Consider the following 109768-nt stretch of genomic DNA (forward strand, 5'->3'; position numbering starts at 1 on the left):
CCCCGACCATCGTCTTTCACGGCAGCGCCGACCGCACCGTGCATCCGGCGAACGGGGACCGGATCGCCGCCGACGCGCTGGCCGCGGGGCCCGAACAGACTCTGTTCGACCGCACCGCCGGCAAGGCCGGTGCCCGCAGCTATGTGCGCGAAACCACCCGCACGCCCGAGGGCGACGCCCTGCTGGAACGCTGGGCGATCGACGGCCTGGGCCATGCCTGGTCGGGCGGGGACCCCGCCGGGTCCTATACCGACCCCCAGGGCCCCAAGGCCAGCGCCGAGATGGTGCGGTTCTTCCTGGAACTGAAGGGCGCCTAGGGCCCGGCCCCGGCCCGTGGAAAGGGGCGGCTCAGCCCGGCGGCGCCGGCAAGCCCGAAGCGCCAGGGCAGGTCCTGGGCCTTGCTGATGCCGATGCGCGGCCCGGCCACCATCTCGGGCGTCACCTCGGCCAGGGTGATCGCCAGCGCGTCCCCATCGAAGGGCGCGCCGTCGTCTTGGGGCGTGATCCCCAGCGCCTGGGTCAGCCGCCCCGGACCGTTGCACAGCAAAGGGCTTTGGCGGCGCTGCCGCATCAGGTCCAGCCCCCGCTGCGGGGCCAGAGCCCGGATCAGCACCGCCTCGCCCGGGCGGGCCACGACGTTCAGGCACAGATGGATCCCGTAGGAGCGATAGACATAGGCACGCCCCGCCGGGCCGAACATCGACGCATTGCGCGGGGTCGGGCCGCGAAAGCTGTGGGATGCGGGGTCGTCCCGGGCGTAAGCCTCGGTCTCGATGATGATGCCGCCGGTGCCCCGGACATCGAGGCTGGCCCCGATCAGGCGCCGCGCCAGATCGACCGCGCCCAGCCCGGCGATCCGGTCGGCAAGGGATGGGTGGGTCAGCTGGGCCTCCGGCATCGCATCAGGGTCATGCCCCCAAGATAGGCATGCCCACCGGGCCGCCAAGGGGGTGCCCCGCAAGCGATCCATGTTGATGGCCCAATCCGGCTGCGGTAAGCATCGCGTAACGATAACAAACACCATGAGCGGCAGGAAACCCGATGACGATCCCGCGTTCGACGTTGCGCATGGGCGCATCCCTTGCGGTTGCGCTGGCCCTGCTTGCGGGCTGCGGCCTTTCGCGCCGGCACAGCGAGCTTGAGTGCATGGAACGGGCCATGTATTTCGAGGCCAATCGGTCCAGCCGCGACGGGCTGATCGCCGTCGGCAGCGTGGTGATGAACCGGGTCGAATCCGGCCAGTATCCCCGCACGGTCTGCGGCGTCGTCGGGCAAAGGAACCAGTTCGCGCCGGGCATCATGACCCGGCGGATGGACAAGGCCCCGCCCCAGGTCCGCGAGGCGGCCCGCGCCGTCCTGCGCGGCGAACGCCATCCCATGATCGGGAACGCGATGTTCTTTCACGCCGCCAGCCACAGGTTTTCCTATGACAACATGCACTATGTCCTGGTGGCGGGGGGCAACGCCTTTTACGAAAAGCGCAAGAGCCACCTGGTGACTCAGCCCGTCCCCCCGGCGCCGATCGAAGCGATGTTCGCGCGCTAGGCGCGGGGTCCCCAGGACCCCGGCCCTTTCCCTTGCCCCTACAGGATCGACTGGCCGGTCGCGGCCCAGTCCTTGCTGAACTGCTCCAGCCCCTTGTCGGTCAGGACATGCTGGGCCAGCGCCTTGATGACCCCCGGCGGCACCGTCGCCACGTCGGCGCCAGCCAGGGCCGCCTCACGCACATGGTTCGGCGTGCGGATCGAGGCCGCCAGGATCTGCGTGTCGAAGCTGTAGTTGTCGAAGATGGTGCGGATGTCGTGGATCAGCTCCATCCCGTCCAGGTTGATGTCGTCGAGCCGCCCCACGAAGGGCGAGACATAGGTCGCCCCCGCCTTGGCCGCCAGCAGCGCCTGGTTGGCCGAAAAGCACAGGGTGACATTGGTGCGGATGCCCGCCTTGGCAAAGTGGCGGCAGGCCTTCAGCCCGTCCAGCGTCAGCGGCAGCTTGACCACGACATTCGGGGCGATGGCGGCCAGGTGCGTGCCCTCGGCGATCATGCCCTGGGCGTCCAGGGCCGCCACCTCGGCCGAGACGGGACCTTCGACCAGGGCGCAGATCTCGGCGATGACCTCCTTGAAGTCGCGCCCGGACTTGGCGATCAGCGAGGGGTTGGTCGTCACCCCGTCCAGCAGGCCATAGTCGTTCAACTCGCGGATGTCGGCGATGACGGCGGTATCGACAAAGAATTGCATGGGATTTCCTTTCAGACGGCCAGGAAGCCGCCGTCGACCGGCAGCACCGCGCCGGTGATCATGCGGCTCTGGTCGGACAGCAGCAGGGCGATGCTTTCGGCGACCTCGTCGGCCTCGGCAAAGCGGTTCAGGGGGTGGCGCACCATCATCGGCGCGCTCTTGGCGGGGTCCGACCAGGCCTCGGCGGCCAGTTCGGTCAGGGTGATGGTCGGGGCAACCGCGTTCACGCGGATGCCATGCGGGCCCAGTTCGCGGGCCATGACGCGGGTCGCGCCTTCGAGCCCCGCCTTGGAGGCGGCATAGCACAGATGGTCCTGAGAGCCGCGGTGCCCGGCGATCGAGGTGATGTTGACGATGGCCCCGCCGCCGCCCGCCGCGACGCGCGCGCGGGCAAATGCCGGCAGGTCAGCAGGGCGGCGCGCAGGTTGATGCCCAGGACGGCCTCATAGCCTGCCTCGGTCATGTCCAGGACGCTTTCCAGCGCGTTGATGCCGGCGCTGTTGATCAGGTAATCGGCCGGCCCCGCCTCGGCCATCGCGGCGCGGGTGGCGGCGGCATCGGCCAGATCGACCGGGATCGAGCGGCCGCCGATCTCGGCCCGCAGGCTGTCCAGGTCGGACCCGGTGCGCGACAGGGCCACGACCTCGGCGCCCTGGGCGGCCATCAGCCGGGCGCAGGCGCGGCCGATCCCCTTGCCCGCGCCGGTGATGATGACGGATTTTCCCGAAAACTGCATGATGACCTCGTCAGGTTAAGCCAGAAGGATCTTGGCGCGCGCCACGATGGCCGCGGCGGTGATGCCGAATTGTTCGTAAAGCACCGGCGCCGGAGCCGAGGCGCCAAAGCCGCGCATCCCGATCACATCGGCGTCGCTGGCGACATAGCGCGTCCAGCCGAAGGTGGAGGCGGCCTCGATGGCGATGCGGGGCGCGTCGCCCAGGACCGCGCGGCGATAGTCGCGGGACTGCTCCTCGAACAGCTCCCAGCTGGGCATCGAGACGACCGCGGCGCGGATGCCCTGCCCGGCAAGTTCGGTCGCCGCCTCGACCGCCAGCGCGACCTCGGTTCCGGTGGCCAGCAGCGTCAGGTCGCGGGCCTGCGCGTCGCCATGGATGACATAGGCGCCGCGCGCCGACAGGTTCCTGTCGCCCGACAGGCGCAACTGCGGCACGTTCTGGCGCGACAGCGCCAGCAGCGAGGGCCGGTTGCGGCTGCGGAGCGCCAGTTCCCAGCACTCCTGCGTCTCGACGGCATCGGCGGGGCGATCACGTTCAGGTTCGGCATGGCGCGCAGGGACGCCAGATGCTCGGCCGGCTGGTGGGTCGGGCCGTCCTCTCCCAGGCCGATGCTGTCGTGGGTCATCACATAGATCGTGCCCACCCCCATCAGCGCCGAAAGCCGGATCGCGTTGCGGGCGTAGTCGGAAAACACCAGGAAGGTTCCGCCATAGGGGATCAGCCCGCCGTGGCAGGACATGCCGTTCATCGCCGCGCACATGCCGAATTCGCGCACGCCCCAGGACACATAGCGCCCGTCGTAGCGGCCGGGCTGAAAGTCGCTGTCCACCGCCTTGACCCGCGTCAGGTTCGAGCCGGTCAGGTCGGCCGAGCCGCCGATCATCTCGGGCAGGGCGGCGGTCAGGCTGTCGAGCGCGATCTGGCTGGCCTTGCGCGTCGCGACGGCCTGGGGCGCGGCATAAAGGGCCGCGCGCGCCGAGGCCACGGCCTTGTCCAGCGCCTCGGGCAGGACGCCCGACATGCGCCGGGTGAATTCGGCCTGCGTCTCGGCATCGCGTACCGCCAGCCGGGCCTGCCAGGCGGCGCGTTCGGGCGCGCCGCGCCGGCCGGCCTCGCGCCAGCGTGCCAGCAGGTCGCCCGGGATGGCGAAATCGGCGTCGGGCAGACCCAGGGCGGTCCGGGCGGCGGCCCGCTCGGCCGGTCCCAGCGGCGCGCCATGCACGTCATGGGTGCCCGCCTTGGCCGGAGCGCCCAGGCCGATCACCGTCCTGAGCCGGATCAGCACGGGGCGGTCGGACCCTTTCGCGGCGGCGATGGCCGCGTCGATCCGGTCGACGCTGTGGCCGTCGCAGGCCAGCACCTGCCAGCCCGCCGCGACAAAGCGGCCGGTCACATCCTCGGTGAAGGCCTTGTCGGTCGGGCCGTCGATGGAAATGCCGTTGTCGTCGTAAAGCACCACCAGCCGGGACAGCTTCAGATGCCCGGCCAGCGAGATCGCCTCCTGGCTGATCCCCTCCATCAGGCAGCCGTCGCCGGCAAAGACCCAGGTGCGGTGATCGACCAGATCGTCGCCGACCGCGCGTTCAGCGCCCGTTCCGCCATCGCCAGGCCCACCGCCATCGCCAGCCCCTGCCCCAGCGGGCCGGTCGTGACCTCGACCCCCTTGGCATGGCCGTATTCGGGATGGCCCGCCGTGACCGCGCCCCATTGGCGGAAGTTGCGGATCTGGTCCAGCGTCATGTCGGCAAAGCCGGTCAGGTGCAGCAGGCTGTAAAGCAGCATCGAGCCATGGCCGTTCGACAGCACGAAACGGTCGCGGTCGGGCCAGTCGGGATCGGCGGCATCGAATTTCAGATGCCGCGTCCACAGCGCGGTCGCCGCCTCGGCCATGCCCATGGGCGCGCCGGGATGGCCGGAGCGGGCCGCCTCGACCGCGTCCATCGACAGGGCGCGGATGCAGTTGGCCATCGCAAAGCTGTCGCCCCCCGCACGGGCAGCGGCCAGGGCGTCGGTCAGGTCTTTCATGGGGAAACACGCTCCTCGGTGGACCGGCGGATCTCGCGCGCGGTCCGTTGCAGGGTCAGGAAGGCGGCATGGCGCGCGTCGTGCAGCGCCCGGGTGGCGGGGTCCGGGGTGCACCGCGTGGCGATGCGCGACATGGCGGGCATGGCGCGGCCCAGGTCGGGGAACAGCCCCGCCGCGACTGCGCCCAGCATGGCCGAGCCCAGCAGCACGGGTTCGGGCGACTGCGTCACCTCGACCGGCAGGCCGGTGGCGTCGGCCAGCAGCTGCCGGGTCAGGGGATGGGCCCCCGCCCCGCCGCTGACGGCGATGGTCTGGACCGGCGCGCCATGCCGCGCCTGCGTCTCGATGATCTGGCGCAGGCCGTAGCCCAGCCCGCAGATCCCCGCGACATAGAGCGCGACCAGCGCGTCCGGCTCGGTCTCCATCCCCAGGCCCATGATGACGGCGCGGGCATGGGGGTCGGCAAAGGGCGCGCGGTTGCCCAGGAATTCGGGCACGACATGCAGCTGGTCGGCCAGCCGCACCGCCTGGCTTGGCAAGGCCGCAAGCGCCAGCGCGCGGTCGGCCAGCCAGTGCGGCAGCGCCTTGCCCTGGGCCTCGGCCAGCGCGACCGCGCGGGCGGAGGCGGGGTGCATCCGCACCAGCTGGTCGATGGCGGCGCCGGCGGCGGACTGGCCGCCCTCGTTCAGCCACATGCCGGGCACCATGGCCGAGAAGTAGGGTCCCCAGACCCCTGGCACGAAGGCGGGGTCGCGCGTCGTGGTCATGGTGCAGGACGAGGTGCCGAAGACATAGCCCAGGCAATCGGTCGCTTCGCCCCCGGCGGCGACGGTGCCGACGCCACCGGCATGGGCGTCGATCAGCCCGGCGGCGACCGCCGTGCCGGGACGCAGGCCCATGGCCGCGGCCGCCTCGGGGGACAGGCCCCGGCCCAAGGCGGTCCCCGGGTCGACCACGCGGGCGCCGATCCGGGCAAAGCCGTCATCGGCCAGATCGCCCAGCCCGATCTGGCGGAAATAGCTGCCGTCCCAGCGGCCTTCATGCGCCAGATAGGTCCATTTGCAGGTGACGGTGCAGGCGGACCGCTCCAGCGCGCCGGTGGCCTTCCAGGTCAGGAAATCGGTCAGGTCCAGGAAATGCGCCGCCGTCCGATAGATCTCGGGCCGGTGCTCGCGCAGCCACACCAGCTTCGGTGTCTGCATCTCGGGCGAGATGCGCCCCCCGACATAGGCCAGTACGGCGTGGCCCTGGGCGTTGATGCGCGCGGCCTGTTCGACCGCGCGGTGGTCCATCCAGACGATGATGTCGCGTTCGGGATGGGCCGGGTCGCCGACCGGCAGGCCCTGCCCCGAAGGCCCGATCACCGCCAGCGAACAGGTGGCGTCGAAGCCCATGCCCGCGACCTGGGCCGGGTCGATCCCGGCCTGCGCCACGCTGTCGCGGACGCTGTCGCAGACCGCCTGCCAGACCTGTGCGCTGCATTGCTCGGCGATGCCGCCGTCCTCGCGGTGCAGGGCGATGGGGCGCCTGGCGCTGGCCAGCAGCGCCCCTGTCCGGTCGAACACCCCGGCCCGGGCCGAGCCGGTGCCCACGTCGATGCCGATCACACGCGGCCATGGCGGCTCGGCGGCTCGGCCCGTCGGTGTCAGCGCGGTCGAAGTTGGTCGGCAGGACCAGCATGTCGCGGATGGTCACCGTGCGCTTGCGCGTCAGCATGTAGACGACCGCATCGGCCACCTCGTCTTGCATCGATCAGGCTGCCCGATTCCTTGGCCTTGCGCAGGTTCTCCTCGGGCCAGTCGGCCAGCAGCGCCGTGACGACCGGCCCGGGCGAAACCTGCGCCACGCGCACGCCATGCTTGATCAACTGCCGGCGCATGCCCTGGACAAAGCTGGTGATCGCCCATTTCGACGCAGAATAAACCGGCTCCCATGGCACGGGGAAATGGCCAGCGACCGAACAGGTGACGATGATGTCGCCGCCGCCCTGTTCCGTCATGTGAGGGATGACGGCATGGACATTCTTCATCACCGCGTTGACGTTCAGGTTCAGCATCCGGTCGATGGCCTCGGGCGTCGTCTCCGTCAGGTCCCCGCCGATATAGGTGCCGGCGTTGCAATAGAGGATGTCGATGTGATCGACCTTTGCCAGGATCTCGGGGATCATGGCATTGCAGCTGTCGGTGTCCAGCAGGTTCGTGACCTGGGGAATGGCGCGGTCGCCCAGCCTGCCGGCCAGCTCGTCCAGCGCGGCTTCGTTCCAGTCCACCATGACGACGGTGGCGCCCTGGTCCAGCAGGGCCTCGGTCGTGGCCAAGCCGATCCCCGAGGCTGCGCCGGTGATGACCGCGACCTTGCCTTGCAGCGATTCAGACATGTTCTTCTCCTGTGTGAATGTCTTGGGCGGGCTCAGCGCCATTCGCGCCCGATGTAGATGGCCAGCAGGATGATCGCGCCCTTGATGACGTCCTGCAGGTAGGGGTTGATGCCCATCAGGTTCAGACCGTTGTTCAGGATGCCCAGCAGCACCGCGCCGATCAGCGTCCCCAGGATCAGCCCGCGCCCGCCGGCGATGGCGGTGCCGCCCAGCACGACGGCGGCGATGGCGTCCAGTTCGAAGCCGACGCCGGCGTTCGGCTGTCCGCTCATCAGCCGGCCGGTCAGGACCAGGGCCGCCAGGGCCGAGGTCAGGCCGGAAATCGCATAGACCGCCAGCTTGACGCGCCGGGTCTTGACGCCCGACAGCCGCGCGGCCGTTTCGTTGCCGCCCAAGGCATAGACATGGCGTCCGAACGGCGTGCGCTGCAGCAGCACCCAGGCCAGCGCATAGATCACCACCATGATGATGACGGGCACCGGAACGACGCCGACGCGCCCGACTCCGAACCAGGAAATCCAGCTGGGCAGGCCGCTGATCGGATAGCCGCCGGAATAGATCAGCCCCAGGCCGCGCGCCATGCCCATGGTCGCCAGCGTCACGATGATCGCGGGCATCCGGCCCCAGGCGACCAGGAACCCGTTCGCCAGCCCGATGCCCAGCCCGATCAGCAGCCCTGCCCCCAGCGCCAGGGGTGCGGGCAGGCCGTTGTTGACCATCAGACCCGCGGCCAGCGTGCCGACTAGCGCCATGACCGCGCCGACCGACAGGTCGATGCCGCCGGTCAGGATCACGAAGGTCATGCCCACGGCCAGGATGCCCACGACCGACACCTGGCGCAGCACGTTCATGATGTTGCCCAGGCTGAAGAAGCTGTCGCTGGCCAGACCCATCAGGCACGACACCACGATCAGCCCGATCAGCGGCAGCGCCAGCGGTGAATGCAGGAGCCCCCCGAACGAGAAGCCGGACTTGCCGGTCGCTGCGGTATTTGCGTCATGCGACATGTTCAACCCTTCCCGTGGTTGCATAGGTCATGATGGTTTCGGAATTGATCGCCTCGCCCTCGACGGTCGCGACGATCCCGCCCGAACGGAACACGCAGACCCGGTCGGACATGCCGATCACCTCGGGCAGTTCCGACGAGATCATGATGATCGCTGCCCCCGCCTCGGTCAAGGCGCGGATCAGGGCATAGATCTCGGCCTTGGCGCCGACGTCGATGCCGCGCGTCGGCTCGTCGAAGATCAGCACCTGCATGTCGTGGTTCAGCCAGCGCGCGATGACGACCTTCTGCTGGTTGCCGCCCGACAGCGTGTCGACGCGGGCCTGCGGGCCCTGCGCCTTGACCCGCACCTGGGCCATCGCGTTCGCGCGTCGCGGCCAGTTCCTTCTTCAGGTCGATGAACCAGTGGCCCTTGGCATATTTGCCGTAATTGTTCAGCGAGATGTTCTGCAGGATCGAAAAGCTGGTGATCAGCCCCTGTTCCTTGCGGCTTTCGGGCAGCAGGCCGATGCCATGCGCCAGCCCCTCGTCGGGCCCCGAGAAGCGTTTCTCGACCCCGTCCACCCTGACCTTGCAGCGCGTGGCGGGGCCGGCGCCCAGATGGCCAGCACGGTTTCGGTCCGGCCCGACCCGACCAGCCCGGCAAAGCCCAGGATCTCGCCCTTGCGCAGGGCGAAGCTGACGACACGAGGACCGCCCCGCGTCAGCTGAACCTCCTCGACCTCGACCACGACGGGCGCGGCGGGGTTCAGGGCGGGCTTCGGCGGAAAATTCGCTTCGATGCGGCGGCCGACCATCATCTCGACCAGCCGGTCGTTGTCGACCTCGCTGACCGCGCAGGAGGCGACGAACTGGCCGTCGCGCAGCACGGTGATGCGGTCGCGATCTCGAAGATCTCTTCCAGGTGGTGCGAGATGAAGACGATGGCCACGCCCTGCTTGCGCAAGTCGCGGATCATCTTGAACAGGTGCTCGACCTCCGACGGGGTCAGGGTCGCGGTCGGCTCGTCCATGATCAGGATGCGCGCCTGAAGCGACAGCGCCTTGGCGATCTCGACCATCTGCTGCTCGGCGACCGAAAGCCGGTTCACCGGCACGTCCAGCGCCACGTCGACCCCCAGCTGGCGCATGATCCCGGCCGCGCGCACGCGCATCGCCTTGCGGTCCAGAAGGCCCAGCCGGGTCCGCATCTCGCGCGCAAGGAACATGTTCTCGACCGCGTTCAGGTGCGGGATCAGGCTGAATTCCTGGAACACGATGCCGACGCCCGCGGCGATCGCCTGGTCGTAGTCGGCGAACTGGCGCTCGGTCCCGTCGATGCGGATCGTGCCGGCACTGGGCTGGATGATGCCGCACAGGATCTTCATCAGCGTGGACTTGCCGGCGCCGTTCTCGCCCATCAGGGCGTGAACCTCGCCCGCGCGGACTTCCAGATCGACGCCGTGCAGCGCCTCGATCTTGCCGAAGCTCTTTCTGATTCCGTTCAGTTCCAGCATCGCGCCCCCTTCCTGAACCTCGCCAATCCCGCCCCGGCGCAAAGGCCGGGGCGAGTCCGGGGAGGAACCGTTACCAGCTGAAGTCAGCCGCGTTTTCCTTGTCGACGACCATCACGTCAATCGGCACTTCCTTGGGCACCACGCGGGCACCCCATTTCTGCGCCAGCGCCATCGCCAGGCCGACGCGGACCTGGTCGCGCGGGAACTGCGCGGTGGTCTCGATGAAGGGGCCGCCTTCGGTGATGGCCTTGACCGCTTCCGGCGCGCCGTCGACCGAGGTCAGCTTGATGTCCTTGCCCGAGCCCTGGATCGCCGCCAGCGCGCCCATGGCGCCGCCGTCGTTGACCGAGAAGATGCCGGCGAGGTTCGGCTTGGACTGGATCATGTTTTCCACCACGCCCAGCGCGACGGAACGGTCCTGGCGGCCGTTCTGGGTGTCGACCAGCTGGATGTCCGGGAACTCGGCCAGCGCGGCCTTGCAGCCCTCGACGCGCTGCAGGATCGGCACGACCGGGATGCCGTCGAGGATCGCGACCTCGCCCTTGCCGCCCAGCGCGTCGCCCAGGTATTTGCAGGACATGTAGCCCGCGTCGCGGTTCTTCGAGCCGACGAAGGTGTCGACCGGGCCGTTTGCGTTGGCGTCGACCGCCACCACGACGGCGCCGGCGGCCTTGGCGGCATGGACGGCGGCCTCGATCCCGGCGCTGTCGGTCGGATTGAGCAGCAGGATGTCGATGTTTTGCTGCAGCATGTCCTCGACGTCGGAAATCTGCTTGGCCACGTCATGGCCGGCATCGGTCACCACCACCTCGGCGCCCAGCGAGGCGGCGGCTTCGTTCAGCGCCTCCTGCATGGACACGAAATAGGGGTTGTTCAGTTCCTGGAACGTCATGCCGATCTTCAGCTTGTCCTGGGCCAGGGCCGGGGCGGCCAGCAGCGCCAGCGCGGCCGTGGCGGTCAGAAAGGTCGATTTCATCTGAGGGTTCCTCCCGAGTGGATGAAAGCAGGCAAGCCCTGCGCGTCTCCGGGCGGCGCCGCGCCGCCCGAATTGGTGAAAAACCGGATTGGGGCCGTTCGTCAGTCCGCCATGACCAGCGCCTTCTGGGCCGCGAAGGTCGCGCGGAACTGCGAGGGCGACATTCCCTTGTGCTTCAGGAAATGCCGGTTGAAGTTGGACAGGTTCGAGAACCCGACCTCGTAGCAGATCTCGGCCACCTTGATGTCGGGATCGGTCAGCAGCATCTGGCAGGCCAGGTCCACCCGCAACTGGTTGCGATAGCGCACCAGCGTCGTGCCGGTGTGGCGCTTGAAGGCGCGGGAAAAGGCGCTTTGGCTTTGACCGACCATCTCGGCCAGTTCGCTTTCCTCGATCTGTTCGGTCAGATGCTCGCGCAGATAGGTCAGCGCGCGGTTGATGCCGCCGTCGTGCACCCGGCCAAGATCCAGGCCGAACCCCAGGCTGGCCAGGACCTCGGACTGGGGCGCGTTGGCCAGATGGTCCAGGATCTCCCAGAACAGCGCAAGCCGCCTGATCCCCTGCGCCTCGACCAGCCGGTCCATCAGCGGCCGGACCAGTCGGGTGGTTTCGTCGTCGAACAGGACGCCGCGGCGGCTGCGGTCCAGAAGCGGGCGCAGCGCCTCCATTTCCGGCATGGTGGCACAGGCGTTTTCGATGAAGGGCTCGGGAAACTGGATCACCAGAGAGCGGATGGGCACGATCTCGTCCGGCTGGATGTCGCTGATCCAGTTCTGCGGCAGGTTCGGGCCGGTCATGATCAGCTGGCCGGGCTGAAAGCGGCCCACGAAGTCGCCGATGTAGAAGGTGCCCGAGGTCGCGTTGACCAGATGGATTTCATATTCGGGGTGATAGTGCCAGCGCACCGTGCGGAACGGATAGCCATGCATCCACGCGGCGAAGGATTCGCCCTTGCGGATATGGACCAGTTCCAGATCGGGTTGCACGCCTTTCTCTCCCCCTTGATGCGCCGCGACCCCTTGCGGGGCGGCCTGCCGGCTCCTCTCCGGCGCGGCTTGTGCGCTGCCGAACCATAGGACTTTGGCATGGTGGGATTCCACATCACAGCACAGAAATTACCGATACTTTTTTGCGCAGATTGCCGCCCGATTTGACAAGTGCGGTGCGGTTGCCCTGCGGACGCAGGTCACCCATCCTGCCGCAGCGCAGAAAATTCCCGTTGAAAGCCCGTGAAAACGGGAATTTTCCAGCGGAAAGGCGGTCAGGCGGCGGGCTGACCCAAGCTCCTCAACTGCGGATAAGCGGCATGAAAGGCCACATACTTTTCCGCATATTGCGCGGCCAGTCCTGCATCGGGCGCAACCTCGGCGCGAACGGCGGGTTTGGGAAAGCCGGCGTCAGACAGGTCGCCCGTGACGCAGGCCGCTCCAAGCCGCGCCGCGCCGAAGGCGGCGCCGAAATCGCCATCCTCGGGTTCAAGCAGCGTAAGCCCGGTGGCCGAGGCCATGATCCGCAACCAGGCCCGCGACCGTGCGCCCCCGCCCACCGCATAGGCGGCCTCGATCGGGGTGCCGGCCTTGCGCAGCGCCTGGACGCAATCGGCAAAGGCCAGGGCAACGCCCTCCATCACGCCCTGCGCCAGATCGCCCAGGCCCGAGGCGCGGCGCAGGCCCAGGAACGCGCCGGTGGCACCGGGATCGTTCAGCGGCGTACGTTCGCCCGACAGATAGGGCAGGAACAGCGCGGGCGACGGCGTGGCGACCGTTTCGGGCACCAGCGCGGCCAGGTCCGGCACGGCTTTGCCGGTGATCTCGGACAGCCAGGTCATGCTGTCGGTCGCCGACAGGATCACCCCCATCTGGTGCCAGGTCTGCGGCACCGCGTGGCAGAAGGTATGGACCGCATCGCCGGTGTTGGGCGCATAGCGTTCCGTCGCCGCGAACAGCACGCCCGAGGTGCCCAGCGACAGGAACCCCGTGCCCGGCGTCATCACCCCCATGCCGCAGGCGGTCGCGGCATTGTCGCCGCCGCCGCCCGCCACGGGCACGCGCGCGATGCCCCAGCGTTCCGCCAGATCGGTGCGCAGATGGCCCGACACGTCGCTGCCCTCGACCAGCGCGGGCATCTGGGCGCGGGTCAGCCCGGTCGCGCCCAGCAGCGCGTCCGACCAGTCGCGCTTGGCCACGTCCAGCCACAGCGTGCCGGCCGCGTCCGACATCTCGGCGACATGCGCGCCCGTCAGCCACAGGCGCAGGTAGTCCTTGGGCAGCAGCACCTTGGCCACCGCTCGGAAGGTCTGAGGTTCGTTCTGCTGCACCCACAGCAGCTTCGGCGCAGTAAAGCCCGCCATGACCAGGTTGCCGGCGATGCCGTGGAAATCGGCCCGCGCGGTCAGTTCGGCGCATTGCGGCCCCGACCGGCCGTCGTTCCACAGGATGCAGGGCCGCAGCACCCGGTCCGATGCGTCCAGCAGCACCGCGCCGTGCATGTGGCCCGACAGGCCGATGGCCTGCAGCCGCGCCATGGCCGCCGGGTGGTCGCGCAGCAAGGCGGCGATCACCGCCTCGGCGCCCGCGATCCAGTCCGCCGGGTCCTGTTCGGACCAGCCGGGCTGGGGGCGGCTGACGCTCAGCGGCGCATGGGCGACGCCCACGGTGGCGAAACGGTCGTCGACCAGCATCGCCTTGATGCCCGAGGTGCCCAGATCCAGTCCCAGATACATTGCGGCCCCCTTACTGCGGCATCGTGATCTGCAGCTTCACGTCCGTCTCGCGCGCCTCGACGGCGCGGTCGAAGCCCGCGATGCTGTCCTCGAACGGGATCGTGGCCGAAATCAGCGGCTTCAGGTCCACCTTGCCCGAGGCGATCAGCGCAATGGCCCGGTCATAGACATTGGCATAGCGGAACACCGTCTCGATCCGCAGCTCCTTGGCCTGCAGCCCGACGATGTCGACCGGCACCGGATCGACCGGCATGCCGACCAGCACGATGGCCCCGCCCGGACGCGCGAGCGCCGGCAGGCCCAGGATCGCGGGTGCCGCGCCCGAACATTCGAAGACCACGTCCGCGCCCCAGCCATCGGTCGCCTCGGCCACGGCATCGGCCAGCGCGCGGTCGCGGATATTGACCGTCCGGATGCCCTGATAGGCGCCGATGATGTCCAGCTTGGGCTGGGCGAGGTCGGCGACGATCACGCGGGCGCAGCCCCCGGCCAGGGCGGCCAGCGCCACCATCATGCCGATGGGGCCGGCGCCGGTCACGACGGCAATGTCGCCGGGCTGGATGCGCGCCCGCAGTGCCGCCTGCATGCCGATGGCAAAGGGCTCGACCATCGCGCCCTCGGCAAAGCTTACGCTGTCGGGCAGCTTGTAGGTGAAGGCGGCAGGGTGGACGAGGTCGGGGGTCAGGAGCCGTGGACCGGCGGCGTCGCCCAGAAGCGCACGGCAGGGTCGATGTTGTACATGCCGAGCTTTGCCGCGCGCGAGGTTGGGTCGGGGATGCCCGGCTCCATGCAGACGCGGTCCCCGGGCTTCAGATGGTGACCTCGGGCCGACCTCGACGACGGTGCCCGAGGCCTCGTGCCCCAGGACCATGGGCGCGTCGACGACGAAATGGCCGATCTTGCCATGCGTGTAATAATGCACGTCCGAGCCGCAGATGCCGACCGTATGGATCTTGATGCGCACATCCCGGGGCCCAAGCGTCCTCGGCATGTCGAAATCCCGCAGCGAAAGCTTGCCCTTTTCTTCCAGAACCAGCGCTTTCATCCCATCCTCCTGACAATGGAGGGCGCTACCCGCGCCCGTCGGCCCGATCTGATGCGGCCGGATTCGCCGCGATGCAAACAAAACCCGCAGGCGGGCGCGCGGTTTGTGGGGCCCAGGCAAATTCGTATCGAAAGCCCGGGAAATTGCTATTCGGGACGGCCCGGCAAGGCGGTGTCCATGGCCGCCTGCCGCCCGCAGCGATTCGCAGACCCCGGCCATGAAAAAGGGGGCCGCATCGCGCGGCCCCCTTCCGGCTGACCCGAGGGGTCAGATGTCCTTGCGCGGCAGGCCGCGGTCCGCGTCGCGGTCGTCCTCGATCTCGACCTCGGTGCGGCGCACGGTGTCCGAGACCGTCTCGCGATGGGTTTCGCTGGTCTTGCGCAGCCCGATCTCCTCGACCACACGGGCTTCCTTCTGGACCACGGCTTCCTCGCGATACTCCTCGGCCTCGATGGTGCGGTCCTGGAAGGCGTCCGCGTCCGAGACCGGGCGGTCGACCGGCCGGCGCTCGATCTCGACCCGCTCCTCGCGCAGGTCGACGCTTTCGCTGACCGGCTCCTCGACCGTATAGGCGCGCACGCGCACCCGGCCGTGGCTGGTGTCACGCTTGCCGACGCGCAGGCGCTCCTCGACCACCGGGATGGTTTCCTCTCCGGCCAGCCTGTCGCCGCGCAGGTCGTCCGAGCCGAGGTCCGCGGCGCCCAGCCGCGCATCCGTTTCGGCCGCGCCCGCGACGCCCGCTCCGGTCACGCCGAAATCGGCGCCCGTCTCGCCCGCCATGGTGCCGCGCGCCGCATAGGAACTGGCCTCGTAGCCGCCCCAGCCCTCGGACCGCCAGCTCTGCTCGCGCTCCTCAAGATCGACGGTGCCTTCGTCGTCCAGGATGTCCAGGGCGGTGTCGTACTGTGCCGGCCTGCAGACCGGTGACCGTCACCAGATAGCCGCCGCGCGACAGGCCCTCGGCGTAGGTGTAGCGATCCTGTTCGGGAAAGAAGAAATCGCCCAGGCTGTCCCAGAACCCCTTGCTGCGGTCGGGGTCGGGGGTCGCGCCCGCCGTCTCGTCGCCCTCGACCATACTGATCTGCGAGGACGAGAAGCCCGCGTCCCGCAGCCGCGCGGTGGCACGTTCGGCATCGGCCCGGCTGTCGAACATGGCGGTGATGGTGGAATTGCCCGTGGTCTGCATGTCGCTGTAGGTCATGGTGCTATCCTTTTCGAGGGAACTGGTCAGGGTTTGTGGGCGGGATCGGGTTGTCCTCGTCCGCCGGGAGCCTTTCGATGGTCGCGACCTGCTTTCTGGTCTCGACCGGCACCTCGGCCGTCTCCCGGCGTTCGACGCGCCGGATGTGGATTTCTTCGCGAAGATACAGTTCCGCGTGACGACAAGCCGTTCTTCGACCACTGGAATGATCGTCAAATCGCCGCGGGTGACGACCTCGGGGGCTGTATCGACTGCGCGGTTGACGGGCACGCGCTCGACCGCGACATCCACCTGGGTCAGATCGACCGGAACCAGGCTTTCGTCGGTCTGGGTCCGGACGCTGACCCGGACCCGCCCGGCCAGGCGCCGCTCGACGCTGACGCCGACCTGTTCCTGGATCACGGGGATGCTGTCGTCAGGCTCGTCGGGCATCGCAACCTTCCTTGGCACAGGACAAGGCAACGAACGACGCCCGCCTCCGTTCCCCGTGAACACGGCGATGTGCAGAAGGTGCGAGGCGGGGATGGCGCGGGTGTGCCTGAGGGAGGCTGGCACTTTGTGGAGGGCGGGCCTTTTCGAGGGGAGGTGGGAACGGGGCGACCGGAGCGTCAGGCTCTGGGTTGCCCTGTGGTGCCGCCTCGATCCGCGCCCCCGTGAGGGGGCGACGATGTCGCTCAGCCCCAGCGCCCGCACGGTCAGGTTTCGATCCGCGCCCCCGTGAGGGGGCGACCGTTGCCGGGCACGCTGCAACTGGCCTTGGCCTCGTTTCGATCCGCGCCCCCGTGAGGGGGCGACTGTTCGTCGCGCTGGAAACCAAACAAAGCGACTGGTTTCGATCCGCGCCCCCGTGAGGGGGCGACCCACGCGGGGACTTGCGCATGCTCGGGCTAACGCTGTTTCGATCCGCGCCCCCGTGTATGGAATTCCAAAGATTATCCGGCGTTTTCCATGCCGCGCCGCATGGTCCAGCGCGAAGCCCAGCGAGGCGAGGGTCTTGCCCCCTCCGGTCGGCACGGTCAGGGTGAACAGGCCCGGCTCCAGTGCGGCACCTTGGCGGACATGCGCCAGCACCCGGGCGCGCAGCCCGTTGACCTCGCCCTCTGTCGAAAACGTCGCCATATGCGCGTCAAAGGCCGCGCGCCAGGCGGGCAGCAGCTCGGCCAAGGCGGGCCATTCGCGGTCCGGGCGGGTGCCGTCCAGCCGGGCGTAGAACGCCTCGGCGTCAGGGAAATCGGCATCGACCAGGCAGGAAAACACCATCCGCGCGGCCACCGAGATGTCAAATCCCGGCGTCCTGCCGTCCCGGAACGCGACCAGCTCGCGCAGGACGGGGCCAAGGTCGGGCAGCGCTGCCGCGTGATCGCGGGCGGGACGGGGTCGCGGAAACCGTCCAGCCGCCGCGCCATGCTGGCATCGGTGCGGTCCCGGTCGGGCAGGCCGGCATGGTGTCCCAGGATCGCATAGGCGACGATCTCGGCCACGCCGCGCAGTCCGGCGGGCGCACGGGAATACAGCAGGGCCGCCCCGGCGGTCGAATGATCCACCCGTTCGTTCCCACCCGACAGCACGCGGTCGAAGGCGGGGTCGTATTTGCCGAAGTCGTGGAACAGCCCCGCCATATGCGCCGTCGCCTGCAATTTCAGCGGCGCCGCCCGGTGCGCGGCCAGCGTTGCGGTGGCCTGCAGGTGATCGGGCAAAAGCTGCCAGTCGCTGCGGTCCGCGGCGCGCCCCGAATGGGCATAGTGTTTTCCGGACATCCTGCTGAATCGACCTTATCGCCAAGAAAATCGCCTTGCGTCCCTATCCTGATGGATCGGCCGCGACCCTGCCAGAGGGTTCGGCGGGACTGCGGCAGAGGGCCGCCATGACTGCAGGTACCCCGCGCTTCACAATTATTAATGCAACTTCGCGGTAACGGCGGCGGTTTGGGCTTGGCATTTTCGTCGGGGGCTCGAATGGCACGTTGGATCGTCGCGGTCTCGGACTATTGCACCCAGGTTCCCCCCGTCCAGCCCGCCTATCCGACAGCCGAAGCCCCGCCCCGCAGCCTGCCGCACAAGCGGCCCGACGCCATCCATGTGACCGGCGGCTATCTGGAACGCCTGCCCCTGGCTGCTGTGGCCAGCGGCCTTGCCGATCATGCCGAGATCTGGAGCTTCGCCGGCCGCGACGGCGAGGCCGATCGCGAAACGGGCCGTTTCCAGGGCAGCCCCGATCCGCAGCGGCCGGGACTGGTCCGGCGGGTGTTTCGCGCGGACACGGGCCCGCCCTATGCCTCGCGCGACGCCCTGGACTTCATCGCCCAGGTCGGGCCTCCCGACATCCTGTGCGTCTGGGGCCTGGGGGTCGACGCGGCGCTTCTGGATGCCTGCGCGGCATCGCTCAAGATCTACAACTCCATCGACGCGCCCGCGCTGCGGCTGGACGATGCGCTGGCCGCCCGCTTCGACCTGTTCATGACCGGCGCCGAATGGCAATCGCGCGAGATCGAGGCGCGGCTGCCCGGCGCGCGCACGCTGGTCCTGCCGATCGGGCCGGCCTTCGCCTCGGGCGAGACGTTCTTTCCGACCGGCGCAGCCAAGGACCGCGACGTGGTCTATGTCGCCTGCGCCCAGCCCTACAAGCGCCACGACATCCTGTTCGACGCGCTGGAGCGCCGCCCTGGCACGACCGCGCTGCTGATCGTGGGGTACGGCCATCTGACCGAAGCCCTGCGCGACCGTGCCGCCCGCGCGGGCCTCGACGTCGAGATCATCGGCCCGCCCGGCGTCCCCCATGACGAGGTCAACCGCCAGATCAACCGCGCGCGCCTGGGCGTGGTCTGCGGCCAGGACGACGGGGCGCCCGCGATCCTGACGGAATACCAGCTGGCCGGGCTGCCGGTGCTGGCGAATGCGAACCTGTGCTGCGGGCTGCAGTTCATCACCCCCGAGACTGGGCTTGCCGCCCCCGAGGGCGAGGCCTTCGTCCGCGCGCTGGATGATCTTCTGGCACGGCACGGCGATTACGACCCGCGTCCGGCGGCACTGGCGCGCTGGGGCTGGCAGGCCAGCATCCGCACGCTTTCGGACGAACTCGACACCATCAGAAAGGCAAGGACGCCGCAATGAACGATGTGAAACCCGTGCCGCTTGCCCTGTCCGCCCAACCGGCGCTGATCTGCTTTTCCCATCTGCGCTGGGATTTCGTGCTGCAGCGTCCCCAGCACCTGATGGCGCGCTTTGCCCAGCAGTACCGGCTGTTTTTCTGGGAAGAAGCGATCCCGACGGACCATCACCTGCCCTACCTGGAGTTCCATGCCTTCGAGGGCACCGACATCCAGTCGATCCGTCCCCGCGTTCCCGCCCGCTGGTCGCCCCAGGATCAGGCCCGCGCGCTGTCGGACCTGCTGGACCAGATGATCGGGCTGACCGGGCTGCGCCGGCCGGTCCTGTGGTTCTATACGCCGATGATGTGGTCGATCGCCCGCCATGTCGATGCGGCGGCCGTGGTCTATGACTGCATGGACGAGCTGTCGGCCTTTCGCTTCGCCCCGCCGGAACTGGCCGATGCCGAAGCCGAACTGCTCGCGGCGGCGGACGTGGTCTTTACCGGCGGCCATGCCATCTGGGAGGCCAAGGCCCACCGGCACCGCAACATCCACCCCTTTCCGTCCTCGGTCGACGTGGCGCATTTCAGCACCGCCCGCGCGCCAGAGGTCGGGGCCCCGGCGGATCAGGCCGGCCTGCCCCGCCCCCGGCTGGGCTATTACGGGGTCATCGACGAACGGCTGGACCTGGGGCTGATCGCGGCGCTGGCGGCGGCGCACCCCGACTGGTCCATCGTCATGCTGGGGCCGGTCGCCAAGATCTCGGACCACGATCTGCCGCGCGCGCCGAACATCCACTGGCTGGGGCAGAAATCCTATGCCGAGCTGCCCCGCTATCTGGCGGGCTGGGACGTGGCGCTGATGCCCTTCGCGATGAACGAGGCGACGCGCTTCATCTCTCCCACCAAGACGCCGGAATATCTGGCGGGGGGCGTGCCGGTGGTCTCGACCCCCGTGCGCGACGTGGTCCGCCACTACGGCGAGCTTGCGGCGGTACATATCGCCGAAGGGCCGCAGGACTTCCTGCGGGCCTGCGAAACGGCGCTGGCCCAGGCCGGGGCGCCCGGCGCGTGGCGGGACCGGGCCGACGCGCTGCTGGCAGAACTCAGTTGGGACCGCACCTTCCAGCAGATGGGGGCGCATCTGGACAAGGCCGTCCGCGCCCGGCTGGCCCCCGCCGTGCCGGTGCGGGTGCCGGTGGTGCCGATCCTGCGCGGCGCGCGCCGCCATGACGTGACGACTGCGGCGCGGGCTTTGCCGGCGCGGTGCTGGCCCGCCAGTTCGCCGAGCAATCGGGCCGCCGCGTCCTGCTGACGGACCGGCGCGACCATGTCGGGGGCAATGCCTATGACTGCCGCGACGCGGCGGGGCTGCTGATCCACCGCTACGGGCCCCACATCTTCCACACCAACAGCGACGAGGTATTCGCCTGGCTGGGCCGGTTCACCGAATGGCGGCCCTATGAACACCGCGTGCTGGCCCGGGTGCGCGACATGACCGTGCCCATGCCCATCAACCGCACCACGCTGAACCGGCTTTACGGTCTCGACATGCGGACGGATGCCGAGGCCGCCGCGCTGCTGGCCCGCCTGGCCGAGCCGGTCGCCGAGATCCGCAATTCGCGCGACGTGGTGGTCAATGCCGTGGGGCGCGAGCTGTATGAGCTGTTCTTCCAGGGCTATACCCGCAAGCAATGGGGGCTGGACCCCAGCGAACTGGACAAGTCCGTGACCGCCCGCGTGCCGACGCGGACCAGTGACGACGACCGCTATTTCACCGACAAGCATCAGGCGATGCCCAAGGAAGGCTTCACCCGCATGTTCGAGCGCATGCTGGACCATCCGGGGATCGAACTGGCGCTGGGAACCGATTTCCACGACCTCGGGGCCGGCGAACGGGGCGAGACCGTGGTCTATACCGGCCCGATCGACGCCTATTTCGGGCATCGCTTCGGCGAGTTGCCCTATCGCAGCCTGACCTTCCGGCATGAGACGCTGGACCGGCCCCAGTTCCAGCCGGTCGGCGTCGTGAACTACCCGGCCGAGGACGTGCCCCATACCCGGATCACCGAATACAAGCACCTGACCGGGCAGGTCCATGCCAAGACCTCGATCAGCTACGAATATCCCTCGGACCGGGGCGATCCCTATTACCCGATCCCGCGTCCCGAGAACCAGGCCCTGTTCCGCCGCTACGAGGCGCTGGCCGCGGCCGAGCCGGGCGTGATCTTTGCCGGCAGGCTGGGCAGCTATCGCTATTACAACATGGATCAGGTCGTCGGGCAGGCGCTGGCCATCCACCGCAGGCTGACCCAGCGCCGGTCGGTGCCGGCCGTCGGCGGCTGAGCGGGGGTCATGCGCAGCCTGCTGATAACGGACAGCCCCGATCCTTCGGGCGTGGGGGAACACATGCTGGCCCTGGCGGGCGCCCTGCCCCCCGGCATGGCGTCGCTGGCCTTTCCCGACCACCCGGCGGGCCGGGCCCTGGCCGGGCGGGCGCGGGCCATGGGCCTGGCCGCGCTGACCCATGATCCGGACGAGGTGGCCGCGGTCATCGCCGCATCGCCGGCCGAGATCGTCCACGTCCATGCCGGCATCGGATGGGAGGGGCTGGCCCTGGTCCATGCCGCCGCGGATGCCGGTGAAGGATCTGCGCACCGAACACCTGCCCTGGCTGTTGACCGCCCTGGCCAGATCCCGCCTATCGGCAGATGGCGGCGCGGCTCGACGGGGTGATCGCGGTGTCGCGGGCCGGCGCCGCGGGCTGGCGCCAGGCGCTGGCGCCCCTGGGCGATACCGCACCGCCGGTCCATGCCGTGCCGAACGGCATCGCCCCGCCGCCGGAACGCCATCAGGGCGGCGCGGGGCTGCTGTGCGTCGGCCGCCTGGCCCCGCAAAAGCGGCACCGGACCCTGCTGGCGGCGCTGGCCCGGCTGCGCCGCCAGGGGGTCGACGCACGGCTGCGGATCGTCGGCGACGGCCCGGGCGAGACACATGTGCGGCGCTGGCTGGACCGGCTGGGTCTGGACGGGGCCGTGACCCTGCTGGGCCGGCGCGACGACGTGCCCGCGCTGATGGCGCAAGCGGACCTGCTGGTTCTGCCCTCGGCCTTCGAGGGGCTGCCGCTGGTCCTGCTGGAAGCGATGGCCACCGGCCTGCCCGCCGTCGCGACGGCGATCCCCGGATCGGCCGAGGCGCTGGGGCCGGACCATCCCTGGCAGGTGCCGCCGGGACGGTCGCGCCCGCTGGCCGGGGCCATTGCGCAGGCCCTGACCGATCCGGCCAGCCGCACCCGCGTCGCCGCCCGGGCACGCGCCCGCTGGCAGCATCACTTCACCGCCGGGGCGATGGCCGGGGCGGTTCTGGACATCTACCGCAGCACCCTGCGGCAGCAACACGAGGACGGCATGACCAAGACCAGACTGGGTTTCATCGGCGCGGGCGGCATTGCCCAGCGCCATTTCGGCGTGCTGCGCACGATGGAGGACGTCCGGATCGCCGCCGTCTGCGACCCCGACCGCGACCGCGCGGCGCAGGCCGCGCGCGACACCGGCGCGGTGGCCTATGCCGACCACGACGCCATGCTGGCGGCCGAGGACCTGGATGCGGTCTATATCTGCGTGCCGCCCTTTGCGCCGGCGCGCCGGAACGGGCCTGCATCGCGCGCGGGCTGCCGTTCTTTGTCGAAAAGCCGGTCTCGCTGGACCTGGACACCGCCGAGGCCATCGCGGCCGAGGTCGAGGCCGCGGGGCTGATCACCGCCGTCGGCTATCACTGGCGATACCTCGACACGATGGACGAAGCGCGGGCCCATCTGGCCCAGAACCCAGCGCATCTGATGCAGGGCTTCTGGCTGGACCAGACGCCGCCGCCGCAATGGTGGTGGGACGAGGACCGCTGCGGCGGGCAGGTCGTCGAGCAGGCGACCCATGTGATCGACGCCGCGCGCTTTCTGGCCGGCGACGTGACCGAGGTGTTCGGCATGGCCGCGCGCCGCGATCGCGACGATTTCCAGGGCCTGACCGTGCCCACCGCGACGGCGGCGACGCTGCGCTTTGCCTCGGGCGCCATCGCCAACCTGGCCGCGACCTGCCTGCTGCGCTGGAACCATCGTGTCGGCCTGCATGTCTTCGCCGATGGCCTGGCGATGGAGATCAGCGACCATGACCTGATGGTGGACGTGGGCCGGGGCCGACCCGTCCGCCCCGCCGACGGCGACCCGGTCTGGCGCGAGGACCGCGACTTCATCGAGGCCGTGCAGGGCCACGAGAACCGCATCCGCTGCCCCTATGCCGAGGCGCTGGAGACCCACCGCGTCGCGCTGGCCGTCGCCCGTTCCGCCCGCGAGGGTGCGCTTGTGAAGATGGAGGGGCTGCGGGCTGACCCGCAGCCGATCTTTCGTCCGTCCGCTGCGCCGGGTCCCCACCATGCCGCATGAGCACCGCCATATCCGCTCGCTCGGGATCGAGCGGCAGGGCGAGCCCTATTTCTTCGGCTATGACGAAGGGCCCGCGGGGGACGGCCAGGTGCGGCTGGACCTGCTTTACACCGGCCTTTCCGCCGGGACCGAGCTGACCTTCCTCAAGGGTACCAACCCCTATCTGCACAGCCGCTGGGATGATGGCCAGGGGCTGTTCGTGCCGGGCGAGGCCTCTGCGCATTTTCCGGTCAACTTCCTGGGCTACATGGAGGTCGCCCGCGTCATCGACGCCCGCGCGCCGGGGTTCGCGAATGGCGACGTGGTGGCCACCACCTTCGGCCACAAGACCGGGCACACGGCGAACCCGGCGCATGACCTGCTGCTGAAACTGCCCGCGGGGATGGACCCGATGCTGGGCATCTTTGTCGCGCAGATGGGGCCGATCGCGGCGAACGGCATCCTGCATGCCGACGCCGACCAGTTCGGCGCAAGCGTTCTCGGCCCTTGGCGCCGGGGTCGAGGGGCGGCCGGTCTGGCTGGCGGCGGCGGCACCGTGGGGCTGATCTGCGCGCTGTTCGCCAAGGCGGGCGGGGCTTCGGAAATCGTCGTGGTGGATCCCTCGCCCTTCCGTCAGGACATCGCCCGGAAGATGGGCTTTCTGGCGCTGGACGAGGATCAGGCCGTGCGCCACGCCAAGGGCTGGCACCACAGGATCGGCGGGCGCGGCGCGGAATACGTGTTCCAGACCCGCGCCCGGTCCGACAGCCTGCACCGCTGCCTGCAGGCGCTTCGCCCGCAGGGGACGGTGATCGACCTGGCCTTTTACCAGGGCGGCATGGATGGTGCCCGGCTGGGCGAGGAATTCCACCACAACGGCCTGGCGATCCGCTGCGCCCAGATCAACCGGATGCCCCGGCAGGTCGCCCATGCCTGGGACCAGCGGCGGCTGGCGCAGGAAACCATCCGGCTTTTGCAGGCCGAGGGCGAGGCGATCCGCCAGCACATGATCACCCATGTCGTGCCCTATGGCGAGGCGCCGGATTTCCTGCGCCGGCTGGTCGCCGAGCGGCCCGAGTTCCTGCAGGTGGTGTTCGACGCCTCGTGAGTGGCGGGGACAGCCCGGGGGCGCTTCGCCCCCCGGACCCCCCGAGGGTATTTTGGAAACGGAGAAAGACGGATGGATGGCGACGACCGGACGGTCTGGGGGGCGGTGCCGCCCCAGCATTTCCCGCAGCCGGCCGAGGACCCGGCCCGCATCCGCATCCTGTTCGTCATGGCCTGGCTGGTCGTCGGCGGCGAGGAGACCGAGATCCGGCTGCTGGCCCGGACCCTGCCGCGCGACCGCTATCGGATCGACGTGATCCCCTGTTTCCGCAAGGAAGGGATGCCCGATCAGACCCATGAGCAACTGGCCGAACTGGGTGTGCATGTCGACACCACCGCCTATGGGCTGGGGTTCGAGGAGACGATCGACTATCTGCGCCGCAGGCTGGCGGGGGCGGATGTGGTGGTTTCCTGCCAGAACGTCGCCGACATCTATCCGGCGTTGGAGCGGCTGGCCCTGCGCCCTCCGCTGATCGAGCATGGCGGGCTGGTCAGCGAGGCCCTGGCCGGCCCGAAGCATTTCACCGCGCGCTATGTCGGCGTCTGCGACAGCATCCGGGCGGCGGCGGCCGGCAAGATGCCGGACCGGCCGCAGCATGCGGTAGAGATCCCCTCGATGGTGGATCTGGACGAGTTCCACCCCGAGCGGCGCGCGGCCACGCGCGCGGCGCTGGGGGTCGCTCCGGACGAGGTGCTGGTGGGTTGGGTCGGCCGGCTGGACCGCAAGAAGCGGGTCGAGGATTTCATCGCGGCCGCGCTGCGCATCGCGCCCGAGACCACCAGGATCCGGTTCCTGATCGTGGGCGGGCCCGACGCCTTCATGCCCGACTATGCCGAAGAGCTACATCGCATGGCCTCGCCCCTGGGCGCGCGCGTGTCCTTCACCGGCGACCGCAAGGACGTGCCCGACCTGCTGGCGGCGATGGACGTGTTCTGCTGGCTGTCGCGGGGCGAGGGGATGCCCCATGTCATCGCCGAGGCGGGCGCGGCCGGCCTGCCGGTCATCGCCACCCCCGACAATGGCGCGTTGCAGCAGATCCGCGACGGCGAAAGCGGGCTGTTCGTCCCGCACGAGAACCCCGGCGCCGTGGCCGCGGCGATCCTGCGGCTGGCGGGCGACCCCGGCCTGCGCCGCCGGCTGGGCGGCGCCCTGCAGGCCCATGTCCGCGCGACCTATTCGGCCGCGGTGGTGGTGCCGCAATGGCGGGCACTGATCGACGCCGTCCTGGCCGAACGCACGCCCGCGCCGCCGCCCGAAATCTTTGCCAGCACGGTGCTTGGGGGGTGGGAGGCCTCGACCCACCGGCTGGGCAATGGGCGCAGGCTGGACGTGATCGCCGCCGTCGGGCACGACCGCCAGCCGCGCAGGCTTACAGCAGGTTTACGGGGTCCGCATCAGGGATGGGCGGGGCGGCGCGGTCCGCAGTCTCGACTACGACTACAGCGAGGGGCGCTACGACTTCGTCAATCGCAAGCCGCTCGGCTTCAGGACGATAGGCACGCAATCGCTGGGCCGGCTACTATGGTGGCCGAGGGCCGAAAATTGTCACCACCTATCTCAACCGCTTTGCCGCCTATGCGCGGGCAGTGGCGCTGCACCATCGCGACCTGACCGATGCCGTCCCGTTCTGGTGCCCGGTGAACGAGATCAGCTTTTTCGCCTGGGCGGGGGGCGATGCGCGCTATCTGAACCCGTTCTGCGCAGGCCGGGGTTACGAGCTGAAATGCCAGCTTGCCCGCGCCGCCATCGCCGCCATGACCGAACTGCGGGCGGTCGATCCGCGGGCGCGCTTCGTCCACAGCGAGCCCTTGATCGCCATCCATCACGACCCCGCGACCGGCCGCCCTCTGTGGGAGGCGCAGGGCTGGCACGATGCGCAGTTCCAGGCCTTCGAGCTGGTCTCGGGCCGGATGTGGCCGCAGCTGGGGGGCGATCCGTCCTTTCTGGATATCGTCGGTCTGAACTATTACTGGAACAACCAGTGGATCCACGGCGGCCCGCCCATCGACATGGACCATCGGCTTTACCGCCCGCTGTCGGACCTTCTGGTCGAGGTCGCGGCCCGCTATGATCGCCCGCTGCTGATCGCCGAGACCGGGACCGAGGGGCCGCGCCGCGCATCCTGGTTCGCCTGGGTCATGGCCGAGGTCGACCGCGCCCGCGCACGCGGTGCCCCGGTCGAAGGGGTCTGCCTGTATCCCATCGCCAACCACCCGGGCTGGGACGACGACCGCCTGTGCCCGAACGGGCTGCTGGGCGCCGATCCCTCGGGGGGCGCGCGCACGGTCGAGCCTGCCCTTGCGCACGCGATCGCACGCCTGTCGGGCCCGGCGGCGGGGAACATCTTCGGCGCCGGCGCGTTTTCCAGGATGCTGCATCCTGTCAGGAGTTCATCATGATCCCCTTTCTGCGCATGTTCCTGATCCACCTCTGGGTCGCCTGCATCGCGGGCGCTGTCGCCATCGCCGGGCTGGCGATGGGTTACGTCTCTGTCTGGACCTTCGTCTGGGCGGCGGTGATCGGCGTCGTCCTGGGTGTGCCAGGCGGCCTGTTGAACTGGGCCTATCTGCGGCCGAACCGGTCGCGCCAGATCGGCTGGACCTGGAAGATCGCCGATCTGGTGCGCAGTGCGGGTCGTCCCCGCCGCGCCGACACCCAAGACCCCGCCTGAACCCAACGGAGACCGCCATGACCGACGATCCGTCGCATACTACCGATGACCTGCGCCACAAGGGCAATGTGATCGACCAGCGCCAGCAGCAGATCGATCCCGCCGGACACCATCGCGAGGATTCGAACGACCGGCCCGACGCCAACCGCAAGCAGCCTGGCGGCACCGACCCCGACCGTTACCCGCCCGCCTGAAGCCAGACGAAAGCCCCCGCGCCACGATGGGCGCGGGGGCTTTTCATGGCCATTACTCCCGATGGCGGTCAGTCCCGGTGCTCGGGCATGTCCTTCAGCTGATCCTTGGTCCAGGTGCTGACCGCGTGGACGGTGCCGGCCTCGTCGCGCATGAAGTCGAGCTGGCTGGCGGGCACGGCAACCGGCTTGCTGCCGATCCCCAGAAAGCCCCCGACCTCGACCACCACGCGGGCCTCGCGGCCCGAACCGTGGACATGGGCGACATGGCCCAGGTTGTCGTCATCGGGACCGTAGACCGTCGCGCCCGTCAGCACGGCATCGGTCAGTTCGTCGTCCTGCAGGCGAACGTGGTTGGAATGATCCATTGGTGTGCTCCTTGGCTTGGGGGTCTATTCGCCGCCGTTCGTGGCGCGGTCGTTCTGACGCGCCTTGCGGTCGCCCGCCTCGCGGTTCTGGCCGCCGGCATTGGGCTGGTTCGAGCCCTTCATCTGCTTGGGGTTCAGGACCGGATCGGCATTGCCCATCTTCAGGTCCTGGGCCTTCTGCTGGACATTGAACTTTTCGTTTTCCTCTTGCGGATCGAAGCTTTTGGCCATGAGGTCCTCCTTTTCTCCGACGTTCCGGGATCAACCCCCAGCGGGCGGGAATGTTCCGGGAAAGGAGCCCGCAGCAGACGGTGTCACGGACAAGGAAAGGCCCCCGCTCCGCCTGGGAACGAGGGCCTCGACCGTTCGGGTTCCCGGCGGCTTCAGGCCACCTTCTGATCGCCTTCCTGGTTCGCGGCGGCGTTCACCACCGCCTCGGCCAGGGCGGTCAGCTTTTCGTCGGTCGCGCTCTCTTCCTGCAGGGTCTGGTCCAGAAGCGTCACGGCCTCGTCCAGGCCAAGCTGCTGGGCCCAGCTCTTCAGCGTGCCATAGCGGCTGATCTCGTAATGTTCGACGGCCTGCGCGGCAGCCAGCAGGCCCGCGTCATGCGCCGGGCTGCCCTTGAATTCCTCCATGACCTCCTGGCCTTCCGAGATGATGCCCTCGATCGCGTCGCAGGTCTTGCCGCGGGGACGCTTGCCGATCAGTTCGAACACCTGGGTCAGCCGTTCGACATGGCCTTGGGATTCCTCTTCGTGCGCCTCGAAGGCGGCCTTCAGGTCGGGGTTCTGCGCCGCCCGGGCCATCTTGCGCAGGGCCTGCACGATCTTGCGTTCGGCGTAATAGATGTCCTTCAGGGTTTCGTGGAACAGGGTGTCAAGGGTCTTGTCGGCCATGATGGTCCTCCATTTCTGCCTCGCGATCGGCGGGCTGGGCGGGCAGCCGCTGCCGATCCCTCAGCTAATGCCTGTCCCGAAGCCACGTTCCCGCCCGCCAGAAGGAATAAACATTAATTAGGCCGTTCCTCCCGGCCCGTCAGGCGCAGGGCAAAAGCACCGCAATCCGCCGCAAGCCATCGCTTTTCCGAAGGTATTCGCGGTTTCCGCCAATCGCAGCCAGTTGCCAGCCGCCTTGGCTTGTGAAACATAGGGACCGATGGCCAACACCGGCAAGTGCTTGTTCTGCAAGCCTCAGGAGTCCGCCCGTGCTTTACAGCAAAAGCGAATGTGGGACATTGATGCGGGGGATGGATTGGTCGGCCAACCCGCTGGGCCTGCCCGAACGCTGGCCCGCCGAATTGCGCACCGTGGTCAGCATCGCGCTTGGCTCGACCCAGCCCATGCTGATCGTCTGGGGACCCGAACAGACGGTGCTGTACAACGACGGCTATGCCAGGATGTGCGGGCTGCGCCATCCGGCGGCCCTGGGCGGATCGTTCCGGGACCTGTGGTTCGACATCTGGGACCAGGTCGAGCCGATCATCGACGCGGCCTATGCCGGCATCAGCACCGCGATGGACGACATCGGCTTCATCATGCACCGCAACGGCTATCCCGAGGAGACGCATTTCTCGTTTTCCTATACCCCGGTCCGCAATGCGGCGGGCGAGGTGCTGGGCATGTTCTGCGCCTGCAACGAGACCACGACCGAGGTCATGCAGCGCCGGCGCCTGCAGCGCGAACAGGACCGCCTGCGCCACATCTTCGAAAACGCCATCGGCGCGGTCGCCGTCACCAGCGGGCCGGACCACCGCTTCACCTTCGCCAATGCGGAATACGAGCTTCTGACCGGCAATCGCGGCGTCACCGGCAAGCCGGTGGCCGAGGCCCTGCCCGAAGTGGACGACCAGGGCATCTTCCAGCTTCTGGACCAGGTCTATGCCAGCGGCAGGCCCTATCACGGCCGGTCCCATCAGATCGACCTGCAGCGCAGCCCGAACCAGCCGCTGGAGCACCGCATCCTGGATTTCGTCTATTACCCGATCCCGGGGGCCGAGGATGAGGTCAGCGGCATCTTCGTCCAGGCGCTGGACGTGACCGAACACCACCGGCTGCACCACGAACTGGCCCACCGGCTGAAGAACCAGCTGACCCTGGTCATGGCCATCGTGAACATGACCTTCCGCGCCGCCGAGGACCTGGACGAGGCGCGCGAGGCGGTGATGAACCGCATTGCCGTCCTCAGCCGCGCGCATGACGCCATCATCTCGGGCGAGGTGCAGGGCACCACGGTGGACGAGCTGATGCGCAGCGTGACGGCCTTGCAGGCCGGGCAGTCGGACAAGCGGCTGACCTGCGACGGCCCGTCGGTGCATATCGCGCCCAAGCCCTCGCTGTCGCTGTCGCTGATCCTGCACGAACTGATGACCAATGCCGTGAAATACGGCGCGCTTTCGGTCCCCGAGGGGCGGGTGCTGGTCCAATGGCAGGTCGAGGGGAACCGCTTTCGGCTGGTCTGGCAGGAATCGGGCGGCCCGCCCGTCTCTCAACCCGAACGCACCGGCTCGGGCACCGCGCTGATCGAGGCCGGGCTGAACGGAACGCGGAACTGCGCCGTCACCCTGACCTATGCGCCCGAAGGACTGTGCTGCGACATCCGCGCCGAACTGGTCGGCGTCGTCATGCCCGGCGGGGAACCGGCGACCACGCCCCCGGTGCGGCGGGCGGCAGGCGGCGGCGGGCACTGACCGGCGGGCTGGTCGATCCAATGTTCATCAGTGTCGATCAGCAAACATGCCGATGAACATTCCTCGGTCAGAGACGCACATTTTTCTTGGCCTGCCCTGCCACCCGGGTTAACCTTGGCGCATGGGCAAGGGTGCATCAGTCGAAACCGGGTGGCGCGGATCGCGCGAAGGCTGGCTTCAGGCCGGCTATCAGGCGCTGATCGACAGCGGCATCGACGCGGTCCGGATCCAGCCGCTGGCCAAGCAGCTCGCGCTGTCGCGCACCAGCTTCTACTGGTTCTTCGAGGACCGCGAGGCGCTTTTGCAGGCCCTGATCGACGGCTGGGAGGAGCGGACCACCGGCCCCCTGGTCGCCGCGACGCAGGAATACGCCGATTCCCAGGCCGAATCGATGCTGAACGTGCTGGCCTGCTTTCTGGGCGACGCCTTCGATTCGCGCCTGGAATTCGCGGTGCGCAGCTGGGCCCTGCAGGATCAGGAGGTGGCCCGCCGGGTCGCCGCCGCCGACGAAACCCGGCTCGAGGCGCTGCGCCGGATGCTGGCGCGCTGGGGCCATGCCGCCGTTGATGCGGATGTGCGCGCCCGTACAATCTACTTGACGCAAATCGGCTATATCTCGATGCGCGCACAAGAGAACATGGAAACCCGGATCGCACGGATTCCCACCTATGTCGGGATCTATACCGGAGAAGACCCCGAGCCGCGCGAAATGGCGCGGTTCGCTGCCCGGCTGCGGGCCAACCCGCCGACCTAAGAGCGGATCGTTACCGATGCAGGGGCACGCGCCCCGGCCAGCCACCCGGGTCCCGCGACGACCGGGCAGCAAGAACATATGTCGCGTCAGGGAGAACGAAACCATGAAACGCCTAGCCCTTTCCGCCGCAGTCGTCATGCCGCTTGCCGTCCTGGCCGGGCCGGCGCTGGCCGATTGCAGCGACCTGACCATCGCCAGCATGAACTGGCAAAGCGCCGAGCTGATGGCGAACCTCGACCAGTTCATCCTGAACGAGGGTTATGGCTGCGACGCCGAGATCGTCGTAGGCGACACCGTGCCCAGCATCACCTCGCTGGTGGAAAAGGGCAAACCCGAGATCGTGCCCGAGGCCTGGGTGGACCTGATGCCCGAGATCGTCGCGGCGGGCATCAAGGACGGCAAGATCGTCGAAATGGCGCGCTCTCTGTCGGACGGCGGCCAGCAGGGCTGGTTCATCCCCCGCTACATGCTGGACGAACATCCGAACCTGAACAAGATCAGCGAGATCCTGGCCCATCCCGAACTGTTCCCCGCCCCCGAGGACGCCAGCAAGGGTGCGGTCTTCAACGGCCCCGCGGGCTGGGGCGGCACCATCGTCACCACCCAGCTGGCCAAGGCCTTCGACATCGAGAGGCACGGCTTTACCCTGGTCGATACCGGGTCGGCGGCCGGGCTCGACGGGTCCATGGCCAAGGCCTATGAACAAAAGGCGCCGTGGCTGGGCTTCTACTGGGCGCCGACCTCGATGCTGGGCAAGTACGACATGGTGCCGGTCGACTTCGGCATGGCCAACGACATGGCCGAATGGAAGCGCTGCACCTCGGTCGCGGACTGCCCCGACCCCAAGCCGAACGCCTTCCCGGTCGACAACGTGTTCACGCTGATCGCCAGCGACTTCGCCAAGGACGCCGATCAGGGCGTTCTGGACTATCTGAAGAAACGCAGCTGGGGCAACGACACCGTCAACAAGATGATGGCCTGGATGACCGACAACCAGGCCACGGGCGAGGAAGGCGCGCGCGAGTTCCTGCGCACGCATGAAGAGATGTGGACCCAGTGGGTCAGCCCCGAGGCGGCGGAAAAGATCAAGTCCGCGCTTTGATCGCGCCCGGGCGGCCGCGCGGCCGCCCGACCCCTTCCCCACTCAGCCCACAGGCGGACGGCAGACCATGTCCTGGTTGACCTCATTTCCACAGCTTGACGACGGATTCCTGCGCGACCTCAAGAAGGTCATCGACGACGGCTTCCGCAGCTTTACCCGCAGTTACGGCGATGTGATCGAGGGGCTGTTCAGCCCGCTCCAGACGCTGCTCAGCTGGTCCGAACGGCTTCTGACACACACGCCCTGGCCGATCATCCTGGCGGTCGTCGCCGCCCTGGCCTGGGGCGCCAGCCGCAGCCTTCGCGTGGTGATCGGCAGCGTCGTGACGCTGGTGCTGATCGGCATGTTCGGCATGTGGGAGGACACGATGAAGACCGTGTCCATGATCTTTGCCTCGACCCTGCTGTCGATCCTGATCGGCCTGCCGCTGGGCATCCTGATGTCGCGTTCGGCCCGGGTGCAATCGGTGCTGAACCCGGTGCTGGACGTGATGCAGACCATGCCGAGCTTCGTCTATCTGATCCCGGTGGTCATGCTGCTGGGCATCGGCCGGGTGCCGGGGCTGATCGCGGTGGTGATCTATGCGCTGCCGCCGATGATCCGGCTGACGAACCTGGGCATCCGGCAGGTGGACCGCGAGGTGCTCGAGGCCGCCGACGCCTTCGGCTCGTCCCGCTGGCAAAAGCTCATCAAGGCGGAGCTGCCGCTGGCCCTGCCTACCATCATGGCCGGCATCAACCAGACCATCATGATGGCGCTGGCGATGGTCGTCATCGCGTCCATGATCGGCGTCCAGGGCCTGGGCCAGCCGGTGCTGAAGGCGATCTCGAACCAGTATTTCACGCTGGGGCTTTTCAACGGCTTCGCCATCGTCGGCATCGCCATCCTGTTCGACCGCATCAGCCAGGCCTGGGGCCAGCGCCTGCAGAAACACCGCGAGGCCAGCCATGTCTGAACCCATCGGAATCGAGATTCGCAACCTTTACAAGATCTTCGGCCCCCATGCCGCGGCCCATGTCGATGCCGTCCGCCGCGGCATGACCAAGGCCGAATTGCAGGCCCGCCATCACCACGTCCTGGGCCTGCGCGACATCAACATCTCGATCCCTGCGGGCAGCATCCAGGTCATCATGGGCCTGTCGGGTTCGGGCAAGTCGACGCTGATCCGCCACATCAACCGGCTGATCGAACCCACCGCCGGCCAGATCGTCATCGAGGGCCAGGATGTCGTGACCATGGCGCCCGAGGCGCTGCGCGCCTTCCGCCGGCACAAGACCGCGATGGTGTTCCAGAAATTCGCCCTGCTGCCGCATCGCACGGTGCTGGACAATGCCGCCTATGGGCTTGAGGTCCAGGGCATTTCCGAAGCCGAGCGTTACCGCACCGCGATGCGCTGGATCGAGCGGGTCGGCCTGAAGGGGTTCGAGAAAAGCTATCCCAGCCAGCTGTCGGGCGGCATGCAGCAGCGCGTGGGCTGGCCCGCGCGCTGGCCAACGACGCCCCGATCCTGCTGATGGACGAGGCCTATTCGGCGCTGGACCCCTTGATCCGCTACGACATGCAGACGGTCCTGCTGGACCTGCAAAAGGAAGTGCGCAAGACCATCGTCTTCATCACCCACGACCTTGACGAGGCGCTGCGCATCGGCGACCGCATCGCGCTTTTGCGCGACGGGAACGTGATCCAGCAGGGCACAGGTCAGGACATCGTTCTGAACCCGGCCGACGACTATGTGGCGAACTTCGTCCAGCATGTCGACCGCGGCAAGGTGCTTAGGGTCGAGGCGGTGATGGACGCCCCCGCCGGCAGTCCGATGGCCGGGATCACGATCCGCGCCGACGCCTCGCTGGCCGAGGCGCTGAAGCTGATGGCCGCGAACCAGACCCAGGGCCTGCTGGTCCAAGGCGGCGCGGGGCAGGTGGTGGGCTGGCTGCCCTTCCGCGCCGCGATCGAGGCCCAGGCTGGGCGCTAGGCACAAGGAGACGTGATGCGCATCGGAATCATCGGGGCGACCGGCTGGCTGGGCTCGGCCCTGGGCGGGCGGCTTCTGGCGCAGGGGATCGTGGCGCCGGAAAACCTGATCGCGCTGAACCGCACCGGGCCCCGGCCCGATTACCAGGGCCATCGCGGTGTGGGCTGGGCGCGCGACGTGGCCGATCTGGCGGGGCAAAGCGACGTGATCGTCGTCTCGGTGCGGCCGGTCGACTGGGCGGGCTTGGGCCTGCAGGCGCAGGGACGCCTGGTCGTGTCCTTCATGGCCGGGGTGCGGGGGGAACGGCTGGCCGCCTGCGGCGGGCGCATCGTCCGCGCCATGCCGAACGCGGCGGCGGAACTGGGCGCGTCCTATTCGCCGTTCTGGGCCGCGCCGGACGTCACCGCCGAGGATCGCGACACCGTCCGGCGGCTTCTGTCCGCCATCGGCACCACGGACGAACTGGCCGAGGAATCCCAGATCGACCTGATGACCGCCCTGCCCGGCTCGGGCGCGGCCTATCCGGCGCTGATGGCGGTGGCGATGGCCGGCTTCATGCGCGCCTGGGGGTCGAGGACGCTGTCGCCTGGCGCGCGGCCGAGGCGGCCGTGGTCGGCGGCGCGCAGATGCTGGCCGGCCGCATCGCCGAGGCGCCGCAGTTCCTGGCCGCCTATCGCGATTACCGCGGCACCACCGCCGCCGGGCTGGACGCCGCCGAGGCCGCGGGCTTCGACGACGCCCTGCGCCGGGCACTGGCCGCCGCGACCGAGGCGTCGCGCCGGCTGGGCCAGGACTAGGGCCGCGCCCGGCGGAAGGCGGCAGGACTATCAGGCAAGGGGATCATTCGATGACGGACGCAACATCCAGGCCGCAGCTGGTGTTCTATGAGGAGGCGGCGCCGCGCCTGACCTGGCCCGATGCCGTTCAGGCGATCCGGCAGGGCCACGCCCTGGCCCCGGCCGAGATCCGCGACAGTTTCCTTGGCCCGCCCGAAGGCACGATGATGAGCCGCTCGGCCTATATCCCGGGGCTGGGATACGGGGCGAAGTGCTTTACCGTGCTGGACGCCAATGCCGCGCGCGGCCTGCCCACCGTGCAGGGCGCGATGCTGGTCTTTGCGCCCGACACCGGCAGCCTTCAGGCCATCATCGACAGCCGCCTGGTGACCGAATTCAAGACGGCGGCGGATTCGGTTCTGGGCGCCAGCCTGCTGGCCCGCCCCGACAGCCGCCGCCTGCTGGTGGTGGGGGCGGGGACCGTGGCCGAAAGCCTGGTGCGCGCCTATACCGCCGCCCTGCCGGGGATCGACGAGGTGACCCTGTGGGCGCGCCGCCCGGAACAGGCCCAGGCGCTGGTCGCCCGGCTGGCGGATGTCCCGGCGCGGCTGGCCGTGGCCCAGGACCTGCCCGGTGCGCTGGCCCGGGCCGATATCGTCAGTTCGGCCACCATGGCGCGACAGCCGGTCATCCTGGGCCGGCATGTCCGGCCGGGGACGCATGTGGACCTGATCGGCGCCTACAAGGCCGACATGCGCGAGGCCGACGACGACCTGATCCGCAGGGGCGCGCTCTTCGTGGACAGCCGGGCCACCACTATCGGCCATATCGGCGAACTCGCCATCCCCATGGCAGCGGGTGTGATCGCGCCAGACCATGTCCTGGGCGACCTTTACGACCTGGTGCGGCCCGACGCGCGGCGCCGCGCAAGCCCCGACGAGATCACGATCTACAAGAACGGCGGCGGCGCCCATCTGGACCTGATGATCGCGGCCCATATCGCGCGGATCATGGCCTCTGCCTGACGGCCGCGCGGGCGGTTTTTGCCGCCTGCCGGAACATCTGCCCCGCCGCCGGGTTCACTCTGCGACCCAGTCATGCGGAGAGACCGATGTTCCGACCCCCGCTCGCCAGGCCCTGCACCCCTGTGACAGCCCTCGGGGTGCGCCATGTGTCCTGACCGTCCCCCGCTGCGCTACAGCGACGATCTGGAAACCGTCGACCCCGCCCGCGAGGCGGCGACGGTCGAGGATCTGATCCAGTCCTTTCGCCATATCCTGACCACGACCTTTCGCGACTATGGCCATGCCGTGCGCGGCGTCCATGCCAAGGCCCATGCCGTTCTGCGGGGCCGGCTGGTGGTCGACGCCACCCTGCCGCCGGAACTGGCGCAGGGGCTTTTTGCCCAGCCCGGCGAATACCCGGCCTGGCTGCGCATCTCGACCAATCCCGGCGACCTGATCAGCGACACGGTGGCGCTGCCGCGCGGCATCGCGCTCAAGGTCGAGAATGTCCCGGGTCCGCGCCTTGATGTGGATTCGGACGGCGCGCAGGACTTTTTGATGATCAACGGCCCGGTCTTTGCCGTGCCCCGAGCGCAGGATTTCGCCGGGCAGTTGAAACTGCTGGCGGCGACCACCGACCGCGCCGAAGGGGCCAAGATCGCCCTGTCGAAGACGCTGCAGACCGTGAATGCCGCCCTGGGCATGGTGGGGCTGGAAAGCACGGCCCTTGCGGGCATGGGCGGCGCCCCCCAGACCGACCCCCTGGGCGAGACCTATTTCAGCGCCACCCCGTTCCGCTATGGCGATCATGTCGCCAAGTTCCGCTTGCGGCCGCTGTCGCCGGCGCTGACGGCGCTGACCGGCAAGCCCATCGACATGGGCGCCGCCGAAAACCCGATCCGCGCGCAGATCAGGCGCGAGATGGCGGGGATCGACGGCGAATGGGCCTTCGAGGTGCAGCTGGCCCGCGACCCCGAGCGCCAGCCCATCGAGGATGCCTCGGCCCTTTGGGACGAGGCCGAGGCGCCCTTCGTCCAGGTGGCGACGCTGTATCTGCCCCGGCAGGACAGCTGGGACGCCGAGGCCGTCGAACAGGCCGACGACCGGATGCGTTTCAGCCCCTGGAACGGCATCGTGGCGCATCGTCCTTTGGGCAGCGTCAACCGCGCGCGCCGGGAAACCTATCGCTACTCGGCCCATTTCCGGGCCGAGGCGAACGGCTGCCCGATCCACGGATTACAGGAACGACCGATGACCGAGCACGACCGTCCGCAGCGCGAACAGGACCCGACCACGCCCCATTACGACCACCCGACCGGCGGCTGGGGTTCGGTCCGCAGCGTCCTGCGCCACCTGGGGGGCAAGCGGGTGCCGCTGGGCGTGCTGGACACGCTGTGGCGCCAGAACAAGCCGCGCGGGCATATGTGCACCTCCTGCGCCTGGGCCAAGCCCGCCTCGCCGCATCTGGCCGAATTCTGCGAGAACGGCGCCAAGGCTACCATCTGGGACCTGACCAAGGACCGCTGCGGCCCGGATTTCTTTGCCGCGCATCCGCTGTCCGAACTGCGCGGCTGGTCCGATCACGCGCTTGAGGCGCAGGGCCGGCTGACCCATCCGATGCGCTATGACGCCGCCAGCGACCGCTATGTGGAAACCACCTGGGACGAGGCCTTCGCCGCCATCGGCGCGGCGCTGCGGCGCCTGCCGCCCAGGTCCACGGTCTTTTACGCCTCGGGCCGCGCCAGCCTTGAGACATCGTTCCTGTACGCGCTGTTCGCCCGGCTTTACGGACACAACAACCTGCCCGACAGCTCCAACATGTGCCACGAGACGACCAGCGTCGGGCTGAAGAAGGTCATCGGCAGCCCGGTCGGCACCTGCATCCTGTCGGATTTCGACGAATGCGACATGCTGCTGTTCTTTGGCCAGAACACCGGCTCGAACAGCCCGCGGTTCCTGCATCCCTTGCAGGCGGCGGCCCGGCGGGGTTGTCGCATCGTCACCTTCAACCCGGTCCGGGAACGCGGGCTGCTGGAATTTGCCAACCCGCAGAACCCGGCCGAGTTGCTGAAGGGCTCGGGCACGCCGATTTCCGACATCTACCTGCAGCTGCGGGCGGGCAGCGACATCGCGGCGATCGCGGGGATCTGCAAGCACCTGTTCGCGCTGGACGACGAAAACCCCTCGGACCAGGATCCGGTGATCGACCGCGCCTTCATTGCCCGGCACGGCCATGATTTCGAGGCGTTCGAGGCCTGGGTCCGCGCCCTGGACTGGCGGAGATCGAGGCCGCCTGCGGCCTGCCCCGCGCCGACCTGGCCGAGGTCGCCGCGCTTTACGCCCGGTCGCAACGCTGCATCGGTGTCTATGGCATGGGTCTGACCCAGCATGTGCACGGCAGCGACAGTATCGCCATGCTGGTGAACCTGCTGCTGATGCGCGGCAACATCGGCCGGCCCGGGGCAGGCATCTGCCCGGTGCGCGGCCATTCAAACGTGCAGGGCCAGCGCACCGTCGGCATTTCGGAAAAGCCGGACCTGGTGCCCCTGGACAAGCTGGCCGAGGAATTTGGCTTCGATCCCCCACGCGACACCGGCCTGACCACGGTCGAGGTGGTGCAGGCGCTGCTGGACGGTGAGTTGCGCGGCTTTCTCGGCCTGGGGGGCAATTTCGCCCGAGCCATCCCCGACCAGGGCCGCGCCGACGACCTGTGGCAAAAACTTGAACTGAACGTGCAGGTCGCCACCAAGCTGAACCGCAGCCATGTGCTGGTGGGCAAAGGTGCCTGGCTGCTGCCCTGCCTGGTGCGGGCCGAGCGCGACGTTCAGGCGACCGGGCCCCAGGCCGTGACGATGGAGGACAGCCTGAGCCATATCCACGGCTCGCTGGGCCGTCGGAAACCCGCGTCCGAACACCTGCTGTCGGAACCGGCGATCATCGCCGGCATTGCCCAGGCCACGCTGGAGCCGAACCCCAAGGTGCGCTGGCAGGACTGGGTGGGCGACTATGGCCTGGTCCGGGATCTGATCGCGCGAATCTATCCCGACCAGTTCGCCGATTTCAACGACCGCCTGTTCACGCCCGGCGGGTTCTATCGCGGCAATGCGGCGCGCGAACGCGACTGGCAGACCGACAGCGGCAAGGCCGAGTTCACCGTGCCTCCGGCACTGTCCGCCCTGGGGGACGAACCTGAGCCGGGCAACTTTACCCTGATCACGCTGCGGTCGAACGACCAGTTCAACACGACGGTCTATGCCGACCGCGACCGGCTGCGGGGGCTGGAAGGACGGATGCGCCTGCTGATCGCCCCCGACCAGATGCGCGAGGCGGGGCTTGCCGAGGATCAGACCGTGGCCCTTGTGACCGTCAGCGACGACGGCATTTCCCGCCGGCTGGAAGGGCTGCGGGTCACGCCCTATGACCTGCCCGCCGGCTGCGTCGGGGCCTATTACCCCGAGGCGAATGTCCTGGTGCCGCTGGACCGGTACGACCGTGCGTCCAAGACCCCCGCCTATAAGGGCGCGACCGTGCGGATCGAGCCTATTCCGTAGGATCGCCGCTGGCCGGGGCGGGTGAATCGGTCCCGTCGTAGCGCGGCTGGCGCGCGGTGCTGGGCCCGGGAATGGGATCGCCGGGCTTGTGGTCCTTGCGCTGCGACGGCCGTGTGGTCTGGTCCTTGTCCGTCGCGTCCTCGGGCATGGTCTGTCCTTTCCTGAAAGAAAGGCAATGCGCCAGGTTGCGCGCGTTCCGTCAGATCCGCTCGATCACCAGCGCGATGCCCTGGCCGACGCCGATGCACATCGTCGACCAGCGCCCGGTGTCCGCCGCTCGGCGCAACTCTCCATCGCCTTCAGGGTGATGATGGCCCCGGTCGCGCCGACCGGATGACCCAGCGCGATGGCGCCGCCGTTCGGGTTCACCCGCGCGGGTCGCAGGCCAAGTTGCTGGTGCACGGCCAGCCCTGCGCGGCAAAGGCCTCGTTGACTCGATCACGTCGAAATCGCCCGCCGCCAGCCCTGTGCGCGCCAGCAGCGCCTGCACCGCCGGGACCGGGCCTATGACTATCACACCTTCCGTGCGACCGCCAGTTCAACCCACCGTCACCAGCAGCCGGAACGCGCGGCCGATCACCGCGGGGCTCCGGTTCCTCGCGGGTTCAGCAGGCCCGCAGGGTCCGTCGTTGATCCCCGAGGCATTGCCCGCCGTGACCGTGCCGTCGCGCTGGAACACCGCCTTGAACTAGCCAGCTTTTCCAGCGAGGTTTCCTTGGGGTGTTCGTCGGTGTCGAAGGCCACGACGCCCTTGCGGGTCTTGATCTCATGGGAACGATCTGGTCGCGGAACCGCCCCTCGGCGATGGCGGCGGCGGCCCGGCGCTGCGATTCCAGCGCGAATTCGTCCTGCGCCTGGCGCGAGATGCCATGCTCGCGGGCGACATTCTCTGCCGTCACCCCCATGTGGCCGGTGCCCATCGGGCAGGTCAGCGCGCCGGTCATCATGTCCAGCATCGGCGCGTCGCCCATCTTGACACCAAAGCGCGCCGCCGGAATGGCATAGGGCGCGCGGCTCATCGATTCGGCCCCGCCCGCCACGGCGAAATCGGCGTCCCCCAGCATCAGCGCCTGCGCGGCGGAAACGATGGCCTGCGCGCCCGATCCGCACAGCCGATTGACGTTCATGGCGGGCGTGGTGTCGGGCACGCCCGCGTCCAGCATGGCGACGCGGGACAGGTACATGTCGCGCGGCTCGGTGTTCAGGACATGGCCAAAGACCACGGTGCCGACCTGCGCGGGCGCGATGCCGGCGCGTTCGATGGCGGCGCGGGTGACGGTCGCGGCCAGCTGGATCGGCGGGATCCCCGCCAGGCTGCCGCCAAAGGTGCCGATGGCGGTCCGCGCCCCGGACAGGATGACGATTTCGGTCTCAGGCATGGTTCCCCCATTTGGCTGTTTTCCAAGGCTAGCGCGCGGACCCAGCCGCGCAAAGCCCCGGAGGTGCTTGCCTACGCCGCGTCCTCGGCCAAGAATGGCGGCATGGAAAACGATCCCCGTCTCAGCCTGCGCCTGCATTTCGACAGCCTGACCTTTGGCCGGGGCAAGGCCGACCTGCTGCAGGCCATCGCCGAGGAGGGCTCGATTTCCGCCGCCGGGCGACGGCTGGGGATGAGCTATCGCCGCGCCTGGGCCCTGGTCGAGGAGATGAACCGCCATTTCCGCGCCCCCCTGGTCGAAAGCGCGCGCGGCGGCGCGGGCGGCGGCGGGGCGGGGCTGTCCGACCTGGGGCGCGCCGTGCTGGGCGAATACCGCGCGCTGGAATCGCTGGTGCGCGGAGCGCCGCAGCTTGCGGCCCTGCGGGATATGCTGGCCGGGAAATAACGCTTGCCGCCCGCCGCCGCGGCTGGTTATGTCGGGCAAAACATAATGGAGCCCACCATGCGCCTGTTCCAATCCCTGATCGCCGCCGCCCTGGTCGCGCTGGCCCCCGCCGCCCAGGCCGACGAGATCACCGTCTTTGCCGCCGCCAGCCTCAAGGACGCCTTGGATCAGATCGCCGCCGACTGGCAGAAGTCGCACGCCGATACGGTGGTGATTTCCTATGCCGGCAGTTCGAAACTGGCCAAGCAGATCCAGGAGGGCGCGCCGGCCGATCTGTTCATCTCGGCCTCGAGCCAGTGGATGGACGCGGTCGAGACATCGGGCGATATCGACGCCGCGACCCGGCTGGACCTTCTGGGCAATACGCTGGTCCTGGTCGGCACCGGCCAGCCGGCCGCCGCGCCGGTCGAAGACCTGCCGACCCTGCTGGGCGAGCGCAAGCTGGCCTGGCTGATGGAACGGATGCTGGGGGCCGGAACTGGCGCTGACCCCATCTGGGCTATGAGGCCGGTGCGGTGCCGCCAGCCGAACAGAGCAACCGCCGGAACGGGGTTGCGGCGAAGCGCGTGAAGGGTTCGGACGGCGAGGTGCCGCTTGGCTTCGTCTATGGCAGCGACGCGGTGGCCGAAAAGGGCGTCGGCGTGGTCGCGACCTTCCCGGCCGACAGCCACGCGCCGATCACCTATCCCGCCGCCGTTACCAAGGCCGCCGACACGCCGCAGGCCAAGCTGTTCCTGGACAGCCTGAAGCAGGACCCGGCGCGGTCCATCTTTCAGGCGCAGGGCTTTACCGTCGCGGAATAAGGCCGGTGTGGGACTGGCTGGGACCGCAGGAATGGCAGGCCGTCGCGCTGTCCTTGCGGGTGTCGCTGGTGGCGGCGCTCGTCAGCCTGCCATTCGCCATCGCCATCGCCTGGCTGCTGGCGCGGCGCAGCTTTCCCGGCCATGACCTGCTCAGCGGGCTGGTGCATCTGCCCCTGATCCTGCCGCCGGTGGTCACCGGCTATCTGCTGCTGGTGACCATGGGCACGCGCGGGCCCATCGGCAGCCTGCTGGAGCCCCTGGGCATCGTCTTTGCCTTTCGCTGGACCGGGGCGGCGCTGGCCGCCGCCATCATGGCCTTTCCGCTGATGGTGCGCTCGATCCGGCTGGGGTTCGAGGCGGTGGACCCGCGCCTGGAACAGGCCGCCGCCACCCTGGGGGCGCCGCGGCCCTGGATCTTTCTGACCGTGACCCTGCCCCTGATCCTGCCGGCGTTGCTGGCCGGGGTCACGCTGGGCTTTGCCAAGGCGATGGGCGAATTCGGCGCCACCATCACCTTCGTGTCGAACATCCCCGGCCAGACCCAGACCATGCCTTCGGCCATCTATGCGCTGCTTTCGACCCCCTCGGGCGAGGGGCCGGCGATGCGGCTGGTGCTGATCTCGGTCGCGATCGCGCTGGCGGCGGTGCTGGTGTCGGAATTCCTGGCCCGGCGGATGGCGCGATGAGCCTGTCCGTCGCCTATCGCCACCGCTTTCCCGGCCTGTCGCCGGAGGGGCGTTCCAGGCGCCGCCCGGGATGACGGCGCTGCTCGGCCCCTCGGGCTGCGGCAAGACCACCACGATCGCATCCTGGGGCTTCTGCGCCCCGCCGCGGCCGCATCGCGCTGGGGGACCGGGTGCTGTTCGACGACCAGACCGACCTGTCGCCGCAGGCGCGCCGCATCGGCTGCGTGTTCCAGGACGCGCGGCTGTTTCCGCACATGACGGTGACAGCGAACCTGCGCTATTCCGCGCGCTGGCGGCGCGACGCCGCGCGGGATTTCGACCGCGTCGTGCAGATGCTGGGCCTGGGCGCTCTGCTGAACCGCCGCCCCGCGACGCTGTCGGGGGGCGAGCGCCAGCGCGTCGCCATCGGCCGGGCGCTGCTGTCGGACCCGGCGCTTTTGGTGCTGGACGAGCCCCTTGCCGCGCTGGACGAGGACCGCAAGGCCGAGATCATGCCCTGGCTGGAACGCCTGCGCGACGATGTCCGCCTGCCGATCCTTTACGTCAGCCATTCCGTCCCCGAGGTGCTGCGGCTGGCCAATACGGTGGTCCTGATGCAGGCCGGCCGCACCGTCCACAGCGGCCCGCTGGCCGATGTGCTGGCCGACCCCGACCTGGCCCCCGGCTGGGCGCGCGCGAGGCCGGGGCGCTGATCGCGGCGCGGGTCGAGGCGACCGAGCCCGACGGGCTGGTCCGCGTCGCCACCGCCGCCGGCCCGATGCTGCTGCCGGGGATCGAGGCGCGGCCCGGCCACGCGCTGCGGCTGCGCATCCTGGCGCATGAGGTGATCCTGTCGCGCGACCCGCCGCAGGGCCTGTCGGCGCTGAACACCCTACCCGCCACCGTGACGCGCATCGACGGCGGGCTTGTGCAACTGTCCCTGGGCCCCGAGCGGATGCTGGCCCAGGTTACGCCCCGCTCGGTCCAGGCCCTGGGCCTGAAACCGGGAAGCCCCTGCCACGCCATCGTGAAGTCGGTCTCGGTCCTGCCGAGCTGACCCGCGCCGGCTTCCGCGCAATTTGAGGCACTATGCCTTTGGCGGCAGGGCGATCTTACGTTACCACTGGTGGTTGTCCATAGTACCGCACAGCGTAGGTGTCCCGATGAATGTGTCCTCGGCCAATATCGCCCTGACGATCCTGAAGAATGACCAGGCCTCGCTGTCGACGCCGGCAAAGGCGGTGGACAAGGTGGTCGCCGCATCCAAGGTCGCCACGGTCCCGAGTGTGGACAGATATGTTCCAAACGATGCCGCCCCATCGGGCGAAACGTCGATGCTCGATACTCTAACGGCCAAGCTTGTCGAGGTAAGTAACGGCCTCAGTGATGGCTCGATCAGTCCCTTCGACCCCGAGGCCGTAGAAGTGACCGGGAGCGTGAAAGTCTTCAATCAATTCAACAAGGATCCGCGTCTGATCTTTGAGGGCACCTTCAGTGGGGGTATCATCGATGGCATTCCCAAGGGGGCCAAGGCAGAGCAAAGCGACGCGAACTTCCCGTCCCGTCGCGATGCAATGGTAATCGCCTATCATTATGCGAGCAAGGTGATCGACGCTGCAATGCCCACCGCGACGGCTGCCAAGCTCAAGCCCAGCCTGTTGTCGGGCAGTTGGGAATCGCTCAGGACGGCTCCCACAGGGGATTCCTTCGCTGGCTTTAATGCCTCCAAAATGGAAACCAATGCGGCCGTGCTGTCCAGCATGTTCAGCTTTGACAACACCACCGTGACCGCAGCCGTCTACACTGGGGAATTCAACGGCTTCAGCCTGACCCACGGCACGCTGGGCAAGATCATGGATGTCTCGGCCGAGGGCGAGATCACGCTTTACGGCTCGGACGGCACCGCCTATTCGGCGGACGAATACAACGCCGCCAATGTGGACGGGGGCATCCCCCAACTGCACAACGACATGATCCGAAAGGCCGACAAGGACGAGCGGCAAGCAAAACTGCAAGCCCTGATCGACGCGTCGAAGCAGGCCAGCATGTCCCGATCCGCAACGGCGTGAGGCCCCGCGCCTTCCCGCGCAAAATCGAGCCTTTGTCATTTGCGCCACCCCCCTTTGCCGGGCTAACATCCCCGGAAAAAGACAATGAGGGGCAGTCATGAACAGGTTTCTCAAGCTCGCGATCGTCGGGCTGGTCGCCTCGTGCGGCGGCGGCGGCAGCTACAAGGCGCCGCGCAATCTGGAAAACGCCTGCGCCATCGCGGCCGAACGCCCGGCCTATATGCGTGCGATGCGGCAGACCGAGCGGCGCTGGGGCGTGCCGATCCACGTCCAGATGGCCACCATCCACCAGGAATCGAAATTCATCGGCGACGCCCGCACCCCGCACCGCTATGCACTGGGGATCATCCCGATGGGACGGCAAAGCTCGGCCTATGGCTACAGCCAGGCCATCGACGGGACCTGGGACGACTATCGCCGTTCGACCGGCAATCGCGGCGCGCGGCGCGACAACATCCGCGACGCGACCGATTTCATGGGCTGGTACATGAACGATTCGACGCGCATCCTGGGCATTTCCAAGCGCGACGCCGCCTCGCAATACCTGGCCTATCACGAAGGTCGGGCGGGCTTTGCCAAGGGTTCGCATCGCGGCAAGCCCTGGCTGACGGATGTGGCCTACAAGGTCGGCGCCCGGGCCCAGCTTTACGAGATGCAGCTGGCGAGCTGCAGGCGCTGAGCCCTAGTTGATGACGAACTTCGAGGGCGGGATCGATGGATCGAAACCCCCGGGCTCTGATGTCCAGACCTTGCAGATGTATTCGTAGGGCGTGAGGCCGCCGAGGGTCTTGAGCCTGCGCGCGAAGTTGTAGGCGGACATGAAGTCCGCAAGATGCGTCCGCAGTTGATCATGGCTGTCGTAGTGGAAGCGTTTGACGGTGGCCTCCTTGATCGTGCGGTTCATCCGTTCGAGCCTGGCCTTATTGGTCCGGTTCATCCGTTCGACCTGGCCATTGGTCCAAGGGTGTTTCACCTTGGTCAGCCGGTGATCGATGTCGTGTTCACGCATACGCGCCCGAAGATGTGCTCGAAGGCGCTGGTATCGACGCCGTTGTCGGTCAGCACAGTATGCAGCCGGTAGGGAACAGCGGCGACCAGATCGCGCAGAAACTGGGCGGCAGCCATCTTGCCGGCCTTTTCGACCAGCCGGGTGAAGGCGAACTTGCTGGTGCGGTCGATGGCCACGAAGAGATAGAGCCTGCCCTCAGCGGTTTGGACCTCGGCGATGTCGATGTGGAAGAACCCGATGGGATAGCGTTTGAAGCGCTGCCGCTTCGGCTTGTCGCCCTCGACATCGGGCAGGCGGGAAATACCATGTCGCTGAAGGCAGCGGTGCAGCGCCGAGCGGGTCAGGTGCGGGATCGTCGGCTGCAGGGCGTAGAGGCAATCGTCCAGAGGCAACAGGGTGTGCCGCCGAAACGCGACCACCATCGCTTCCTCCTCATTCAGCACCGTTGAACGAGGCTTCTTGGGCCCGGTCTTCAGATCCTCCACTGTGGCCCGCTTACGCCATTTTGACACGGTCTTGGGGTTGATGCGCAACTCCCGGCTCAGCGTCGCGAGCGTAAGCTCCCGGTCGCGGCCGTGCTGCTCGGAAGGCGGGTAGTCGTGGCGCTCCCGTGACGAACTTGGCCCATAGAGCCATCCGCGCATCGTCTTTGAGGATATTAGGTTAATCTCAAGAAAAGACTAATCTTTCCAGGAATTTTTGCCGAACCGCCGGTCAGGCACCGGGTCGAACGGTGCGGGCGCCAAAGATCGCGCTGCCGACGCGCACATGGGTCGCGCCCTCGGCGATGGCGGTTTCGAAATCGGCGCCCATCCCCATGGAAAGCCGCTCAGCCCTTCGCTCAGCCATCTCGCGCAGGGCGCGGAAATGTGGCTGCGGGTCCTGGTCGTCGGGGGGGATGCACATCAGCCCGTCCAGGCGCAGGTCGAGGGCGCGGCAGGCAGCGACAAAGCCGTCCGCCTCGTCGGGCAGGATGCCGGCCTTTTGCGGCTCGCGCCCGGTGTTGACCTGCACGAACAGGCGCGGGCAGATGCCATGCGCCTGGACCTGACGGGCCAGCTTTTGCGCCAGAGAGGGGCGGTCCAGCGTGTGAATCGCATCGAACAGCGCCAGGGCGGGCTTCAGCTTGTTGGTCTGCAGGGGGCCGATCATGTGCAGTTCGACCCCCGGATAGCGGTCGCGCCAGGCGGGCCACTTGGCCCCGGCCTCCTGCACATAGTTTTCGCCAAAGACGCGATGGCCGGCGTCCAGCACGGCCTCGACCCGGTCGGGGGGCTGGATCTTGCTGACGGCGATCAGCGTCACCGTGCCCGGCGTGCGGTCGGCGGCCGCCTCGGCGGCACGGATGCGGGTGATGATCTTGGACAGTCCCATGCGGGCAGATTTCCAAAAGAAAAGAGCGGGCACAAGGCCCGCTCTTTCGCATTCCGGTTCCGAAGGATCAGAACGAGAACTTGATACCGGCGTCGACCACGGTGTCGTCCAGGTAGTCGGTGTCGATGATGCCACCGGCCAGGACAGCGCCGCCGCCCAGGTCGTATTCGACGCCAATACCGAACGAGTCGAAGTCCGCATCGACGGTGCCGTCCAGCGACTCCAGTTCGTCACGACGGTAGAAGCCTTCGACCAGGATGGCGTCCATCTGGTAGGCCATGCTCAGACCATAGGTCTTTTCCAGGGTCGCGGCGACGAAGATCGGGGCAGCGGTCGGGCCCTGCTCGATTTCGAAACCTTCGTTGTCGTCATAGTCAAGGTAGACACCCTTGACGCTGAAGTTGTTGAACGAGCCCTCGGCAGCCAGGCCGATTTCGCGGGCGTCGTCATGCTTCGAGTAGGACAGCGAGGCCCAGAAGTTCGAGCCTTCATATTTCGCAGCCAGGGCGTAAGCGGTCGAAGCGGTGTCGATGCCCTCCGCAGGCTCGGAGCCGACAGTGGTGTACCAGCCGCGGTTCACGCCGTCCGAAGCCGAAGCGTACAGCGAGATGTTGTTGATGGTGTATTCGTACAGGATGTTCGGACCCTGATCGATGTTCACACCATCGCCGGTCAGGAAGAACAGTTCTTCCGGATCGCCGGCGAATTCGCCGTCGGTGTAGCCGACTTCGGCCAAATCGCCGATCGCGGCTTCGGAAGCCGAAACGACGTCACCCATCGACAGCTTGCCGTAGGTGCCCGAAATCCAGACGGCGCCGGCGGTACCGCGGGCGGCCGAACGGCTGTTGTAGCCGTCGCTGTTCGAGAAGGTGTAGTTTTCCTGGTCGACGCGGAACGCACCGCCGAAGGACAGACCCGAGTCCGACTCACCCGTCAGGGTGAATTTCACGCGGGCGCGGCTGGAAAACTGCGCGTCGTTGCCGTCATAGATCACACCCATCCGGCCGTCGCCCGAGACGGCGACTTCGGCCGAGGCGAAGCCCGCCGAAAGCACCAGGGCGCTGGTGGCGAAAAGAACCTTTTTCATGGTTTTCCCTCTTGTCTCTCTCGTGTGCCCCATCCCGCATGACCGGGTTGGAGTATGGGAGTTGTGTCGCGCGTTCCCGAAAGCATTGCAACGAAATCAAATCTGGCCTTCGGGTTTAACAAATCCTGTGATGCACAAGGGCCACACCAGCCTGCGCAGACCCGGACGCCGCCCCCTTTGCCCGCGCCAAGTTCCTTGCGGGGCTCGAAATTTCCGGCCTCGCGCACGTCTCGCGCGAGTTCACGGCGCGTAAGACAGTCGTGAGTCGCATGCCCGCCCCAGACCGGGTCGGCGGCCTGGCGGCGGGGCGCGCGGACGGCGGGGAATCGCGGGGGCGGACGGGCTCTCTTGTCGCTTGGACCGGAATTGCGCTATGGCTCGGCCAAGGACGATCCGGGGGATGACAGATGACCAGATGCGCCGCACGGCTGACCGCCGCCCTGCTTCTGACCGCGGGGCTTGCCGCCTGCGCCGGCGGCGGCGCCCCCAGAAGCGCCGAGCCCCAGCGTCAGTCCACCCTGTGGGACCTGTTCGCGAATCGCCGCAATCCCAGCGACACGGTCGCGGTGAACAAGTATCTGTGGAACGCCAGCTTCGAGGTGCTGAACTTCCTGCCGATCCAATCCGTCGACCCCTTCACCGGGGTGATCGTCACCGGCTATGGCACGCCTCCCGGTGGCGGGCGGTCCTATCGCGCGACGATCCAGATCACCGACCCGGCGCTGGATGCGCGCTCGCTGAAGCTGTCGCTGCAGGGCGCGGGCGGTTCGGCGGTGGCGCCCGACACCGTGCGCGCGGTCGAGGATGCGATCCTGACCCGGGCGCGGCAGCTGCGGGTCGCCGACCGCAATCTCTGACCCGGCTGGACCTGCCTTCGCGCAGCGGCTAATACCCTGCGGGCAATCTGATGCCCGGAGGTTCCCATGCCCTATGATCCCGCACACAGCGAACCGCGCTGGCAACAGGCGTGGGACGGTGCCGGCACCTTCCGCGCCGTGCGGGACGAACGGCCCAAGTACTATGTGCTCGAGATGTTTCCCTATCCGTCTGGGCGCATCCACATGGGGCATGTGCGCAACTACACGATGGGCGACGTGGTGGCGCGCTTCAAGCGCGCGCAGGGCTTCTCGGTGCTGCACCCGATGGGCTGGGACGCCTTCGGCATGCCGGCCGAGAACGCCGCGATGGAACAGGGCGGCCATCCGCGCGACTGGACCTATGCCAATATCGCCACCATGCGCGAGCAGCTGAAGCCCCTGGGCCTGTCCATCGACTGGAGCCGCGAATTCGCCACCTGCGACGACGCCTATGTGCACCAGCAGCAGTCGATGTTCCTGGACATGCTGGAGGCCGGGCTGATCTATCGCAAGTCGGCGATGGTCAACTGGGACCCGGTCGACATGACGGTGCTGGCGAACGAGCAGGTCGAGGACGGGCGCGGCTGGCGCTCGGGCGCGCTGGTTGAGCGGCGCGAGCTGACGCAATGGTTCTTCCGCATCTCGGATTACTCGGACGAGTTGCTGTCGGCGCTGGACGGGCTGTCCGGCTGGCCGGAAAAGGTGCGACTGATGCAGGCCAACTGGATCGGCAAGTCGCGCGGGCTGCAGTTCCGCTTCGACACCGTGGATGTGGCCGGCTTTCCGCAGATCGAGGTCTATACCACCCGCCCCGACACGCTGATGGGGGCGTCCTTCGTCGCGATCTCGCCCGACCACCCGCTGGCCAAGGCGCTGGAATCCGATCCCAAGGTCGCCGCCTTCACCGCCGAGGCGCGCAAGATCGGCACCAGCGAGGAGGCGCTGGAAAAGGCCGAGAAGCTGGGCTTCGATACCGGCCTGACCGTGCGCCACCCGCTGGACCCCGATTGGCATCTGCCGATCTGGATCGCGAACTTCGTGCTGATGGATTACGGCACCGGGGCGATCTTCGGCTCGCCAGCGCATGACGAGCGCGACCACGAATTCGCCCTGAAATACGGCCTGCCGATCCGCGCCACCTTCGGGCCGAAAGGCTCGACGCTGGCCGAGGCCGACGCGCTGGTCGCGGATGCGCCCTATGTGCCCCTGAAATCCGAGGTGGTGAGCTATGTGCGCGGCTTTGCCGGCGCGCAGGACCAGTCGGGCGAGGCCGCGGTCGACGCCGCCATCGCCCATGCCGAGGCGCAGGGCTATGGCGAGGGCGTGACCAAGTTCCGCCTGCGCGACTGGGGCATCTCGCGCCAGCGCTATTGGGGATGCCCGATCCCGGTCGTGCATTGCGACGCCTGCGGCACCGTGCCCGAGGCCAAGGAAAACCTGCCGGTGCTGCTGCCGCAGGATGTCAGTTTCGATGTGCCGGGCAACCCCTTGGACCGGCACCCGACCTGGCGCCAGACCACCTGCCCGACCTGCGGCGCCCCGGCCCGGCGCGAGACGGACACGATGGACACCTTCGTCGATTCGTCCTGGTACTACGCGCGCTTCACCGCGCCCCATGCACCGACGCCGACCGTGGCCGAGGATGCGGATTACTGGATGAACGTCGACCAGTACATCGGCGGCATCGAACACGCGATCCTGCACCTGCTCTATTCCCGCTTCTTTGCCCGCGCCATGGTCAAGACCGGGCATCTGCCGGAAAAGTCGAAGGAACCCTTCGACGCGCTGTTCACACAAGGCATGGTCACGCATGAGATCTACCTGACCCGGGACGAGCGCGGCCGCCCGGTCTATCACCTGCCCGAGACGGTGCGGGACGGCCGGCTGGCCGACGGCACGCCGGTCGAGGTGATCCCCTCGGCCAAGATGTCCAAGTCCAAGAAGAACGTGGTCGATCCGGTGAACATCGTCGCCAGCTTCGGCGCCGACACCGCGCGCTGGTTCATGCTGTCCGACAGCCCGCCCGAGCGCGATGTGGAATGGACCGCGGCCGGGGCCGAGGCGGCGAACAAGTTCCTGGCCCGCGTCTGGCGGCTGGCCGACGAGGTTCCCGGAGGCGGCGACGACCCGGACCTGATCCGCGCCGCCCACCGCGCCATCGAGGACGTGACCCGGGCCATCGAGGGCTTTGCCTTCAACAAGGCCGTCGCCAAGCTTTACGAACTGGCCAATGCCATCGGCAAGTCGCCGGCGGGCGGCGAATGCCGCCGCGCGGCGCTGCGCATCCTGGCGCAGCTGCTGGCGCCGATGGTGCCGCACCTGGCCGAGGAGGTCTGGCAGAAGGCCGGCGGCCAGGGCATGGTCGTGGACGCCGCCTGGCCCAAGGCCGACCCGGCGCTGCTGGTCTCGGATTCGGTGGTGCTGCCGATCCAGATCAACGGCAAGCGCCGGGCCGAGATCGAAGTCCCCAAGGACATGCCCAAGGACCAGATCGAGGCGCTGGTGCTGGCCGACGAGACGGTGCAGCGCTTCATGGAGGGACTGTCGGTCAAGAAGCTGATCGTGGTGCCGGGGCGGATCGTCAATGTCGTGGTCTAGGCGCGGCGTCCTGCTGGCGGCGCTCGCGCTGGCGGCCTGCGGCTTTGCCCCGGTCTATGGGCCGGGCGGCACCGGCACGCGCCTGCAGGACAAGGTGCGCACCGCCGACCCCCGCACCCCCGACGATTTCGCCTTTGCCGGCCGCATCGCCGAGCGGCTGGGGCCGGACGGGACCCGCTATGAACTGGACTGGCGGCTGCGCATCGCGGTGGTGCCGCAGGCCATCACCCCGAACGAGATCACGACCCGCTATTCGCTGAACGGCACCGCCAGCTATGTGCTGACCGAGATCGCCAGCGGCCGGACCGTGGCGCGCGGGCAGGTCAGCAGCTTTACCTCCTACTCCACGACCGGGACGACCATCGCCACGCTGGCGGCGGAACAGGATGCCCACAAGCGGCTGGCGCGCCTGCTGGCCGATCAGGTGGTGACGCGGCTGCTGGCGCTCGACCCGGCCACGCTGCCATGATCCTGAAGGGCGCCGAGATCGGCCGCTATCTGGCGCGTCCCGATCCGACGCGCCCGGGCCTGCTGATCCACGGCCAGGACGCCATGCGCGTCGCCCTGAAGCGGGCCGAGGCGGTCGCCGCCCTGACCGGCCCCCATGCCGACGAAGAGATGCGGCTGACCCGCCTGCCCGGCGCCGACCTGAAGAAGGACCCTGCTGCGCTGCTGGACGCGGTCAAGGCGGTGGGCTTTTTCCCCGGCCAGCGCGTGGTGCTGGTCGATGACGCGATCGACGCGGCGGTACCCGCGATCGCGGGTGCGCTGGCCGAGTGGCGCGCGGGCGACGCGGTGATCGTGGTCGCGGCGGGGGCCCTGGGCAAGGGCTCGGCGCTGAGGAAGCTCTTCGAGCCGCATCCGCAGGCGGTCACGGCCCCGATCTATGACGACCCGCCCGGCGAGGACGAGATCGCCCGCTGGCTGGAGGCCGCCGGCCTGCGCGAGGTGCCGCGCGACGCCATGCGCGACCTGGTGGCGCTGTCCCGCGCGCTGGACCCCGGCGATTTCCGCCAGACGGTGGAAAAGATCGGGCTTTACAAGCACGGCGACGCCTTACCCCTGACGCCGGCCGAGATCGCGGCCCTGGCCCCCGCCACCATCGAGGCCGAGGTGGACGAGCTGATCGACTGCGTGGCCGAAGGACGCGCCCGCGACTTCGGGCCGCTGATGCGCCGGATCGAGGGACAGGGCACCAATCCCACGACGCTGTGCATCGCCGCCCTGCGCCATTTCCGGGCGCTGCATGCCGGCGCCTCGGACCCCGGGGGCCCGGGCGCCGGGTTTTCCCGGCTGCGCCCACCGGTCTTTGGCCCGCGCCGCGACCGCATGATCCGCCAGGCCCAGGACTGGGGCATGCGCGCGCTGGAGGACGCGATCCATCAGCTGATCGACACCGACCTGACGTTGCCGGGCTGATGAAAGAGCTGAAGGTCCGGCTGATGGAACGGATGCTGGGGGCCGAACTGACCGCCCATCTGGGCTATGAGGCCGGTGCGGTGCCGCCAGCCGAACAGAGCAACCGCCGGAACGGGGTTGCGGCGAAGCGCGTGAAGGCCGCCGAGGTGCTGGCCACCCAGGGGCATCGCGTGGTCGTCGCCGAGGCCATGCCGACGCCCGCGCGGAAGTTCCTGATGGCGGGGAAATCGGGGCTGAACCTGACCAAGGCCGAGGGCCTTGCGGATTTCACTGCGCATTATGGGGGCTCTGCCCCCGTCCTGCGGACTCCCCCGGGATATTTGGACAAGAAAGAACTTGGGCCAGACGAGGTCATGGCCTGGGCCGAGGGGCTGGGGATCGCGCTGTTCACCGGCTCGACGGGCCGGGTGTTTCCCGTCGGCATGAAGGCCTCGCCGCTGCTGCGGGCCTGGCTGGCGCGGCTGTCGGAGCTGGGGGTCGACCTGCGCACCCGCTGGCGCTGGGAGGGATTCCAGGGCGACGGCTGGCTGTTTCGGACGCCGGCGGGGCCTCAGGTGCTGCGGCCCGGCGCCGTAGTGCTGGCGCTTGGCGGCGCAAGCTGGCCTCGGCTGGGCTCGGACGCGGCCTGGGTGCCCTGGCTTTCGGCGCGGGGGGTCGGCATCGCGCCATTCCGGCCGGCGAACATGGGGTTCCGGGTCGGCTGGTCGCCCGCAATGGCGCGGCATTTCGGCCAGGCGGTCAAGGGCGTCGCGCTGAGTGCGGGCAGCCTGTCGAGCCGCGGCGAATGGGTCGTCACCGCGCAAGGGATCGAGGGCGGCGGCGTCTATGAGGTGGCGGCCGCGATCCGCGATGGGGCCGAGGCGGTCGTCGATCTGGCCCCCGATCTGGGCGCGGTGGAACTGGCGCGGCGGCTGGCCCTGGCCCCGGCGAAACTGTCGGTCGGCAACCGGCTGCGGCGGGTGCTGGGCGACCGCTGCGCGCCGCGCTGCTGCTGGAATGGGGCCAGCCCCTGCCTGCCGAGCCCGAGCGGCTGGCGATCCGCGCCAAGGCCCTGCGGCTGCGCCACGCCGGGCCGATGCCTCTGGAGCGGGCGATTTCCAGCGCCGGCGGCATCATCGGGGAGGGTCTGGCCGAGACGCTGGAGTTGCGCGCCCTGCCCGGCGTCTTTGCCGCGGGCGAGATGCTGGACTGGGAGGCGCCGACCGGCGGCTATCTGCTGACCGGCTGCCTGGCCACGGGGCGGCGGGCGGGCCTGGGCGCCGCGGCCTATCTGGCCTCGGCGCGCTGAAAGGCGGGCCGGGCGCGCATCCGGTCCAGATAGTCGGTCAGCCGGTGCTGGACGATCGGAAAGCGCGCCGCCAGCGCCCAGGTCAGGCAATGGGTCAGGATGATGTCGGGCACGGTCAGGCGGTCGCCCATCAGGAAGCCGTCCTCGGCCATGCGATGCACCAGTGTCTTCTGGCTGCGTTCGAATTCCCAGCGCAGCGTGTTCTTGATCGCCGAGGGCGCATTTCCTCGGGCAGGACGAAGCTGTGGCGCGCGGCCAGCCACAGGGCGGCGTCGAATTCGTCCAGGATGAACTGGGTCAGGCTGTCCTGGCGCGCCCGGTCGATGGTGCCGGCCGGATGGGTCAGCGCGCCGTGCCGGTCGGCCAGATAGGTCAGGATCGCCGTCGAGTCGGTGATCGGCGTGCCGTCCGCGATCAGCACCGGCACCTTGCCGGCCGGGTTGAACGAGGTGACGCCCTCGGCATGGGGGGCAAGCGGCACATGGTCGTAGGGCTGGCCCAGTTCCTCGAGCATCCACAGCACGCAGAAGGCCAGATTTCGACGTTCCGATCACCTGGTACATGGCGGACCCCTTTTGGCCAAGGCTAGCCGCCCCTGGGCACCAAGGCAATCCGCCGCCCATTGACGCGACGCCGGACCGGGCGCAGGAATGGCCGCGGAAGGAGAGTTCCATGACCCCATCGCGCGCGCGCCTGTTCACGCCGGTTCTGATCGGCGGGTCGATCATCCTGCTGATCAACTTCGCGCTGCGCGCCAGCTTCGGGGTGTTCCAGATTCCCATCGCCGCCGAATTCGGCTGGCCGCGGACCGAGTTCAGCCTGGCCATCGCGATCCAGAACCTGGCCTGGGGCATCGGCCAGCCGGTCTTTGGCGCCCTGGGTGAGCGGTTCGGCGACAAGCTGTCGATCATCCTGGGGGCATTCCTGTATTCGGCCGGGCTGATCCTGACCGCCCATGCGACCGACCCCGCCACCATGCAGATGCTCGAGGTGATGGTGGGCTTCGGCATCGCCGGCACCGGGTTTGGCGTGATCCTGGCGGTGATCGGCCGCGCGGCCAGCGACGAGAACCGCAGCATCGCGCTGGGGATCGCCACCGCGGCGGGCTCGGCCGGCCAGGTCTTTGGCGCGCCCCTGGCCGAGGGGCTGCTGGCCTTTTACCCCTGGCAGACGGTGTTCATCATCTTCGGCGTGATCGTCTTGGCCTGCCTGCTGTTCCTGCCCCTGCTGGGCGACACCCGGCCCGCCAGCCGCCACGAGCTTGAGGACAGCATGGGCGTGGTGCTGAAGCGCGCCTTTACCGATCCGTCCTATCTGATGATCTTTGCCGGGTTCTTCTCCTGCGGCTATCAGCTGGCCTTCATCACCGCGCATTTCCCGGCCATGATCACCGAGATGTGCGGCCCGATCGCGCCCGGCGGCGCCTTGGCGAGCCTGGGGATCACCACCACCTCGGCCCTGGGGGCGGTGGCGATCTCGCTGATCGGGCTGGCCAATATCGGCGGTGCCATCCTGGCCGGCTGGCTGGGCAAGCGCTATTCCAAGAAATACCTGCTGGCGGGCATCTACACGCTGCGCACCATCGCCGCGGCGATCTTCATCCTGACCCCCATCACGCCCACCACCGTCATCGTCTTTTCGCTGGCCATGGGCGCCCTGTGGCTGGCCACCGTGCCGCTGACCTCGGGGCTGGTCGCCTATATCTATGGGCTGCGCTACATGGGCACGCTTTACGGCTTCGTCTTCCTGTCCCACCAGCTGGGGTCCTTCCTGGGGGTCTGGCTGGGCGGCAGGCTGTATGACGCCTACGGCGACTATACCCTGGTCTGGTGGATCGGCGTGGGCGTCGGCGCCTTCAGCGCGCTGATCCACCTGCCGGTGCGCGAGGCGCCGGCGCGGCTGGCCGCCGCCTGAGGGGATTCCGTCTGGCGGGTCAACCAAGATACCGCAGCCTTTCCTGCGGGGGCAGCCCGCCCCCGCGCCCAACACGGAGGATCTCATGACCCGGCACCACATTTCCCGCCCCCTGCTGGGCCTCGCCCTGGCGGCGCTGATGGCCCCCGCCGCCCTGGCCGAAACGGCGGCCCAGATCCCGACCGCCCCCGCGGCGGCTGCGACCGAGGTTCCGGCGGCGCAATGCCCGGTCCGGGAATTCGCCATGGGCCTGCGCTATCAGCAGCAATCGGCCGAGGTGCGGGCGCTGCAGCTGCAGGGCTATGCGCTGGCCCGCGCCCGGCTGGAAGCCGCCATCGCCAAGGCCGGCGACGCCTCGAAACTGGCCGTGGTCACCGATCTGGACGAAACGGCCATCGACAACACCCCGCTGCTGGTCCGCGACATGCAGAACTGCCACGTCTATGACACCTGGGACACCTGGGGCGACTGGGAGCTGACGGGCAAGCCCACGCCGATTCCCGGCGCGCTGGACTTCTTCGATTTCGCCGACAAGTCCGGGGTCGCGATCTATTACATCTCGGACCGCTTCGGCGAGCCCGAGAACAAGGCCGCCACCATCGCCACCCTGAAGGAACTGGGCTTCCCGCAGGTGTCGGACGAGAACGTGCTGCTTTACGGAATCTCCAAGGCCGAGCGCCGCGCGGTGGCCGCCAAGGACCACCAGATCGTGCTGCTGCTGGGCGACACGCTGCATGACTTCGACGGCGTGTTCCGCAAGGCCGCGACCGACGTCAAGCGGACCGAGGTCGACAGGAACGCCGCGCATTTCGGCGCCGACTGGATCGTCTTCCCCAACGCCACCTATGGCGACTGGAGCACGGCGCCCCTGACCGCCTGGGACGCCCCGCTGAAGACCCAGTAAGGGCCGGCCGGCAGGGGTGGCTTGCACTTTCCGCCGGGGTGGCGCAGCTTCGCGCCGCCTGAAGGGGGGAACCATGCGCTGGATCATGTCGCCGGGACTGCTGTCCCTTGTCCTGGGCTACACGCTCAGCCAGTTCTACCGGGCGTTCCTGGCGGTGCTGTCGCCGACCCTGCATGCCGATCTGGGGGCGGGGCCGGCCGATCTCGCGCTGTCCTCGGGGCTTTGGTACATCGCCTTCGCGGCCATGCAGCTGCCGGTCGGCTGGGGCCTCGACCGCTATGGCCCGCGCGCGACGGTCGCAGCCTTGCTGGCGCTTGGCGGCGCGGGCGGCGCGGCGGTCTTTGCCCTGGCCAGCGCGCCCTGGCACATCCATGTGGCCATGGCGCTGCTGGGCGTGGGCTGCGCGCCGGTGATGGTGGGCAGCTTCTTCATCTTTGCCCGAACCCTGCCCCCCGCCTCGATGAGCGCGGCGGGCGGCGCGGTGGTGGGCCTCGGCTCGCTGGGCAACATGCTGGGCGCGGCGCCCCTGGTCTGGGTGGTCAACGCCATCGGCTGGCGCGAGGCGCTGGTGATCCTGGCGCTGGTCACGCTGGCGGTCGCGGCGACCATCCTGGCCTTCGTCCGAAACCCCCCGCACCCCGAGGGAAGCCAAGCCCGCGGCTCGCTGGGGGATCTTTTGCGGGTGCGCGCGCTGTGGCCGATCCTGCCGCTTCTGGGCGTGACCTATGCCGCCTCGGCCTGCATCCGGGGGCTGTGGGCCGGGCCCTATCTGGCCGAAACCTTCGGCGCCAGCGACTATGTGATCGGCTGGGTCACGCTGGGCATGGGGCTGGCGATGGTGACGGCGAACCTTTCGGTCGGCCGGGTGGTGCGGCTGATCGGGTCGGACAAGCGCACCTCGATCGCCAACAACCTGCTGCTGGGCGCGGTGCTGGCGGCGCTGTGGCTGACCTCGGGGATGAACCTCTGGGTTTCGGCGGTGCTCTTGGTGATGGTCTGCATCTCGGACAGTTCCTATTCGCTGATGATGTCGCACGGCCGGGCGTTCCTGCCCCATCATCTGGTCGGGCGCGGCATCACCTTCATGAACATGATCTCGATCGCCGGGGTCGGCGTGATGCAGTTCCTGTCGCGCCCGGTCTATCTGGCGGCCTCGGCCAACCATGCGGCGCCGGTCGCCTATGGTTACATCTTCCTGTTCTTCCTGCTACCTCTGACCATCGGATGGTTCATCTACCTGTTCAGTCCCGAGGATCGCCATGGCTGACATCGAGGTCGTCGCTCCGAACCTCAAGCGCCGCCTGTCGGGCGTGACGGCGACCGTCGTGCGCCTGATCCCGGTGCAGGCGCGCATGATCGGCATCGTCGCGACGGGGCCGGGGCTGCCGCCCGAGTTGCCCCATATCCCGCTGGCGCGCGCGGCCAGCCTGCCGCGCGACCGCTGGCGGGTCTGGCACGCGCGGCGCAACACGGAAATGGCGCTGGGGCTGATCCTGCGCCACCTGCTGCGGCGGCGCTATCGGCTGCTGTTCACCTCGGCCGCGCAGCGCCGGCACACGGGCTTCACCCGCTGGCTGATCCGTCAGCAGGACGCGCTGATCGCGACCTCGCCCCAGGCGGCCAGCTATCTGGAGCGTCCCGCGACGGTGATCCTGCACGGGGTCGACCTGTCCGTGTTCCACCCGGCGCCCGACCGCGCGGCATTGCGGGCGACCTTGGGCTTTGCGCCCGAGGACATCGTGATCGGCTGCTTCGGCCGGGTGCGGGCGCAAAAGGGCGTCGACCTGCTGGTCGAGGCGGCGCTGCGGCTGTTTCCCGACCGGCCGCGGGCCAGGCTGATCCTGTCCGGGCGCATCACATCCGACAACCAGGCCTTCGCCGACGATCTGAAGGCGCGGATCGCGCAGGCCGGCCTGTCGGACCGCATCCGTTTCCTGGGCGAGCTGCCGTGGGAGGATGTGGTGCGCAACTACCAGGCGCTCGATCTTTTCGCCGCCCCCGCCCGGTGGGAGGGCTTCGGGCTGACCCCGCTCGAGGCCGCGGCCTGCGGCGTTCCCACCGTCGCCGCCCGCGTCGGCGCCTATGAGACGCTGATCCGCGACGGCGAAACCGGCAGCCTGGTCCCGCGCGACGATGCCGACGCCCTGACCGCCGCGCTGGCGCGCTGGCTGGACGACGATGCCGGGCGCGTGGCTGCGGGCGCGGCCGCCCGCGCCCATGTCGCGCAGAACCATGCCATCGAAGGCGAGGCCCGCGCCATCGTCGCGGTCTATCGAAAGCTGCTGGCGTGACCCGCTGGGGCTTTCTGCTGGCCCGCAGCCTGCGCAATGAGCCGGCGCTGCAACGGCTGTCGGTCCCGCAGGCCGAATTGCTGGAAACCTTGCGCGGCAAGTCCGTGGCGCTGGTCGGCAACGCCCGCGCCCTGGCGCAGGGCGCGCAGGGCCCCGCCATCGACGCCGCCCAGGTGGTCATCCGCATCAATCGCGCGCCGATGCCCGGCCTGCAAAGCCATGGTACACGGCCCGTCTGGCTGGCGCTGGCGTTCCGGCTGGGCGCGGGAGCTGCCGGAACGGGGGAAGGCGGGTCCTGTGGATGTCGCCCAAGCGCAAGCGGCTGGACTGGCGGACGGCGACCAGCCCGGGTTTCTATCTGCACCCGCTGAAGGACTATGCGGCGCTGCGCGACCGGCTGGGCGCGCCGCCGACCACGGGGGCGATGATGATCGACCTGATCGCCCGGTCCGACATGGCGCGGCTGGACCTGTACGGCTTCGACTTCTTCGCCTCATTGTCACTGTCGGGACACCGGCGGGCCGAGCAGGTGCCGCATGATTTTTCAGGCGAATCCGAATGGGTGGCGGCGCTGGCCGCGTCAGATCGCCGGATCACCCGTCATTAAGCCGGTTTTTCGCCGGATTATCATGCAGATCGCCGAAATCTTGCTTTTCCTTTGCCGCGATTCGCCCTATATCGCGGCGTCCTGAGATGAGGAGACCCCCAGATGGGCTACAAGGTCGTTGTCGCCGGCGCCACGGGGAACGTGGGCCGTGAAATGCTGAACATTCTCGCCGAGCGCGAGTTTCCTGCCGATGAGGTTGTCGCTCTGGCTTCGCGCCGGAGCCTTGGCACTGAGGTCAGCTATGGCGACAAGACCCTGAAATGCAAGGACATCGAGGGGTTCGACTTTACCGGCTATGACATCGCGCTGTTTGCCATCGGCTCGGACGCGACAAAAACCTATGCGCCCATCGCGGCCAGCCAGGGCTGCGTGGTGATCGACAACTCGTCGCTTTATCGCTACGACCCGGGCATTCCGCTGATCGTGCCCGAGGTGAACGCCGACGCGGTCGAGGATTACCGCAACAAGATGATCATCGCGAACCCCAACTGCTCGACCGCGCAGATGGTGGTGGCGCTGAAGCCCCTCCATGACCGGGCGCGGATCAAGCGTGTCGTCGTCTCGACCTACCAGTCGGTCTCGGGCGCCGGCAAGGAGGGCATGGACGAGCTGTGGAACCAGACCAAGGGCATGTATGTGCCCGGTCAGGAGGTCGAGCCCAAGAAGTTCCAGAAGCAGATCGCCTTCAACGTGATCCCGCAGATCGACGTCTTCCTGGACAGCGGCGACACCAAGGAAGAATGGAAGATGGTGGCCGAGACGAAAAAGATCCTCGACCCCTCGATCAGGGTCACGGCGACCTGCGTGCGCGTTCCGGTCTTTGTCGGCCACTCCGAGGCGATCAACGTCGAGACCGAGGATCCTGGACGAGGACGAGGCCCGGACATCCTGCGCAAATCAGCTCGATTTGCTGGTGATCGACACGCCACCCGCCGCGCCTGATTGGTTGCAAAGCGTCATGGCTGCATCCGATCTGGTCTTGATACCTGTCCGCCCGTCACCGCACGATTTGCGTGCCGTGGGCGTCAGCGCACCTGCGCAAGGGCGCGGCGCTGAACGCCGTCCAGATCGCCGAACTGCTGGGCAGCCGCTGCCTGAAGAAGGGCTGAGCCGGCTGTCCGGACCCATGCCCGGCGCCGGACCCCGGCCTCGCGATTGGCTCTGACCAAGGATCCCCGGTTTGGCAGTCGCCGGGTCGGGGGTCTTGCGTTTCGTGCTGGTTCATCGCGCCTGCGCAGGGCAGGGGTCTTGCGTTTCGTGCTGGTTCATCGCGCCTGCGCAGGGCAAAAGGTCGGCCCGTCTCCTGTTCGAGCACGGCGGGGGCTGCCCACGGTCGCAGTGCCGGATATGGTCAAGGTCTTGCCGGTGCGGGCTGCGGCAGACCTTTCCGCAAGCGGTTTCCGGGAGAAACTCCCGCCTCGCGATAGCGGGCGAGACGGGCTTTTGTTTGTGGCGCAGGATCTATTTTTCGGGATATCCTGTCGCAGGACAGTCCTGGCCGTCACGCAGTCCGCGAACCCCCGCGCCGGTCTCCGGTTGCCAGCACGGAGCAGTTCTGGGCCTTCGCCAGGACCTTGCCCGCATGGCAATCGGCACCAAGCCCGCCCGGCGCTGGTGCTAGACCGCCACCTCTCCGGTCTCGATGGCGCGCGCGAGGCGGTCGATGGCTTCAGCCAGGCGCGCGTCCACCACATGCAGGTATTGCGTCCAGTCGGTCAGGGTCGCCAGGTCCTCGGCCCCGTCCGAAATGCCCCGCAGGCCGATCAGCGGCACGCCGAAATGCTGGCAGGCGCGCAGCACGGCATATGTCTCCATGTCGACCATCTCGGCCGCGATGCGGTCATAGCCCGCGCCGCTGACGATGCTGCCGCCCGTCGCCAGCGCCGCCTGGGGGATGCCGGGAATGGAGAGGGGCAAGGCCACGCGGGGCGGCAGGTCCAGCATCGGCGTCTGCCCCACCGCAAAGCCCAGGGCCGAGGCATCCATGTCGCGGTATTCCACCGCCGAAACCTGATAGACCGCGCCCTGTTCCAGCATCCGCGATCCTGCCGATCCCAGCGAAACCACCAGTTCGGGCAGCCGCCCGGCAGCGTGCAGGCGCGACAGGGCCGCAGACAGGGCAACGGCAGCCTCGACTGGGCCGACGCCGGTCATCAGCGGCCGGATGCGCCCGCGCAGGTGCGGGCCATATTCGGCATCGACCGCCATGACGAACAGCACGTCACGGCCTGAAAGCCTGTCCATCGGCGGCAGGTCCATGTCAGCCATCCCTTTCGTTTCGCCCGAAGAAAAGGCCAAAATTCGCCGAATCGCAAGCCCGCACTGGTCCGTGGCCGCGCCGCGCGGGCCGGCGCCGGGTCTCAGCCGGTCAGCGCCCGTTCCTGGCCGCCCGGGTCCGTGGCCAAGGGCGGGGCGATCCTGACCGGGGTCGCGGCCGTACCCGGCATCGGCGCCTGGAAGCTCAGCAGCAGCCGCCCGCCCGACAGTCCGCGCAGCCCCCAGGTCAGCAGCCCGCCCGAGGGCCCGGCCATGGCGCCGCCCAGCGTCGCCTCGGCCAAGGGCCGGTTCAGCGCGTCGCGCAGCGCGGCCAGGCCCGGGCTTGCGCCGCACAGGTCCAGCCAGCACTGCACATGGTCGTCAAGGCTGCCGCGCGGGCCGCAGGACCACAGGTCGGCATAGCGGCGGTTCACGATCAGCGCCTCGCCATTGGCGGCAAAGACCGCGACGGCGTCGTCCAGCGCGTCCAGCACCTCGGCGCCCAGCGAAAGGTCCGCCCGGAACTTGCGCGTCAACGAGATTTCCGAGGTGATGTCCTCGAACAGAAAGGCCACGGCGCCGTCGGGATGCGGGCGGCCCGTCACGCGATAGGTCTGGCCGCCGGGCAAAGACCACATCTCGACATGATGGCCGGACGAGGCCGCTGCCTCGAGCGTGTTCATCTGGTTGCGCCAGCTGCGATAGTCCTTGGGCTCGGGGACCATCCGCGCCTCGCGCAGGCGGTCCAGAAAGGCGTAAAGCGTCGGGCGCGCGGTCAGGAAGCCGGTGGCCAGCCCCGTCAGGTCGATCAGCGCCGGGTTGAACAGCTGCAGATTTCGGTCGCGGTCAAAGATCGCAAGCCCGATCGGCAGATCGGCGAAGGTCTTGGTCAGGGTCTGCACGAATTCGCGCAGGCTGCGTTCGGCGCGCACGGCCGCGTCGGCGGGCAGGGCGATGGCCACGGTCTGTTCGGCAACCTCATGGACGTGGCAGTCGTACCAGCGGCTTTGCCCGTCGTGCTGGATCTGCACCCGGCGCGAGGCGCCAAGCGCCGCGCCGCCCTGCACCGGACGCGCCGACAGGTCGACAAGCTGCGGCAGCGGCCAGACGGTCTGGCCGCCGCTGACCGCTTCGGCAAGCTGCAGATAGGCGGAGTTGGCCCAGGTGACATGGCCCTGCCCGTCCTGGCGCCAGGCCAGCATGGGCGAATGGTCCATCGTGCTGCGCAGGATCTCCAGCTCGTGCTCCATCGCGGCAAGCGACAGCGAATCGACCACGATCCCGGCGTTTTCCGCCGAAGGGTCGGCCAGGGTCACGCGCAGCAGCCCATCGCCCAGATCCTCGGCCAGAAGGCGCAGCCGGGCGTTGCCGGCGCCGTCCCCGCCGGTCACGTCGACGCGCGCCCCTTCGCCCATGTCGAACAGGCCGACGCTGAATTCCGGCAGCCGCATGCCCAGCCAGCCGACCAGCTTCTGCCAGTCCCCCTCACCCGGCAGCGCGGCCAGCAGGGCCTGGGCAGGCCCGGTCGCGTCGATCAGCCGCTGGGCGCGAAACAGGAAGACGATGGGTTCGATCCGGCGGTCCAGCCGGTCGCGTTCCGTCGCGCCGCCCGGCCGCCGCCCCTCCATCACGCGGATCGCACCAAGCGCCAGCACAAGCGCGGACAGGGCCGAAGCGAAGGCGATAAGGAACTGGGTAACCATGCTGATAAACCTGCGCGTGCCAATCCGTTTCACCTTCACCTATGGGATGAATCATAAGAAAGGGTTAACGCAAGGGCTATCACACCGAGATTTCGGGATTGCTTCCCAAGGCTGCGCGGCCGTCCGCCTCGATCAACTCCCGCGGCCAAGTGACGGTGACCTGCGCGCCACGCTGGCGATTGCCGAAGCGGACGGCGGCGCCCGAACGCTCCAGCAGGGTCTTTGCGATAAACAGGCCCAGGCCCAGCCCTTCATAGCTGCGCCCGTCCTCGGACCGGGGGCGCGTGGTCAGGAAGGGATCGCCGATCTTGGGCAGCAGCGTGGCCGGAAAGCCCGGACCGTCGTCCGCGATGCGGATGCGGATCTCGCGCCGGTCACAGCCTGCCTCGATCAGCACTTCGGCGCGGGCGAAATCAACCGCATTCTGGATCAGGTTGCGCAAGCCGTGGATCAGCGCCGCATCGCGCAGGATCGCGGGGGCGCCGGGCGCCACCTCGATGCGGATGCGGATGCCGCGGTCGCGGTGCGGATCGGCGGCCTCGTCCAGCACCTGACGCAGGGGCGCCGCGCGGATCAGCAGGTCGTCGCGGCCGGCGCTGCCCATGGATTTCAGGATCGCGCCGCAGCGTTCGGCGGACTGGCGCAGCACGGCCAGATCCTCGGCCAGGTCGGTGCGCTCGGGCAGGGCTTCGGCGATCTCGTCCGCAGCTCGGAGCTGACCAGCTTGATGGTGGCCAGGGGGGTGCCCATCTCGTGCGCGGCGGCGGCGACCACGCCGCCGAGATGCTGCAGCTTCTGTTCGCGTTCCAGCGCCATGCGGGCCGCGAACAGCGCATCCGATCCGGCCGAGATCTCGGCCGCGACGGTGCGGGCGTAATAGGCAAAGAACAGCGCCCCGATGATGATGGCAAACCAAGTCCCGACCAGCAGCGGCTCGTTCAACGTGGCGACGGGCCCGTCGGAAAAGGTCAGCGGGCGGGCGAAAAAGGCCGCCATCGACACCATGACGAATGTCGTCGCCCCCAGCGCCACCAGCTGCCGCCCCGGCAGGGCGGTCGCCGCCACCGTCACCGGGGCCAGCAGCAGCACGGCAAAGGGGTTGGTCAAGCCCCCCGTCAGCGACAGAAGCGCCGCGATCTGCGCCAGGTCGAAGCCCAGTTGCCACGCCGCCTCGAGCGCCGAGATGCGGCGCGCGGGCCGGAGCGACAGTGCAATGTTCAGCGCGATGGCCAGGCCGATCACCAGAAGCACGGGTCCCAGGCGCAGGTGCGCGCCGATCATCAGCGCCACGGCCACCGCAGCGGACTGGCCGATGATCGCGACCCAGCGCAGCAGGATCAGCGTGCGCAGCCGGATCGGCTCGGGACCCGGCTGGCCGGGCAGGAAATCGAAACGGCGCGAGACGAGGCCGGGAAACATCGCTTCTCCTGGAATGGGGTTTGGGCGATTGTTATGCAGGGCGCGTCCGGCAATCAATGCGACGGATCGTCGGGGGCGCGGGATTTGACCCTGCGCCCCGGCCCGCATACAGAAGGGGCCATTATCGCGGGGGATAAAACGATGACGCAAGGGCTGAATATCGGGGCCGATCCCACCTTGTTGCTGGTGGATGACGACGAAATCTTTCTGACCCGCCTGGCGCGCGCGATGGAAAAGCGGGGTTTTTCCGTCCAGCAGGCGCCTTCGGTGGCCGAGGCCCGGCGCATGGTCGCCGAGCGCCCGCCGGCCTATGCCGTGGTCGACCTGCGGCTTGAGGACGGCAACGGGCTGGATGTCGTCGATGCGCTGCGCGAGGCGCGGCCCGATGTGCGCGTCGTCGTGCTGACCGGATATGGCGCGATCGCCACCGCCGTCGCCGCGGTGAAAATGGGGGCCACGGATTACCTGTCGAAACCCGCCGATGCGGACGAGGTGACGCGCGCCCTGCTGTCGCAAGGCGAAACCCTGCCCCCGCCGCCCGAAATGCCCATGTCGGCCGATCGCGTCCGCTGGGAGCATATTCAGCGTGTTTATGAACAATGCGACCGCAATGTCAGCGAAACCGCCCGCCGCCTGCATATGCATCGCCGCACCTTGCAGCGGATTTTGGCCAAGCGCGGACCGCGCTGATTGAAATGGACCAAGGTTTCTATTGCAATCGCGCTTTGCCGCGAAATATTAAAGGGCACGAAGAACCATAATAAAGCTGACAGGAACTGCATAAAATGGAACTCGACCTGGACAAGATGTCGTTGCGCGATCTGCGCGATCTGCGCAGCAAGGTGGACAAGGCCATCGCCACTTTCGAGGACCGCCGCAAACGCGAAGCCCTGAACGCGGTGGAAAATGCCGCCCGCGAATTCGGCTTCAGCCTGGCGGAACTGGCCAGCGCGAAAGGCGCCGGACGCGGCCGGGTCGCGGCGAAATACGCCAACCCCGAGGATCCGAACGCGACCTGGACCGGGCGTGGCCGCAAGCCCCGTTGGGTACAAGAGGCACTGGATGCCGGCAAGTCCTTGGAAGACCTGCAAATCTGAAAACAGCCCCGCCACCGGCGGGCTTTTCACTAGGCGCCATCGATCAGCGCGATCAGGGCGTCGAACCTGGAAATATAGGCCAGCCGTGTTTCGACCGGCGGCCGCAGCCGGATTTCCAGCTCCTGCATCCAGTCGGGCGCGGTGACCGGAAACAGCCGGTCGGCCTCGGCTTGGGTGAAGCCCGCGATCTGCAGCGCCTCAAGCCGGGCAGAAATGCGATCCGCGCGCTTGATCGCCGCCTTGACCGGCTTTGGCAACTGGGCAGGCAGGCCGAAACGCAAATGGATGGCGGCCGCAAGTCTTGCGTCCATTTGTCCATATTCCCGCCCCAGCGCCGATTTGACCGGAGAGATCATGTCCCCGATCACATATTCAGGAGCATCGTGCAGCAATGCCGCCAGCCGCCAGCGCGGATCGCAATCGGGATTGGCACGGGCGTGGATTTCCTCGACCAACAGGGAATGCTCGGCCACGCTATAGGCCCATTCCCCACGGGTTTGCCCATTCCAGCGGGCGACAAAAGACAGCCCGTGGGCAATATCCGTGATCTCGATATCGACCGGCGTAGGATCCAGAAGATCCAGCCGCCGGCCCGAAAGCATGCGCTGCCATGCCCGTTTCGCCATCGAAAAAGCCCCGAAATGAAAAATGCCCGCGGCCGGACCAGCTGCGGGCATTCACGCAATATGCCCGTTTACGACAGCGGCTGGTCGGCAGGCCGTTCGGCCGACATGCGGCGCGCGATTTCCTGGCGATACAGGGCCACGAAATCCACAGGGTCCATGTTGAAGGGCGGGAAACCGCCATCGCGGGTCATGTCCGAAATGATGCGCCGCACATAGGGAAACATCATGCGCGGGCATTCGATCATCAGAAAGGGATGCAGCTGGTCCTCGGGCACGCCCTCGACGTGAAAGATCCCGCCATAATCCAGTTCGCACAGAAAGATCGGCGCCTTGTCCCGCGCATTGGTGGACTGGACACGGAACTTGCTGATGACTTCGTACTGGTGCTCGACCTGGCGCTTGCGGGCATCCAGGCTGACCTGCACGCTGATTTCGGGCTGAACCTCGCCCGCGGGCATGCCGCGCTGCGCCACCGCGTTTTCAAAGGACAGGTCGCGGATATATTGCGTCAGGATCTGCAGCCGGACGCCGGGCTGGCTGCCGTTCTGGGCCAGGTCGGGGGTGGTGGTTTGCTCGCTCATCAGGATCTCCCAGGGATTTCGCGATTACTAGCACCCCGCCGGGCCGCGCTCAATGCCGGGTCCAGCCCGAGCCGCCGGACCGCGACGGCGGGTTCGAGCCGTCCGTCAGCCCCTCGCGCACCGGGGCGGGCGGGTCGTCCTGCACCGAATATTCCGCGTCGATCACGCCGTCGTCACGCCAGCCGCGCGCGGGATGGCCGGGGGGCACCTCGCCCATGAAATCCGTCTCGGCGGTGCGCTGGCGATAGACGACGCCGCTGACGCCGACGCGCCGACCCATCCGGCGCAGCACCAGGGACCGTACCCCCGGGATCAGCAGCAGCAGGCCCACCCCGCTGGTGAACAGGCCCGGCACGATCATCAAAAGCCCCGCCAGCATCACCAGCGCGCCATGCGCCATGGGCGCGGTGGGGTCGCGGAACTCCTGCATCGCGCGCTGCACGTCGCGGGCGGCGGTGGCGCCGCGCCGGCGCAGCACGGCCACGCCCAGGACCGACGACAGGATCACCAGCCCCAGCGTGGGCAGCAGCCCGATGGCGCCCCCGACCTGGATGAACAGCGCGATCTCGACAATCGGCAGGATGACGAACGGCAGCAACGGCCACATGGGCTTTTCCTTCACTTCTTTTCCAGGTCGGGTGCAAAACTGGACTTGGCCCGCCCTGCACCCTACATAGGGATGCGACACCCCATAAGAAAGCTCAACACGGTCCGATGTCGAACCCCATGCTCCAGATCCTTGTCCTTGCCGCGATCGCCATCTTCCTGATCCTGCGGCTGCGCGGTGTGCTGGGGACCCGCGACGGGTTCGAGCCGACCCAGACCCCCGAGGAGACGGTGGCGCCGCGCCGCTTCGACGTGATCGAGGGAACGGCCGAGACGCCCGATACCGACATCGCCGATCATGCCGAGCCGGGCAGCGCCACGGCCCGCGCCTTGGCCGCGATGAAAGAGGTCGAGCCGGGCTTTGCCGTCGGCCCCTTCCTGAGCGGCGCGAAATCCGCCTACGAGATGATCCTGCTGGCGTTCGAACGGGGCGATCTGTCTGAGGTGCGCGGCTTTCTGGCCCCGGCCGTGGCCGAGGCCTTCGACGGGGTCATCGCCGACCGCAAGGCACGCGGCCTGACGACCGAGGCGCAGTTCCTGGGCACCCGCGAAACGGCGCTGGCCGCGGCCGAATTCAACCCGCAGACGCGCCTGGCCGAACTGTCCGTCCGCTTCGTGGGCGAAATGATCGTGGCCACCCGAGACGCGCAGGGCAATGTCGTGGATGGCGACCCGCGCTCGGCCCGCAAGCAGCGCGACGTCTGGACCTTTGCCCGCCAGATGGGGTCAAGCGACCCGAACTGGCAACTGGTCGCCACCGCCTGAGCCATGGCACGGCGGCGGGGCCTGACGGCCGACGAAAAGGCCCTCTGGTCCCGCATCGCCGCGACGGCGGTGCCCATGCATCCGTCCAAGGCGCCCGAACCGACCCCCTTGCCAAAGCCCTCCCTGCCCGCCACGCCCGAGCCCGCCCGACCGGCCCCCCTGCCGGATTTCCGCATCGGGGCCAAGCCGCTGAAGGGCGCCGCGACCCGCATCGACCTTTCCCCCCATCCCGGCCGCGCCCTGCATGACCAACCCCTGCGGATGGATCACAAGACCCATCGCCGCATGGCCCAGGGCAAGCTTGCGCCCGAGGCGCGGATCGACCTGCATGGCATGACGCTGAACGTGGCGCAGCCCGCGCTGACCCGCTTCATCCTGAACGCCCGGACCAGCGGGCTGCGCCTGGTCCTGGTCATCACCGGCAAGGGGCGCCAAGGGGGGGCCGACGCGCCCCTGCCCGTCCGCCCGGGGGCCTTGCGCCACAATGTCCCCCATTGGCTGCATATGCCGCCCCTGGACCAGCTTGTGCTGCAGGTCAAGCCGGCCCATCGCCGCCACGGCGGCGAGGGCGCCTATTACGTCTATCTGCGGCGATAGGGCGGCGCGGTCAGACGCCCGAGCCGTAGTTCGCCTTGGGTCCCGCCAGCCACCAGATGATCAGCCCCACCACCGGCAGGATCGCGACCAGCAGGATCCAGATGATCTTGGTCGATGTCGCTGCATTGGTGTTGATGATCGAGGCGATGGCCCAAACATCCAGCGCAAAGATGATGATCCCGAAGATATATCCCATGACGGTCCTTTCCGGCTACCGGGCCTCAACGATGCCCAAGCAGCCAGGTTCCGTCAAAGCACATAGCGCGACAGGTCGGTCGACCGCGACAGGTCGCCCAGATGGCGTTCGACGAAGGCATCGTCCACCGTCACCACCTCGCCCGAGCGGTCGGGCGCGCTGAACGAAAGCTCCTCGAAGACCCGCTCGATCACGGTGTAAAGCCGCCGCGCGCCGATGTTCTCGACCAGCCGTTCCTGGTCTCATGGCCAGCGCCCGATGCCGTTCTCGTACTGATCCGGAAGAGGTGCCGCCCGGCATCGTAAGCATGGGTTGTTTTCCCGCCACGGGCATCGGTCTCGGTCAGGATGTTGCCATAGGCGTCGTAGGTGTAGCGACCGACCACCCGCGTGGTCAGCCGGCCCTGCAGCTCCGGCAGCAGGTCGCTGGGCTTGGCGATATGAAAGGCGCCGCTGGCGATGAACAGGATGTGGTCGGTCTTGACCGGGCCGTATTTGGTGCTGACCGTCGTGCCCTCGATCAGCGGCAGCAGGTCGCGCTGCACCCCCTCGCGCGACACGTCGCCGCCGCGCGCATCGGTTCGCGCCGCGAATTGTCGATCTCGTCGATGAGACGATGCCGATATCCTGCACGCTCGCCAGCGCGTCGCCCTTGACCACCTCGTCGTCCAGAACCGTCGGCATACTCGGCGATCTGCAGGTCGTATTCTAGGGCACGGTGAGCTTGCGCCGCACCCGGCGGCCGCCAAAGGCCTTCATCAGCCCGGACAGGTCCATCATGCCACCGATGGCGCCCGGCTGACCCGGCACCTCCATCATGCCCAGCGGGTTCGAGTTGTCCTGCAACTCAAGCTCGATCACGGTGTCGTCCAACTCGCCGCGCTTCAGCTTGTCGCGGAACATCTGCCGGGTCTGCTCGCGCGCGCCCTCGCCGGCCAGGGCAGCGACGACGCGCTCCTCGGCCTGCTTGTGGGCGCGCGCCTTGACCTCCTCGCGCATCCGCTCGCGGGTCTCGATGATGGCAGCGTCGGCCAGGTCGCGGATGATCTGTTCGACATCGCGGCCGACATAGCCCACCTCGGTGAACTTCGTCGCCTCGACCTTCAGGAAGGGCGCGCGGGCCAGCTTGGCCAGGCGGCGGCTGATCTCGGTCTTGCCCACGCCGGTCGGGCCGATCATCAGGATGTTCTTGGGATAGACCTCATCCCTCAGGTCGTCGCCCAGCTGGCGACGGCGCCAGCGGTTGCGCAGGGCCACGGCCACGGCGCGCTTGGCGTCCTTCTGGCCGATGATGAACCGGTCCAGTTCGGACACGATCTCGCGCGGGGTCAGGTCACTCATTTCAAACCTCTCTCATGCCGGGAAACGCCGTCTTTCACTGTTTCCCAAATACCCTGGGGGAGTCCGCAGGATGGGGGCGAAGCCCCCTCAGCCCAGGACCTCGACCGTCAGGTTGCCGTTGGTATAGACGCAGATGTCGGCCGCGATCGCCATGGCCTTGCGGGCGACGCCCTCGGCGTCCAGATCGCTTTCCATCAGCCCGCGGGCCGCGGCAAGCGCATAGTTCCCGCCCGAGCCGATGGCGGCGACGTCATGCTCGGGCTCCAGCACGTCGCCGGCGCCGGTGACGACGAAGATGTCCTTGCCGTCGGTGACGATCAGCATGGCCTCCAGGTTGCGCAGGTACTTGTCCATGCGCCAGTCCTTGGCCAGGTCCACGCAGGCCCGCGCCAGCTGTCCGGGGGCCGATTCCAGCTTCTTCTCCAGCCGCTCCAGCAGGGTGAAGGCATCGGCGGTCGAGCCGGCAAAGCCTACCACCACATCGTGCCCGCCGGGCTTCAGCCGCCGCACCTTGCGCGCGGTGCCCTTCATCACCGTCTGGCCGACGCTGACCTGACCGTCGCCGGCGACGACGACGCGGCCGGCCCGCCGCACCGCCAGGATGGTGGTGCCGTGCCAGCCGGGAAATCTTTCATCGGACATGGGGTTCTCCGCTTTCGTCTCGGGGCTCAGATAGGACCGGGGGGCATCTTTCGCAACCCGCCCTGCCGGGCTAGCCTGCGCGCATGATCCTGCGCGCCTATCTGGAACCCCCGATGCTGCGGACCGCCCGCGCCGGCACGTTCAACTTTCTGAACGTGCTGAAAGCGGCGGTCGAGGATGCGGGCTGGACCCTCGAATGGCACGAAACCGGACCCGAGGCCCGGCGGCGCGCCCCGGACCGCGACGGCTACACGCTGTTTCACGCCGAGGCACCGACCCATGACCGCGCCCTGACCTTCCGCCGGGCCTATCACTACCCCTTCTGGCAGATCGAGCCGGTCCAGCAGCGCTGGCGTTTCGCCGTGGCGCGCGCGGATTTCGACCCCAAGGACATCGCCCCCGGTCCCGCCCGCGCCTTCGCGGACCGGCTGCGCAACCGCGTCCTGCCCGGACCGCCCCCGCGGCGGGATGGTCCGGTGCTGATCCCGCTTCAGGGCCGGATCCTCGCCATCGCAGCTGCCAGACCATGAGCCCCGTCGAAATGGTGGAAACCGTCGCCGCCACCGGCCATCCCTGCGTCGCCACCCTGCACCCGAACGAAGCCTATGATCCGGCCGATCACGCGGCCCTGGCCGGGCTCGCGGACCGCCACCCGAACCTGCGGATCGGCGGGCCCACGGCGGCGATCCTGCGCGACTGCGCCTTTGTTGCGACGGAAAACAGCGCGGTGGCATTCGACGGCTATCTGCTGGGCAAGCCTGCGGTGCTGTTCGCGCAGATCGACTTTCACCACATCGGCCTGAACGTGGCCGAGCTGGGCGTGCGCGAGGCACTGAACGCGGCCGAAACCCATCGCCCGGATTTCGACCGCTACCTGTTCTGGTTCCTGCAGCAGCGGGCGATCAATGCGACCCTGCCCGATGCGGGCGCCCGGATCCTGGCCGCGATGCGCCGGGGCGGCTGGCCGATCTGACCGCCGCCCGCGCCGTCCCTTCAGACGCCATCCGTTCAGATGGAATTGTCGATCCAGGCCTTCAGCGCGGCCTTGGGCGCGGCGCCGATCTTGTTCGAGACCACCTCGCCGTCCTTGAACAGGAACAGCGCAGGAATGCCGCGCACGCCAAGCGCCGCCGGGCTTTCGGGGTTCTCGTCCACGTTCACCTTGACGATCTTGACCTTGCCTTCGTATTCGGCGGCCAGTTCCTCAAGCGCCGGGCCGATCTGGCGGCAGGGGCCACACCACTCGGCCCAGAAATCGACCACGACCGGGGTCGCGGACTGACGCACTTCGGTGTCGAAATCGGCGTCGGAAACGGCTTGGGTATTGGCCATCGGGATCTCCTGCGATGCGCCGGCGATGCCGGCAGGACTGTCAGGAAGAGCTAGGCACCCAAGGGGACCGGGTCAAGGCCCGCCGCCACCGCCCCCGCCATCGCACGGTCCAGCACGGCATCGGGCAGCGCCATCAGGCTGCGCGTCGCCGTCCACAGCACGGCGGTCTCGACCCGCAGCCCGGGCCAGAGCTGCGCCAGCGCCGCGCGATAGGCCGCCATCTGCCGCAGGATGCCCAAAGGCACCGCCTCGGGCGTGGCGGGCACGTCGCGGTTCGACTTGTAATCCACCGCCAGGACCCGGTCCTCTGTGATCACAAGCCGGTCGATCTTGCCGTGCAGCATCCCGATGCCGGGCAGCGGGGCGGCCAGCGCCAGTTCCTGAAACACCTCGGCCCCCTCGGGCAGGGCAAAGACCTGAGCCAGGTCGGGCGCCGCGATCACGGCGCGGGCCTCGTCCAGCAGGGCGGCCAGTTCGGGGGGGCCCGGCAAGCCCCCCTCGGCATCGGCCAGCACGTCGCGGGCGATGGCGGCCCAGTCGGCGGGGTCGCGGCCCGGCAGGTGCTCCAGCAGCAGGTGCAGCCGCGTGCCCTGCAGCATCGCGGCCTCGGCATCGCCGGGCCCCCGGCCAGCACCTTGGCGCCGCCAAGCGCGGTTGCCGCGATGGGGCGGCGCTTGGCCGGCATGGGCGGCGGCGGCGCGGCCAGCCACAGGGGCATCGCCACCGGCGGCCTTTCGGCCCGCCAGGTATCGGGCGCCTCGGCCGGCCAGTCGCCAAAGCTCAGGCGACGGATCTCGCCGCCCCAGGGGGCCGGCATCCGCGTCTCCTCAAGCCCGCAGCGGCCGAAGCCCGCGGCGACCATGCCGTGCCAGCTTTCCGCGTCCGCCTCGCCCGCCGCGGCGACGATCAGCCAGCTTTCCGCGCGGGTCAGCCCGACATACAGCAGGCGCTTGCGTTCCTCGAGCTGGCGGCGGGTCTGCTCGGCCGCCCAGGCCTCAACCGCTTCGGGCCGTTCGCCCTTGCGGCCGCGCCACAGCGCCAGCCCGTCCGGCGCGGACAGCACAGGCGCCTCGCGCGGGGGGCGGCGGCTGGCGGTGTCGGGCATGATGACGATGGGGCTTTCCAGGCCCTTCGAGCCATGCACCGTCATCACCCGGATCAGCCCCTCCCCCTCGCCGGCGCTGCCGGGCTGGCGGCGCACCTCGACATCGTCGCCCGAAAGCCAGACCAGGAAGCCGGTCAGCGAGGGCGTCTCGCTGGATTCGTAGCGCAGCGCCTGGGACAGCAGCTCGTCGATGCCGTCCTGCGCCTCGGGACCCAGGCGCGCCAGCAGCGCCTCGCGCCCGCCGTGGCGGATCAGCAGGCGCTGGATCAGGTCATAGGGCCGCATGAAGCCGGTCTGGCCCATCAGGTCCGACAGCACCTCGACCGCGTGGCGATGCGCGGATTCCCGCAGTCGCCGCCACAGGTATTCGCCGCGTTTGCGCCCTGCCGCCAAGCGGTACAGCGCCTCCTCGGTCAACCCGAACAGGGGCGAGCGCAGGGCGGCGGCCAGCGACAGGTCGTCCTCGGGCGTGGCCAGGACCGACAGCACGGCGCTGATGTCCTTGACGGCCATCTCTCCGGCCAGCTTCAGCCGGTCGGCGCCGGCCACGGGCAGGTTCGCCGACTTCAGCGCCGCGATGATTTCGGCAAACAGGTCCGAGCGGCGCTGCACCAGGATCAGCACGTCGCCGGCCCGGACCCGGCGCACCGCGCCCGACTTGGCGTCAAAGATCGGCTGGCCGAGCATGGCGCGGATCGCCTCGGCGACGGCGCGGGCCGCTGCGTGGTTTCCGAATCTCGGCCGGCTGGCCACGGGGCTGGTCCAGTCGCCGGGCTCGGGCCGGTCGGGCCGGGGGACCGCCGGCCACAGGTCGACCCGGCCCGGCATGTCGCCGCGAAAGGCCAGGTGGCGCGGCGGATCGCCCAGGCCCTGCGCGGCATCGCCGGCAAAGACCTGGTCCACCAGCGACAGGATCGCGGTCGAGGACCGGAACGAATGGCGCAATTCCAGCACCTGCATCGGGTTCTGCACCGACTCGAAGGCGGCGGCGAAACCGGCGCGGCGGGCCTCGAACACGGCGATGTCGGCCCCCTGGAAGGAATAGATCGACTGCTTGGGATCGCCCACCACGAACAGGCTGCGCGCCACATCCCGCGCGCCCTGCCCCGAGGTGAATTCGTCCGTCAGCCGCTCGATCACCTGCCATTGCGCGGGGCTGGTGTCCTGCGCCTCGTCGACCAGGATGTGGTCGATGCCACCGTCCAGGCGGAACAGCACCCATTGCGCCATGCTGTCGTCCGACAAAAGCCGCGCCGTCCGTTCGATCAGGTCGTCGAAATCCAGCCAGCCCTGCACCGCCTTTTGCGCCCGATATTGCGCCATGAAGGTATGGCCGAAGCCGTGCAGCGCCAGGCATTTCTGGGCATGGGCCAGGGCAATGCGGCGCGGCCGCGCCAGGGCCACGCGCTCCATCAGGATGGCAAGGTCCTCCATCAGATGCGCGCAGGGGCCGGTGCGCAGCCCCTTGGTCGGAAAGCCATCGTATTTCGGGGCGAAGGGCTCCTTGGCGGTGGCGCCGTAAAGCAGGACCGATTCCAGGATCGCGAGTTCCGCCGCGCCGGGGCGGGTCCAGTCGCCCTGCGCCAGCCGGGCCGCCGCCTTCTGGTCGTTGGCGCCGCTTTTCTGCAGATGCGGGATCAGCGCGGCGACGACCAGCGCGCCATCCCCGAAGCATTCCGCCAGCAGGCCCGCCATGTCGGCGCCGGGCTGCAATCCGCAGGACCGCCACAGCGCGTCCCGGTCGGCGGGGGCATCGAACCCCCGCAGCCCGGCCAGGAAGGCGTCGAGGTTTTCGCCCGAATGCAGCGCCAGCAGGTCCTTAAGCGCGGGATGGCCGTCGCGGGCCATTTCCTCGATGATCTCGGCGCGCAGCAGGGCGGCGCTGCGGTCGTCAAGCTCGGTAAAGCCGTGCGGCACGCCCGCCTCGATCGGAAAGCGGCGCAGGACGCCCGCGCAGAAGCTGTGGATGGTCTGGACCTTCAGCCCGCCCGGCGTCTCGATGGCGCGGGCGAACAGGCGGCGCGCGGCCCGCAGGTCGGGCGCGGTCCCCTCGCCCAGCCGGGCGAGTTCGGCGCGCAGGCCGGGTTCGGGCAGCATGGCCCATTGCCCCAGCCGCGCCAGCAGGCGGTTCTGCATCTCGGTCGCCGCCGCCTTGGTATAGGTCAGGCACAGGATGCGTTCGGGCGCGGTCCCGGCCAGCAGCAGACGCGCCACCCGGTCGGTCAGCACCCGCGTCTTGCCCGAGCCCGCATTGGCCGTCAGCACAGGTCGAGCGCAGCGGATCGGCCGCCCGCACCTGGGCCAGCGTCGCCTCATCCATCATGGCCGAACCTTTCGGAGACCGCCGCCTGGGTCGCGTCCCATTCGCCGTGGCGCGACAGGTGGTCGTAATCGCTGGCGTGGTCGGTGCGCTCCATCGCCAGGCGGGCGACAAAGCCGCGCTCGCCGCGCAGGTAAAGCCCGATCAGCGCGACGAAGCCCTGCCAGGTTTCCAGCGCGAAACCGGGCCCGAATTCGCGCGGTTCGGTTTTGCCCTCGCCCCCCAGCTGGATATAGCTGATCCCCGCGACCGGGACGGGGCCAAGCTTGCCAAAACCGCCCATCTCGACCATCGCGGCCTCAAGCGGCAGCTGCTTGTCGAAATGCGCGATCTGCTTGTCGCTGGGCGGCTTGCCGGACTTGTAGTCATAGACATGCACCCGCCCGTCCGTCAGCAGGTCCAGCCGGTCGGGGCGCGCGGTCAGGCGGAACTCCATGCCGGGCACCGCCAGCGCGCCGCGGTCCTCGATCACCACGGGGCGGCCCTGGGTCAGGCGCAGCGCCTCGTCCGCCATCAGCCGGTCGGCGACGCCGGCAATGCGGGCGCGCCAGAACAGCCGGGCCGAGGGCCAGGGCACATCGCGCTCCAGCACCGCATCGGTGATCGACAGCAGCCGCGCCGTCATCACCTCGGGCGTCTCGGGCAGGTCGGGCAGGCCGCGCAGGAAACGGTCCATGATGTCGTGAAGCACATTGCCGCGCTCGGCCGCGCTGGGTTCGGGGCGCAGCGGGTCCAGCGCCCTGAGGCCCAGGACGCGGCGCGCATAGACCGCATAGGGATCGCGGATCAGGGTGCGGACCTCGGTCACGGACATCTCGGACAGGGCGGGCGCGGGCGGGATGGGCGCGGGACGCGGGGCCGGGGCCACGCGGTCGCGGGGCCGGGCCTGCGCCTCGGCCAGGTCCAGCCAGGCCTGCCCGCGCACCGCATGTCGGCCAGCGCCCGCGGCCCGTCCTGCCCGGGCAGGCCGCCCAGCAGGTTCACCAGCCGGTTCAGCCAGCGCGAGGGGATCGTCTCGGCCTCGGCATCGCGGCGGGCGCGGGTCAGGATGACCTGCGCCGCCCCCACGGCCTGCTGGAAGTCATGCGCGGCCAGGCCCACCCGGCGTTCGGGCAGGGTCAGGCCGGCGGCCAGCCGCATTGGGCGCGACAGCCAGGGATCGGGCGGCAGGGCCTGCGGCCAGCCGCCTTCGTTCAGGCCCGACAGGATGACCAGGCCCGCGACCTCGCCCACCGCCTCGGTCCGGGCCTCGCGCGGGCCGCGAAAGCGGACCAGGGGATGGGCGGCCACATCCTGACGCACCGCCTGGCCCTGCAGCTGTTCGTGCAGCAGGTCGCGAAACTCGGAGGGGCGCAGGGCATGGCCCATGGCGGCATGGGCGTCGAGCTGGTCCAGCACCGCGCGCGCCAGCCCGCCCGAGGCCTTGGCCCAGAGTTCCGAGGCCTCGGCGCTGCCGCCCGGCCCGGCCGCCAGATCCTCGGCCAGGGCGCGCAGGTCGCGCAGGCGGTTGGCCAGCGGACGCGGCGCGCGGTCGCCGGCCGCGGCACGATCCGGTCCAGCAGCCCGGCCAGCCACAAGGCCCAGGGCTTGCTTTTGTCGTCGCCCTTGTCGGCCCAGGCGCGCAGCGCGGCGCCGTCTGGAAAGGCGGGGCCATGCTTGCGCAGATGCAGTTCCAGGTCGCGGGTGTGGCGGTTGTGTTCGCGCCGGAAGTCCGGACCCAGCCCGGTCGCCGTCACCGGATGCTTCAGCAGCACCAGAAGCGCGTCGACCATCAGTTCGGCCCCGTAAAGATCCGCGACATGGCGCAGGAACAGGCCCGGCGCGGTCAGCGGCAGGGGCTGGCCCGCGGAATCGTCGGGGATGATGCCCCAGCGGTCCAGCGCCGATTGCACGCGCCGCGTCAGCATCCGGTCGGCGGCGATCAGGGTGACGGGCTGCCCGGCCTCGACCGCCTGGCGGATGACCAGGGCGACGGCGGCGGCCTCAAGGCCCGGCTGCTCGGCCTCGATCAGGGTCAGGTGTCGGGTGGCGGGCGGCAGGGGGCCCAGGCGCGGGCCTTCCTCGATCCACTGGTCGGTCACGGGCGCGGGCCGCGCGCCAGCGAGATCAGGCGGTTGCGCGCCGGATCGGGCGCGGCCCCGGCCACCCGTCCGGCGGCGGGCCGAATCGGCCACGAAGGGGGCATAGCGGGCCTGCGGGTGATCCTCGGACCGGGCGTCGAGCCCCTCCCAGACCGACGCCGGCAGGTCCGGGTCGAAGCCCGGCAGCACCACGGCGCCCAGGGGCAGCCGCGCCACCGCGCGCATGAAATCCCGCGTCGCCCCGTGCGAGCCGGTCGGCCCGCGACCACCACCGGACCGTCGGGCAGGTCCTCGCCCCGCGCCCAGGCGGCGGCCAGGTGCTCGGCCGCGACGCGCTGGCGGCTTTCGCGGTCCTGCGGCGGGTCCGACAGGTAATAGCCCGCAGCGATGCGCAGGAAGGCCAGCGCCCGGCCCCAATGCTGGGCGTGATCGCTGGCGTCGATGCGGTCCAGCGCCTCGGCCCCCAGCCCTTCCAGCTGCATCTCGGCCATCAGCCCGGCCAGGGCGCCGCCAGTTCCGGCACCGACTGGCCCTGCGCGAGGTCCGGCTGGGCACGCAGCGCGGCGTCGATCAGCCGGCCCAGTTCCAGCCGCCGGGCCAGCGGCGCAGTCGCCGAGCCGCCGCCCAGGTCGGCGATCAGCCGCAGCCGGGGCAGGATGATCGGACCGCGCCAGATCAGCGCGTCGCGCAGCGCCATCAGCGACTGGCCCGAGTTCGCATAGACCGTCACCCGCGCCATGTCCTGGGCCGGGCGCCCCCGCATCCGCGCGATCAGCCCGTCCGCGAAGGCGCCGGGAAAATCGGCCCCGCAGGGCAGGGCAAAGACGCCGTTCTGCCAGTCAGCCACGCAAGAGCCCCTCGGCCAGCGGGATGCAGTCGGGCCGGCCCACGTCGCACCAGGCGCCCTGATGCACCAGCCCCTGCGCGCGGCCGTCCGCGATCAGCAGGTCCCACAGCCGGTTCAGCGAGAACACCTCATCGGGGATCTCGGCCAGACGGTCGGGGCGGACGATCTGCGCGCCGCCATAGACCAGATCGCCGCCGCGGATCAGCCGGTCGCCGGGGCCAAGGCCAAAGTCGCCGCCGCCCTGACGGCCATGGGTGCGGGCGATGGGCACCAGCATCAGCAGCGCGTCCATGTCGTCGCGCCAGGCGTCCAGCAGCGCCGCGACGGGGTTGGGGCCGATCCAGACGACGTCCGGGTTCATCGTGATCACAGGACCCGGGCCCAGCAGAGGCAGCGCCTTGCGCAGCCCGCCGCCGGTTTCCAGCAGCCGCTCGGTTTCGTCGGAAATCGCCGCCCGCGCACCGATGTGATGGCGGATCTGGCCGCCCAGATGGTGGTGTTGACGTCAACGCGGCCGGTGCCCGCCTGCTGGCCAAGGTCCAGCGCGCGGTCCAGCAGGGTGCGGCCGGCGACGGGGATCAGCGGCTTCGGCGTCACGTCGGTCAGCGGCGCCATGCGCGTGCCCTTGCCGGCGGCAAAGATCATCAGCGGCAGGCTCATCCCGCGATCCTTTCCAGCACCCGGGCCGAGGGCGCCGGGATGCCCTGCATCGCCCGGGCCAGGGGCGCCAGCGCCGGATGAGCCAGGTCGCGCTGCAGCGCCTGCCAGACGCGCGGCATGAAGGCCAGGTAGCGGGTCTTGCCGTCGCGCTGCGCCAGACGGGTAAAGATGCCCAGGATGCGCAGGTTGCGCTGCGCCCCGAGCAGCGCATAGGCGGCGCGGAACCGGCCCTCGTCCTGCCCGGACGCGGCGATATAGCGGGCGATCTGCGCCTGTTCCAGCGCCGGGTCCACGTCGCGCCGCGCGTCCTGAAGCGCCGAGACCAGGTCATAGGCCGGATGCACCGCCACCGCGTCCTGGAAATCCAGCACGCCCAGGGGCGCCGCGCCCAGCCAGACCAGGTTCTCGGCATGGAAATCGCGCAGGCCCAGAACGGGGGGCACATCCTGGCACAGGTCGGCGTGCAGCGCCTCGACCAGCGGCGCGATGTCCTGGCCAAGGCCGGGCGCGCCGGCGGCGGCGGGGTAGTATTCGGCGAACAGCCCCACCTGCCGGGCCAGTTCCGGCCCGTCCAGGCGCGGAACGTGGTCGGGCGGGGCATGGCCATGCAGCGCGACCAGCAGGTCGGTCATCCGGTCATAGACCTCGGGCGCCAGTTCGGGCTGCGCCGCCAGCACGCGAGCCACCAGGTCGTCGCCCAGATCCTCAAGCAGCAGCAGCCCTTCGTGCTGGTCGGCGGCCAGGATCTCGGGCGCGTGAAAGCCGCGGTTGCGCAGCCATTGCGTCATCGCGACATAGGCGTCGGTCGTCCCCGGCGCCGCATCCATCAGCACGGCGCTGCGGTCTGCGTCCAGCAGCCGGAAATAGCGCCGGGACGAGGCGTCGCCGGCCAGCGGCAGCAGCCGCGCATGGGCCCAGCCGGCGCGGTGGACCAGCCGGGCGATGCACGGCAGGCGCGCGACGAACCCCCAGCGCGATTCCGAGCCGGCCAGCGTGATGCGCCGCAGGTCGGGGAACTCGGCATGGGGTTCCAGTCCGATGGTCAGCGGCTCGGGCAAGGCGCGGCCGTGATCGGGCCATTCGACCAGCACGATCGCCTCGCGCATGGCCTCGTCCAGGCCAAGTTCGGCCAGTTCGTCGGGATGGGTCAGGCGGTAAAGATCGGCGTGCCAGATCTCGGTCCCCATCGGGTCGGCATAGGTCTGGACCAGGGTGAATGTCGGGCTTGGCACATCCTCGGCCATCTCGCCCTGACGGGCCTGGATGAAGGCGCGGGCGAAATGCGTCTTGCCGGCGCCGACCGGCCCTTCCAGCGCCAGCACGTCGCCGGGTTTCAGGACCGCCGCCATGACGCGGGCCAGGCAGGCGGTCAGGTCGGCATCGGCGGGATCAAGCGTCGCAAGCAGGCTCATGGCGTCAATCTAAGCGCGCGGGCCCTACAGTCCAAGCACATCCGCCATGTCATATTCGCCCGGCCCCTTGTCCTGCCCCCAAAGCGCGGCCCTGAGCGCGCCGCGGGCAAAGATCGCGCGGTCGGTCGCCAGGTGGCGCAGCACCACGCGTTCGCCCGCGGTCGCAAAGATCACGTCGTGTTCGCCCACGATATCGCCGCCCCGGATCGCCGAGAACCCGATGCTGCCCGGCTGGCGCGCGCCGGTGATGCCTTCGCGGGCCGGGGTGCGCAGGTCGTCCAGGCTGTGGCCACGGCCTTCGGCGGCGGCCTCCCCCAGCATCAGCGCGGTGCCCGAGGGGGCGTCCACCTTGCGGTTGTGATGCGCCTCGACCACCTCGATGTCCCAATCCTCGCCCAGGGCGGCGGCGACGCGGCGCGTCAGCCCGACCAGCAGGTTGACCCCAAGGCTCATGTTGCCGGCGCGGATGACCGGGGCGTGGCGGGCGGCGGCCTTGAGCTTGCCCAGGTCGGCAGGCTCGATCCCCGTGGTGCCGATGACATGCACGGCGCGGGCCTGCGCGGTCAGTTCCGCGAAAGCCACCGAAGCCGCCGGAGAGGTGAAGTCGATCACCGCCTGCGCCCGGGCAATCGCCTCGACCGCGTCGTCGGTCACGGTGATCCCCAGCGCAGGCCCGCCCATCGCCTGCCCGAGGTCGCGGCCGACCCAGGGGTTGCCGGGCCGCTCGATGGCGCCGACCAGGCGGGCCTGGTCCGAGCCCAGCACCGTGCGCACCAGCATCTGGCCCATGCGCCCCGAGGCCCCCGTGATGACGATTCCCGGTTTGTCCATGCTCATTCCCCCGTTTGGCCCCGTTCTATCCCGTTGCGGCGCGGGCCGCGACCCCCTACATCTGCGGCCATGGCACAGAACCGCTTTCATTCCGGCAATGGACCCTCGCAGCGCCAGTTGCGCGTGGGGGAACTGATCCGCCGCACGCTTTCGGACGTCCTGCTGCGCGGCGACGTGCACGACCCCGACCTGAACCGCCACTCGATCACGGTGGGCGAAGTGAAGACCTCGCCCGATCTCAAGGTCGCGACGGCCTATGTGCTGCCGCTGGGCGGTCAGGGGGCCGAGGATGCGCTGGCCGCGCTGCGCCGCAACGCGCCCGAATTGCGCCACCTGGTCGCCAAGGCGATGACGCTGAAATACGCGCCGCAGCTGCGCTTCGTGCTGGACGAGACCTTCGACCGCATGGACGACACCCGCCGCCTGTTCGCCGACGAACGCGTGCGCCGCGACCTGGACGCCCCGGACGACGGCACCGATGAGGATTGATCTGAAGCGCCGGCTGGGCCTGGCCATCGGCGCGCTGATCGCGATGACCCTGCCCGCCGTGGCCGGGATCTGCGAAAAGCGCCAGTTCGACGGGCAGGGCTATGTCGTCTGCACGCTGGAGGCCGCGCAGGAGCCGGGTCTGGCGCTGTGGCTGAACGGGCCGGACGGGCAGGTGCTGGGCGATTTCACCGCCGTGCGCCGCACGCTTGCCCCGGACGAGACGCTGGCCTTCGCGATGAACGCGGGCATGTATCACGCGGATTATTCCCCGGTGGGGCTTTACGTCAGCGACGGCGAGCAGAGCCATGACCTTGTCACCGCGGGCGGGGCTGGCAATTTCGGGATGCTGCCGAACGGCGTCTTTTGCGCCGGCGGCGCGCGCGCCTTTCAGGTGATCGAAAGCCGCGCCTTTGCCAAGGCCCGGCCGCAATGCCGCATCGCCACCCAGTCCGGGCCGATGCTGGTCATCGACGGCGCGCTGCACCCGCGCTTCCTGGTGGATTCGGACAGCCGCTATGTCCGGAACGGGGTCGGCGTCTCGCCCGACGGGCAGACCGCCTGGTTCGCGATATCCGACCGGGCGGTGACGTTCCACGAATTCGGCCGGCTGTTCCGGGACGGGCTGGGCGCGCGGGATGCGCTGTATTTCGACGGCTCGATTTCCCGGCTGTATGCGCCCGCGCTGAACCGCGCCGATTTCGGGCGCCGGCTGGGGCCGATCATCGGCTATGTGGAACGGAACTAGATGGCACGCAAAAAAGGACGCGAGATCCACGGCTGGCTGATCGTGGACAAGCCTGCGGGCGTCGGCTCGACCGATGTGGTGGGCAAGGTCCGCTGGGCGCTGGACGCGAAAAAGGCCGGCCACGCCGGGACGCTGGACCCGGATGCGACCGGCGTTCTGGCCATCGCTCTGGGCGAGGCCACGAAAACCGTGCCGCTGCTGACCGAGGCGCTGAAGGCCTATGACTTCACGGTGAACTGGGGCGCCGAGACGACGACGGACGACGCCTCGGGCGCGGTGCTGCGCAGCACGGACGCCCGCCCCGACGCCGACGCGCTCAGCGCCGCCCTGCCCCGCTTTACCGGCGAGATCATGCAGGTCCCCCCCGCCGTGTCCGCCGTCAAGGTCGACGGCGCCCGCGCCTATGACCTGGCGCGCGAGGGCGAGGCGGTGGAACTGGCTGCCCGTCCGCTGTGGGTGGAATCGCTGGACTTGCTTGGCACGACGCCCGACACGGCCGATCTGCGCATGGTCTGCGGCAAGGGCGGCTATGTCCGCAGCATCGCCCGCGACCTTGGCCGCGCGCTTGGCTGCCTGGGCCATGTCGCGCATCTGCGCCGCATCTGGTCGGGCCCGTTCGACGCCGACCAGGGCATCGCCCTTGACCGGATCGACCGCGCCAACCAGGCCGAGATCGAGGCCGCGCTGCTGCCGCTGGAAGCGGCGCTGGCCGACCTGCCGCAGATGCAGGCCACCGAGCAGGGCGCGACCCGCATCCTGAACGGCAACCCGGGCCAGGTGCTGGGCCATGCCGATTACGGCACCGAGGTCTGGGTCAGCCGCCAGGGCCGGCCCCTGTGCATCGGCCGCTATCTGGGCGGCGAGGTGCAGCCCGTCCGCGTCTTCAACCTGGGCTGACCGGCTCGTAGCGCAGGATGCCCACCACGCCGTCGCTGCCGCCATCGGCGCTGTGGTGGATGCCGTCGGTCACCGGCACTTCGGCGAAATCGAACGGGCTGATGCCGGCCAGGCAGGCGGCGTTCACCCCGTATTCCCGCGGGTTCGAGCGGCGGCGGTGGTGGGTATAGATGCCGCAGGTCTTGCAGAAATGGTGCTGCGCGGTGCCGGTGTTGAACTGGTAAAGCGCCAGGTTCTCCGCGCCCTGTGTGACCTCGAGATCATCGAGCAGCGCGGTCAGCGCCACCGCGCCCCGCATCCGGCAGAACGAGCAGTTGCAGCGCCGGGCCGCGTCCAGCCCCTCGGCCAGCCGCACGCGAAAGCGGACCGCGCCGCAATGGCAGGCGCCCTTGCGCCATGCGTTGTCCGGGTTGGTCATTCGGCGAACTGATAGCTGGCGGGGACGAAGCGATACGATCCCTCGCCGTTCGGCGCGATGAAGCCCAGGGCGGGGAACGGCATGTGATAGCCGATGAAGGGGATCCTTTCCTCGGCCAGCCGCGCCAGCACCTGTCTGCGGGTGGCGGCGCCCATCTCCTTGTCCACGTCGAAACGCACATGCCAGTCGGGGCGCTGCACCGAATAGACGTAATGGTTGAAGCTGTCGCCGGTCAGCAGCAGGCGCTGGCTGCCGCTTTCCAGCAGATAGGTGGTGTGGCCCGGAGTATGGCCATGCGCGGCTTCGGCCCGGACGCCCGGCAGCACCTCGTCGCCATCGCCGATCTGGCGGGCCTTGCCGATCAGCGGCTTGACCTTGGCGGTATAGGCGTCGCTTGGGTTGGCGGCCCAATAGTCGTTCTCCTCGCGCGGGACGACCAGTTCCGCATTGGGAAACACCGGCGCATCACCCTCGATCAGCCCGCCGACATGGTCGCCGTGCATGTGGGTCAGGACGACATGGGTCACGTCGCCGGGCTGGACCCCGGCCTCGGCCAGCGAGGCGAGCGTGTTCGCGGCCTGCATCCCGGCGTCGAACAAGACCACCGCATCGCCCGCGCGCAGCAGGGTCGGCGTATAGGACCCGCCGGTGCGGTCGGCGGGGATGAAGTTCTGCGCGCTCAGCGCCTCGAACTCGGCAGGGTCGGCGTTCAGGCCGAAGGTCTTGATCGGGTCGGGATTGCTGCCCGTGCCGCCCAGGAGGGTGCTGACCTGGACATCCCCCAGCCGGATGGTGTGCGCACGGCCGGCGAAGGCGGGTTTTTCCGGGGCCGCGGGCGCGGTCTGGGCGGTGGCGGGCAGGGCCAGGGACATGGGCAGGGCTCCTCCGATCAGCAGGGCGCCGCGGCGGGTGATGGTGGTCATGGACTTTCCCCCTTGCATCAATGGCCGATCAACCGCCAAGGCGGCCCCCGGTTCCGGTGTCTAGAATGGCGCCGGCGCGGTAAAGCCCTGCATCACCCCGGTTTCGGGATGCTTGAAGCGCAGGCTTTCGGCGTGCAGCATCAGGCGCGGAAACGCGGCCGCCGCGCCGCTGGCATACAGCGGATCGCCCAGGATCGGATGGCCCAGCTCCGCCATGTGCACCCGCAACTGGTGGCTGCGCCCGGTCAGCGGCATCAGCCGCACCCGCGTTTCCGTGTCCGAGGCCTTGACCACGCGCCAGTCGGTCTGCGCCGGCCGCCCCTCGGCGTGATCGACCTTTTGCCGCGGCCGGTTCGGCCAGTCGACGATCAGCGGCAGGTCCACCCGGCCCGTCGCCGGCTGCAGGCGCCCCCACAGGCGCGCCACATAGGTCTTTTTCGTGCGCCGCTCCTCGAACTGCTTCGACAGGTGGCGCTGCGCATCGGGCGTCAGGCCAAAGTAGGCGCCGACGGTGCGGGATCTGGAAAACCAGCGCCCGGGTCGGAACGCGCCGCCGCCGTCGATCAGGTCAATCGGCACCGGTCTTCGCCCCGGCCCGGCACCGACAGCAGCCCGGCGGGCTTGTCGACCACCAGCACCTCGTGGTCGGCGTGGATCACCCGGGGCTGTTCGTCGGTGGGGCGATAGGCGAAGCTCATTTCCAGACCAGCCGCAGCGCCAGCCCCGCAAACATCACCGAGGCGATGCGGTTCACGACCCGCATCCGCGCAGCCATCGCCTTGCCCGCCAGGCCCGCGACCATGCCATAGCCCATCGTGACCAGCGTGCCCGAGCAGGCGAACATCAGCCCCAGCGCCAGGATCTGCTGGCCGACGGGCCCGTATTCGGGCCGGGTGAACTGCGGCAGGAAGGCCAGCAGGAACAGCACCGGCTTGGGGTTCAGAAGGTTCGAAAGCGCCCCGCGCCGGACGATGGCCCAGGGGTTGCGGGCGGCCTGGGCACGGTCCTCGGGGGCGGCGGCGGCGTGCCAGCTTTTCCAGGCGAGCACCAGCAGATAGGCCGCGCCCATGTACTTGATCGCCACCAGCGCGCCCGGATGGGCCGCGACCAGGGCCCCCAGGCCCACCGCCGCCAGCACCACATGGACCATGCTGCCGAAGCCCACGCCCAGGCCCGCCAGCGCGCCCGCGCGCGGCCCGTTCTGGATACCGCAGGCGCTGGCAAAGAACACGTCCTGGCCGGGCGTCAGGTTCAGGACCAGCGCCCCCGCCATGAAGGCCAGCAATTGCTGGGCCGGAAATTGCGCCACCATGTCCAGGACCATCGCATCCTCCGTTTGCGGCGCGTATCGGTCAGAACGGCGACGCGGTCAACTCTCGCCCGGATCCTGCGGCAGGCCGTCGGCGATGTCGTAATAATCGCCCTTGTCGGCGGTGAAGATATGGCCCTGCAGCCGCAACCCGGTCGGGTTGTCGATGGCCCCCGCCGCCACGTCGATGATGCTGGACCCGTCGCGCTGCCAGAACAGGGACGAGCCGCAGTCAGGGCAGAACCCGCGGCTGGCGAAGTCCGAGGCGCGATACCATTTCGGCTCGCCCCGGATTTCCAGCCATTTCGGCAGGATCGCCGCCCAGTAATGCCCCGACCAGCGCCGGCACTGGCTGCAATGGCAGGCCTTCAGGTCGTTGCTGTCGTCGTATGTGCCGCGAAAGCCGATCTTGCCGCACAGGCAATGGCCGGTGAATTCAACCTCGTCCGAAACACTCATCCAGGATCTCCTCCAGCCGCTTGGCATCCTTGGCCGTGAAAGCGTCGGGCTGGTTGCTGTCGATGTCAAGGACACCGATCAGCCGGTCCTGCGGGCCGATGACCGGGATCACCAGTTCCGACCGCGTGCTGCTGGCGCAGGCGATATGGCCGGGAAAGGCGACGACATCGGGCACCAGCTGGGTCTGGCGCGTGCGCGCCGCGGCCCCGCAGACGCCGCGCGAAAACGGGATCACCAGGCAGCCGTGGCCGCCCTGATAGGGCCCGATCTTCAGCGTCTCGGGCGCGGTCACCCGATAAAAGCCCGTCCAGTCAAAGCGTTCGTCGGCATGATGGATTTCGCAGGCGAGCGTCGCCATCAGCGCCACCTCGTCGGTTTCGCCATGGGTCAGGCTGCGGATGGTGGCGGCAAGCTGGTCGTAATCGACGGTCATGGGCACTCCTCGATGATGGCGGGCAGGTCGGCGTGCAGGCGCTCCCATCCCCTGGGGGTCCAGCCGAGCGCCGCCAGCCGGTCGCAGCGCGGCACCCGCAGAAGGCTCGCGTCCGAGCGGGCGGGCGGCTGCGCGGGCGCCCCGGTCAGGGCCGCGACACCGGCCAGCAGGTCGTGGTGATCCAGGATGATGTCGCTGACGTTGTAGGCCCCGGACATGACCGGATCGGCCAGCACCCGCACGCGGCATCGCCCAGGTCGGCGCCGTGCACCTCGGTCGCGACGCGGGGCGGGGCCGGGTTTCCGTTCAGGAAGTCGCTGATAAGGCTGGCCCATTTCTGCGGCCGGCCGGGACCGAAAACGCCGGTCGGGCGCAGGCTGGCGGTGCGGAAATGGGCGCCGACCATGGAGGCCAGCGCGGCCTCGGCCCGGGCCTTGACCTGGCCGTAAAGGTCCAGCGGCGCGGGGGGCAGGTCGTCGGGCAGTTCGGTTCCCGTGGGGTGGCCGTCGTGGACAGCGCGCGAGGACAGGAAGATCACCCGAGAGACGCCCTGATCGCGGGCGGCCTGAAAAAGGTCCAGCGTTCCCGAGAGGTTGGCGGCGATGAAGCCGTCGGGGTCGTCCCCCTCGCCGCCGCGATAGCGGCCGGGGACGTGCCGGAACGCAGCATGGATCAGCGCATCTTTTCCCGAAAGGTCAACGGGTTGACCCAGCCGCCAGCCGGGCAGCGGGTCGACGTCGTGGCCCGCCTCGACCGCCGCGCGGGCGATCCAGCGGCCGACGAGGCCAGACGCTCCGGTCAGGGCGAGCTTCATGGGGTTTTCGGCCCCGGCAGGTCGCGCGGATCGGGCACCGGACCGTCGCCGGCATGCGCCCGCCAGAGGTCGATCAGGGGGCGCAGCGCCTCGGCCTTGGCATGGTTTTGCCAAGGTTTTTCATACTGATAGTGTAGGACGCGGATGTCCTGCCAGCGCCAGAGGTCGGGCAGGTTCAGCCAGACATATTGCAGCATGTTGTCGAACACGGGCAGGCCGTGCCAGTCCGGGAAGAAATGTTCCAGGAACGTCTGGTCGGTGCGGCGCCAGAAACGGCCGGGCTGGTCGAGTTCGGACAGCATCCGCGCGAAGGTGTCCGGGTTCGGGCGCGCCGTGAATACGCCGGAGTTCAGCCGGTGGAAATCCGACAGGCTCTCGTAAACATTTGGGGCGGCTGAGAATTCCGGGTAGTCGAACAGCCGGTCGATGTTTTGCAGCACGATGGCGTCGGCGTCGATGAAGACGACGCGGGCATAGTCCAGCTGCCAGAGCCGCAGCTTGACGAAGTTGTCGAGGGGGGTGTGGAACGGCGGTTTTTCGCCCTTGGTGAAGGGGGCGATGCCGTGCACCCGGTCCCGGGCGTGGAGCGCATTGAAATCGCTGGATGTGGGCAGCAGATCCGCGTGCACCGGGCGTACACCGAGCGTACACAGCCCGTCGATCAGATCCTGCGGCAGGTCGGTATACAGCAGCACCAGATCGGCCGTGGTGCCGGTGCGCTTGAGCGAGCGGAACAGCGCCGCCGCCCCGGTCGCATAATCGGCATTGGTCGCCAGCGTGACGAAGGCGCGGTCGGACCGCGCCTTGCCTTGGGGATGCAGGCCCGAAGTCACGATACCGAACGCAGCCTCTTGCCCTCGGGGTCGTGCTCGACGCGCTTGGCGATGTCCTTGGTCCAGGCGGACACGGCGGGCACGCGCGAGCGGTCGATGCGATGGGCGTATTTCCTGGCCACCTCGACCACCTCGGAGAGCAGGCCCTCGGCCAGGGTGATCGGTTGCAGGCCCAGCGCCAGGAACTGGTCGTTCTTGACGATCAGGTCGTTCTCCTCGGCCTCCTTGCGGGGGTTTGGCAGATAGGCGACCTCGGCCCCGGCAAGGCGGGCGACCATCTCGGCCAGGTCGCGGACACGGTGCGTCTCGGTCATCTGGTTGAAGATCCGCACCCGTTCGCCCGCCGCCGGCGCGTCCTTGAGCGCCAGTTCGATGCAGCGCACCGAATCCTGGATGTGGATGAAGGCGCGGGTCTGGCCGCCGGTGCCGTGCACGGTCAGCGGATAGCCGATGGCGGCCTGGATCAGGAAGCGGTTCAGCACCGTGCCGTAATCGCCGTCATAGTCGAAGCGGTTGATGAGCTGTTCGTGCCGCCGGGTCTGGTCGGTGTGCGTGCCCCAGACGATGCCCTGATGCAGGTCGGTGATGCGCAGCCCGTCGTTCTGGGCGTAGAACTGGAACAGGATCTGATCCAGCGACTTGGTCATGTGATAGACCGAGCCGGGCCGCGTCGGATAAAGGATCTGCTGTTCGCGCGGGCCGGTCGGCGTGTCGATCTGCACATCGAGATAGCCTTCCGGGATCGGCGCGCCGACCGAGGAATAGCCATAGACCCCCATCGTGCCCAGGTGCACCAGATGTGCGTCGATGCCGGTTTCCACCAGCGCCGCCAGCAGGTTGTGCGTCGCGTTGGTGTTGTTCGTGACGGTATAGACCTTGTGGCGGTCGGTCTTCATCGAATAGGGCGCGGCGCGCTGTTCGGCGAAATGGATCACCGCGTCGGGCCGCGTCTCGGCCAGCCAGGATTTCAGCCGTTCGTATTCGGTGGCGAGGTTCAGCAGGTGGAAATGGATGCGCCGCCCGGTCTGCTGATGCCAGATCCGGCAGCGCTCCTGGATCGAATCCATCGGCGTCAGCGATTGCACGCCAAGTTCCGTGTCGATCCAGCGCCGCGACAGGTTGTCCACGATATGAACGTCATGGCCCAGATCGGACAGGTGCAGGGCGGTCGGCCAGCCGACGAAGCCGTCGCCGCCCAGGACTGCAATTCGCATGGTGATCTCCCTTTGCTGCGGGGCAGGAATGCGCCGGCAATGTGTCAGAAACATAACGCTTTGACGATAGTGCTGTGTTCCCTGTGCCATGACGCTTTGTTTTGGGGCGAAATCATTGCAACCGGACCGCACGATCATTATTGATTTTCCATGATCTCGCAGAAAACCAAATACGCCATCAAGGCGCTGATGGCACTGGCCGACGAAGTCGCCGCAGGCGGAAGCGCGCTGACGATCGAAGAGATCGCGACACGTTCGGGCGCGCCCAAGCGGTTCCTGGAACATATCATGCTGGAACTGCGCAACGCGGGCTACGTCGGCTCGCGCCGCGGCAGGGCCGGCGGCTATATCCTGATCAAGGAGCCGAAGGAGATTTCCATCGGCGAACTGTTGCGCCAGGTGGACGGGCCCATCGCCCCCCTGCCCTGCCTGTCGCGCCGGTCCTATCAGCGCTGCGAGGATTGCACCGACGAGGCATCCTGCCGGCTGCGCAAGATGTTCGGGCAGGTATTCTGGTCCTATCTGCTGCTGATCGAAAGCCTGACGCTGGCCGACCTGGTGAACGAAGGCGGGCTGTCGGAAATGGACGTGCTGGCCTGAGCGGCCGAGGTTGGTCCTGCCGGACTTGACCCGAACGGCGGGGCGCTGCACGACTGTGGGCCACCCGAAAGCCTTGAGCGAGCCGCCGATGACCGACCAGACCGACACCCCCCGCCATGCCCCCCTTGCCGGTGTGATCGGCTGGCCCATCGCCCATTCCCGCTCGCCCCGGCTGCACGGGCACTGGCTGGCGCGGCACGGCATCGCGGGGCATTACGTCCCCCTGCCCGTCGCGCCCGAGCATCTGGCCGAGGTGCTGCGCGCCATGCCGCGCATGGGCTTCGTCGGTTGCAACGTCACCATCCCGCACAAGGAAAGCGTGCTTGCGCTGGCCGATGTGGTGACCGACCGCGCCGCCCTGATGGGGGCCGCGAACACGCTGATCTTTCGCCCGGACGGCAAGATCCACGCCGACAATACCGACGGCTACGGCTTCATGGCCAATATCCGTCAGCACGCGCCGGGCTGGCTGCCCGACCTGGGGCCGGCGGCCGTGCTGGGCGCGGGCGGCGCGGCGCGGGCGGTGGTCGCGGCGCTGCTGGACAGCGGCGTGACCGAGCTGCGCATCGCCAACCGCACCCGGCTGCGGGCCGAGCAGATCCGGGCCGAGTTCGGGCCGCGGGTCGTGGTCCACGACTGGGCCGGCGCGGGCGCCATGCTGGAGGGCGCGATCACGGTGGTGAACGCGACCTCGATGGGCATGGTCGGCAAGCCGCCCCTGCAGGTGCCCCTGGATGCCTTGGCGCCTGGAACGCTGGTCACCGACCTGGTCTATACGCCGCTGGTGACGCCCTTCCTGGCCGAGGCGCAGGCGCGCGGCTGCGAGGTGGTGGACGGGCTGGGGATGCTGCTGCACCAGGCCGCCCCGGGGTTCGAGCGCTGGTTCGGCATCCGTCCCGAGGTGGACGAGGACCTGCGCGCGGCCGTTCTGGCCTGAGGGTGTCGGGCATGAGTTACCGGCTGGGCCTGACCGGCGGCATCGGCATGGGGAAATCGACCGCCGCCGCCATGTTCCGCGACCTGGGTCATCCGGTCTGGGACGCGGATGCGGCGGTGCACGGGCTTTATGCGCCGGGGGGCGCCGCCGTGGGCCCGGTCGGCGCGGCATTCCCCGGCGTGGTCGCGGGCGGCGCGGTGGACCGCGCGGCCCTGAAGGCGGAACTGGCGCGCGATCCGGGCGGCTTTGCCCGGCTGGAGGCGATCGTGCATCCGCTGGTCGCCGCCGACCGGGCCGCCTTCGTCGCGGCGCACGGGGACGCGCCCATCGTGGTGCTGGACATCCCGCTGCTTTACGAAAAGGGCTATCAGGCCGAGATGGACGGGGTGGCCGTGGTCTCGGCCCCCGCGGCGGTGCAGCGCGCGCGGGTGCTGGCGCGGCCGGGCATGGACGAGGCGACGCTGGGGCTGATCCTGGCGCGGCAGATGCCAGACGCCGACAAGCGACGCCTGGCGGACTGGGTGATCCCCTCGGGAACGCTCGAGGGCGCGCGCGCGGCGATCATGGACATCTGCGCCGCGATCATGGCAAAACGCCCCCATGCGTGAGATCGTCCTGGATACCGAAACCACCGGCTTCGACCCCGAGACCGGCGACCGCATCGTCGAGATCGGCGCGGTCGAATTGTGGAACCACCTGCCCACGGGCCGGACCTATCATGTCTACATCAACCCCGAACGGCCGATGCCGCAGGCCGCCTTCGAGGTGCACGGCCTGGGCGACGAGTTCCTGAAGGACAAGCCAGTCTTTGCCGAGATCGCGGCGGGCTTTGTCGAATTCGCCGGCGACGACGCCAAGCTGGTGATCCACAACGCGGCCTTCGACATGAAATTCCTGAACTGGGAACTGCAGCGCGCGGGCTTTCCGGCGATGCCCTGGTCGCGGGCCGTCGATACGCTGGAAATCGCGCGGATGCAGTTTCCGGGGGCGCAGAACTCGCTGGATGCGCTGTGCCGGCGGTTCCGGGTCGACAACTCGAACCGGACGCTGCACGGAGCGCTTCTGGACAGCGAGCTGCTGGCCGAGGTCTATCTGGCGCTGCGCGGCGGGCGTCAGCCGGGGCTGGTGCTGGAAACGGCGGGGATGGGCGCGGGCGGCACGGGGCCTGGCGGCACCGCCCTGCCGCGCCCGCCCCGGCCGCGCCCGCTGCCCCCGCGCCTGACCGAGGCCGAGGCGGCCGCCCATGCGGCCTTCGTCGCGAAGCTGGGGGACAAGGCGGTGTGGCTGCGCTACAGCGCGGCGGAAAACGCCTGACCGCGCGGCAGGCCGGGGTGGCGGCGGCAGGCGTTTTGCCGCAGGATCGGGGGACCACGAGGCAGAAAGGACGGCTCATTGATCCAGGATATGTGGCAGTTCCTCATGGCGCTGTTCGAGCGTATGGACAAGATCCACATGAGCCTGATCGCGGCGGGCGTGGCCTTTTACGCGATGTTCGCGGTGTTTCCGGGGCTGGCGGCGCTGTTTGCGCTGTGGGGCCTGTGGTACGACCCCCACCTGATCGAGCAATACGTCCACGCCACCGACGAGTTCATCCCGGCAGGCGCCGCCGACATCATCTATGGCCAGATCAATTCGCTGATCGCGGCGGGGCGCACGCAGCTGGGCTGGACCACGGCGATTTCCTTCCTGATCGCCACCATCTCGGCGCGCGCCGGGGTCGATGCGCTGGTGCGCGGGCTGAACGCAGCCTATGGCGTGCGGTCCCATTCGACGATCATGGGGTTCCTGCTGGCCTATGTGCTGACGCTGGTGATCGTGGGCGTGGTGCTGATGGGGCTGGCCACCATCATCGTGGTGCCCATCGCCTTCAACTTCCTGCCCGATGTCGCGCTGCGGCGCTGGCTGCTGAGTTCGCTGCCCTGGGTTGCGATCTTCGTCATCGTGCAGGTGGTCATCGGCATCATGTACCGCTATGGCCCGAACGTGAAGACGCCGCGCACCCCGGTCTTTACCTGGGGGTCGCTGTTCGCGGCGATGGCCTGGGCGCTCGCGTCCTACGGGTTCGCGGTCTATCTGAACAATTTCAACAGCTACAACCGGATCTACGGCTCGATCGGGGCGGTGATCGCGCTGCTGATGTGGTTCTATCTGGGCGGCTTCTCGGTGATGCTCGGCGCGCTCATCAACCTTGAGATGGGGCGCAGGCGCCGGGTCGTCGCGGCGCGGGCGCTGCGCGCGGCGGCCAAGGCGGAGCAGGAGAAGGGCTGACCGCCCGCGTCCCCTGCCCCCGCAGGGCCCCGGACGGTCAGTGCCGCGACCCCGGCCGCGCGGCCGAGGTCAGGACGACATTTCCCGGCGGCGGCGCCGCAGTGCTGCGCTTCTGCAAGGGCTCGACCCGGAAATGCAGGCGCAGGATGAACTGGCCCTCGTCCTCGTCAAGCTCTGCCGTGCCTTCCAGCTGGGCGGCGAAGGCGTCGATCAGCTGGCTGCCGAGCCCCGTGCCAGGCGCGCCGCGCCGCGCCCCGCCGATGGAATTGCGCACCTCAAGCAGGGCACGGTCGGGGCCTTCGGAACAAAGCGTCACCTGCACCCAGGGCTGCGCGCCGGGTTCGGGCGCGCCGGCGTATTTCAGCGCATTGGTGAAGGCCTCGGTCGCCAGAAGCGACAGCGGCACCGCCTGGTCGGGCATCAGGACCAGCGGCTCCAGCCGGGTCTCGATGCGCAGATGCGCGGTCGGCTCCAGCGAAGCCTGGGTCATCTGGGTGATGATGTCGCTGACCAGCCGGTCGGCATCGACCGAATCCAGATGCTCAGCCTGATAGAGGTTGCGATAGATCGTCGCGAGCGAGGCCACCCGGTCCTGGACCGAGCGCAGCACCTGGCGCGCGTCGTCGTGCTGGATCATCCGGCTTTGCATGTTGATGATCGAGGCGATCAGCTGCAGGTTGTTCTTGACCCGGTGATGGACCTCTTTCAGCAGGACGGTCTTTTCCTGGACGGCGGCCTCCATCGCCTCTTCGTCGCGGATCAGGATGCGGGCCATGTTGTGGAAGGTCTGGCTCATGTCCTCGATCTCGGCCGGGGCGTCGACGAGGACGGGCGGCGGGGCCGAGCGGTCGCCGATGGCGAAGCGCCGCATCTGGCTGCGCAATTCGCGGATGTGGCGCAGGACGAGCCGATAGACCGCGAAATAGGCCACCCCCAGCGAGGCCGCCCACAGGATCAGCGGCAGCACCAGCGCGGTGCGCGTGGTCAGGTCGATGCCGGCGATGCCGGATTCGCGGCGGGTCCACGAGCCCAGCGCATAGACCAGGCCCGGCACCACGGGAACCACGCTGATACGCGCTTTTGCCGTGACGGTAGGTCAATGAAGATTTCACCACGCCAATCTAATCGCTGACCTGGATTACGATGGGCGAGAGGAGGTTGTTTTCGTCGCGCGAAGAATGGAATTCGATGGATCCGGAGAAAGTACCGTATCCCGCAGCCTTAAGTCAGGCAGCTATAAGATCGGACTTGATCGCACCATCGCAAGCATTTCACCTGTCTCATTGCCTTGCGGTAAAGCGGCTGGATCACGGCGATGGTGGTTTCGGCCGAGGTCGCGCCCATGCGGCTGTTGGCGATGAGCGTACCCGGGCTTTCGACGAACAGCCGGTGCGCGGGGTCCTGCGACAGGTCCTGCGGACCGGGAACCGAGGAACATTCGGTCGTCCCGTCGAGCCGCGTGAAGCCGGCATAGGAAAAGTTCACCGTGCGCTGGACCACGCCCCGCATGATGTCGGAACAGGGCTGCGGCTGGTCGAGCATTTCCAGCACGGCCGGGCCCAGCGCGTCCGCCGTGCCAAGCGCGCTTTGCAAAAGCGCCCGTTCCCCGGCCGCCGCCGTCGCCGTGCGCCCCAGAAGCGCGATTTCCGACGAGCGTTCGTATTCGCGCGACAGATGCAGCGTCTGGATGACCGAAATGAGGCCGATGGGCAGGATCGCCACCGACAGAAGCCCACCCAGGCGAAAACCGAGTCCCTTCGGGAACTCGCTTTTCTCCAGCATGCGGCGAAGCATGTCGCCGGTTCCTCAGCGCATGATGGGAGAGTTCTGGGCCATCACGGCAAGAGTGGCACGATCGGTCATCTCAAGTTCCTCGCCTTCTTCAAGCTGCAGCAACTCGGCCAGGCGGCGGCGTCCGCGGTTGGCCCGGGACTTGACCGTGCCCACGGCCACGCCGGTCATGCCGGCGGCCTCTTCATAGGAAAAGCCCGAGGCGCCCACAAGGATCAGCGCCTCGCGCTGTTCGTCTGGAAGCTTTTCGAAGGCGGCGCGGAAATCGTTCAGCGCAAGGCGGCCGTCGTGTTCGGGGCGGGTCGCCTGGCGGGCGGCATGGATGCCGTCGGTGTCACTGACCTCGCGCCGGGTCTTGCGGCGGCCGGAATAGAAGGTGTTGCGCAGGATGGTGAACAGCCAGGCCCGCAGGTTCGTGCCAGGCTGGAACTTGTCGATATGGGTCCATGCCTTGACGATGGTGTCCTGCACCAGGTCGTCGGCCGAGGCGCCTTCGCGGGTCAGCGACAGCGCAAAGGCACGAAGCGCCGGCAGATGGTCCACCAGTTCGTTCCGCGGGTCGGCATGGGCCGAAGGGGCGCGCGCCGCCTTGGCGTTACGGGTCATGCCGGGTTCCCTTGATCGAAACCGTTGTCTCGAAGCTTTTCCAGAAGCTCCAGGAACTTGTCCGGAATCTGCTGGGTTGCGTCCTGTTCGTAGACCCGCTTGAGGTTCTCGTCGATCTGCTGTTCGATGGCGGCCCGCCTGCGTTCCTCACGCTTGCTGTTCATTTTTTGGTTATTCCCGAAATTCTTGTGCGCACACGATGCAACGGTTACCTATCATTGCGAGTTCCATTGTGACCAACACTTTTCGAGGGACAAGATGACCGCAGCAGATCTCGCACAATCCATCCGCCGGGAGCTGCCCTATCTGCGCCGCTATGCGCGCGCTTTGACCGGCAGCCAGACCGCTGGCGACAATTACGCGGTGGCCACCCTGGAAGCCATCCTGAGCGACCGCAGCCTCATGGACACCGAGGACACGCGCATCGGTCTGTTCCGCACCTTCCATGCCATCTGGCAAAGCTCGGGCCAGCCGGTCGAGCAGGAAAGCCAGACCCCGCAGGAGGCCCGCGCCCAGGCGCATCTGCGCGGCCTGACCCCCAATTCGCGCGAGGCGCTGCTTTTGCGCACGATCGAGGAGCTGCGCTATGAGCAGATCGCCACGATCATGCAGATCGACCAGGACGAGGCCGAGGAGCTGGTCCAGATCGCGATGACCGAGATGTCGAATTCGATGGCCGGCAAGGTCATGGTGATCGAGGACGAGACCATCATCGCCATGGACCTGAAGGGCATCGTCCAGTCGATGGGCCATGACGTGACCGGCATCGCGCGCACCCATTCCGCCGCGGTGGAACTGGCGCATGGCAAGCGGCCGGACCTGATCCTGGCCGACATCCAGCTGGCGGACGGCTCGTCGGGGATCGACGCGGTGAACGAATTGCTGCGCGACATGGGGGATATTCCGGTGATCTTCATCACCGCCTTCCCCGAGCGGCTGCTGACCGGCGAGCGGCCGGAGCCGGCCTTCCTGATCTCGAAGCCCTATACCGAGGAGCAGGTTCGTTCGGCGGTAAGCCAGGCGATGTTCTTTTCCTCGACCGAGGGGCTGACAGCGGCCTGATCCGCCGCCGCCTGATCCCTCGCGGGCGCGCGGATTGCATCGCCGCAGGGGTATTTGGAAAACGGTGAAGGCCGGGGCGTTGCGCGCGCGCGCCCCGGCCTTTTTCACAGAGCGGCGCGGGCCTCGGCGTATTCGGCGGCCAGCTGGTCGATCAGTTCGGCGGCCGTGCGGACGGCGTGAACGGCGCCGATCCCCTGCCCCGCGCCCCAGATCCGGCTCCAGGCCTTGGCCTTGCCGAAGTCCATGGTCGAGGGATCGGCGCTGCCGAGCGCGGCGGGGTCGAGGCCGGCGTTCCTGATCGAGGGCGCGAGGTAGTTGCCCGCCACCCCGGTGAAGAGGGTCGAGTTCACGATGTCCTCGGCCCCGCAATCGACGATCATCTGCTTGTAGTCCTGGGGGGCGTTCGCCTCGGCCGTGGCGATGAAGGGGCTGCCGATATAGGCGAGATCGGCCCCCATGGCGCGCGCCGCCAGCACGGCGCGGCCCGTGGCGATGGCGCCCGACAGCAGCAGCGGACCTTGGAACCAGGCGCGGATTTCCTGGATCAGGGCAAAGGGCGATTGCTGGCCGGCGTGGCCCCCTGCCCCGGCGGCGACCGCGATCAGCCCGTCGGCGCCCTTGTCGATCGCCTTGCGCGCGAAGCTGTTCGAGATCACGTCGTGCAGCACGATGCCGCCGCAGTCATGGGCTGCGGCGTTCACCTCGAGGCGCGCGCCCAGGCTGGTGATCCAGATCGGCACGCGATGGCGGTGGCAGATCTCGATGTCGCGTTCCAGCCGGGCGTTCGAGCGATGCACGATCTGATTGACGGCAAAGGGCGCGGCCGTGCGGTCGGGGTTTTCCTGGTTATGGCGGTCGAGTTCCTGCGCGATGCGGGTCAGCCAGGCGTCGAGCAGCGGCGGCTCGCCGTCGCTTTCGCGAGCGTTCAGCGCCGGGAAGCTGCCGACGATGCCGGCCTTGCATTGCGCGATGACCAGTTCCGGCCCCGAGACGATGAACATGGGCGAGGCCACGACCGGCAGGCGCAGGCCGGCAAGAACGGGGGGCAGCATGACGATCCTCCTTTGGCTGGCGGGCAGGTTGCACGGCCCGCGCTGCAAGGCAAAGGTTTCGTCGCGTTCAATAGGGCAGCGGATGGTCGCGGTGCAGCCGGTCGATGCGGCGCAGCGCATCCGGGGTCAGGACCAGATCCAACCCCCGAAGCAGGTGGTCCAGCTGGTCGCAGGTCGTGGCGCCGATGATCGGGATGCAGGCGAAGGGCCGCTGCCGGGTGAAGGCAATGGCCATGTGCCTGGGGTCGAGCCCGAGTTCGGCCGCCAGCGCGTGCCAGGCCGCGCCGCCGCCGCCGCGCGCGGGATGCGCCGCCCGCCCAGGTCGCCCGATCCGCCCGCGGCACGATCCACCGCCGCCCGGCTGCCGTCGGGTTCTCCTTCGGCGTATTTGCCGGTCAGAAGCCCGGCGGCTAGCGGCGAATAGGCCAGCAGGGTGACGTTTTCGTTCTCCGCGAGCTCGGCCATGTCGGTGTCGTAAAGCCGGTGGAGCAGCGAATAGTCGTTCTGCCGAGGCTACGCGCGGCCCGCCCAGCCGTTCGGCCGCGTCGATCCGCGCAGGTGCCGCGCGCTGTTCGTGGTTTCCAGCCCATAGGCGCGGATCTTGCTCGTGCCATTGTAGACGGCCACCGAGGCGATGTGGTCGAGCGTGAGCTGCCGGTCCAGTTCCAAAGGGCGCGGGCCTGTTCTGCCGGAAGGCGTAGGAGCCCCGCACCGGCCAGTGCAGCTGGTACAGGTCGATGCAATCCGTTCCCAGCCGCCTGAGCGAGCGGTTGATGATGTCGCCGATGGTCGAACCGTCATAGCCTTCGGGGCGGACCTTGTCGCTGGGTCCGATGGCCTTGGTCGCGATCTGCACCCGGTCGCGGTTCCCCCGGAGGGCCAGCCAGGCACCCAGGATTTCCTCGCTGCGGCCGACGGTCTCGCGCCGCACGGGGTTCACGGGATACATCTCGGCCGTATCGAGAAAGCCGATCCCGGCATCCAGCGCCATGTCGAGCTGCCGGTGCGCCTCGTCCCGGGCGGTCTGGTTTCCGAATGTCATGGTCCCCAGCGACACCGCGCTGACCATGACCTCGCTGCCGCCGAGCCCGACCCGTTCCATCCCGCACCCCGTGTTCATGGCGGAAGAGAATGGGAGTCGAACCCACCCGGGACAGGCCTGCTGCCCCAACCGGATTTGATTGAAGTCCGTTTAGGTGTCGAAAGAGGGCTAGGTGCTTCCGACTATGCCTATTGGGGGAATGCCTTGGGGGACAGAAACTATGGCGCAGCACCTCTTGAACCGCAGACCGGAAAAGGCCCTTACCGGCCAGGTTCGTGAAGACCGTCGTCGAGCCGGGAAAGTATTTCGACGGACACGGAATGTTCCTACGTGTCGAAGCTCTCGCAACCCAGAAGCAGGTGCAGCGCGGCGTCAAAGATCAGGGCCGGCAGCACCATGGGCAGCGTCACGTCGCCGCGACACCCGCCGATGCCGGCACCGGTGCTTGCCCGCGCCGGAGGCGACCCGTCGCAGGATCGTCGCTCTGAGCGACACATCCAGCCGTTCGAGCAAGCGGCCCGCGCGATCCACGGATGCCTGAGCCGAAATGGGAACATGAGCATGCCGGGCGACATCCGCACGTTGGAGCCTACGCGTTCCCGGACCATCGGCAGCTCAAGGTGCCGGATGTGACCAGCGCGGATGTGCTGGACGTGCTGACCCCGATCTGGACCGAGAAGGCTGAGACGGCTCGGCGCGTTCGCCAGCGGATCGGAACCGTGATGAAATGGGCCATTGCTCAAGGATGGCGCAAGGACAATCCAGCCGAGAACATCGCACGGGCGTTGCCCAAAGCGGACAAGACCAAGGCCAGGCGGAAGGCTCTGCCCTATGCCGAGGTCGCGGGGTGCATCGCTGCGGTTCACGGTTCCGGGGCGAGCCATGCGCTGGCACTGGAATTCCTGATCCTGACCGCCGCCCGTTCAGGCGAGGTGCGCGGCGCGGTCTGGTCTGAAATCGACATGGCCGCGAAGGTCTGGGAAGTCCCTGCCGTGCGGATGAAGATGAAGCGCCCGCATCGGGTGCCCCTATCGCCCCGCGCCGTCGCGATCCTGAAAGATGCCGAGGCGCTGCGCGGTGATGGTGATCTGGTGTTCCCCGGCACCAAGCCCGGCAAGATGCTGTCCGACATGACCCTTTCCAAGCTGGTGAAGGAGCTCGGCTTCAATGCCGATGTTCACGGCTTCCGCACATCCTTCCGAACATGGGCGCAGGAAAAGACCAACTTTCCGCGCGAGGTGCCCGAGGCGGCACTGGCCCATGCGGTGGTGACGCGTGGAACAAGCCTATGCCCGGTCGGATGTGTTCGAGAAGAGACGCAAGATGATGCCGAAGCGCTAGAAGAACAAAGAATATCTCGACCGCTACCATGAAGCGCGACAAGATCGTGAGGATCGGGTCATTGAACAGGACGATCGCGAACTCGATTACGCGAATCTTTGAATATAGTTTAATCCTTTGGAAGCAACGGCCACAATCGGCCCTCTTAGGATACGAAGGCAAGGCTGTCAATTTGGAATACCACTGCTGACACAGGAAGATCATATACTGAGCCTTTCCGTAACGCCGACGAGAGGTTCGTTATCTGGAGTGAAGGAAAATTCAGAATCGTATGGAACAAGGCCTAGTTTGGCGCTCTGCGTTGGATGCTGCACGAGCTTGTATCCACCTTCATGCGAAGTCTCTGAGGTGAAGTTCTTTAGTCAGTCTCTGCTCCCCAAGAATCTCTTTATAAGAAACTCCCTTATGGGATTCGAGGTCCGCGGGGATCTCGCTAAGCAGGTATGGAGATTGTCGCGTGCGCCAATATGTCCCTCGTCCATTTTCTGCTTGAGTTGCAGGATAGTTAGATATTAGACGAAGCGTTTGAGCTAGCCAGGCGAGAAAGCATTGAACATTGCATATCGGGCTGTCACGACCCTATTCCTGCCGCAAATATGGAGGAGCGGCTACCAAGGAAAATTGCGGAACTATCGCTGCTGCACGCCGCTATGTTTCCGCCAGTGCGCAGAGCCCGCGACCGGACGCCCCGTGCAGCTGCTGCCCTTCCCAGCTGAGTGGTGTGACGGGCCCGCACTTCAGACAACACACGCCGCACAAACACCCGAGTTGCCAGAAAACTCCTACCGACAGCAACGACAGTATCGTTCAAGCGAGATGCAAATCGCAATGCACTGGAACAGGCATAAATCCGGGACATAGCCCCGCACTGTCCCTATTTGAATTGGGACAGTGCCCGCCAAAGTCCCAATAAATACAGCCATTCTTCCCTCATGCGGCACAGATGAGTGACGCACCGAGACCACTTGCGCAGGGAAAGCAAAAGGCGAACTTCGCCAACCCGCCATATGAGGCAATCACCGCGCCGGAGCCGCACCACGATCTATAGGCATCATGAACGCGGGGCAATTCCCGCGACCTGGAAGATACCGCAACCGCCGATCCATGGCCCGAAAGCGACAATCACCGAATGGCTGGCCTCGCGCCCAGAGGTGTATCAGGTGCGCTCATGAGCGTCAATTTTTCGAAACGGATGTGCTGCGTCAAAACCGAAGGGCGTGTCGAAATCAAGACAGCACCCGATGGGCGCCCTGTGGCAAGCGCTACCGCACCCTGGACAGCCCGAGTAGCCGATCTTCTGCCTTTCCCCCGGTCCGCCGATCGGGTGCGACAGGTTATCCGACGAGGGAATGACAGGACTGGCGGGGATGGTTTCCAGTCTGCGCACCCGCGTGCTGCCAGCAGCGCGACCAGATCGCCGGGCTTGGCGCCGCGCTTGCGCATTTCGGGAAACAGCGCCGGGGCCACGGCAGCCATGTCGGCGGCCTTGGACCCCGAGATGCCCGAGACCAGATACGTGGACAGATGGGGCGGGACAGGTTGAACAATCTGGCCGGGGTTGGGGGTAATGTCCGGCCGGGTTCATTTCAGAAGAGACGCCAACTCGGTAATTTCGGTCAGGAAGGTCCGATCGGCGCAGGTTTCAGGCCGACCTCTGCCGTCAGGGCTGACGCTGGCGGGATGCGGACGACGAAGCCGGATCCCGTATGCCGAACTTCCTTCGCTGCGGCCGAGCGCCCATCGTCGGATCTAGGACAACGTCCTCACGCGGCAAATTAGCCAACGGCAGCTCAGAAGTCGCTGGCGCCCCGGATGATCGCCGTGATCAGGTGAAGCAATAGAGTCCAAAGAGCCCTGAGATGGGCGAGGATCTTGCGGATATTGTGCCCGCAGGCGCAGAGGACGGCGAAGACCGCGTCGCCGATGCGGCCTTTCAGCGGGCATCTGGCCAGGCGACCATCGCTCTTCATGTGCCCGATCTCAGGCTCGATGGCACTTCGTCGCCTGAGGAGCTTTGCCAGGAGCGGGGTGATGCCGCGTCTTGTGCCGCTGATCAGGACCTTGGTGGTCTCCACGCCATGGCCGCGATAGCCGCGATCGACGACGGCGAGATCCGGCACCTGCTCGGTCAGGATGGCAACCTGCTCCAGTGCAGGCGCCAATGTATGGCCGTCGTAGGGGTTGTCAGGGAAGCTGCGGGCGCCGACGACAAAGCCTCCGTCGAGGGTAGTAGCAAGGCTGACCTTGGTGCCGAACTCATAGCGGATGCGCGCCTTGCCCTTGGAGATGCAGTCGACCTCGGGCTCGTGCAGGGCGTAGATCTTGTTCTTGCTCTTCGGTGTCTGTTCGAGCAGGCGACCGACCAGCCAGAGCGCCTCCAGCACCCGTCCGCGCAGCGCGCCTTCGGGGATGTCCTGCAGGTGGCGGCGCAGGTCCCGGCGCACGCGGCCAACATAGCCCTTGAGTTGGCGCAGGGCCTTGCGCATGCGCTTGAACTGCCGGGCATGGGCATACCGCCCCACCTGGGCGGCCAGCCGCGGGGCAAGGCGCGCGTAGTTCTGGCGCAGATCGACCCCCGCTTCCTTCGCCAAGCCGACCAACAGCGCGCGGGCGCGCTCGTAAAGCCGCGCATCCGTGGGATGGGCGATGGTCTTTTCCATCACGGTCGTATCCACAGCCACCCGCTTCAGGCTCTTGTCGGTGACCGCGCCAGAAGCTCGGCCTGCCTCGATCGTCTTGGTCAGCAGCCACTCCACTCCTTCCTCCCCGATCCGCTTGCGCCAGCGCACCAGCGACGAGGGATCGATCGGGGGACGGTGCTGGAAGAACGTCTCGCCGGTGAAGTGCTGGTAATACGGGTTCTCGACCCACCGGGCGACGACTGCCTCGTCAGAGAGCTTGAAGGCGTGCTGGAGATACATGAGCCCCGCCACCAGGCGTGGAGATGTCGCTGGCCGTCCCTGGCGAGACGGAAAGAAGCTCGCCCACTCCCGTTCAAAGAAATCCCAGTCGATCAGTGCCGCAAGCTTCACCAACTCATGGCGGGCGTCGATCATGTCGACCAGTCTCGGGCGGAGCAGGTCATCCTGTTCAGGGGCGCGGGAATGGGGCTTCATCGGCGACCGGAAATTGCAGGGTTTCTGGCAAAAGCATACGAAACCCTGCAATTCAAAGCCAACAAAACCGCATCTTCAGCACACAAAATCAACGCGCTAAGGGTTGTTCAGGCCGGACTAATTGGGAGGAGGGGCAGGCGTCATGGGCTTGTAGCGCCACGATAAGCGCCAGTATGCGGACTCCCGGCTGGAAGTTGTGCGCTGCCAGAAGAAGCGAGAACTTATCGCGGGGATCGCTAAATGTGCGTCTGCACAGAATTAGCGCTCAACAGCATCAAATCCGACTGTGAAGGGGCGGCTTATACAAGGTGGTCAAGTTCTACAGGCAGCGATATGGCTGATCTGGATGTCAATGATTATTGCGCGCGCTGTGCTTTCGTCCATCCCAAGTGATGGGCGCAGCATTTCCGGACGCATTGCGCCGGGGCTGCTACATGGCTGATTACCGGGATGTCTGAAAAGCAGGGCCGTCTCGATGACAAGGCGCTCGTGCGCCCTGCGCATACTGCGGGGGTCCTGTAACGCCGGCCCGCGGGGTATGCGATCTATTGCAGTTCCGAATGCAAACAGCTGGCGCGGAAGGTGCCGAAAACCTGCCCGAACATTGCGGCAGGGGATCCGTGGAAATACCGACCACGTGCATTGCAGCTGGTCTGCTACTGCCAGGTCGCAAAGCGGAAGAACCAGCCCCGGTCCTGCAGTGTCGGAACGACGCCGGGCAGCCACATGGCAAGCCCGGGGCGCGCACTGTCCTGCGCGGGCAAGGCTGGGATGGATGTCAGGCACCGTGATGCTGTGCGCACGGCAAAGCCGGGCGTCCCAGATCGTGACCATCCTGGAAAAGATCAGGCCAGCGGGCCTACCGCATTGCGCCACACACAGGCACGGCTCGATGCTATCTAAGACCTTCTTGTGAAGGCCCTAGGCCTTACAAAAACCCAGCTCAAAACCTCTTTAGTACTGGCGATAGGGTTTTGGTAGTCTGAGCGATATGATCCTCGGACATCCGTGTTCCCGGATGATTACGGACTGTAGCGAGGCATGGCAAGAGCAGGCCACTGCCAGCAGCGAGGCCGGGACGCTATCTTCTGAAGGATCTGCAGGGCGACTTGGCAACTGCTGTCCTGAACATGCCAGCGAAAAACGCTGAAGCCATCCCGCACTAGCGATGCCAATCGACAAGGCAGAATGTGAACGGCGCCAGCACGCCGGCCCCGCATGCAAAGCAGCGATCCAGCGACACGAGCAGCGTGACGCCGTTTCGGTATTCAACTTCGTAGGACGGCTCGAAATTGCCTCCCCCAAGGCGTGATCTGCCGAGCACACCGAAGACTTTGCCATACAGCGGATGACGCGGAACGAGTGTTCAGATGGGGCTATGCAAGACAGGAATCCCCGAACCATCCCAAGAACATCCGGCGGCCAGATCGGCGGAGGCCAGATACAGCACAGACAAGGTCGCCCTCGTTGATCTGGTACATCTCGCCGTTAACGGTTCGGTGTATGCCGCCCCCTGCCCTGCATGATGAGCGCTGCGCCGGCTATGCGATGCGCCGTATTCCTGCGCCAGATTGGTCGAGGGGTGCATGAAATTCTCGCGGTCCCATTTCGCAAGCTCGTCATTGGTCAGCATGGTGTCTCCTTTCAGGGCTGCTCATGACTGGCTCCAGTCGCGGCAGACGTATTTGATGTCGGTGAAGGCCTCGAGCCCGTGGCGCGAGCCTTCGCGGGCCAGTGGGCCTAGAAACCCGGACCAGTGATAGACCGCATAACCTTTGGCGAGGTGCCTTCCTTTGGCGAGGAAGGCTACGGTCGAAATGACGATCCCTAGGCGGGCATACATGCGCCCGACTTTATCGGCGGTCGCGCTGCTATGTCCAGCGGCGGGACCTAACAGCGCTGCGTCTTGAACTGGACGCGGCCCAAGCCCCGGCCGCTGGACCGCAACCAGCGACCGCTTGGAAAGCCGACTCTGGCGAGGCGCTGGACATGCGCGAATGACCGCTCCCGTCACGCCAGCAGACGCATCCTTGCCGACCTGCAATGCAAGGCTGCCCACATCGACGCCCTCGCCCGCGCAATTGAGAACATGCTGCTCAGCAAGAGCCCAGACCACATGATTATCGCCGGCGTTGCATCCGCCATCGTCATGTTGGCCTCCGACATGGACAAAGAATTCGACAAGATTGAGTCGCCGAAAGGGGGTGCAGCATGAACCATCCCGACATCATCGAGACGGCACCCGGCAGCGCCTCGATGCTTTCGCCGAACTGACAGGGACGCTGGCGCCGGCCAGGACACGCGCTTTGGCGTCTTTCGCATGTAAGGGGGCAGGCATGTTCACGAAAATCCTGATCGCCATGAGGTCAGCCCGGCGGGCCGCATTCGACACCGCCGCCGCGAGCCGGGGCGTCGAGACCCCTGCCATGGGCGCCTGGATGATCGGCAGGGACACGCCCAGGGCTTCAAGCATGATGGTCTTCCTTGACAGGGGGTGGCATGGCCGTCCGGGCCGAGGAAAGAGGATCTGCGGCATCATGATAAAACCTCTTGGCGCCGCCGCGCACGGGGCCACACCTTTAAAATCAGCTCCACATCCTATTGGCCAGTTCATAGGATAAGATTTTATACCAAGCTCATTTTCTATATCGTCTATGCTCATCCTCCGTGAATGTGGAACGGGACAGCTTGCGGGTGCCGGGCTACAACCAGCCACGGGCTTCCGTAAACCGGGATTGTGCGATATGATAGATTTGTTCGCATATCGCACATGGCTGGCCGGGGATCATGAGTCGCAGAGCGAGAGCGATCACATGATCGCCAAGTAAAGCTAATTGCCCTCAGGATTCGTGGCGTCGGCGATAGAGAATGGGCGGCTTACTTCATTGATTCATAATGATGAATTACGAACCTATAAGCTTGTCCCGCCATTCAACCCGTTCCTCCTGGCTGGTGCATTTAAAATCATTCAACGCACCACGCTTGATAGTGCAAGCCCGATTCGCCCTAACCGCCCGGCTCAGGATCGACGGCGCGGCGATGTTGGTTCCGGGCACGATGATGCGCGGTCCCTTGGGCGTGGATCGTATCGTTCCGAGCGGCAGGGATCTGCAAGCGCCGCGCGAGTCTCGACCAGATTCTGCTCCAGCGCCGCGATGTCCGCCTCCGTCCGCCGTCGCGCTGCGCCATCGGCTGCGGCTGGTTCCAAGGCATACATGGCCTCCCACAATTCCTCGAAGGTCACTTGGTCCAGCACCATCGCGATCTTCAGACGTTGCGAGATGTCGCCCGATTGGGGCAGGGTCGCTTGCCCACCTCACGCCGGACGAAGCCGTTCTGCACCCTCGGATCGTTAGGTGCTGATTGAGCGTTCGTGGAGTTGTACGTTCAGTGGCCACACCGCTAGGTTCTTGAGCGCAACGTCCCGCGCCGTCGGCCCGCACCAAGGGTCAAAACATTTCGCCTTCTTCCGCCGCGACATGAGGATCCGCTGCAAGACGTGGCTTTCCCGGCCCCGCCCGCTGCCCTGCCCAAGCCCGAAGCGGCTGCGGAACAGGCGGCAACGCAACAGGCCCCCAGCGAACAGGCCCCGGTCGCCGAGGCCGCCGGCACCACCGCCCGCCGCGATTGGAACGGCGTGGGGAGGTCTGGCTGATCGGTGAACGCCGGGCGACCGGCGAGCGGAAATACTACGCTGCGAACCTGCCCGCCGATACGCCTCTCATGGCGCTCGCCACCGCTATCAAGGCCAGATGGGTTTGTGAGCAGGCGCATCAACAACTCAAGGAAGAACTCGCCAGATCACCGGCCATCCCGACGCGCATGCTGCCATCAGCAACGAGTTGCCCAAGTCGGTCTAAGTTCCTCGTTCTCGTCAAGAAACTCGTCGGCTTGTTTCGAGGATGCACATCTTATCGCCGCGAGCTTTTCCGACTGTTCAGCGATTCCGCCGGTCGCAAGGACATGCTTTTCACCGCGTTCAGGACGTGGCGAACAGTCAGCATAACAGCGGCTTCGCTGGCCGGGCAGTTCGTTCCTTGATCGCCTTGATCTCGCTTGACCGAACGGTTCGGTCAACACTATATGGCAAAGCCTCCTGATCAGATTCGCCTCCCTTAGAAGGCCGCCACCCATGCGGCCTTGCCGAAAGCCTTGCTCGGCCAGCAACATGCTGTCCAGGCAGACCCCCAGCCCGTCCACGGCCGCGCGGATCGCCATGAACGAGCGGTCAAAGGACGGGCCGCGCGTCAGGTCCAGCCGGGCGCGGCGATTGCGCCGGACGCGCATCAGCTCGTGCGAAAGGCGCGCGGCCTTGGCGGCCAGGTCCGCCTCCTCGGCACACAGCATGTCCGCCTCGGCCTCGGCGCGGCCAGTCGCCGCCGGCCCGCTGAAGCTGGCTTCGATGTCCATCTGTAGCCCGAAAGCGCGGCTGGACAGCTTGTCGCCAATCGCGGGGATCATCGCGGCCTTGAGCCATGTCGCCCACGAAATTCGCCCACATGCGGCGCATGGAGTTAACCGCCGATGCGAACGCAACCTGCAGGTCCAACCACAGCGTGCCGGTTTGCGCGACCGCCCAGGAACCGCCACGACCTCCAACGTCGCTCCGACAGAGGGCAACTTGACCGAGCATGTGGTCTGGACCGGCAACCCGGCCAACCTGAACCGCAAGGCAGGACGGTCGTGTGATAGCGCTCCAGCCCAGGCGACCGAGACCGATGCCCGTGGCGGGAAAACAACCCATGCTTACGATGCCGGGCGGCACCGCCTGCTGCCGCGGATCACGA

Annotated in this window: 108 protein-coding genes and 21 pseudogenes (2 of these 129 cut by a window edge); 59 read left to right on the forward strand and 70 right to left on the reverse strand. The window is 68.1% G+C overall.

Annotation, left to right across the window (positions count from 1 at the left end):
* Positions 1 to 317, forward strand: partial view of an extracellular catalytic domain type 1 short-chain-length polyhydroxyalkanoate depolymerase gene (locus DPM13_RS07240; protein WP_112888722.1) — the 3' portion only. It extends 700 nt beyond the left edge of the window; the window shows 317 of its 1017 coding nt (coding positions 701–1017); the start codon falls outside the window, past its left edge; its stop codon occupies positions 315 to 317.
* Here DPM13_RS07240 and DPM13_RS07245 read toward each other — a convergent pair.
* Complete coding sequence (locus DPM13_RS07245; protein ID WP_112887722.1) at positions 314 to 898, reverse strand: DNA-3-methyladenine glycosylase; 585 nt, start codon at positions 896 to 898, stop codon at positions 314 to 316. The genes DPM13_RS07240 and DPM13_RS07245 overlap by 4 nt on opposite strands.
* A 143-nt stretch (positions 899 to 1041) precedes the next feature.
* Between DPM13_RS07245 and DPM13_RS07250 the strand changes: the two genes are divergently transcribed.
* Positions 1042 to 1545, forward strand: coding sequence for a cell wall hydrolase (locus DPM13_RS07250; protein WP_028720729.1), 504 nt, complete (start codon positions 1042 to 1044; stop codon positions 1543 to 1545).
* A 38-nt stretch (positions 1546 to 1583) separates the two neighbouring features.
* Here DPM13_RS07250 and fsa read toward each other — a convergent pair whose 3' ends face one another.
* The 16 genes and pseudogenes from fsa to DPM13_RS07320 all read right to left on the reverse strand — a co-directional run bounded on the left by fsa (position 1584) and on the right by DPM13_RS07320 (position 17578).
* Entirely contained in the window at positions 1584 to 2237 is a 654-nt protein-coding gene (gene fsa / locus DPM13_RS07255) for a fructose-6-phosphate aldolase (RefSeq protein WP_028720730.1), read from the reverse strand.
* An 11-nt stretch (positions 2238 to 2248) separates the two neighbouring features.
* Positions 2249 to 2973 (reverse strand): annotated as a pseudogene (locus DPM13_RS07260) (SDR family oxidoreductase).
* A gap of 15 nt (positions 2974 to 2988) precedes the next feature.
* Positions 2989 to 4999: pseudogene (gene tkt / locus DPM13_RS07265) on the reverse strand (transketolase).
* Positions 4996 to 6606, reverse strand: a complete 1611-nt coding sequence (locus tag DPM13_RS07270) for an FGGY-family carbohydrate kinase (RefSeq protein WP_112887723.1) — start codon at positions 6604 to 6606, stop codon at positions 4996 to 4998. The pseudogene tkt and the gene DPM13_RS07270 overlap by 4 nt, the downstream one beginning before the upstream one ends.
* Before the next feature lie 43 nt (positions 6607 to 6649).
* Positions 6650 to 7376, reverse strand: a pseudogene (locus DPM13_RS07275) (SDR family oxidoreductase); the annotation flags it as partial.
* Positions 7377 to 7408: 32 nt separating this feature from the next.
* Positions 7409 to 8383 (reverse strand): ABC transporter permease, encoded by a 975-nt coding sequence (locus DPM13_RS07280; protein WP_028720735.1) that lies wholly within the window; start codon positions 8381 to 8383, stop codon positions 7409 to 7411.
* Positions 8373 to 8741, reverse strand: a complete 369-nt coding sequence (locus DPM13_RS22480) for an ATP-binding cassette domain-containing protein (protein ID WP_223252424.1) — start codon at positions 8739 to 8741, stop codon at positions 8373 to 8375. The genes DPM13_RS07280 and DPM13_RS22480 overlap by 11 nt, the downstream gene beginning before the upstream one ends.
* A gap of 111 nt (positions 8742 to 8852) precedes the next feature.
* Complete coding sequence (locus tag DPM13_RS22485) at positions 8853 to 9251, reverse strand: hypothetical protein (RefSeq protein ID WP_223252425.1); 399 nt, start codon at positions 9249 to 9251, stop codon at positions 8853 to 8855.
* A complete protein-coding gene (locus DPM13_RS22490) occupies positions 9179 to 9877 on the reverse strand; it encodes an ATP-binding cassette domain-containing protein (protein WP_223252426.1) in 699 nt (232 codons plus the stop codon). Before DPM13_RS22490 ends, DPM13_RS22485 begins: the two co-directional genes overlap by 73 nt.
* 70 nt (positions 9878 to 9947) lie before the next feature.
* On the reverse strand, positions 9948 to 10853 hold the full coding sequence (locus DPM13_RS07290; RefSeq protein WP_112887724.1) for an ABC transporter substrate-binding protein: 906 nt from the start codon (positions 10851 to 10853) through the stop codon (positions 9948 to 9950).
* Between the two features lie 101 nt (positions 10854 to 10954).
* Entirely contained in the window at positions 10955 to 11839 is an 885-nt protein-coding gene (locus DPM13_RS07295) for a helix-turn-helix domain-containing protein (RefSeq protein ID WP_028720738.1), read from the reverse strand.
* 275 nt (positions 11840 to 12114) lie between these two features.
* The gene (gene xylB, locus DPM13_RS07300) at positions 12115 to 13575 is read right to left on the reverse strand and encodes a xylulokinase (RefSeq protein WP_112887725.1); all 1461 of its coding nucleotides are present in this window, start codon (positions 13573 to 13575) and stop codon (positions 12115 to 12117) included.
* Between the two features lie 10 nt (positions 13576 to 13585).
* Positions 13586 to 14620 (reverse strand): annotated as a pseudogene (locus DPM13_RS07305) (NAD(P)-dependent alcohol dehydrogenase).
* Between the two features lie 267 nt (positions 14621 to 14887).
* Positions 14888 to 15400: a YsnF/AvaK domain-containing protein gene (locus tag DPM13_RS22495; RefSeq protein WP_223252427.1), complete on the reverse strand. Its 513-nt coding sequence runs from the start codon at positions 15398 to 15400 to the stop codon at positions 14888 to 14890.
* Positions 15401 to 15473: 73 nt separating this feature from the next.
* On the reverse strand, positions 15474 to 16253 hold the full coding sequence (locus DPM13_RS22500; protein WP_223252428.1) for a DUF2382 domain-containing protein: 780 nt from the start codon (positions 16251 to 16253) through the stop codon (positions 15474 to 15476).
* A 584-nt stretch (positions 16254 to 16837) separates the two neighbouring features.
* Complete coding sequence (locus DPM13_RS07320) at positions 16838 to 17578, reverse strand: CRISPR-associated endonuclease Cas3'' (RefSeq protein ID WP_112887726.1); 741 nt, start codon at positions 17576 to 17578, stop codon at positions 16838 to 16840.
* A gap of 198 nt (positions 17579 to 17776) precedes the next feature.
* Between DPM13_RS07320 and DPM13_RS07325 the strand changes: the two genes are divergently transcribed.
* From DPM13_RS07325 to DPM13_RS20545, 11 genes are all read left to right on the forward strand, one after another.
* On the forward strand, positions 17777 to 18931 hold the full coding sequence (locus DPM13_RS07325; RefSeq protein WP_112887727.1) for a glycosyltransferase: 1155 nt from the start codon (positions 17777 to 17779) through the stop codon (positions 18929 to 18931).
* A complete protein-coding gene (locus DPM13_RS07330; RefSeq protein ID WP_112887728.1) occupies positions 18928 to 20223 on the forward strand; it encodes a glycosyltransferase in 1296 nt (431 codons plus the stop codon). Before DPM13_RS07325 ends, DPM13_RS07330 begins: the two co-directional genes overlap by 4 nt.
* Positions 20175 to 21254: a UDP-galactopyranose mutase gene (glf, locus tag DPM13_RS07335; RefSeq protein WP_112887729.1), complete on the forward strand. Its 1080-nt coding sequence runs from the start codon at positions 20175 to 20177 to the stop codon at positions 21252 to 21254. Before DPM13_RS07330 ends, glf begins: the two co-directional genes overlap by 49 nt.
* A gap of 9 nt (positions 21255 to 21263) precedes the next feature.
* Positions 21264 to 21644 (forward strand): hypothetical protein, encoded by a 381-nt coding sequence (locus DPM13_RS07340; protein WP_145963321.1) that lies wholly within the window; start codon positions 21264 to 21266, stop codon positions 21642 to 21644.
* On the forward strand, positions 21620 to 22663 hold the full coding sequence (locus DPM13_RS07345) for a glycosyltransferase (protein ID WP_112887731.1): 1044 nt from the start codon (positions 21620 to 21622) through the stop codon (positions 22661 to 22663). The genes DPM13_RS07340 and DPM13_RS07345 overlap by 25 nt, the downstream gene beginning before the upstream one ends.
* Positions 22664 to 22701: 38 nt before the next feature.
* On the forward strand, positions 22702 to 23346 hold the full coding sequence (locus DPM13_RS07350) for a Gfo/Idh/MocA family protein (protein ID WP_112887732.1): 645 nt from the start codon (positions 22702 to 22704) through the stop codon (positions 23344 to 23346).
* Positions 23336 to 24433, forward strand: a complete 1098-nt coding sequence (locus DPM13_RS07355; protein WP_112887733.1) for a zinc-dependent alcohol dehydrogenase — start codon at positions 23336 to 23338, stop codon at positions 24431 to 24433. Before DPM13_RS07350 ends, DPM13_RS07355 begins: the two co-directional genes overlap by 11 nt.
* 72 nt (positions 24434 to 24505) lie before the next feature.
* Positions 24506 to 26044 carry a glycosyltransferase family 4 protein gene (locus DPM13_RS07360; protein WP_112887734.1) on the forward strand — a complete coding sequence of 513 codons (1539 nt, stop codon included), beginning with the start codon at positions 24506 to 24508 and terminating at the stop codon, positions 26042 to 26044.
* A complete protein-coding gene (locus tag DPM13_RS07365) occupies positions 26020 to 26832 on the forward strand; it encodes a hypothetical protein (protein ID WP_112887735.1) in 813 nt (270 codons plus the stop codon). Before DPM13_RS07360 ends, DPM13_RS07365 begins: the two co-directional genes overlap by 25 nt.
* Positions 26829 to 27104 (forward strand): hypothetical protein, encoded by a 276-nt coding sequence (locus DPM13_RS07370; protein ID WP_036762500.1) that lies wholly within the window; start codon positions 26829 to 26831, stop codon positions 27102 to 27104. The genes DPM13_RS07365 and DPM13_RS07370 overlap by 4 nt, the downstream gene beginning before the upstream one ends.
* Before the next feature lie 17 nt (positions 27105 to 27121).
* Positions 27122 to 27298 (forward strand): hypothetical protein, encoded by a 177-nt coding sequence (locus DPM13_RS20545; protein ID WP_189654866.1) that lies wholly within the window; start codon positions 27122 to 27124, stop codon positions 27296 to 27298.
* A gap of 68 nt (positions 27299 to 27366) precedes the next feature.
* Here DPM13_RS20545 and DPM13_RS07375 read toward each other — a convergent pair whose 3' ends face one another.
* From DPM13_RS07375 to DPM13_RS07385, 3 genes are all read right to left on the reverse strand, one after another.
* Positions 27367 to 27663 carry a PRC-barrel domain-containing protein gene (locus DPM13_RS07375; protein WP_112887736.1) on the reverse strand — a complete coding sequence of 99 codons (297 nt, stop codon included), beginning with the start codon at positions 27661 to 27663 and terminating at the stop codon, positions 27367 to 27369.
* 24 nt (positions 27664 to 27687) lie between these two features.
* Positions 27688 to 27894, reverse strand: a complete 207-nt coding sequence (locus tag DPM13_RS07380; protein WP_036762494.1) for a hypothetical protein — start codon at positions 27892 to 27894, stop codon at positions 27688 to 27690.
* Positions 27895 to 28046: 152 nt separating this feature from the next.
* Positions 28047 to 28559: a YciE/YciF ferroxidase family protein gene (locus DPM13_RS07385; RefSeq protein WP_028719253.1), complete on the reverse strand. Its 513-nt coding sequence runs from the start codon at positions 28557 to 28559 to the stop codon at positions 28047 to 28049.
* A 350-nt stretch (positions 28560 to 28909) separates the two neighbouring features.
* Here DPM13_RS07385 and DPM13_RS07390 point away from each other — a divergent pair, with 350 nt between their 5' ends.
* From DPM13_RS07390 to DPM13_RS07430, 9 genes and pseudogenes are all read left to right on the forward strand, one after another.
* Positions 28910 to 30349, forward strand: a complete 1440-nt coding sequence (locus tag DPM13_RS07390) for a sensor histidine kinase (protein ID WP_189654867.1) — start codon at positions 28910 to 28912, stop codon at positions 30347 to 30349.
* A gap of 121 nt (positions 30350 to 30470) precedes the next feature.
* Positions 30471 to 31103, forward strand: a complete 633-nt coding sequence (locus tag DPM13_RS07395) for a TetR/AcrR family transcriptional regulator (protein ID WP_080621221.1) — start codon at positions 30471 to 30473, stop codon at positions 31101 to 31103.
* Positions 31104 to 31206: 103 nt separating this feature from the next.
* On the forward strand, positions 31207 to 32205 hold the full coding sequence (locus DPM13_RS07400) for an ABC transporter substrate-binding protein (protein WP_112887738.1): 999 nt from the start codon (positions 31207 to 31209) through the stop codon (positions 32203 to 32205).
* A 67-nt stretch (positions 32206 to 32272) separates the two neighbouring features.
* The gene (locus DPM13_RS07405) at positions 32273 to 33160 is read left to right on the forward strand and encodes an ABC transporter permease (RefSeq protein WP_112887739.1); all 888 of its coding nucleotides are present in this window, start codon (positions 32273 to 32275) and stop codon (positions 33158 to 33160) included.
* A pseudogene (locus DPM13_RS07410) lies at positions 33153 to 34177 on the forward strand (quaternary amine ABC transporter ATP-binding protein). The gene DPM13_RS07405 and the pseudogene DPM13_RS07410 overlap by 8 nt, the downstream one beginning before the upstream one ends.
* Before the next feature lie 15 nt (positions 34178 to 34192).
* A pseudogene (locus DPM13_RS22505) lies at positions 34193 to 34408 on the forward strand (pyrroline-5-carboxylate reductase family protein); the annotation flags it as partial.
* A 377-nt stretch (positions 34409 to 34785) separates the two neighbouring features.
* A complete protein-coding gene (locus DPM13_RS22510; RefSeq protein WP_233144946.1) occupies positions 34786 to 34974 on the forward strand; it encodes a pyrroline-5-carboxylate reductase dimerization domain-containing protein in 189 nt (62 codons plus the stop codon).
* Positions 34975 to 35024: 50 nt separating this feature from the next.
* Entirely contained in the window at positions 35025 to 35978 is a 954-nt protein-coding gene (locus tag DPM13_RS07420; protein WP_112887740.1) for an ornithine cyclodeaminase family protein, read from the forward strand.
* Between the two features lie 1230 nt (positions 35979 to 37208).
* Positions 37209 to 39508 (forward strand): annotated as a pseudogene (locus DPM13_RS07430) (FdhF/YdeP family oxidoreductase).
* On the opposite strand, the gene DPM13_RS20550 reads toward DPM13_RS07430, so the two are convergent.
* Together DPM13_RS20550 and DPM13_RS07435 are read right to left on the reverse strand one after the other, a co-directional pair.
* Positions 39498 to 39656, reverse strand: a complete 159-nt coding sequence (locus tag DPM13_RS20550; protein ID WP_189654868.1) for a hypothetical protein — start codon at positions 39654 to 39656, stop codon at positions 39498 to 39500. The pseudogene DPM13_RS07430 and the gene DPM13_RS20550 overlap by 11 nt on opposite strands.
* A 51-nt stretch (positions 39657 to 39707) precedes the next feature.
* Positions 39708 to 40887, reverse strand: a pseudogene (locus DPM13_RS07435) (acetyl-CoA C-acyltransferase).
* Positions 40888 to 40989: 102 nt separating this feature from the next.
* Between DPM13_RS07435 and DPM13_RS07440 the strand changes: the two are divergent.
* The 6 genes and pseudogenes from DPM13_RS07440 to DPM13_RS07475 all read left to right on the forward strand — a co-directional run bounded on the left by DPM13_RS07440 (position 40990) and on the right by DPM13_RS07475 (position 45547).
* Positions 40990 to 41331 (forward strand): winged helix-turn-helix domain-containing protein, encoded by a 342-nt coding sequence (locus DPM13_RS07440; protein ID WP_112887741.1) that lies wholly within the window; start codon positions 40990 to 40992, stop codon positions 41329 to 41331.
* Between the two features lie 57 nt (positions 41332 to 41388).
* Positions 41389 to 42134 (forward strand): annotated as a pseudogene (gene modA, locus DPM13_RS07445) (molybdate ABC transporter substrate-binding protein).
* A 5-nt stretch (positions 42135 to 42139) separates the two neighbouring features.
* Positions 42140 to 42820, forward strand: coding sequence for a molybdate ABC transporter permease subunit (modB, locus tag DPM13_RS07450; protein ID WP_112887742.1), 681 nt, complete (start codon positions 42140 to 42142; stop codon positions 42818 to 42820).
* Positions 42817 to 43856 (forward strand): annotated as a pseudogene (gene modC / locus DPM13_RS19655) (molybdenum ABC transporter ATP-binding protein). The gene modB and the pseudogene modC overlap by 4 nt, the downstream one beginning before the upstream one ends.
* A 106-nt stretch (positions 43857 to 43962) precedes the next feature.
* Positions 43963 to 44868, forward strand: a complete 906-nt coding sequence (locus tag DPM13_RS19660; protein WP_145963322.1) for a hypothetical protein — start codon at positions 43963 to 43965, stop codon at positions 44866 to 44868.
* A 97-nt stretch (positions 44869 to 44965) separates the two neighbouring features.
* Positions 44966 to 45547: a transglycosylase SLT domain-containing protein gene (locus tag DPM13_RS07475; RefSeq protein ID WP_080621229.1), complete on the forward strand. Its 582-nt coding sequence runs from the start codon at positions 44966 to 44968 to the stop codon at positions 45545 to 45547.
* Between the two features lie 3 nt (positions 45548 to 45550).
* Here the strand turns inward: DPM13_RS07475 and DPM13_RS07480 are convergent.
* The 3 genes and pseudogenes from DPM13_RS07480 to DPM13_RS07490 form a co-directional block, all read right to left on the reverse strand.
* Positions 45551 to 46505: pseudogene (locus DPM13_RS07480) on the reverse strand (integrase core domain-containing protein).
* An 86-nt stretch (positions 46506 to 46591) separates the two neighbouring features.
* Entirely contained in the window at positions 46592 to 47251 is a 660-nt protein-coding gene (locus DPM13_RS07485; RefSeq protein ID WP_112887746.1) for a YggS family pyridoxal phosphate-dependent enzyme, read from the reverse strand.
* 67 nt (positions 47252 to 47318) lie between these two features.
* Complete coding sequence (locus DPM13_RS07490) at positions 47319 to 48338, reverse strand: porin (protein WP_112887747.1); 1020 nt, start codon at positions 48336 to 48338, stop codon at positions 47319 to 47321.
* A 407-nt stretch (positions 48339 to 48745) separates the two neighbouring features.
* On the opposite strand from DPM13_RS07490, the gene DPM13_RS07495 reads away from it, so the two are divergent.
* The 5 genes and pseudogenes from DPM13_RS07495 (at position 48746) to DPM13_RS07515 (ending at position 54500) form a co-directional block, all read left to right on the forward strand.
* Complete coding sequence (locus DPM13_RS07495) at positions 48746 to 49195, forward strand: DUF3576 domain-containing protein (protein ID WP_112887748.1); 450 nt, start codon at positions 48746 to 48748, stop codon at positions 49193 to 49195.
* Positions 49196 to 49261: 66 nt separating this feature from the next.
* Positions 49262 to 51793, forward strand: coding sequence for a leucine--tRNA ligase (gene leuS / locus DPM13_RS07500; protein WP_112887749.1), 2532 nt, complete (start codon positions 49262 to 49264; stop codon positions 51791 to 51793).
* Entirely contained in the window at positions 51780 to 52262 is a 483-nt protein-coding gene (gene lptE, locus DPM13_RS07505; protein ID WP_112887750.1) for an LPS assembly lipoprotein LptE, read from the forward strand. The genes leuS and lptE overlap by 14 nt, the downstream gene beginning before the upstream one ends.
* Positions 52259 to 53212 carry a DNA polymerase III subunit delta gene (gene holA / locus DPM13_RS07510; protein ID WP_223252429.1) on the forward strand — a complete coding sequence of 318 codons (954 nt, stop codon included), beginning with the start codon at positions 52259 to 52261 and terminating at the stop codon, positions 53210 to 53212. Before lptE ends, holA begins: the two co-directional genes overlap by 4 nt.
* Before the next feature lie 80 nt (positions 53213 to 53292).
* Positions 53293 to 54500 (forward strand): annotated as a pseudogene (locus tag DPM13_RS07515) (TIGR03862 family flavoprotein).
* Here the strand turns inward: DPM13_RS07515 and DPM13_RS07520 are convergent.
* Positions 54479 to 55063 (reverse strand): annotated as a pseudogene (locus DPM13_RS07520) (glutathione S-transferase family protein). The pseudogenes DPM13_RS07515 and DPM13_RS07520 sit on opposite strands and share 22 nt — an antisense overlap.
* A 109-nt stretch (positions 55064 to 55172) precedes the next feature.
* On the opposite strand from DPM13_RS07520, the gene DPM13_RS07525 reads away from it, so the two are divergent.
* The 7 genes and pseudogenes from DPM13_RS07525 to DPM13_RS07550 all read left to right on the forward strand — a co-directional run.
* Complete coding sequence (locus DPM13_RS07525) at positions 55173 to 56414, forward strand: MFS transporter (RefSeq protein ID WP_099648505.1); 1242 nt, start codon at positions 55173 to 55175, stop codon at positions 56412 to 56414.
* A gap of 85 nt (positions 56415 to 56499) precedes the next feature.
* The gene (locus tag DPM13_RS07530; protein ID WP_112887751.1) at positions 56500 to 57318 is read left to right on the forward strand and encodes a 5'-nucleotidase, lipoprotein e(P4) family; all 819 of its coding nucleotides are present in this window, start codon (positions 56500 to 56502) and stop codon (positions 57316 to 57318) included.
* Between the two features lie 73 nt (positions 57319 to 57391).
* A complete protein-coding gene (locus DPM13_RS07535) occupies positions 57392 to 58585 on the forward strand; it encodes an MFS transporter (RefSeq protein WP_051578132.1) in 1194 nt (397 codons plus the stop codon).
* Complete coding sequence (locus DPM13_RS07540; protein ID WP_112887752.1) at positions 58578 to 59609, forward strand: glycosyltransferase; 1032 nt, start codon at positions 58578 to 58580, stop codon at positions 59607 to 59609. Before DPM13_RS07535 ends, DPM13_RS07540 begins: the two co-directional genes overlap by 8 nt.
* Complete coding sequence (locus DPM13_RS25890) at positions 59606 to 59980, forward strand: glycosyltransferase family 29 protein (protein WP_317616407.1); 375 nt, start codon at positions 59606 to 59608, stop codon at positions 59978 to 59980. The genes DPM13_RS07540 and DPM13_RS25890 overlap by 4 nt, the downstream gene beginning before the upstream one ends.
* Positions 59981 to 60036: 56 nt before the next feature.
* Positions 60037 to 60216: a hypothetical protein gene (locus DPM13_RS25895; RefSeq protein ID WP_317616408.1), complete on the forward strand. Its 180-nt coding sequence runs from the start codon at positions 60037 to 60039 to the stop codon at positions 60214 to 60216.
* 102 nt (positions 60217 to 60318) lie between these two features.
* Positions 60319 to 61103 (forward strand): annotated as a pseudogene (locus tag DPM13_RS07550) (aspartate-semialdehyde dehydrogenase); the annotation flags it as partial.
* A 730-nt stretch (positions 61104 to 61833) separates the two neighbouring features.
* Here the strand turns inward: DPM13_RS07550 and DPM13_RS07555 are convergent.
* The 3 genes and pseudogenes from DPM13_RS07555 to DPM13_RS26755 form a co-directional block, all read right to left on the reverse strand.
* Positions 61834 to 62484, reverse strand: coding sequence for a 5'-methylthioadenosine/S-adenosylhomocysteine nucleosidase (locus DPM13_RS07555; protein WP_223252430.1), 651 nt, complete (start codon positions 62482 to 62484; stop codon positions 61834 to 61836).
* A 92-nt stretch (positions 62485 to 62576) separates the two neighbouring features.
* Positions 62577 to 64175 (reverse strand): PAS-domain containing protein, encoded by a 1599-nt coding sequence (locus DPM13_RS07560; protein WP_112887755.1) that lies wholly within the window; start codon positions 64173 to 64175, stop codon positions 62577 to 62579.
* Between the two features lie 79 nt (positions 64176 to 64254).
* Positions 64255 to 65594, reverse strand: a pseudogene (locus DPM13_RS26755) (ActS/PrrB/RegB family redox-sensitive histidine kinase).
* A gap of 141 nt (positions 65595 to 65735) precedes the next feature.
* On the opposite strand from DPM13_RS26755, the gene DPM13_RS07570 reads away from it, so the two are divergent.
* Positions 65736 to 66284: an ActR/PrrA/RegA family redox response regulator transcription factor gene (locus tag DPM13_RS07570; RefSeq protein WP_080621241.1), complete on the forward strand. Its 549-nt coding sequence runs from the start codon at positions 65736 to 65738 to the stop codon at positions 66282 to 66284.
* Between the two features lie 95 nt (positions 66285 to 66379).
* A complete protein-coding gene (locus DPM13_RS07575) occupies positions 66380 to 66691 on the forward strand; it encodes an H-NS histone family protein (RefSeq protein WP_112887756.1) in 312 nt (103 codons plus the stop codon).
* 29 nt (positions 66692 to 66720) lie between these two features.
* Here the strand turns inward: DPM13_RS07575 and DPM13_RS07580 are convergent, their stop codons facing one another.
* From DPM13_RS07580 to DPM13_RS07590, 3 genes are read right to left on the reverse strand one after another with little or no spacing between them, the layout of a single operon-like run.
* Positions 66721 to 67368, reverse strand: a complete 648-nt coding sequence (locus tag DPM13_RS07580) for a YfbR-like 5'-deoxynucleotidase (protein WP_223252431.1) — start codon at positions 67366 to 67368, stop codon at positions 66721 to 66723.
* Between the two features lie 17 nt (positions 67369 to 67385).
* Positions 67386 to 67898: a protein-export chaperone SecB gene (gene secB, locus DPM13_RS07585; RefSeq protein ID WP_051578134.1), complete on the reverse strand. Its 513-nt coding sequence runs from the start codon at positions 67896 to 67898 to the stop codon at positions 67386 to 67388.
* A gap of 49 nt (positions 67899 to 67947) precedes the next feature.
* Entirely contained in the window at positions 67948 to 68505 is a 558-nt protein-coding gene (locus DPM13_RS07590) for an FxsA family protein (protein WP_028719562.1), read from the reverse strand.
* 107 nt (positions 68506 to 68612) lie between these two features.
* Here DPM13_RS07590 and DPM13_RS07595 point away from each other — a divergent pair, with 107 nt between their 5' ends.
* Together DPM13_RS07595 and DPM13_RS07600 are read left to right on the forward strand one after the other, a co-directional pair.
* Complete coding sequence (locus tag DPM13_RS07595; RefSeq protein ID WP_080621243.1) at positions 68613 to 69269, forward strand: Tim44/TimA family putative adaptor protein; 657 nt, start codon at positions 68613 to 68615, stop codon at positions 69267 to 69269.
* Between the two features lie 3 nt (positions 69270 to 69272).
* Positions 69273 to 69866, forward strand: a complete 594-nt coding sequence (locus DPM13_RS07600; protein ID WP_112887757.1) for a Smr/MutS family protein — start codon at positions 69273 to 69275, stop codon at positions 69864 to 69866.
* Between the two features lie 10 nt (positions 69867 to 69876).
* On the opposite strand, the gene DPM13_RS07605 is transcribed toward DPM13_RS07600, so the two are convergent.
* The 3 genes and pseudogenes from DPM13_RS07605 to hslV all read right to left on the reverse strand — a co-directional run bounded on the left by DPM13_RS07605 (position 69877) and on the right by hslV (position 72044).
* Positions 69877 to 70062 (reverse strand): PLDc N-terminal domain-containing protein, encoded by a 186-nt coding sequence (locus tag DPM13_RS07605; protein WP_028719565.1) that lies wholly within the window; start codon positions 70060 to 70062, stop codon positions 69877 to 69879.
* A 53-nt stretch (positions 70063 to 70115) separates the two neighbouring features.
* Positions 70116 to 71402: pseudogene (gene hslU / locus DPM13_RS07610) on the reverse strand (ATP-dependent protease ATPase subunit HslU).
* An 87-nt stretch (positions 71403 to 71489) separates the two neighbouring features.
* Positions 71490 to 72044 carry an ATP-dependent protease subunit HslV gene (hslV, locus tag DPM13_RS07615; protein ID WP_028719567.1) on the reverse strand — a complete coding sequence of 185 codons (555 nt, stop codon included), beginning with the start codon at positions 72042 to 72044 and terminating at the stop codon, positions 71490 to 71492.
* Between the two features lie 83 nt (positions 72045 to 72127).
* On the opposite strand from hslV, the gene DPM13_RS22515 reads away from it, so the two are divergent.
* Both DPM13_RS22515 and DPM13_RS22520 read left to right on the forward strand, forming a co-directional pair.
* Positions 72128 to 72574 carry a hypothetical protein gene (locus DPM13_RS22515; RefSeq protein ID WP_223252432.1) on the forward strand — a complete coding sequence of 149 codons (447 nt, stop codon included), beginning with the start codon at positions 72128 to 72130 and terminating at the stop codon, positions 72572 to 72574.
* Complete coding sequence (locus tag DPM13_RS22520) at positions 72571 to 73017, forward strand: hypothetical protein (protein WP_223252433.1); 447 nt, start codon at positions 72571 to 72573, stop codon at positions 73015 to 73017. The genes DPM13_RS22515 and DPM13_RS22520 overlap by 4 nt, the downstream gene beginning before the upstream one ends.
* Positions 73018 to 73052: 35 nt before the next feature.
* On the opposite strand, the gene trxA is transcribed toward DPM13_RS22520, so the two are convergent.
* The 10 genes and pseudogenes from trxA to dapB all read right to left on the reverse strand — a co-directional run bounded on the left by trxA (position 73053) and on the right by dapB (position 82632).
* Complete coding sequence (gene trxA / locus DPM13_RS07625) at positions 73053 to 73376, reverse strand: thioredoxin (RefSeq protein WP_028719569.1); 324 nt, start codon at positions 73374 to 73376, stop codon at positions 73053 to 73055.
* Between the two features lie 50 nt (positions 73377 to 73426).
* Positions 73427 to 76804, reverse strand: a pseudogene (gene addA, locus DPM13_RS07630) (double-strand break repair helicase AddA).
* Complete coding sequence (locus DPM13_RS22525) at positions 76794 to 77615, reverse strand: RecB family exonuclease (protein WP_223252545.1); 822 nt, start codon at positions 77613 to 77615, stop codon at positions 76794 to 76796. The pseudogene addA and the gene DPM13_RS22525 overlap by 11 nt, the downstream one beginning before the upstream one ends.
* A complete protein-coding gene (locus DPM13_RS22530) occupies positions 77606 to 78091 on the reverse strand; it encodes a hypothetical protein (protein ID WP_223252434.1) in 486 nt (161 codons plus the stop codon). Before DPM13_RS22530 ends, DPM13_RS22525 begins: the two co-directional genes overlap by 10 nt.
* On the reverse strand, positions 77995 to 78882 hold the full coding sequence (locus DPM13_RS22535; RefSeq protein WP_223252435.1) for a hypothetical protein: 888 nt from the start codon (positions 78880 to 78882) through the stop codon (positions 77995 to 77997). Before DPM13_RS22535 ends, DPM13_RS22530 begins: the two co-directional genes overlap by 97 nt.
* On the reverse strand, positions 78879 to 79373 hold the full coding sequence (locus DPM13_RS22540; RefSeq protein WP_223252436.1) for a hypothetical protein: 495 nt from the start codon (positions 79371 to 79373) through the stop codon (positions 78879 to 78881). The genes DPM13_RS22535 and DPM13_RS22540 overlap by 4 nt, the downstream gene beginning before the upstream one ends.
* Positions 79373 to 79729 (reverse strand): hypothetical protein, encoded by a 357-nt coding sequence (locus tag DPM13_RS22545; RefSeq protein WP_223252437.1) that lies wholly within the window; start codon positions 79727 to 79729, stop codon positions 79373 to 79375. The genes DPM13_RS22540 and DPM13_RS22545 overlap by 1 nt, the downstream gene beginning before the upstream one ends.
* Positions 79722 to 80389: pseudogene (locus DPM13_RS07640) on the reverse strand (nucleotidyltransferase family protein). Before DPM13_RS07640 ends, DPM13_RS22545 begins: the two are co-directional and overlap by 8 nt.
* Complete coding sequence (tsaE, locus tag DPM13_RS07645) at positions 80386 to 81801, reverse strand: tRNA (adenosine(37)-N6)-threonylcarbamoyltransferase complex ATPase subunit type 1 TsaE (protein WP_112887758.1); 1416 nt, start codon at positions 81799 to 81801, stop codon at positions 80386 to 80388. Before tsaE ends, DPM13_RS07640 begins: the two are co-directional and overlap by 4 nt.
* A 24-nt stretch (positions 81802 to 81825) precedes the next feature.
* Complete coding sequence (dapB, locus tag DPM13_RS07650) at positions 81826 to 82632, reverse strand: 4-hydroxy-tetrahydrodipicolinate reductase (protein ID WP_112888724.1); 807 nt, start codon at positions 82630 to 82632, stop codon at positions 81826 to 81828.
* Between the two features lie 69 nt (positions 82633 to 82701).
* Between dapB and rbfA the strand changes: the two genes are divergently transcribed.
* From rbfA to truB, 3 genes are read left to right on the forward strand one after another with little or no spacing between them, the layout of a single operon-like run.
* Positions 82702 to 83121 carry a 30S ribosome-binding factor RbfA gene (gene rbfA, locus DPM13_RS07655; RefSeq protein ID WP_028719575.1) on the forward strand — a complete coding sequence of 140 codons (420 nt, stop codon included), beginning with the start codon at positions 82702 to 82704 and terminating at the stop codon, positions 83119 to 83121.
* Entirely contained in the window at positions 83111 to 83866 is a 756-nt protein-coding gene (locus DPM13_RS07660) for a phosphodiester glycosidase family protein (RefSeq protein ID WP_112887759.1), read from the forward strand. Before rbfA ends, DPM13_RS07660 begins: the two co-directional genes overlap by 11 nt.
* Positions 83867 to 84763, forward strand: a complete 897-nt coding sequence (truB, locus tag DPM13_RS07665; protein ID WP_112887760.1) for a tRNA pseudouridine(55) synthase TruB — start codon at positions 83867 to 83869, stop codon at positions 84761 to 84763.
* Here the strand turns inward: truB and DPM13_RS07670 are convergent.
* From DPM13_RS07670 to DPM13_RS07710, 10 genes and pseudogenes are all read right to left on the reverse strand, one after another.
* Positions 84750 to 85181 carry a GFA family protein gene (locus tag DPM13_RS07670; protein WP_112887761.1) on the reverse strand — a complete coding sequence of 144 codons (432 nt, stop codon included), beginning with the start codon at positions 85179 to 85181 and terminating at the stop codon, positions 84750 to 84752. The two genes, truB and DPM13_RS07670, sit on opposite strands and share 14 nt — an antisense overlap.
* Complete coding sequence (locus DPM13_RS07675; protein ID WP_112887762.1) at positions 85178 to 86104, reverse strand: MBL fold metallo-hydrolase; 927 nt, start codon at positions 86102 to 86104, stop codon at positions 85178 to 85180. The genes DPM13_RS07670 and DPM13_RS07675 overlap by 4 nt, the downstream gene beginning before the upstream one ends.
* A 60-nt stretch (positions 86105 to 86164) precedes the next feature.
* Positions 86165 to 86802: pseudogene (locus DPM13_RS07680) on the reverse strand (pseudouridine synthase).
* A complete protein-coding gene (locus tag DPM13_RS07685; protein WP_112887763.1) occupies positions 86799 to 87428 on the reverse strand; it encodes a LysE family translocator in 630 nt (209 codons plus the stop codon). Before DPM13_RS07685 ends, DPM13_RS07680 begins: the two are co-directional and overlap by 4 nt.
* A 45-nt stretch (positions 87429 to 87473) precedes the next feature.
* Positions 87474 to 87872, reverse strand: a complete 399-nt coding sequence (locus DPM13_RS07690; protein WP_028719582.1) for a GFA family protein — start codon at positions 87870 to 87872, stop codon at positions 87474 to 87476.
* A complete protein-coding gene (locus DPM13_RS07695; protein ID WP_112887764.1) occupies positions 87850 to 88305 on the reverse strand; it encodes a GAF domain-containing protein in 456 nt (151 codons plus the stop codon). Before DPM13_RS07695 ends, DPM13_RS07690 begins: the two co-directional genes overlap by 23 nt.
* Positions 88302 to 88523 carry a hypothetical protein gene (locus DPM13_RS25915; RefSeq protein ID WP_317616413.1) on the reverse strand — a complete coding sequence of 74 codons (222 nt, stop codon included), beginning with the start codon at positions 88521 to 88523 and terminating at the stop codon, positions 88302 to 88304. Before DPM13_RS25915 ends, DPM13_RS07695 begins: the two co-directional genes overlap by 4 nt.
* Entirely contained in the window at positions 88451 to 89119 is a 669-nt protein-coding gene (locus tag DPM13_RS07700) for an NAD-dependent epimerase/dehydratase family protein (protein ID WP_317616414.1), read from the reverse strand. Before DPM13_RS07700 ends, DPM13_RS25915 begins: the two co-directional genes overlap by 73 nt.
* Positions 89116 to 89952, reverse strand: a complete 837-nt coding sequence (locus DPM13_RS07705) for a glycosyltransferase (protein ID WP_397246008.1) — start codon at positions 89950 to 89952, stop codon at positions 89116 to 89118. Before DPM13_RS07705 ends, DPM13_RS07700 begins: the two co-directional genes overlap by 4 nt.
* Positions 89949 to 91166, reverse strand: a complete 1218-nt coding sequence (locus DPM13_RS07710) for an NAD-dependent epimerase/dehydratase family protein (protein WP_080621257.1) — start codon at positions 91164 to 91166, stop codon at positions 89949 to 89951. Before DPM13_RS07710 ends, DPM13_RS07705 begins: the two co-directional genes overlap by 4 nt.
* 150 nt (positions 91167 to 91316) lie before the next feature.
* Between DPM13_RS07710 and DPM13_RS07715 the strand changes: the two genes are divergently transcribed.
* The 5 genes from DPM13_RS07715 (at position 91317) to DPM13_RS07735 (ending at position 94971) form a co-directional block, all read left to right on the forward strand.
* Positions 91317 to 91766, forward strand: a complete 450-nt coding sequence (locus DPM13_RS07715; RefSeq protein WP_028719587.1) for an RrF2 family transcriptional regulator — start codon at positions 91317 to 91319, stop codon at positions 91764 to 91766.
* Positions 91767 to 91854: 88 nt separating this feature from the next.
* Positions 91855 to 92703 carry a shikimate dehydrogenase gene (locus tag DPM13_RS07720; protein WP_112887766.1) on the forward strand — a complete coding sequence of 283 codons (849 nt, stop codon included), beginning with the start codon at positions 91855 to 91857 and terminating at the stop codon, positions 92701 to 92703.
* Between the two features lie 11 nt (positions 92704 to 92714).
* Entirely contained in the window at positions 92715 to 93311 is a 597-nt protein-coding gene (gene coaE, locus DPM13_RS07725) for a dephospho-CoA kinase (protein ID WP_028719589.1), read from the forward strand.
* Positions 93304 to 94017, forward strand: coding sequence for a DNA polymerase III subunit epsilon (dnaQ, locus tag DPM13_RS07730; RefSeq protein ID WP_080621259.1), 714 nt, complete (start codon positions 93304 to 93306; stop codon positions 94015 to 94017). Before coaE ends, dnaQ begins: the two co-directional genes overlap by 8 nt.
* Positions 94018 to 94095: 78 nt before the next feature.
* Complete coding sequence (locus tag DPM13_RS07735; protein ID WP_028719591.1) at positions 94096 to 94971, forward strand: YihY/virulence factor BrkB family protein; 876 nt, start codon at positions 94096 to 94098, stop codon at positions 94969 to 94971.
* 37 nt (positions 94972 to 95008) lie between these two features.
* On the opposite strand, the gene DPM13_RS07740 is transcribed toward DPM13_RS07735, so the two are convergent.
* The 4 genes from DPM13_RS07740 to DPM13_RS07755 all read right to left on the reverse strand — a co-directional run bounded on the left by DPM13_RS07740 (position 95009) and on the right by DPM13_RS07755 (position 97532).
* Complete coding sequence (locus DPM13_RS07740; protein ID WP_223252438.1) at positions 95009 to 96025, reverse strand: sensor histidine kinase; 1017 nt, start codon at positions 96023 to 96025, stop codon at positions 95009 to 95011.
* A 167-nt stretch (positions 96026 to 96192) separates the two neighbouring features.
* Complete coding sequence (locus DPM13_RS07745) at positions 96193 to 96753, reverse strand: hypothetical protein (protein ID WP_223252439.1); 561 nt, start codon at positions 96751 to 96753, stop codon at positions 96193 to 96195.
* 24 nt (positions 96754 to 96777) lie between these two features.
* A complete protein-coding gene (locus tag DPM13_RS07750) occupies positions 96778 to 97368 on the reverse strand; it encodes an RNA polymerase sigma factor (RefSeq protein ID WP_099648479.1) in 591 nt (196 codons plus the stop codon).
* The gene (locus DPM13_RS07755; RefSeq protein WP_028719594.1) at positions 97365 to 97532 is read right to left on the reverse strand and encodes a NepR family anti-sigma factor; all 168 of its coding nucleotides are present in this window, start codon (positions 97530 to 97532) and stop codon (positions 97365 to 97367) included. Before DPM13_RS07755 ends, DPM13_RS07750 begins: the two co-directional genes overlap by 4 nt.
* A gap of 94 nt (positions 97533 to 97626) precedes the next feature.
* On the opposite strand from DPM13_RS07755, the gene DPM13_RS07760 reads away from it, so the two are divergent.
* Entirely contained in the window at positions 97627 to 98430 is an 804-nt protein-coding gene (locus tag DPM13_RS07760) for a response regulator (protein WP_028719595.1), read from the forward strand.
* Positions 98431 to 98534: 104 nt separating this feature from the next.
* On the opposite strand, the gene DPM13_RS07765 is transcribed toward DPM13_RS07760, so the two are convergent.
* From DPM13_RS07765 to DPM13_RS22550, 4 genes and pseudogenes are all read right to left on the reverse strand, one after another.
* Entirely contained in the window at positions 98535 to 99482 is a 948-nt protein-coding gene (locus DPM13_RS07765) for an NAD(P)H-dependent flavin oxidoreductase (protein WP_112888725.1), read from the reverse strand.
* A gap of 67 nt (positions 99483 to 99549) precedes the next feature.
* Positions 99550 to 100584, reverse strand: coding sequence for an aldo/keto reductase (locus DPM13_RS27640; RefSeq protein ID WP_449579258.1), 1035 nt, complete (start codon positions 100582 to 100584; stop codon positions 99550 to 99552).
* A gap of 17 nt (positions 100585 to 100601) precedes the next feature.
* Positions 100602 to 100704: pseudogene (locus DPM13_RS20135) on the reverse strand.
* 146 nt (positions 100705 to 100850) lie between these two features.
* Positions 100851 to 101021 (reverse strand): hypothetical protein, encoded by a 171-nt coding sequence (locus tag DPM13_RS22550; protein WP_223252440.1) that lies wholly within the window; start codon positions 101019 to 101021, stop codon positions 100851 to 100853.
* A gap of 36 nt (positions 101022 to 101057) precedes the next feature.
* Here DPM13_RS22550 and DPM13_RS07775 point away from each other — a divergent pair, with 36 nt between their 5' ends.
* Positions 101058 to 101897 carry a tyrosine-type recombinase/integrase gene (locus DPM13_RS07775; protein ID WP_223252441.1) on the forward strand — a complete coding sequence of 280 codons (840 nt, stop codon included), beginning with the start codon at positions 101058 to 101060 and terminating at the stop codon, positions 101895 to 101897.
* Positions 101898 to 102987: 1090 nt separating this feature from the next.
* Here the strand turns inward: DPM13_RS07775 and DPM13_RS22555 are convergent.
* The 4 genes from DPM13_RS22555 to DPM13_RS07795 form a co-directional block, all read right to left on the reverse strand.
* Entirely contained in the window at positions 102988 to 103341 is a 354-nt protein-coding gene (locus DPM13_RS22555) for a hypothetical protein (RefSeq protein ID WP_262983272.1), read from the reverse strand.
* 314 nt (positions 103342 to 103655) lie between these two features.
* Positions 103656 to 104981 (reverse strand): IS5 family transposase, encoded by a 1326-nt coding sequence (locus DPM13_RS07785; protein WP_112887767.1) that lies wholly within the window; start codon positions 104979 to 104981, stop codon positions 103656 to 103658.
* Positions 104982 to 106347: 1366 nt separating this feature from the next.
* Complete coding sequence (locus DPM13_RS07790) at positions 106348 to 106614, reverse strand: hypothetical protein (protein WP_112887768.1); 267 nt, start codon at positions 106612 to 106614, stop codon at positions 106348 to 106350.
* A gap of 21 nt (positions 106615 to 106635) precedes the next feature.
* Entirely contained in the window at positions 106636 to 106824 is a 189-nt protein-coding gene (locus DPM13_RS07795) for a hypothetical protein (protein WP_112887769.1), read from the reverse strand.
* Positions 106825 to 106887: 63 nt separating this feature from the next.
* Between DPM13_RS07795 and DPM13_RS19665 the strand changes: the two genes are divergently transcribed.
* On the forward strand, positions 106888 to 107196 hold the full coding sequence (locus tag DPM13_RS19665) for a hypothetical protein (RefSeq protein WP_145963323.1): 309 nt from the start codon (positions 106888 to 106890) through the stop codon (positions 107194 to 107196).
* 804 nt (positions 107197 to 108000) lie between these two features.
* On the opposite strand, the gene DPM13_RS26760 is transcribed toward DPM13_RS19665, so the two are convergent.
* Positions 108001 to 108240: an FCD domain-containing protein gene (locus DPM13_RS26760; protein WP_223252442.1), complete on the reverse strand. Its 240-nt coding sequence runs from the start codon at positions 108238 to 108240 to the stop codon at positions 108001 to 108003.
* Positions 108241 to 108480: 240 nt separating this feature from the next.
* On the opposite strand from DPM13_RS26760, the gene DPM13_RS20555 reads away from it, so the two are divergent.
* Together DPM13_RS20555 and DPM13_RS07810 are read left to right on the forward strand one after the other, a co-directional pair.
* On the forward strand, positions 108481 to 108636 hold the full coding sequence (locus DPM13_RS20555; RefSeq protein ID WP_189654989.1) for a hypothetical protein: 156 nt from the start codon (positions 108481 to 108483) through the stop codon (positions 108634 to 108636).
* Positions 108624 to 108776 (forward strand): annotated as a pseudogene (locus tag DPM13_RS07810) (IS701 family transposase); the annotation flags it as partial. The gene DPM13_RS20555 and the pseudogene DPM13_RS07810, both read left to right, overlap by 13 nt.
* Positions 108777 to 108812: 36 nt before the next feature.
* Here DPM13_RS07810 and DPM13_RS07815 read toward each other — a convergent pair.
* Together DPM13_RS07815 and DPM13_RS07820 are read right to left on the reverse strand one after the other, a co-directional pair.
* Entirely contained in the window at positions 108813 to 109442 is a 630-nt protein-coding gene (locus DPM13_RS07815) for a type 2 periplasmic-binding domain-containing protein (RefSeq protein ID WP_112887771.1), read from the reverse strand.
* Between the two features lie 285 nt (positions 109443 to 109727).
* Positions 109728 to 109768 carry the 3' portion of an FCD domain-containing protein gene (locus DPM13_RS07820; protein WP_262983273.1) on the reverse strand. It continues 352 nt past the right edge of the window, so the window shows 41 of its 393 coding nt (coding positions 353–393); its start codon lies beyond the right edge, outside the window; it ends in the stop codon at positions 109728 to 109730.

Source organism: Paracoccus mutanolyticus (assembly GCF_003285265.1).
GTDB lineage: Bacteria > Pseudomonadota > Alphaproteobacteria > Rhodobacterales > Rhodobacteraceae > Paracoccus > Paracoccus yeei.

What these genes read in the sequence shown, in the direction of transcription:
- DPM13_RS07370 (WP_036762500.1), top strand. Translation starts at nt 26,829, where the DNA reads ATGATCCCCTTTCTGCGCATGTTCCTGATCCACCTCTGGGTCGCCTGC.
- DPM13_RS22520 (WP_223252433.1), top strand. Translation starts at nt 72,571, where the DNA reads ATGAGCCCCGTCGAAATGGTGGAAACCGTCGCCGCCACCGGCCATCCC.
- DPM13_RS07760 (WP_028719595.1), top strand. Translation starts at nt 97,627, where the DNA reads ATGACCGCAGCAGATCTCGCACAATCCATCCGCCGGGAGCTGCCCTAT.
- leuS (WP_112887749.1), top strand. Translation starts at nt 49,262, where the DNA reads ATGCCCTATGATCCCGCACACAGCGAACCGCGCTGGCAACAGGCGTGG.
- hslV (WP_028719567.1), bottom strand. Translation starts at nt 72,044, where the DNA reads ATGTCCGATGAAAGATTTCCCGGCTGGCACGGCACCACCATCCTGGCG.
- DPM13_RS07390 (WP_189654867.1), top strand. Translation starts at nt 28,910, where the DNA reads ATGGATTGGTCGGCCAACCCGCTGGGCCTGCCCGAACGCTGGCCCGCC.
- DPM13_RS07790 (WP_112887768.1), bottom strand. Translation starts at nt 106,614, where the DNA reads ATGCTGACCAATGACGAGCTTGCGAAATGGGACCGCGAGAATTTCATG.
- DPM13_RS07280 (WP_028720735.1), bottom strand. Translation starts at nt 8,383, where the DNA reads ATGTCGCATGACGCAAATACCGCAGCGACCGGCAAGTCCGGCTTCTCG.
- DPM13_RS07395 (WP_080621221.1), top strand. Translation starts at nt 30,471, where the DNA reads ATGGGCAAGGGTGCATCAGTCGAAACCGGGTGGCGCGGATCGCGCGAA.
- DPM13_RS22555 (WP_262983272.1), bottom strand. Translation starts at nt 103,341, where the DNA reads ATGGCTGCCGTGGCCCCGGCGCTGTTTCCCGAAATGCGCAAGCGCGGC.
- DPM13_RS07400 (WP_112887738.1), top strand. Translation starts at nt 31,207, where the DNA reads ATGAAACGCCTAGCCCTTTCCGCCGCAGTCGTCATGCCGCTTGCCGTC.
- DPM13_RS07720 (WP_112887766.1), top strand. Translation starts at nt 91,855, where the DNA reads ATGACCGACCAGACCGACACCCCCCGCCATGCCCCCCTTGCCGGTGTG.
- DPM13_RS19660 (WP_145963322.1), top strand. Translation starts at nt 43,963, where the DNA reads ATGAATGTGTCCTCGGCCAATATCGCCCTGACGATCCTGAAGAATGAC.
- DPM13_RS07755 (WP_028719594.1), bottom strand. Translation starts at nt 97,532, where the DNA reads ATGAACAGCAAGCGTGAGGAACGCAGGCGGGCCGCCATCGAACAGCAG.
- DPM13_RS07675 (WP_112887762.1), bottom strand. Translation starts at nt 86,104, where the DNA reads ATGACCACCATCACCCGCCGCGGCGCCCTGCTGATCGGAGGAGCCCTG.
- DPM13_RS22525 (WP_223252545.1), bottom strand. Translation starts at nt 77,615, where the DNA reads ATGTCCGTGACCGAGGTCCGCACCCTGATCCGCGATCCCTATGCGGTC.
- DPM13_RS07495 (WP_112887748.1), top strand. Translation starts at nt 48,746, where the DNA reads ATGACCAGATGCGCCGCACGGCTGACCGCCGCCCTGCTTCTGACCGCG.
- DPM13_RS07765 (WP_112888725.1), bottom strand. Translation starts at nt 99,482, where the DNA reads ATGCTGCCCCCCGTTCTTGCCGGCCTGCGCCTGCCGGTCGTGGCCTCG.
- DPM13_RS07745 (WP_223252439.1), bottom strand. Translation starts at nt 96,753, where the DNA reads ATGCTGGAGAAAAGCGAGTTCCCGAAGGGACTCGGTTTTCGCCTGGGT.
- DPM13_RS26760 (WP_223252442.1), bottom strand. Translation starts at nt 108,240, where the DNA reads ATGGTGCTGGACCAAGTGACCTTCGAGGAATTGTGGGAGGCCATGTAT.
- DPM13_RS07405 (WP_112887739.1), top strand. Translation starts at nt 32,273, where the DNA reads ATGTCCTGGTTGACCTCATTTCCACAGCTTGACGACGGATTCCTGCGC.
- DPM13_RS07690 (WP_028719582.1), bottom strand. Translation starts at nt 87,872, where the DNA reads ATGAGTGTTTCGGACGAGGTTGAATTCACCGGCCATTGCCTGTGCGGC.
- DPM13_RS07440 (WP_112887741.1), top strand. Translation starts at nt 40,990, where the DNA reads ATGGAAAACGATCCCCGTCTCAGCCTGCGCCTGCATTTCGACAGCCTG.
- DPM13_RS07330 (WP_112887728.1), top strand. Translation starts at nt 18,928, where the DNA reads ATGAACGATGTGAAACCCGTGCCGCTTGCCCTGTCCGCCCAACCGGCG.
- truB (WP_112887760.1), top strand. Translation starts at nt 83,867, where the DNA reads ATGGCACGCAAAAAAGGACGCGAGATCCACGGCTGGCTGATCGTGGAC.
- DPM13_RS07420 (WP_112887740.1), top strand. Translation starts at nt 35,025, where the DNA reads ATGACGGACGCAACATCCAGGCCGCAGCTGGTGTTCTATGAGGAGGCG.
- lptE (WP_112887750.1), top strand. Translation starts at nt 51,780, where the DNA reads ATGTCGTGGTCTAGGCGCGGCGTCCTGCTGGCGGCGCTCGCGCTGGCG.
- DPM13_RS07785 (WP_112887767.1), bottom strand. Translation starts at nt 104,981, where the DNA reads ATGAAGCCCCATTCCCGCGCCCCTGAACAGGATGACCTGCTCCGCCCG.
- DPM13_RS07600 (WP_112887757.1), top strand. Translation starts at nt 69,273, where the DNA reads ATGGCACGGCGGCGGGGCCTGACGGCCGACGAAAAGGCCCTCTGGTCC.
- DPM13_RS07250 (WP_028720729.1), top strand. Translation starts at nt 1,042, where the DNA reads ATGACGATCCCGCGTTCGACGTTGCGCATGGGCGCATCCCTTGCGGTT.
- DPM13_RS27640 (WP_449579258.1), bottom strand. Translation starts at nt 100,584, where the DNA reads ATGGAACGGGTCGGGCTCGGCGGCAGCGAGGTCATGGTCAGCGCGGTG.
- DPM13_RS07685 (WP_112887763.1), bottom strand. Translation starts at nt 87,428, where the DNA reads ATGGTCCTGGACATGGTGGCGCAATTTCCGGCCCAGCAATTGCTGGCC.
- DPM13_RS07380 (WP_036762494.1), bottom strand. Translation starts at nt 27,894, where the DNA reads ATGGCCAAAAGCTTCGATCCGCAAGAGGAAAACGAAAAGTTCAATGTC.
- DPM13_RS07700 (WP_317616414.1), bottom strand. Translation starts at nt 89,119, where the DNA reads ATGAAGCTCGCCCTGACCGGAGCGTCTGGCCTCGTCGGCCGCTGGATC.
- DPM13_RS07540 (WP_112887752.1), top strand. Translation starts at nt 58,578, where the DNA reads ATGGCTGACATCGAGGTCGTCGCTCCGAACCTCAAGCGCCGCCTGTCG.
- DPM13_RS07475 (WP_080621229.1), top strand. Translation starts at nt 44,966, where the DNA reads ATGAACAGGTTTCTCAAGCTCGCGATCGTCGGGCTGGTCGCCTCGTGC.
- DPM13_RS07660 (WP_112887759.1), top strand. Translation starts at nt 83,111, where the DNA reads ATGAGGATTGATCTGAAGCGCCGGCTGGGCCTGGCCATCGGCGCGCTG.
- DPM13_RS07530 (WP_112887751.1), top strand. Translation starts at nt 56,500, where the DNA reads ATGACCCGGCACCACATTTCCCGCCCCCTGCTGGGCCTCGCCCTGGCG.
- DPM13_RS07710 (WP_080621257.1), bottom strand. Translation starts at nt 91,166, where the DNA reads ATGCGAATTGCAGTCCTGGGCGGCGACGGCTTCGTCGGCTGGCCGACC.
- xylB (WP_112887725.1), bottom strand. Translation starts at nt 13,575, where the DNA reads ATGTATCTGGGACTGGATCTGGGCACCTCGGGCATCAAGGCGATGCTG.
- DPM13_RS22515 (WP_223252432.1), top strand. Translation starts at nt 72,128, where the DNA reads ATGATCCTGCGCGCCTATCTGGAACCCCCGATGCTGCGGACCGCCCGC.
- DPM13_RS07815 (WP_112887771.1), bottom strand. Translation starts at nt 109,442, where the DNA reads ATGATCCCCGCGATTGGCGACAAGCTGTCCAGCCGCGCTTTCGGGCTA.
- DPM13_RS07385 (WP_028719253.1), bottom strand. Translation starts at nt 28,559, where the DNA reads ATGGCCGACAAGACCCTTGACACCCTGTTCCACGAAACCCTGAAGGAC.
- DPM13_RS07340 (WP_145963321.1), top strand. Translation starts at nt 21,264, where the DNA reads ATGCGCAGCCTGCTGATAACGGACAGCCCCGATCCTTCGGGCGTGGGG.
- DPM13_RS22480 (WP_223252424.1), bottom strand. Translation starts at nt 8,741, where the DNA reads ATGGCCCAGGTGCGGGTCAAGGCGCAGGGCCCGCAGGCCCGCGTCGAC.
- DPM13_RS07560 (WP_112887755.1), bottom strand. Translation starts at nt 64,175, where the DNA reads ATGGTTACCCAGTTCCTTATCGCCTTCGCTTCGGCCCTGTCCGCGCTT.
- tsaE (WP_112887758.1), bottom strand. Translation starts at nt 81,801, where the DNA reads ATGAGCCTGCTTGCGACGCTTGATCCCGCCGATGCCGACCTGACCGCC.
- DPM13_RS07290 (WP_112887724.1), bottom strand. Translation starts at nt 10,853, where the DNA reads ATGAAATCGACCTTTCTGACCGCCACGGCCGCGCTGGCGCTGCTGGCC.
- DPM13_RS25895 (WP_317616408.1), top strand. Translation starts at nt 60,037, where the DNA reads ATGATCGACCTGATCGCCCGGTCCGACATGGCGCGGCTGGACCTGTAC.
- DPM13_RS20550 (WP_189654868.1), bottom strand. Translation starts at nt 39,656, where the DNA reads ATGCCCGAGGACGCGACGGACAAGGACCAGACCACACGGCCGTCGCAG.
- DPM13_RS07580 (WP_223252431.1), bottom strand. Translation starts at nt 67,368, where the DNA reads ATGCCCGCAGCTGGTCCGGCCGCGGGCATTTTTCATTTCGGGGCTTTT.
- DPM13_RS22540 (WP_223252436.1), bottom strand. Translation starts at nt 79,373, where the DNA reads ATGGCCGAGATGCAGCTGGAAGGGCTGGGGGCCGAGGCGCTGGACCGC.
- DPM13_RS07360 (WP_112887734.1), top strand. Translation starts at nt 24,506, where the DNA reads ATGGATGGCGACGACCGGACGGTCTGGGGGGCGGTGCCGCCCCAGCAT.
- DPM13_RS25915 (WP_317616413.1), bottom strand. Translation starts at nt 88,523, where the DNA reads ATGTCCGGGGCCTACAACGTCAGCGACATCATCCTGGATCACCACGAC.
- DPM13_RS07750 (WP_099648479.1), bottom strand. Translation starts at nt 97,368, where the DNA reads ATGACCCGTAACGCCAAGGCGGCGCGCGCCCCTTCGGCCCATGCCGAC.
- dapB (WP_112888724.1), bottom strand. Translation starts at nt 82,632, where the DNA reads ATGGACAAACCGGGAATCGTCATCACGGGGGCCTCGGGGCGCATGGGC.
- DPM13_RS07605 (WP_028719565.1), bottom strand. Translation starts at nt 70,062, where the DNA reads ATGGGATATATCTTCGGGATCATCATCTTTGCGCTGGATGTTTGGGCC.
- DPM13_RS07345 (WP_112887731.1), top strand. Translation starts at nt 21,620, where the DNA reads ATGGCGGCGCGGCTCGACGGGGTGATCGCGGTGTCGCGGGCCGGCGCC.
- trxA (WP_028719569.1), bottom strand. Translation starts at nt 73,376, where the DNA reads ATGGCCAATACCCAAGCCGTTTCCGACGCCGATTTCGACACCGAAGTG.
- fsa (WP_028720730.1), bottom strand. Translation starts at nt 2,237, where the DNA reads ATGCAATTCTTTGTCGATACCGCCGTCATCGCCGACATCCGCGAGTTG.
- DPM13_RS20545 (WP_189654866.1), top strand. Translation starts at nt 27,122, where the DNA reads ATGACCGACGATCCGTCGCATACTACCGATGACCTGCGCCACAAGGGC.
- DPM13_RS07555 (WP_223252430.1), bottom strand. Translation starts at nt 62,484, where the DNA reads ATGGCTGACATGGACCTGCCGCCGATGGACAGGCTTTCAGGCCGTGAC.
- DPM13_RS07575 (WP_112887756.1), top strand. Translation starts at nt 66,380, where the DNA reads ATGGAACTCGACCTGGACAAGATGTCGTTGCGCGATCTGCGCGATCTG.
- DPM13_RS07715 (WP_028719587.1), top strand. Translation starts at nt 91,317, where the DNA reads ATGATCTCGCAGAAAACCAAATACGCCATCAAGGCGCTGATGGCACTG.
- DPM13_RS07795 (WP_112887769.1), bottom strand. Translation starts at nt 106,824, where the DNA reads ATGTATGCCCGCCTAGGGATCGTCATTTCGACCGTAGCCTTCCTCGCC.
- DPM13_RS22500 (WP_223252428.1), bottom strand. Translation starts at nt 16,253, where the DNA reads ATGCCCGACGAGCCTGACGACAGCATCCCCGTGATCCAGGAACAGGTC.
- DPM13_RS07320 (WP_112887726.1), bottom strand. Translation starts at nt 17,578, where the DNA reads ATGTCCGGAAAACACTATGCCCATTCGGGGCGCGCCGCGGACCGCAGC.
- DPM13_RS07590 (WP_028719562.1), bottom strand. Translation starts at nt 68,505, where the DNA reads ATGTGGCCGTTGCTGCCGTTCGTCATCCTGCCGATTGTCGAGATCGCG.
- DPM13_RS07570 (WP_080621241.1), top strand. Translation starts at nt 65,736, where the DNA reads ATGACGCAAGGGCTGAATATCGGGGCCGATCCCACCTTGTTGCTGGTG.
- DPM13_RS07595 (WP_080621243.1), top strand. Translation starts at nt 68,613, where the DNA reads ATGTCGAACCCCATGCTCCAGATCCTTGTCCTTGCCGCGATCGCCATC.
- DPM13_RS07325 (WP_112887727.1), top strand. Translation starts at nt 17,777, where the DNA reads ATGGCACGTTGGATCGTCGCGGTCTCGGACTATTGCACCCAGGTTCCC.
- holA (WP_223252429.1), top strand. Translation starts at nt 52,259, where the DNA reads ATGATCCTGAAGGGCGCCGAGATCGGCCGCTATCTGGCGCGTCCCGAT.
- DPM13_RS07350 (WP_112887732.1), top strand. Translation starts at nt 22,702, where the DNA reads ATGGACGAAGCGCGGGCCCATCTGGCCCAGAACCCAGCGCATCTGATG.
- dnaQ (WP_080621259.1), top strand. Translation starts at nt 93,304, where the DNA reads ATGCGTGAGATCGTCCTGGATACCGAAACCACCGGCTTCGACCCCGAG.
- DPM13_RS22550 (WP_223252440.1), bottom strand. Translation starts at nt 101,021, where the DNA reads ATGTGTCGCTCAGAGCGACGATCCTGCGACGGGTCGCCTCCGGCGCGG.
- DPM13_RS22490 (WP_223252426.1), bottom strand. Translation starts at nt 9,877, where the DNA reads ATGCTGGAACTGAACGGAATCAGAAAGAGCTTCGGCAAGATCGAGGCG.
- coaE (WP_028719589.1), top strand. Translation starts at nt 92,715, where the DNA reads ATGAGTTACCGGCTGGGCCTGACCGGCGGCATCGGCATGGGGAAATCG.
- DPM13_RS07245 (WP_112887722.1), bottom strand. Translation starts at nt 898, where the DNA reads ATGCCGGAGGCCCAGCTGACCCACCCATCCCTTGCCGACCGGATCGCC.
- DPM13_RS07535 (WP_051578132.1), top strand. Translation starts at nt 57,392, where the DNA reads ATGCGCTGGATCATGTCGCCGGGACTGCTGTCCCTTGTCCTGGGCTAC.
- DPM13_RS07695 (WP_112887764.1), bottom strand. Translation starts at nt 88,305, where the DNA reads ATGACCGTCGATTACGACCAGCTTGCCGCCACCATCCGCAGCCTGACC.
- rbfA (WP_028719575.1), top strand. Translation starts at nt 82,702, where the DNA reads ATGGCACAGAACCGCTTTCATTCCGGCAATGGACCCTCGCAGCGCCAG.
- DPM13_RS07490 (WP_112887747.1), bottom strand. Translation starts at nt 48,338, where the DNA reads ATGAAAAAGGTTCTTTTCGCCACCAGCGCCCTGGTGCTTTCGGCGGGC.
- DPM13_RS07775 (WP_223252441.1), top strand. Translation starts at nt 101,058, where the DNA reads ATGCCTGAGCCGAAATGGGAACATGAGCATGCCGGGCGACATCCGCAC.
- DPM13_RS07375 (WP_112887736.1), bottom strand. Translation starts at nt 27,663, where the DNA reads ATGGATCATTCCAACCACGTTCGCCTGCAGGACGACGAACTGACCGAT.
- secB (WP_051578134.1), bottom strand. Translation starts at nt 67,898, where the DNA reads ATGAGCGAGCAAACCACCACCCCCGACCTGGCCCAGAACGGCAGCCAG.
- DPM13_RS07485 (WP_112887746.1), bottom strand. Translation starts at nt 47,251, where the DNA reads ATGGGACTGTCCAAGATCATCACCCGCATCCGTGCCGCCGAGGCGGCC.
- DPM13_RS07525 (WP_099648505.1), top strand. Translation starts at nt 55,173, where the DNA reads ATGACCCCATCGCGCGCGCGCCTGTTCACGCCGGTTCTGATCGGCGGG.
- DPM13_RS22495 (WP_223252427.1), bottom strand. Translation starts at nt 15,400, where the DNA reads ATGGCGGGCGAGACGGGCGCCGATTTCGGCGTGACCGGAGCGGGCGTC.
- DPM13_RS07670 (WP_112887761.1), bottom strand. Translation starts at nt 85,181, where the DNA reads ATGACCAACCCGGACAACGCATGGCGCAAGGGCGCCTGCCATTGCGGC.
- DPM13_RS07355 (WP_112887733.1), top strand. Translation starts at nt 23,336, where the DNA reads ATGCCGCATGAGCACCGCCATATCCGCTCGCTCGGGATCGAGCGGCAG.